Below are 113323 nucleotides of genomic sequence, written 5' to 3' on the forward strand. Positions count from 1 at the left end.
GCTGGTTGGACCTGACGGCTCGTTGTCGGCGCGCGCCGCGATCTCGGCAGACCGCGCCTGCGAGGCGGGTCGGCCGCCGATGCCCCAGTCCTCGGGGTCGATCTGGATGATCTGCCCGCGCACGAGCGAGCGCTCACACCCGAGCTCCTCCACCACGACGTCCGTCAGGGCGGACAGCAGCTCGTGCCGCTGGTGCTCCGGTCGGCCGCGCAGCACCAGGGCGGTGAAGTATGGCGCGGGCGCACCGCCGTCGGGCACCCGGACTCCCGCGGTGGCCACGTCGGAGGGGCGGTAGCGCACCACGAACGTGCGGACCCGCTCGATCGGGGACTCCAGAACGGTCGAGTAGGTCTGGCTGGCGCGCTCCAGGAGGTTGGCGATCTGCTCGTCGCTCCAGACGCCGTCGACGAGGTGGAAGTGGGCGATCGGCATGGGGGCCTCCGTCAGCCGACCGCGTGGCGGACGCCACCGTCGGGATAGAGCACGCTGCCGTGCAGGGCTGCGGCGTGCGGGTCAAGGAGTATCTCGACGAGCCAGGCCACGTCCTCGACAGTGGGCAGCCGCCCGAGGGACGTCTTGGCGACGTAGTCGGCATAGACCTCGTCCGGCTCCCGGCCGGCCTCGGCCGCGCGGCGCTCGGCGAAGGCCCGCAGCCGTGGGGTGTCCAACGGCCCGGGGGCGATCGTGTGCGTCACCAGCCCGCGGGGGCCGTAGAGCTGGCTGGCCTGGCGCATCACGTTGGCCAGGGCGGCGTTGGCCGCCCCGGGGGCCGCGTCCATCGGTCCGGGCTCGAAGCCGAGCGACCCACCCACGGCCACGAGTGTGGCCGGGTCGGCCAGCTGGTCGCGCACCGCGTGCAGGAGCCTGATCGTGCCGCCGACCTTGAGGTCGACCGCGCGGGCGAGGCCGCTGGGGTCGATCGCGTCGATCGAGCCGGCCACCGACAGCCCGGCGGCAAACAGCGCCAGTCGCACCGGCCGGTCCACCGCAGCCCGCACCGTCTCGACGAACGAGTCGGCGCCGGCGTCAGCCGCGCACACGGCGATCCCCGGCACCTGCCCCTGCAGGCGCTCCAGCGCCTCCTGACTCCGCGCGACGGCCAGCACCGGCCGGCCCGGAGCAAGACGTCGCACGACAGCCTCACCGAGGGCACCGGTGGCCCCCACCACGACGCAGAGACCGCTCTCGTCGCGGCGCGGGGTCGGCGTGGCGGCGTTGTCCCCGTGGGTCCCGGCCACGCCCGTCGCTGTCGTGGCACCCTGGTCCGGCGTGGTCACTGTGCTGCCTTGCGGCGCTCCTCGATCGTCACGTCCCCGGCCGCGAAGTGGGTCGGCTCCACCTCGTGGAGGATGACCCGCACGCTCTCGATCGGCGCGTCCACGGCACGGTGAGCCCCGAGCGTCAGCTCGTGGACGAGGGAGCGCAGCTGCTCCGGGGTGCGTCCCCTGGTCAGGGTCACGTTGATGATCGGCATGTCAGCCTCCTGAGACGGTGATGGATCCGAGGTTGGTGAAGTGCGCCGCGATGCGCATCCCCGGTTGCACCGGCACGGCATCGGTCATGCCACCGGTGATCACGACCCAGCCCGGCTCGATGGCCAGCCCCCGTTCGGCCAGGGTGTTGGCCGCGAACGCGAGGGCCTCCGCGGGATGTCCATAGACGGCCGCGCCGGTCGCGGAGTCGACGATCTCGCCGTCGATCTCGAGCAGGCACGCCTCGAGACCGAGGTCGAGACCCTCGGGGGACACCGAGACCGGACCGGTGACGTAGTAGCCGCTCGACGCGTTGTCCGCGACGACATCGGTCATCGTGAACTTGTAGCCCGCGAAGCGGCTGTCGATCACCTCGATGGCACCGAGCACGTGCTTGACCGCCGCGAGCGCGGTGGCTGCCGAGACACCGGGCCCCTCCAGCCGCTCCCCCATCACGAAAGCGATCTCGGGCTCGACGCGGGGGTGGATCATCTTGTCCCGCGGGACCGGCTCGCCCGGCGGCAGGATCATGGCATCGGTCAGCCACGAGGTCGAGGGCGTGTCCACGCCGACCTGGCGCTGCTTGGCCCTGGAGGTCACCCCGAGCTTGACGCCGGTGATCACCTCGCCGCGCTCCTGGCGGATGCGCAGCGCGATGTCCTGCGCCTCATAGGCGGTGTCCAGGTCCAGCCCGTCCCACTCGGCGACGATCGAGGTCTGCGCCGTGACGGAGGCCTCGGCGTCGAGCAGCTGCCGCGCGACCCGCTCGGCACTCCACTCCTGGTTGCTCTGGCCCCCGCCGGTCTGGTTCGGGCCGGTCTGGTTCGGGTTCGTCTGGTTCGTGTCGCTCATGGCGTCCCTTCCTCTGCTGCGTCGGACTCGGGTTCGGCCGCGCCCATCACGGCCGTGACGCTGCCCAACCCGCCGAGGGTCGAGGCGACGCTGTCTCCCGGCGCGAGCGGGAAGGCCTTGGTGAACGACCCGGGCAGGACGACGTGTCCTGCCTCGAGCCGCACCCCGAGCGGGCCGATCGTGTTGGCCAGCCAGACCAGCGAGTTGATCGGCGACCCGAGCACGGCACCGCCGGCGCCGGTGGCGACGAGCTCGCCGTTGATGTGCAGGTTGCAGCCGAACATCCTCAGGTCCACGTCGGTCACGCCGACCGGGTGGCTGCCCAGCACGACACCACCGGAGGACGCGTTGTCCGAGATCGTGTCGAAGATCCCGATCTTCCAGTCCTTGACCCGCGAGTCGATGATCTCCAGCGCGGGCAGCACGAAGTCCACGGCGCGCACCGCGTCGGCGACCGTGACGCCCGGACCCTCCAACGGCTTGCCCAGGACGAACGCGATCTCCGGCTCGACCCGCGGCTGGATGTAGGTCCCGTGCGGGATCGGGGCGTGCTCGAGGTGGAACATGCTCTGCGTCAGGTGACCGAAGTCCGGCTGGTTGACGCCCGCCATACGCTGCATGGCCTTTGACGACAGACCGACCTTGTGGCCCCGCACGACGTCACCCCCAGCCACCCAGGCGTCGACCTGGGCCTGCTGGATGCGGTAGGCCGCCTCGAGCGGCGCGTCGGCGAACTCCGGCGTCAGCGGGTCGATCGGCTGGCCGGTGCGGTAGGCCTCCAGCAGGCGATCGGCAGCACCTTGTATGTCGTGGCTCATGCCGTCCTTTCGGTCCCCGTGGTCGGGGTCACTGTCTCAGATGGGGGTGACAGGGGGTGGGTCAGGAACCCGGGTTGAGCCGGATGGTGACGGCGCGGGGCTCGGTGAAGAAGTCGCGGGAGTACTGCCCGCCCTCACGGCCGAGCCCGCTGCTGCCTTCGCCGCCGAACGGCAGGCGCAGGTCACGCTCGAAGAAGGTGTTGATCCAGACGGTGCCGGCCTTCCAGCGCGAGGCCATCCGGTGCGCCCGGTCCAGGTTGCTGGTGAACAGCATCCCGGCCAGCCCGTAGTCCGAGTCGTTGGTGATGGCCATGGCCTCCTCCTCGGTGTCGAAGCCGAGGACGGTCTCGACCGGGCCGAAGATCTCCTCGCGGGCCACCCGGTCCTGGTTGGTCAGGCCGGTGATCACGGTCGGCGGGTAGTAGAAGCCGTCGTCGAGTCCCTCACCGCTGAGTCGCTGCCCGCCGGTGACGATCTCGCCACCCTCCTCACGGGCCAGCTCAACGTAGCCGTGCACCTTGTCCAGGTGGTCCTGCTCGATGAGCGGGCCGAGGAAGGTGGCCGGGTCCTTCGGGTCACCGATAGTCAGCTTCTGCGTCTCCTCGACGAACCGCGCCAGGAACTCCTCACGGATGCTGTTCTGGACGAGCAGGCGGGTGCCGGACAGGCAGACCTGCCCGTTGCCGCCGAAGATGCCGCGGATCGCCTTGGGCACCGCGATGTCCAGGTCGGCGTCGGCAAAGACGATCTGGGCGCTCTTGCCGCCCATCTCGGCCGACACGGGGATGTGGTTGACCGCCGCCGCCTGCAGGATCTTGACGCCGGTGGCGCTGGAGCCGGTGAAGGTGATGCGGTCGACCTTGCGCGAGCCGGTGAGGGGACCAGCCACCTCGTCGCCGCCGAACCCGTGCACGACGTTGAGCACGCCCTCGGGCATGCCGGCCTCGAGCGCGAGCTGGGCGAAGCGGTGGGCCGTGAGCGGGGTCTGCGGAGCAGGCTTGAGCACCACGGTGTTGCCGAAGGCCAGGGCCGGGGCGATCTTCCAGGTCGCCAGCATCAACGGCGCGTTCCACGGGCTGATCGCCGAGACCACACCGGCCGGCGGATAGAGGGTGTAGGAGAACAGGTCACCGTCGGGGTAGGCCTCGTTGCCGGCCATCGCGACATAGTCGGCGAAGAACCGCAGGTTGTGCGCGACGCGAGGGATCTCGGCGTGCAGCGACTGCGTGATCGTCTTGCCACCGTCGCGGGTCTCGAGCATCGCGAGCTCCTCGCGGTGGTCGTCGACCGCATCGGCGACGGCGTGCAGGATCTTGCCCCGCTCCTTGGGCGACATCCACGCCCACGGACCGTCGTCGAAGGCCGCGCGAGCGGCGTCGACCGCGGCCTGGCCGTCCTGCGCGGACCCCCGCGGCACGACACCCAGCAGGCTGCCGTCGTGCGGGTCACGCGTCTCGAAGGTCTCCCCGTCCGAGGCGTCGAGCCACTGCCCGCCGATGAGGTTCTGGACCTGCACCGGCTCGGTGCTCGCGTGCGTCTGGGGGTTCAGTGTCTGAGTCATCGCTTGGCTCCAGGGGTCTCGTAGGTGCGGCCTGCCAGCTCGGTCGCGACGTCGATGATCATGTCCTCCTGGCCACCGATGACGCCGCGGCGCCCCAGCTCCATGAGGATGTCCCGGGTGGACACGCCATACTTCTGGGCGGCCCGCTTGGTGGGGTGGAAGAAGGTCGAGTAGACGCCGGCGTAGCCGAGGACCAGGGCGGTCTCGTCCACGATCTGCGGCTCCTTCATCAGGGGCGCGACGATGTTCTCGGCGGTGTCGATCAGCGGAAACAGGTCGACCCCGGTGTCCCAGCCGGCCCGCTCGAACGCGGCGGCCAGGACCTCGGTCTGCGCATTGCCGGCGCTCGCACCGAGCCCGCGCAGGGAGCCGTCGATGTAGCGCGCACCCTGCTCGGCAGCCGTCAGGGCGTTGGCGATCCCGACGCCGAGGTTGTTGTGCGCGTGGAAGCCGATGTCGGCCGAGATCGCCGACCGGACCGCAGCAACCCGCTCCCCTGCCATGCGGGGCACCATGGCACCTGCCGAGTCCACGACATACACCACATCGGCTCCGTAGGAGTCGAGCAGTGCGGCCTGCTCGGCCAGCGGCTCCGGGTCCAGCTTGTGGCTCATCATCAGGAAGCACATAACGTTCATGCCCTGGTCCTTGGCCCACTTCACGGGCTGCTCGGCGCAGTCGGCCTCGGTGCAGTGGACCGCGACCCGCACCGTCTTGGCGCCGGCGTCCATGGCCCCCTGCAGGTTGGCGATGGTCGCGATGCCCGGCACATAGAGCACGGCGATGTCGGCCTCGGTCACGGCCTCGACGGCGGCCCGGACATAGTCGGGGTCGGTCTCGGCGGCAAAACCGTACTGCAGCGACGAGGCGCCCAGACCGATGCCGTGCGCGACCTCGATCGTGCGCACCCCACCCTTGTCCAGACCAGCCGCGATGTCCGCGACGTTCTGCGCGGTGAACTGGTGCGAGACGCTGCTCATGCCGTCGCGCAGCGTCGTGTCGACGATCGTGACGCGACGCTCGCTGTCGTTGTTGTCGGTGGCGGTCTTGATGTCAGTCACTTCACCAGCTCCTTCGCGCTGCGCTGCACGGCCAGCACGTCCGCCACCTGGGCGGCCGCAGCCGTGATGATGTCGAGGTTGCCGGCATACGTCGGCAGGTAGTCACCGGCGCCGACGACCTCGACCATGACGGTGACCAGGTCACCGTCGACGTCGATCATCCGCAGCGAGTAGCCCGGCACATAGGCCTGGACCTTGGCCACGATGTCCTGCACCGCGGTCTCGATGGCGCTCGTGTCGGGGTTGCGGACCTTGGCATAGATCGTGTCGCGCATGTTCATCGGCGGCTCGGCCGGGTTGATGATGGAGATCGCCTTGGCCGAGTCCGCGCCGGCCACCTGGGCCAGGGCGCGACTGGTCTTCTCGCTGAACTCAGACAGGTTCTGGCGCGTGCCCGGTCCGGCGGACTTGGAGGAGATCGCGGCGACGATCTCTCCGTATGACGCGTCGGCGGCCTGGTCGATCGCCCACAGGATGGGGATGGTCGCCTGGCCGGCACAGCTGACCATGTTGAGGTTCGGCTTGCCGAGGTGCTCGTCCAGGTTGACGGCTGGCACGACATACGGGCCGATGGACGCCGGGGTGAGGTCGATGGCGGTCATGCCGGCGGCCTCGTAGCGGGGGGCGACGGCGGCGTGCACCTTGGCGGAGGTCGCCTCGAAGACCAGGTCGGGCAGCTCGTCGAGACCCAGGAGCCAGTCGGCGCCGAGGTGGGAGGTCTCCAGTCCCTCGGCCCTGGCGCGGGCCAGGCCTTCGCTCTTCTCGTCGACGCCGATCATGTAGCGCGGCTCGACGTGCTCGGAGCGCAGCAGCTTGTACATGAGGTCGGTGCCGATGTTGCCCGGCCCGACGATTGCTGCGGTCAGGCGTTGGCGTGGCTCATTCATGAAGCGGTCCTCTCGGGGGGTGCGTCCGCGTGGTTCGGGCGGGGTCGAGAAGGCCAACCTCGCCACGTCGCGATGATGCTGACCATACGGAGATGGGCGGGGCACGGGGGCGGCGTTCCCGCCTAGCGGAATATCGATCGCCGTGGAGCCACCTCTGTTCGGCTATGCCGAATACCATCTCCGCCGCCTCGGGGGACGGGGCAGTCTGGACCCACTCCGGACCACCCCGGTTTCCCCGTCACTCGAGGAGTCAATGATGACCACCGATATGAGCCCTCCCCACGAGATCTCCCACCTAGCACGGGTGGAGCTGCTCAGCCCGAAGCCGCAGGAGACCCTCGACTTCTTCACCAAGTTCCTGGGCATGTATGTCTCCCACCGGGAGGGCCAGTCGGTCTTCCTGCGTGGCTACGAGGACCCCTACCAGTGGAGCCTCAAGATCACCGAGTCCGCGAACGCCGGCATGGGCCACGCGGCCCTGCGGACCAGCTCGGCCGACGCGCTGGAGCGTCGCGTGCAGTCCCTGAGCAACGACACCAGCACCGAGGGCGCCTGGCACGAGGACGAGTTCGGCTTCGGCAAGAACTACCGCTACAAGTCCCCTGACGGCCACACCCTGGACATCGTCTGGGAGGCCGAGCACTACAAGGCCCCGCCGGAGCTGCAGAGCAAGATCCTGACCCGCGCCTCCAAGAAGCCGCTGCAGGGGATCCCGGTCAAGCGCATCGACCACCTCAACCTGATGTCCTCCGACGTCACCGCGGTCAAGCAGTCCTTCGAGCGTCACCTGGGCTTCCGCACCACCGAGCGCGTGGTCGACGGCGAGATCGAGATCGGTGCGTGGATGAGCTCCAACATCCTCGGCCACGAGGTCGCCACCATGCGTGACATGACCGGTGGCCACGGCAAGATGCACCACGTCGCCTTCTTCTATGGCAACGCGCAGCACAACATCGACGCCGCCGAGATGTTCCGCGACCACGACATCGTGATCGAGGCCGGACCGGACACCCACGGCATCACCCAGGGCCAGTTCCTCTATGTCTTCGAGCCCGGGGGCAACCGCATCGAGCTCTTCGGCGAGCCGGGCTACCTGCACCTGCAGCCGGACCTGGAGACCAAGACCTGGCTGATGAGCGACATCGACACCGGCCTGGCCGTCGGTGGCGCCAAGCTGCCCTGGGAGACCTACTTCACCTATGGCACGCCCAGCCCGCTGTCGGTGGCGGAGCACCAGAAGGAGTTCTCCAACGCCGGCCCGGCCGCGGAGGCTGCCGAGGAGCGGGTCCCCGACGAGATCGACACCTCCCGCGCCGTCGCGGACTCGCCGATCGACGTGTTCAGCGACGCCCGCTGACCAGTCACCTCACCAGGTAGACGTCATCGCTGGCTGCCTCGAGCAGCACGACGAGACCCCCGGCCCACACAGGGTCGGGGGTCTTGTCGTATCTCGGTTCAGTCGGTGCTCGAGTCCTGGGACACGGCGGCCACGGCACCGGTCCGACTGAGCACACCAAGCTTTGGGTAGGTGTGCTCCAGGTGCTTGCGCACGGTGCCTTCGCTGATGCCTAGAGCGCGCCCGACCTGCCTGTTAGTCAGCCCTCGTGCGACGTGCCGCAGGATGTCTGTCTCACGCCTGGTGAGGCCGCTCAGGGGTTGTGAAGGTGTCACTGTTGCGACCGCGAGGCCTGCAAGGTGGGGCATGAGCATCTCCATCAGCGTGAGCTCCCGAAAGCCGAACACAGAAGGTTCCTCCCTGCGCAGCAGGAACCGCGCGCTCCGACCCGGGACCGTGGGATAGCCCACGAGGATCTCATCGGTCCATGCTTTCCACTCGCGCAGCGGGTTCGCGCGCAGCTCGCGCTGGCTATACACAAAACTCTCCACGACGACGACCGGCCCACCGATCCGCTCGGGAAGGCTGCACATGCCGCCCCACCACTGCCGCCAGAACTCCTCCGCCCAGGGGTCCTCGACCGCGGGGGCTGAATCCTTGGGCGTCTCGATCCAGCGCTCTCCTTCGATGGTGGCCTGGCCGTAGGTCCGAGTCCGGTGGAGGGAATCCATCTCCTGCAGACATGCGACGCAGCCGAGGAGTGCCTCGAGGTGCGCAAGGGTCTGGAAGGTCCGCTCCTGCGGCGTCTCTGGGTGGTCGCTCCGTGCGAGCTCAAGGATGTCGCGTAGGACCGCATGGTCGCGCGACGTCAGTGATTTGTCAGACATGCCACCCCTCGGTCTCGGCGTTGCGACTGAAGGCTGCAGAGACCGCCGCGGTGCGACTCGCCGTCCCGAGCCGCTCGAAGGCGTTCTGCAGGTGTTTACGAACGGTGGCCGGGGACAGACCCAGGGCACGCGCGATCTCCTTGTTCGACATCCCACAGCGGACGAGCCCGAGGATCTCCAACTGCCGCTCCGTGATGGCCGAAGACCACAACGTCCCCGGGGGCGCACCCAGCCGCGTCAGCCAGCTCGTCACGTGCGGTCGCAACAGATCAACCAGCACCCGTTCGCGATCACCAAAGGGGCGCGCCGGCTCCCGCCGGAGTTCCACCTCCCCACGGAACACCCCGTCCACTTCGCTGCGGATGAGCAGCACGGTGGTCGCCCCGGCCACGTCCGCCTGCGGTCGCCCCGAGCGCACGTCCTCGTCCGCAAGCGTCAGGGCCGACTCGCAGACCAGGAGGCGCTCCACCAACAGGAGGAGGGTCAGCTCGGGACCGGCTTGATCGGCCTCCTGGTGGGCCAGCTCCCCGATGGCGCGCAGCAGGTCGACATCGTTCCTGGGTGTGAGCACATCAGGCATGAGACCGCTCCTTGCCCTGCTGCCAGAGGTCGCCGCCGTTCCACGGTACTCCTGGGCGATGCCCGATGGTCCCGGCATACGCCGTAACGCGTATTCCGCTGAACGCCCAGGGAAGAGCATCGTGGAAGAGCCACCCCACGGGCCCGGGCACTCAGTCCGAGCGAGGTGCTCTCGAGGGAGACGATCATGCGACAGGGGACACACCGAGCTGAGGCCGGGATCGGTCCACGGCGTCCGCTGGAAGCGACAAAAAGCGGCCCCCCATCACGACGGTCCGCTCCCTCTGAGGCTCGACTCCGGCGAGGAATCGCGGCAGGCGCCGTCCTCCTCATGGCCCCCGCACTGTTTGCCGTATCCGGGGCTTCCGCGTCGAATGGTCCGAACCTGGTCGCCACGGCTGGGGCCGTGAACGACATCGACGTGCTCCTGGAGTGGAACGCCATCGCCCAGGGCCAGACGATCGCGCTCCGGCCCACGGCGCATGGTCAGGGCCGCGGGATCGCGATGGTGCAGGGTGCCGTGTATGACGCGGTGAACGCAATCGATCGCGGTCACCAGCCGTACCTCCTCGACGTCGACGCCCTCGACATCAACCCAGCGGCTTCCTACGACGCCGCCATCGCCACCGCGGCGCACCATGTGCTCATCGACCAGGTTTCCGCGTCTCAGGTCCCCGTGCTTAACGCCGCCTACGCCCAGACGCTGCTGACGGTCCCCGACGGGGAGCCAAAGGCCGAAGGCGTCGCCGCGGGGGAGGCCGCCGCGGCTGCCATGCTCGCAGCGCGCGCCAACGACGGGTTCCTCGACCCGTTCACCTTCACGTTCGGCACCGAGCCTGGCGACTGGAGGCCGGTGACCCCGACTGCGCTCGACCCTGATGCGTGGGTCGGCGGGCTCGAACCCTTCCTCATCGAGAGCACGTCGCAGTTCCGTTCCAGGGGGCCCAACCGTCTGTCCAGCGGGATCTACGCGAAGGACTTCAACGAGGTGAAGGAGATCGGATCGCTGACGAGCACGACCCGCACCGCGGACCAGACGCAAGCCGCGATCTTCTGGCAGTTCCCTCCGACGGCGCTGTGGAACAGGATGTTCCGAGACCTCTCGCAGGCGGAGCAGCTGGACGTGGTTGACGGGTCGAGACTCTTTGCTGCGGTGAACCTGGCCGCCTCCGACGGTCTGACCGCCTGCTGGGACGACAAGTACTACTGGAACTTCTGGCGCCCGATGGCGGCCATCCGCGAGGCCGACACCGACGGCAACCGAAAGACGACTGCAGACCCCGACTGGAAACCGCTCTTCGACCCGGCGGCACCCACGACCCCACCGCTGACCACACCGCCGTTCCCCGACCACCCATCGGGTCACGGGTGCGTCAGCGGTGCCGTCCTGCACACGGCGAAGCACTTCTTCGGGCGGGACAAGATGGAGTTCGACGTGCACTCGGGCCGGTTCCCTGGCCAACCCCGGCACTTCACGAGATTCTCAGACGCCCTCGAGGAGGTCGTCGACGCCCGGGTCTGGGGTGGCATCCACTTCCGCACCGCAGACGTCCAGGGAGGACTGATCGGCAAGCAGACTGCCAACTGGATCCACGCGCACCACTTCAAGCCCGTCAAGTAGCCAGCAGCGAGCCACCTGAGGCACTCTCCCGCGCGGGAGCCACCTGAAGCACTCTCGCGCGGGAGTCTGGTCTGGGTCTGGCGCGTCTGGCGTCTGGGTCTGGCGTCTGGGTCTGGCGATAGGCTGCCTGGGGTGCAGGCTGCACCATGAGTTTCCTCGGCACCGCCATCCGGAACCGGAATCTCGCCCGCCTCGAGACGGTCTGGGCCGCGGCAACGCTCGTGCGGTGGGCGCTGAGCATCCTGGTCGCGCTCTATGCCTATGACGTGGGCGGAGCCGCCGCCGTGGGCCTGGCCGCCCTGGCTCGGATGGTGCCCGCTGCGCTCCTCGCCCCGCGGCTGGCCATGTCTGCCGACCGCCACTCCCGGCGCGCGGTGTTGTTGGCCAGTCTCGTGGCCCGCCTGGTCCTGGCGGCCGGGCTCTGGGCTCTCGTGGCGGCCGAGAGCGCCCTGGGGCTTGTCCTGGTGGCCGCCGCCGCCTATGGCGTGGCCCATTCGCTCCAGAAGCCGACCCAAGCAGCGCTGTTGACCGTGCATGCCCGCAACCCGGCCGAGCTCGCGGCCGCGAACACCTTGTGGAGCATGCTCGACAATGCGGCCTTCCTGGCGGGGTCGCTGCTGGTGGGTGCCCTGGTGATGCTGTCCGGCGTCGCGGCAGGCTTTGCTGCCTGCCTCGTCCCGCTGTCGCTGGCCATCGTCGTCCTGGTTGGCCTGCCCCCTGACCGTGCTCCGGCACCGTTCGAGCCCACCTCGCCGTGGGACGAGGCAGTCGCCGGGGTGCGGGTGGTCTGGGGCAGCGCCGAGCTCCGTCTGCTCACCGGTGTCCTGATGGCTGACATCTTCGTCCAGGGGATGGTCGATGTGTTGATCGTCATCACCGCGATCGACCTGCTCGACATGGGCGAGCAGGGCGCCGGTTGGCTCAGCGCAGCCTGGGGCGCTGGCGGCATTGTCGGCGGTGTCATTGCGGCCGTCCTGATCGCGCGCAAACGAGTCGCTGCGGTGGTGGCCGGTGGTCTGCTCCTGGGGGGACTTCCGCTCATCACCGTCGCTGTCTGGCCTGAGGACGGGCTTGCGCTGTGGCTGTTGGCGTGCTTCGGCGTCGGTCTCGGACTCCTGGAGGTGACCCTGCTGACCCTGACCCAGCGGCTCATCCCTGCAGATGTCATGGCTCGTGTGTATGGGCTCCAGGAGACCCTCACGATCTCGGCGATGGCCGTGGGGTCGGCTGTGGCCTCCGGCCTCGTGCTCGCTCTCGGACAACGCGGTGCCCTCATCGGTGCTGGTCTGCTGCTGCCTGTGACGGCGGTGCTCATCGTCGCGCACCGCAAGCTCCTCGCCGCGGGTCCGACCGCCTCCAATGCCGACTTCGAGCTGTTGCGGGCGGTGGGTCCGTTTGCCACCTTGCCCGTCGCGACAGTGGAGAACCTCGCGGCGCGAGCCGACCACCAGTCCGTGGACCCGGAGGACGACGTCGTCCGGCAGGGGGAGCAGGGCGACTGCTTCTATGTCATCAAGGTGGGTGCGGTCGACATCCTCAAGAACGGCCGGCTCGATGCCCAGCTGGGAGCGGGCGACTTCTTTGGCGGGATCGCACTGCTGCGCGACACCGTGCGCAACGCCACCGTGCGAGCCACGACCCCCCTGGATCTGCTGGTGCTCCACCGCGAGGAGTTCATGGCCGCAGTCTGCCACCCGCGCACGCGCCACGGCCTCGACACCGTGGCCGCACAGCGGCAGCAGCAGCGTGACTAACCTGGAGGGATGACGACGGCTTTTGACGGACAGGTCCAGCAGATCGGTGACCGGCTCATCGTCCGGGTGCCAGAAGACGTGAGCAGTGCGCTGCCGTCCCGCGGGCAGGTTGCGGTCGAGGCTCAGGTGAACGGCCGGGCCTGGGCGACGGTGGTCGAACCGGACGGGCGCAAGGGGCACTGGCTGGCAGTGGACGAGCAGCTGCAGACAGCGCTGTCCCTGTCCGACGGTGACACGGTGGACGTCGAGCTTGAGCCGACCAGGGCGTGGCCCGAGCCGGACCTCCCGGAGGACTTCGAGGCGGCGCTCACGGACGCGTCCGACCTCGCCGAGCCGTGGGACAGCATCACGCCGATGGCTCGCTGGGAGTGGGTGCGGTGGGTCAGCGCGACCAGGAACCCACAGACCCGCGAGCGCCGGATCGAGGTCAGCGTCGACAAGCTGCGCAACGGCAGCCGTCGCCCGTGCTGCTTCGATCTGTCGTCCTGCACCGACCCCGAGCTCTCCAAGAGCGGCAAGCTCGTCGACACCGTGGACCAACCCTGAGCCCGGACCTGCCCGACCCCGGCGAACCCGCAAAAAGAGTGGCGAACCCGCAAAAAAAAGTCCTGAGCCGCGACACCGTGTCAACGATGTCGCGCCTCAGGACCATGGCGGTGGCGGTGGGATTTGAACCCACGGTGGACTTGCGCCCACACGCGCTTTCGAGGCGCGCTCCTTAGGCCGCTCGGACACGCCACCGCCAGGCAGATTACCCGACGGCGAACCGGCAACCGAAATCGCGGGTCCACCAGGAACCGGTCCTGCTCCACTAGCGTCCATTCCTTATGGGACACCTTCGGCCGCGCCTCGTGGCGGCTCTCAGCGCTCTCGTCGTGGTCGTCGGTTGTGCCGTGGAGGACTCTGGCGCCGGGTCAACCGCCGCAGTCCTGCCGGCGCAGGTCGGCGACACCGCGACGTGGGAGCTGCTCGACCCCGGCGCAGTCAGCCCGGCGAGTCAGTGGTTGGAGGTCGGCGTGACCCGACTGGACTGCTCGGGAGGCGAGACCGGCGCGGTGCTCGAGCCCCACGTGTCCGTCGAGGATGAGCGCATCGTCATCCGCATCGATGTGGAGAAGCTCCCGGACGGCGCCTACGACTGCTCCGGCAACGACGCCGTCCCCGTGGAGGTGCACCTGGGCCAGCCCGTGGGCAGCGGCGACCTCGTGGATGCGGCCTGCCTCGACGGTGACGCGGTCGACACGGCCGCCTGCGTCGAGTCGGTCCGCTGGGCCTCGCCCACTCGCCCCGCATCCTCAGCGATCCCGGACTGGGTCGCGCCGCCCGACTACTCGTTCACCGCGCAGAGCTCGTGCGGAGAGCGTGGCTTCATCGGCAGCTTCGCCGTGACCGTCGAGGGCGGGGAGGTCACGCACGTCGAGCCGCTCGGCGACAGCTGGGAGGGCGTCACCCCCGCCATGACCCCGACCATCACCGCGATGCTCGACGAGGCGCGCGAGGCCCTGGCGCAGGGTGGTGTCGTCGAGGTGGCGGTCGATGACGCTGGCGTGCCCAGCTGGATCTCCCTGGACCCGATGCCCAACGCCATCGACGACGAGGCCTGCTACGCGATCTCGGACTACCGCTCCGCCTGATCCCGCTCCGCCACATCCCGCTGGGGAGCGAAGAAGTCGACCAGTGCCGTGGCGCACTCCGCCTCGAGCACCCCGCCCACGACCTCGGGCCGGTGCAGTGACCGCCGGTCCCGTGGCAGGTCCCACACCGACCCGCACGCCCCCGCCTTCGGGTCCCACGCGCCGAACACGATCCGCGCCACGCGCGCGAGCACGGCCGCGCCAGCGCACATCGCGCACGGCTCCAGCGTCACCACCAGCGTGCAGTCCTCCAGGCGCCAGGCCTGCAGGGTCGCTCCGGCCTCCCGCAGCGCGACGACCTCCGCGTGCCCCGTCGGGTCGTGCAGCACCTCCCGCACGTTGAAGCCGCGCCCGACGACCTGACCCTCAGGTGAGATCACCACCGCGCCGATCGGCACATCGCCGTCCAGCTGCGCGGCCGAGGCGAGGTCGAGGGCCTGACGCATCCAGTCGGCATACTCCCCCTGGCCCCAGCGGGCCATCGGTCCGGTCATCGCGCGCTCCTCAGGTCGGGTCCAGCCTGCCACGTGCGCGTGTGCCAGCTGACGCGGTCGGGGGTCGTGCCGGTCCAGCCGCACCGGGTAGGTTGCCCAGTATGCGCGTCCACGTAGCCGACCATCCGCTGATCGACCACAAGCTCACCTATCTGCGGGACAAGCGGACCGACACCCCGACGTTCCGCCGCCTGGCTGACGAGCTGGTGACGCTGCTGGCGTACGAGGCGACGCGTGAGGTGCGGGTGACACCCTTCGACATCGAGACCCCCGTGGGACCGACGACCGGCATCCACCTCGCGACCCCCAAGCCACTCGTCGTGCCGATCCTGCGTGCGGGGCTGGGCATGCTCGACGGCATGATGCGGATGCTGCCGACGGCCGAGGTCGGCTTCCTCGGCATGGTCCGCAACGAGGAGACCCTCGAGGCGCACACCTACACCAACCGGTTGCCCGACGACCTGTCCAACCGGCAGTGCTACGTCCTGGACCCGATGCTCGCGACCGGCGGCACCCTCGCGGCGGCAGTCCACTTCCTCGCCGAGCGCGGCGCCCACGACATCACGGCGATCACCCTGCTCAGCGCACCCGAGGGCATCGAGCGGCTGGAGCAGGAGCTGGCCCAGGTCGCCGCGCCCGTCACCCTCGTCACCGGCTCGATCGACGAGCGGCTCAACGAGCACGGTTACATCGTCCCGGGTCTCGGCGATGCCGGCGACCGTCTGTATGGCGTGATCTGACCCGTATGCCGACGGGCCGGGTCAGCCGATCGTGTGAAGCTCGGGCATCCGGGCCAGCAAGTGCCCACCCCGACCGGACTGCGTGGGCTTCACAGGTGCAGACGACTCAGGCGGTGTCGAGGTAGTTCGACAGTGCTTCGCGAACGACGGCATCGGGAGACTGCCCATCTTTGGCTGCTCGCTCGTCGATGGCTTCCAGCAGATCTTCCGGCACCAACTGGACACGCTGAAAGTGCGGATTGGCCACAACCGGGCACGCCGACAGGTCATAGCCGACTTCCGCTTCCTTGACCAGGCCGGCGACCTGCGCCTCCGTCAGGCCGGGCACGTGGTCGGTAATCTCGTAACTCATCAGTGCCCTCCTTTCGGGTGGTATCTCTTGCGCAGCTTCATGGCGTGGATGACGACCTCCTTCCCATCATCCCCTGTCACCGTGACGATCTCCAGTGGTCTGGCGGATCCGTCCATACCGACATAGAGCCACCTATCTGGGTCTTCGCCACCCGGGTGCGTTGCCAGGCGCTTGCAACGGCGTGCGCGATGTCCGCTGGACTACATCCATGCTTGAGGCGCCTGGACGTCGCATGGGCGCATTTTTGCTTGCACCGTCCGGGTCGAGGGCTGCCCTACCGTGAACGACGCGATGAGAAACGCGATCTCCTGGCGCGAGTGGGCACAGCACCTCGCCGGGTAGGTTGCCAACCATGCTGACCCCGTCTGCGCGGAGCAACGTCGAGCCGTTCTATGTCATGGAGGTGCTCGCGGCCGCCGCCGAGCGCCAGCGCACCCACGGTGACGCGATCTCGTTGTGCGCGGGCCAGCCGTCGACGCCGGCGCCCCAGGCGGTGCGCGAGGCCGCCGCGCGTGCCCTCGACGGTGAGCTGCTCGGCTACACCCAGGCGACCGGCATACTCCCCCTGCGCGAGGCCATCGCCGCCCACCACCGCGACTGGTATGACATCGACGTCACCCCCGACGACGTGATCGTGATGACCGGCAGCTCCGGGGTCTTCACCACCCTCTTCCTGGCGGCGTTCGAGCCCGGCGACACGGTGGCGATGACGCGCCCCGGCTACCCCGCCTACCGCAACACCCTCCAGGCGCTCGGCTGCCAGGTGCTCGAGCTCGACTGCGGCCCGGAGACGCGCTACCAGCCGACCGTCGCGATGCTTGAGGCCCTGCCGGAGCCGCCGCGCGGGCTGATCGTGGCGAGCCCGGCCAACCCGACCGGCACCGTCATCGACCCAGAGGAGCTGGCCGCGATCGCGCGCTGGTGCGAGGAGGTGGGGTGCCTGCTGATCAGCGACGAGATCTATCACGGTGTGACCTATGGGCGGCCGGTCGCGAGCGCCTGGCAGACCAGCCGTCAGGGCGTCGTGGTGGGGTCGGTCAGCAAGTACTTCTCGATGACCGGGTGGCGCCTCGGGTGGGCGGTGGTGCCGCAGGAGCTGCGCCGCCCACTCGACGTGCTGACCCAGAACCTCACCATCTGCCCGCCGGCGATCACGCAGTATGCCGCGGTGGCGGCGTTCTCCGCGCAGGCCCGGGTGGAGCTCGAGGGCCACGTCCAGCGGTATGCCGTGAACCGGGATCTCCTGCTGCGTCGCCTCCCAGCGCTGGGACTTGGCTCGTTCGCTCCACCGGACGGGGCGTTCTATGCGTGGTGCGACATCGCGCACCTGACCGACAACTCGATCCGCTGGTGCCAGGACGTGCTGGCGGCCACCGGTGTCGCGCTCACCCCCGGCTTGGACTTTGACACGGCCCGCGGCCACCAGTGGGTGCGGCTCAGCTTTGCCGGCGCTACGGAGGAGATCGACGAGGCGCTGGACCGCCTGGACGCCTCCGGCCTGCTGCGCCCCTGACCCTGAGAAGCCCTCTGCCGTGACGGCTGGGGCAGGTGCGCAGCGCCCGCCCGCGGATCGTCCCCGCGAGGGCACCTGAGCCGATCGCGTGGTGACAGTGGTCAATTCGCACTACGGTGAGTCGGAAGACGCATGCGGCGAAGGTCGTGTGTCCCGGCCCGAGCGGCGGCACCAGTCGTCGCAGGCCGAGAACGACGAGGAGGGTGTGACCATGGAATGGAAATGGGTTTGGCTGGTGCTCCTGCTGCTGGTGATCGCTGCGGCCGTGTGGCTGCTGCTACGTCGCCCGGGCGGCACCGAGGTTTCCGGATCAAATGACCCCGCCCTGGGACGGGACACCGACGCAGACGCAGTGCCCCCCTCGCAAGCGGGTCACCAGGGCTACGACGCTGGTGACACGGGAGGGGCCTACGACGCTGGCGCCGGCAACCAGCCCTACGCGGCAGGCGGTCAGGCTCCCGCAGACGCGCCGTTCGACCAGTCCGCGACCGACTCTGCGGGGTTTGCGCAGCCGACCGGCTATGAGCAGGACCCAGCCCACACCGAGCAGGACCCGACCTACACCGAGCCCGAGGTGACCTACCGGGACACCGCCACCGGTGACGAGGCCGCTGCCGACACCTCCTATGACGCCGCGCCCGACGAGGGGGGCTACCCCCAGGACACGACGTTCACCGAGCCGGAGGTGACCTACGAGGACACCCCGAGCGGTGGCACTGGCGCAGTTGACTCCGGCTACGCCGAGGGCACCGCCACCGAGGCGGGCTATCAGGAGGGGGCGAGCGACGGTCAGCCCGAGGTGACCTACGAGGACACCACCTATGAGGACACCACCTATGACGACGCTGGCGTCGCGGACACGACTGCCGCCGACAGCAGCGACTGGACTGCCGGCCCGGCCGCTGAGGCACCCGACGTCGAGCGCGGCAGTGACCAGTGGACCGAGCCTGCTCCTGCGGCAGACGACAGCGCCCGCCAGGACAGCACCGACGACTCAGGTGTGTCCGGCAGCACCGCGGCGACGATCGGTGCCGGAGCGGCCGCAGCCGGAGCAGCTGGCGCCACGGCCCGGGACACCGGGGACAGCCGGTCGGAGGACGCCTGGGACAGCCGGTCCGAGGGCGCCGGGGACAGCCAGTCGGAGGACGCCGCGAGCGACTGGCCAGAGGGTGAGCCGGTCCAGACCGCAGCAGAGTTCGACACCGACGAGCCGGTCCAGACCACGACCTATGAGCGTGAAGAGACCACGACCTACGCACCGGCGCCCGACGCGTCGACCGGCGGAGGCGACGCTGGTGACTACGGCTACGACGAGGCCCGTGCGGGTGCCGCCGCAGCCGGCAGTGCCGCCGAGGCTCCGTTCGGCGCCGGGTCCGCGGCTCCGGCCGAGGACGGGTCCGGTCCGGCCGGCTGGGAGATCAAGGGCAACGCCGGCTCGATGCTCTTCCACACCACCGAGTCCCCGTCCTATGAGGGCACCCGCGCCGAGGTCTGGTTCGAGTCCGAGGAGGCCGCCAGGGCCGCAGGCTTCGCCCACTGGGACCGCAAGCGCCGCTGACCGACCACCACACCCGCCGCACAATATGCTCTGCCCCCTCAGCGGGGGCAGAGCATATTGTCGTCGTGGTGCCTGGTCGTCGTGCCTCGAAGGCCCGCCGCTACTCCAGACCCAGGTCGCCCAGGGAGTAGGCCGCGCGATAGTCCAGGCCCGCCTCGCGCACCCTCTCCTCCGCCCTGCTGCCCCGGTCCGCGATCACGGCCACCGCCACCACCTCGGCGCCGGCCTCCCGACAGGCCTCGACTGCAGCGAGCGGTGACCCGCCGGTGGTCGAGGTGTCCTCCACGACCAGCACGCGACGGCCCACGATCGACGGTCCTTCGATCCGCTGCTGCAACCCGTGTGCCTTCTCGGCCTTGCGCACCACGAAGGCGTCCAGCCGTCCACCAGCGGCCGCCCGCGCGTGCACCATGGCGGTCGCCACCGGGTCCGCCCCCATCGTGAGCCCGCCGACCGCGTCGAACTCCAGGTCCGCGACGAGCGCGTTCATCACCTGGCCCACCAGGGGCGCGGCCTCCCCGTCGAGCGTGATGCGCCGCAGGTCGACGTAGTAGTCCGCCTCCTGCCCCGAGCTCAACGTCACCCGCCCGTGCACGACGGCCTTGGTGCGGATCAGGTCCAGAAGCTTCTCGCGTGCGTCAGTCACGAGATCGCAGCCTACCGACCCGACCTGTCGGGGGGCACGCCTACAGTGGCCACCATGGGAACTGCACTCGTCACCGGCGCCTCAGCAGGGCTCGGCCGCGCCTTCGCCACCGAGCTCGCCAGCCGCGGGCATGACCTCGTCCTGGTGGCCAGGAACCGCTCCCGGCTCGAGGAGCTCTCCACCGAGCTGCAGCGGGAGTATGCCGTGACGACCGAGATCCTGACAGCTGACCTGGCCGACCGGGACCAGACCGAACGGGTCGCCGAGCGGTTGCGGGACCTCGAGCGCCCCGTGGACCTCCTGGTCAACAACGCGGGTTTCGGACTCAGGCGCAGCTTCTCCAAGGGCGACCTCGCCGATGAGGAGCATGCCCTCGCCGTCATGGTGCGGGCCGTCCTCGTGCTCAGCCACGCGGCCTCCGGGACGATGCGCGCCCGCGGGCGCGGCGCCATACTCAATGTTTCCTCGATGGCCTCCTTCGCCGTGATGGGGACCTACTCCGCCATCAAGTCGTGGGTGACCGTCTTCAGCGAGGCGCTGTCGGTCGAGCTGGCCGGGACCGGCGTCACGGTCACGGCGGTGTGTCCGGGCTTCGTGCGCACCGAGTTCCACGACCGGGCAAAGATGAACATGTCTGCCCTGCCCGACCAACTGTGGCTGGAGACCGACCAGGTCGTCCTCGAGGCGCTGCGCGCGGTCGACGCCGGGGCCGCGGTGTCGGTGCCCTCGGCGACCTACAAGGCGGTGGCCGCCGCCCTGCGCGTGGTGCCGCGTGGCCTCACCCGCCGCGTGTCGACCCAGCTGGCCCAGCGACGACGGACCACCGCGCCCTGACCCGCAGGCTCCGACCGTGCGCCCGCCGCGGGTCCACGACCGGCGCCTAGGGTGGCCCCGTGCGCATCGCAACGTGGAACGTCAACAGCATCCGGGCCCGCCTCGACCGGGTGATCGCCTTCCTCGAGCGGCACGATGTCGACGTCCTGGCGATCCAGGAGACCAAGTGCCGTGACGACCAGTTCCCACACCTGCCGTTTGAGGCGGCCGGTTATGACGTCGCGCACGTCGGGCTGAACCAGTGGAACGGCGTCGCCGTCGTCTCCAGGGTGGGCCTGGAAGACGTGCAGGTCGGCTTCGACGGGATGCCCGGTTGGGGCGACCCGCTCGACGCCGAGGCCCGGGTGATCTCCGCGCGGTGTCGTGAGGTGCGGATCGTCTCGCTCTATGTGCCCAACGGGCGCTCGGTGGACGACCCGCACATGCTCTACAAGCTCGACTGGCTGGCCCGGCTCAGCGAGAGCGTGCGGGAGCGCCTGGCCGCAGACCCCCACGAGCAGGCGGTGCTGATGGGCGACTGGAATGTCGCACCGCTGGACGAGGACGTCTGGTCGCCAGAGTTCTTCATCGGCCACACCCACGTCTCACCGCCGGAGCGCGCCGCCTTCCAGGCCGTGCTGGATGCCGGGCTGAGCGACCTGACCCGGGAGCACACGCCTGGGCCCGGCGTCTACACCTACTGGGACTACACCCGGCTGCGCTTCCCCAAGCGGCAGGGCATGCGCATCGACTTCGCGCTGGGCTCCCCCGCCGTCGCGGCCCGGGTCACCGGTGCCTTCATCGACCGCGAGGAGCGCAAGGGCAAGGGCGCCTCCGACCACGCCCCCGTCGTGCTGGACCTCACCGACTGAACCGGTCCAGGGCCACGTCCAGGCGGGCCAGCAGGGTGTCGGCGCGACCGGCATACTCCGCGCCCGCCCCACGCTGGACCTGCCGCCGGAAGTGCAGGGCGACAAAGAAGACCTCGTGGACCAGCCACGCCCTCGCGCGGGTCGCCAACGACGCCGGATCGCCGACCCCGGCCGCTTCCACATAGGCGCCCAGATAGCGCTCGAGACGGTCGCGGCCCAGCTCGAGATACCACGGCTCCAGCCAGACGTCACCGCCGATGAAGGCGAGGTCGCGCGCGGGGTCGCCGATCATCGCCCACTCCCAGTCGACATAGCGCGGCACCCCGCCGGAGACCAGGATGTTGGGCACCGCAGCGTCGCCATGGGTCAGCGCAAACCGGGCGAGCCGCTCAAACTCCGGCTCGGTGTCCTCGAAGAGCCGGCGCACCCGCGGCCAGAGCCGCGCCACATCTGCCGCGGCGGTCAGCTCCGGGTAGTTCTCGCCCCACCACGCCAGCCCCGACTCACCCTGCTCGACCATGCTGATCCTGGGCTCCAGTTGCGCGGCGGTGAGGGCGCCGTGGCCCTCATAAGACCGCTCGTGCAGCCGCGCCAGCTGCCGAGCATGGGCCGCGAGCAGCTCGTCGGTCCACCCGGTCGCCGGGCGCACCTGGCCGGGGACGAACTCCTGCACCTGGTATCCCGTGCCCCGGGTCCCGTCGCCCGGATCGAGGTGGATCGGGCGTGGGCCCAGCCCCTCGGGCGCGGCCGCCAGCGCCGCGAACTCCTCGGCCATCGGGCGGGGCAGCTCGTCGAGCCGGTGCGGCACCCGGACCACGATCCTGCGCGGTCCGGCCGGGTCACGGACGTCGGCGAGCGCGCGGGAGATGACCAGCCACGCGGCATACGACTCGCCTCTGCCGATCAGGGCCGCTTCGGGCGACGGGTCGCTCGGCACGCCCCGGCCGTCGTCGAACCACTGCGGGTGCGCGGCGGCCAACGCCGCGACGTCCTGGCGGGTGGTCAGCGTCATGACGAGGCTTTGGCAGCCTTCGCCGCGGCCTTCTGCTCCTTCTTGTAGGCCCGCACCTGCGCCAGGCTCTGGTCGTCGACCACGTCGGCGATCGACATCCTGGCGTCGGGGTCGCCGTAGTCCCCCGCCGCCTCGCGCCAGTCCTTGGCGGCCAGGCCGCGCTGCTTGCCGAGCAGGGCCAGGAAGATGCGGGCCTTCTGGTCACCGAAGCCGGGTAGCGCCTTGAGCCGTTTCAGCACCGTCGCGCCGTCAGGGTGTCCGATGGCCCAGATCGACCCGGTGTCCCCGCCATAGTCGGTCACGATCGTGGTGGCCAGGTCGTGGATGCGCTGCCCCATCGACTTGGGGAAGCGGTGCACGGCGGGTGGCGTCGCGCAGACGGCGATGAACTGGTCGGGGTCCATCGCGGCGATCTGCGCGGCGTCGCAGTCACCGAGGCGGTCGACGAGCTTCTTGGGCCCGGCAAACGCGACCTCCATCGGGATCTGCTGGTCCAGCAGCATGCCGACCAGGAGCGCGAACGGGTTCTGGGCGAGCACGGCATCCGCCTCGGGATCGCCGGCCAGGTGCAGTTCACGTCTCATGCCCCGATCATCCCTCACCCCCACATTTTTGTAGTGACTTCGCTGGTCCCCCCCGCATTTTTGTAGTGACTTCGCTGGTCCCACCCGCATTTTTGTAGTGACTTCGCTGATCCCACCCGCATTTTTGTAGTGACTTCGCTGATTCCACCCGCATTTTCATAGCGACTTCGCTAGTCGGGTGGGATCCGCGACAGCCCAGGGCCGTCCAGGGGAGGTGCCATGCTGACGTGGTGCCACGCCGCAACCGAGTTGATCCGTGGGGAGACCTGGTCGCACACCCGGCTCGCGGGATGTTCACCGGCAACCGTGGCTGCGTGGTCGATGACCGCGGGCGGGTCGTGCGCCACCACGGGAACAACCTGCTGTGGATCACCTGTCGGCTCGAGTTCCGCGGCCGGCGCGTGGAGCTGGCGAGGCCGAACCGGTGGACCCCACTGTTCTTCCTCGACGACGCGGTGGCGCTGGCGGCGGGTCATCGGCCCTGTGGCGAGTGCCGCCACACGGACTACCTCGCCTATCGCGACGGCGTGACCGCTGCGACCTGAAGCGGTCCCCCGTTGAGGGCCGCGGAGCTGAACCGTCTGCTGGCCGACGAGCGACTCCGTCATGGCCGCGGGCTCAGCAGGGCGGCCGACCGGATCCTGTGGCGTGCACCGATCGACCGGCTCCCGGATGCGACGGTGGTCCTGGACGCGGCTGGCCGGCCGAGTCTGCTGGTCGGCGAGACGCTGCGGCCGTTCTCCCTGGATGGTTGGGGCGCCGCCGTGCCAGTGCCTGACGGTCCCGTCATCGTGCTGACCACACCGACCTCAGTCGGGACTCTGGCCCACGGCTTCGTGCCGGTGCTGCATCCCAGCGCTCACGCGCTCGGGCGCACCCCGGCGGGAGTCGCCTCGCGTCAGGACGGGGTCATGTGACGCACGCGGTGCCAGCCCAACCAGATCGCGATCACCGCGGCGGCGAGCGCCGCCAGGGCCGCGCCGGCAAACACGGTCTGCACCTGGACTACTGCCGCATCGAGCATGGCCTCGGAGTCCGTGGGGTCGGCCAGTTTCGCGACCTCCTCCTGGAACCGGCGCAGCCCCACCGCCGTGAGCAGCGCCAGGCCGACCACCATGCCGACCATGCGGGCGACGACCACGAGTGAGGAGACCGTGCCGTGCGTGCTGTGTGTCGAGTCGGCGAGCGCGGCGTCATTGACCGGCGCGATCGCCAGCCCGATGCCGAAGCCGGCCAGGACAAGGAGCACGCTGCTCAGGCCCGGCTCGTCCAGGGCGCCCCGCGTCCATCCCGACATCCCCCACAGCGCCGCGGCAGTCACCGCGAGGCCCGGCGCAGCGACCACGCCGGGCCCGAGTCGCTTGAGGAGCAAGCCACCGAGGACGGCCCCGACCGGGACGGCCACCAGGAACTGGACCAGGACGATCGCTGCCGCGGTCTCGCTGGTGCCCTCGGTGAGGCGGGCCAGGAGCGGCACGTCCACGACGATCGCCACGATGGCGGCACCGACGAGCAGGCTCACGACGAGGGCAGGCACGACCCTGCCGCGCACCACCCCGCGCTGGATCAGCGGGTTGACGGCCGTGCGCTGCCGGACCAGGAAGGCGATCAGCGCCAGGGCGCCGAGCGGGAGCAGCCACAGCCCCCAGGGGCCGAGCACCTCCTTGGCCGGGTCGGCCGAGGAGAAGGTCAGCACGAGGCTGCCGAGCATGATGGCCACGAAGATGGCGCCGAGCACGTCGGCCAGCAGCAGGGTGGGCAGCCACCGGCGCACGGTCAGCGCGACCAGCAGCACGAGCGCCACGATCGCGACCAACCCAACCGGCGTCCACACCCGCGAGGACGACTCACCAAAGGGGACGAACGGCTCGCCATACGCGACGGAGCTGGTCAGAGACTCTGGGGCGATCAGCGCGAGCGACCCCGCGACCGCCGCGACCAGGGCCGAGAGCCAGGCCATGGCCGTCAACACCTGGCTGCGGGCCGAGGTGACCGGCCGCACGCCAACGTCGCCCGCGCCCGCGGGAGCATCGGGTCGGATCACCCACACGCCGAGGGCAAAGACCATCCCCAGGATCGCGTTGACCCAGAAGATCCCCCGCCAGTCGCTGACCAGCAGGATCCCCGCTCCCAGCATTGGCCCGAGCACCGAGCCGAGCTCCTGCACAGCACCCACGATGCCGAGCGGCATGCCACGGCGTCCCGGCGGCCACAGGTCGGCCACGATGGCCAGCGTCGCCGGGACCAGCCCGCCGCCGCCCAACCCCTGCAGGAAGCGACCGCCGATCATCACCGGGAGCTCGACGGCGATGCCGGTGATGAGAGAGCCGACGACAAAGACCATCAGGCAGGCCAGCAGGATCTTGCGGCGCGAGACCAGGTCCGCCAACCGGCCGATCAGCGGCAGCACGGCGATATAGCCGAGCAGGAAGCCCGAGATGATCGGCGTCCCTTTCTGCAGGGACTCGATGCCCAGCCCCGCGCCGGCCATCATGTCGGTCAGGGCCAGCACCACGACATACGTGTCAGCGGCGGCGAGCGCGACTGCGAGGGAGGCGACGGTCAGCAGTGGCCGGGCCCCGCGCGGTTGGCCTGCGCCGTCGGGCGGCGGGAGCCCCCCCGCACCGCCGCGCCCAGTGGTCACCTCGGACGTCGCCCCCACGTCAGGGGGCGGTGATGGTGACCGGCTCGCCATACTTGTCGAGGGTGACCTTGTAGGTCGCGGTGTCCGGCGGATAGAACGGACCCGTGATCGTCACCGTGCGCACCTGCCAGCTCTCTTCCAGCAGACCGTACTCGACGGTGAAGTCCTGCGTCCGGTCGCCGACGAAGAGCAGGTCGGCGACGTCGTCGCCGGGCAGCGTGCCGGTGATCTGCTGGGTGATCTCCGACCCGACGCGCGTCTGCTCACCAAAGGCGGGCGACTCGGTCTTGGTCAGCAGCGCAGCCAGTCCGTCCTCGATGGCGAAGAGCTTGGCGGGGTCGGGGACGCCGAGGTCCTCGGGCGCGGTGTTGATGAAGCCGGGAGCGAACGGCAGCTTCACATAGAGCGTGTCGTCCACCGCGACCGTCGGGACGTCGGCCTGCACGCCCCCGACCTTGGCCGTGATGGTCCCCTCAAAGGCAGGCGGCTCCATCGTCCCGGAGCCCTCGGCCTTGAGGATGATGGCGCTGTCGGGCAGGTCGACGCCCTCAAGCACGAGATGGACGCTGCCCGCGCCGGCGAGCGCCTCGTGCGCCTGCGCCAACCGGTCCTGCGGGGTCGGCGCCGTCGTCGTCACCTCGTCGTCGACGCTCTCACCGTCGCCGTCGCCGCTGCAGGCAGTCAGGGCCAGAGCACCCACCGCCAGCAGCGCGACCGGGAGGTGCGCCCGCCTGGCTCGTCCGTTGGTCCTCATCGGTCCCCTCCCGTGGCTGACGTCATGCAGGCCAGTATGCCGCCAGCCGGGCCAAGCGCGTCGGCGAACCGCGCGCACCGCGCACGTCTTGGAGCACGTGCGGTGTCTTGGAGCCTGCTGCAACCGGCTCGAAGACACCGAACGGGCTGTAAGACGGACCAAGACTCCTGCTCAGTGCTGCAGGACGATCCCGGTGCGGTCCTCGGCGACGTCGACGACGACCTGCTGGCCGTCGGTGACCTCGCCGGCGAGCAGGTCGCGGGCGAGACGGTCGCCGATCTCGGTCTGGATCAGGCGGCGCAGCGGACGGGCACCGTAGGCCGGGTCATAGCCGCGCTCGGCCAGCCAGGCACTCGCCGCGTCGGTCACCGACAGGGTGATCCGGCGGTCCGCGAGCCGGGCGGCCAACTGCTCGACCTACAGGCCGACGATCGTGGCCAGCTCCTCGCGGGCCAGCGGGTCAAAGATGACGACCTCGTCCAGCCGGTTGAGGAACTCCGGCTTGAACGCCGTGCGCACCGTCGCCATGACCTGCTCGTGCTTGGTGTCCTGGTCGGTCGTCGGGTCGACCAGGAACTGGCTGCCCAGGTTGGAGGTCATCACCAGGATCACGTTGCGGAAGTCGACCGTGCGACCCTGACCGTCGGTCAGCCGGCCGTCGTCGAGCACCTGCAGCAGGATGTCGAACGTCTCCGGGTGGGCCTTCTCCACCTCGTCGAGCAGCACGACCGAGTAGGGCCGACGGCGGACCGCCTCGGTCAGCTGCCCACCCTCCTCGTAGCCGACATAGCCGGGGGGTGCCCCGACCAGGCGGGCGACCGCGTGCCGCTCGGAGTACTCGCTCATGTCGATGCGGACCATCGCCCGCTCGTCGTCGAAGAGGAAGTCGGCCAGCGCCTTGGCCAGCTCGGTCTTGCCCACACCGGTGGGGCCCAGGAAGAGGAACGAGCCGGTCGGCCGGTCCGGGTCGGCGATGCCGGCCCGGGAGCGGCGCACCGCGTCGGAGACCGCGCGGACCGCCGGCCGCTGACCGATCAACCGCTGACCGATCACGTCCTCCATGCGCAGCAGCTTCTCGGTCTCGCCCTCGAGCAGCCGCCCGGCCGGGATGCCGGTCCACATCGAGATCACGTCGGCGATGTCGTCGGCGCCGACCTCGTCCTTGACCATCGGGGCCTCACCGGTGACGCCGGCGGTCGAGGCCGAGGCCTCCGCCTCCTGCGCAGCCGTCAGCTGCTGCTCGGCCTCCGGGATCTCGCCATAGAGCACCCGCGAGGCAGCCTCATAGTCGCCCTCCCGCTGCAGCCGGTCGGCCTGCGTGCGCAGCTCGTCCAGGCGCGCCTTGAGCTCACCGACCTGGTTGAGGCCGGACTTCTCCGACTCCCAGCGGGCGGTGAGGGCGGCCAGCTCCTCCTGCTTGTCGGCCAGGTCGGCGCGCAGCCGCTCAAGCAGCTCGGCCGAGCCCTCGTCAGACTCGGCTGCCCGGGCCAGGTGCAGCTCCTCCATCGTCAGCCGGTCGACGGCACGCTGCAGCTCGTCGATCTCGACCGGGCTGGAGTCGATCTCCATCCGCAGCCGCGAGGCGGCCTCGTCGACCAGGTCGATCGCCTTGTCCGGCAGCTGCCGCCCGGTGATGTAGCGGTCCGACAGGGCCGCCGCGGCGACGAGCGCCGTGTCCGAGATGGCGACCTTGTGGTGCGCCTCATAACGCTCCTTGAGCCCACGCAGGATGGCGATCGTGTCCTCGACACTGGGCTCGCCGACATACACCTGCTGGAAGCGACGCTCCAGTGCCGCGTCCTTCTCGATGTGCTCGCGGAACTCGTCCAGCGTGGTGGCGCCGACCAGGCGCAGCTCACCTCGGGCCAGCAGCGGCTTGAGCATGTTGCTGGCATCCATCGAGCCCTCGGCCGCACCAGCGCCCACCACCGTGTGCAGCTCGTCGATGAAGGTGACGATCTGCCCGTTGCTGGCCCGGATCTCGGCAAGCACGGCCTTGAGCCGCTCCTCGAACTCACCGCGATACTTCGCCCCGGCCACCATCGAGCCCAGGTCCAGGGCGATAAGCCGCTTGTCGCGCAACGACTCGGGCACGTCACCGGCCACGATGCGCTGGGCCAGCCCCTCGACCACGGCCGTCTTGCCGACGCCGGGGTCACCGATCAGGACCGGGTTGTTCTTGGTGCGTCGCGAGAGCACCTGCACGACGCGGCGGATCTCGCTGTCCCGACCGATCACCGGGTCGAGCTTGCCCTCGCGGGCGATGGCCGTCAGGTCGGTGCCATATTTTTCGAGCGCGTCATAGGTCGCCTCGGGGTCCTGGCTGTCGACCTTCGCCCCACCGCGCAGGGCAGGGATGCGCTCCTGGATCGCGCCGGCGTCCAGGCCGAACTGGCCGCTCTCGGCCAGCGCGAGGAGCAGGTGGTCGGTGGAGACGAAGGTGTCCCCCATCGTCTTCATCGACTGCTGCGCAGCGGTGAGTATGCCGAGCGCCTGCCGGGACAGCTGTGGGTTGCCGACGGACGACCCGCTGGCGCTGGGCAGCGCGGACAGGGACGTCTCGGCCGCCTGCACCGCGCTCGCGGCGGAGGACCCGGAGGCCTCCAGCAGCGGACCCGTGGTCGTGTCGGTCTGCTGGGCCAGGGCCCGCAGCAGGTGCGCGGGCTCGACCTGCGGGTGTCCCGCGGCGGCCGCCTCGCGCACGGCGGTCGACAGTGCCTCCTGGGCCTTGGTCGTCAGTTGCAGATCCATCGTGGTGTGCTCCCCAGTTGTCGCATTCGGGCTGGCGTCACCCGCGCGGTCGGGCGGTGTGACTCGTCACAAACGTCAACCTTCTCAAAGTTGAGCCTATTCCGCTCAACTCTAGCTGGATCGGCCACTGCTGGCACCCACGCGGCGGGCGCTGGGCCGTGGGCGTGGACCTCTGCCCGGCAGCGAGCCGCTATGGTGAGCCTGTCGTGCAGACGAAGTCCGGTGAGAACCCGGCACTGTCCCGCAACGGTGGAGCCTTGAGACTGTCAGTCGCCGAGGCCGAGTCCGGTCGAATTGCCCGATGATCCGCACCATCAGCCCTCGAGGACCAGGGGCCGGTTCGGACGGCGGACCCAGCCGTGGACTGTCGCTCGAGCAGCACCAACCTCGACGACAGGAGGACCCGCCATGACCCCACCCCGCCCCACCTTCCGCATCGTGACGGCACTCGCCGCCGCCGTGCTGCTCGCGTCCTGCGGCGCCGACGAGGCACCCGTGGACGAGACACCGGAGCAGGCCGCACCCGACGCGGCGACGACACCGCCCGCAGACGAGTCATCGGCCTCCGCAGATGCGCAGCCCGCCCTCGACGCCTTCCCGGTGACCATCGACACCCCGACCGGTGAGGTCGTCATCGAGGAGCGCCCCGAGCGCATCATCTCCCTGTCGCCCTCCGCGACCGAGATCCTCTTTGCGATCGGCGCCGGGGACCAGGTCATCGCCGCCGACGAGTTCTCGAACTACCCGCCCAACGCCCCCACCACCGAGCTGTCCGGCTATGAACCCAACGTCGAGGCGATCGTGGGCTACGAGCCCGACCTGGTGGTCCTGGCCAACGACATCAACGAGATCGAGGCCTCGCTGACTGCGCTCGACATCCCGGTCATCATCAACACGGCGCCGCTCGATGTCGACAGTGGCTATGACGGGATGGCCGCCCTGGGACTGGCCACCGGGCACGCCGACGAGGCCGCGGCGGCCGTCAGCGGGATGCGAGCGGCGATGGAGGACGCGCTGTCCGCCGCCCCCCAGGATGCGCAGATCCGGGTCTATCACGAGCTCGACGAGACGTTCTTCTCCGCGAGCAGCCACAGCTACATCGGCTCGGTGTATGCCGCCATGGGCGTGGTCAACATCGCCGACGAGGCCGACACCGACCAGACCGGCTATCCCCAGCTCACCGAGGAGGCCATCGTCACGGCCGACCCACAGCTGATCCTCATCCAGAGCCAGGCGGCCTACACCGCTGAGGACGTGGCGGCCCGCCCCGGCTGGTCGCAGGTGTCGGCGGTCAAGAACGGCAACATCATCGTGGTCGACTCCGACATCTCCTCGCGGTGGGGACCGCGCCTGCCGCAGCTGGTCGACCTGGTGGTCGGCGCGCTCAGCGACATCGCCGTCCCGGCCGGTCGCTGACCGGAGATCTCCCGTGACCCGAGCACACGGCATACCGTCATGATGATGAGCACCCAGGCGCCACCGGCCGACGCTCTGGAAGAGTCCGCCGAGCGGGCCTTCCGGATCCGGTGGCCCGCGGTGGTGGGCGCCGTGACACTCGTCGTGCTGGTCGTGCTGCTCTCGGTCATGCAGGGCGCGGGCGGACTGCCGCTGTCGGGGGTCGCCCGCTCCCTGGCCGGCGCACTGCCCGGCGTCGACGTGGCGCAGACCTTGACGCCGCAGCAGCAGGGAGTGCTCTGGCAGATCCGGCTGCCCCGCACGGCGCTGGCTGCCCTCGTGGGCGCCTCGCTGGCGATGGCCGGCGCGGGCTATCAGGGCGTCTTCCGCAACCCTCTGGCGGACCCCTATCTGCTCGGTGTGTCGGCCGGGGCCGGGCTCGGCGCGGTGCTCGCGCTCGGCTTCGGGCTCGACCTCGCGTGGGGGCCGGTGGGCGCTCTGCCGGCGGCTGCCTTCATCGGCGCCCTGGTGGCCGTCACCGGGTCGGTCCTGGTGGCCCGGGGCTCCTTCCGCGATCCGGCCACCCTGCTCCTGGCCGGCGTGGCCATGGCGGCGCTCTTCGCCGCGCTGCAGACCTTTGCCCTGCAGCAGCTCGACCAGTCCCGCACCCGAGAGGTGCTGTCCTGGCTCTTCGGGCGGCTGGCCACGCAGGGTTGGCAGCCGGTCTCCCTGCTGCTGCCCTATGCGGTGCTGGCCGGGGCGGTGCTGCTGGTGCACGCCCGGCACCTGGATGTGCTGCGGCTGGGCGACGACGAGGCCCGTGCTCTCGGGCTTCGTCCGGCCCGTTCCCGGCTGGTGGTGGTCGCCGCGGCGACCCTGATCACGGCCGCCGCGGTCTCGGTCAGCGGGCTCATCGGTTTTGTCGGCCTGGTGACCCCGCACGTGGTCCGGCTGCTTGTCGGCCACTCCTATCGGCTGCTCATCCCGCTGTCCGCTCTGGTCGGCGGCGCTTTCCTCGCGCTGGCCGATGTCGGCGCCCGCACCCTGGTCGCGCCCGCAGAGCTGCCCGTGGGCGTGATCACGGCGCTCGTCGGAGCCCCCTTCTTCTGCTTTGTCCTCTGGCACGGGAGGCGGGACCGATGAGCAGCTCGCCCGCACTGCGCCTGCACGACGTGGGGGTGGCGTATGACGGCAGGCAGGTCCTGCGCGATGTCACCCTCGACCTGCCCGCCGGGGAGTGGCTCGGCCTGATCGGCCCGAACGGTTCGGGCAAGTCCACCCTGCTGCGGTCGATGGCGGGTCTGGTCAGGCACTCCGGCACGGTCGAGCTGCAGGACGGGCGCAGGCCGCAGGCGACCGACCTGTCACTCATGCCGCAGACACCGGAGCTGCCACCGGGCATGACGGTGATCGAGTATGTCCTCCTCGGCCGCACCGCCCACCTCGGCTGGCTCCAGTCAGAGTCACGGTCCGACCGGCAGATCGCGACCAGCGTGCTTCGCCGGCTGGGCATGGCCTCGTTCGCCGAGCGCACCGTGCTGCGGCTGTCGGGCGGTGAGGCGCAACGGGTCGTGATCGCCCGGGCCCTGGCCCAGCAGGCCCCCGTCCTCCTGCTGGACGAACCCACCAGCGCTCTGGACCTCGGCCACCAGGTGGAGGTCCTGGAGCTGGTGGACGAGCTGCGTCGCGAGGACGGGCTGACCGTGGTCGCCGCGATGCATGACCTCAGCGTGGCCGCCCGCTATTCCCACCGGCTCGCGCTGCTCGACCACGGCGCGCTGATGGCGCAGGGCACTCCGCAGGAGGTGCTGGAGCCCGGGCTGCTGTCCAGCATCTATGGACACCCCCTGCGGGTCCACACCCTCGACGGCCACCTCGTCGTCCTGCCCGCACCACGGCGAGGCGGCGCGGGCCGGCCACGCCCCGACGGCGGTGGCGCGCACGCGTGGCGTCAGGAGTCAGACACACACCGCAGCGACCTGTTGTGGACCCGATGACCGGTGTCAGTGCCCCGCAGGCGAAGATGGAGCGTGGCCGGGCCCGCTCGCGCGGGCGCAGTTAGCCGGAAGGAGCACACCGTGCGCGGAGAGTTCAAGGTCCGTGGAGGCAAGCTCGTCTCCGTCGACGTCGAGTCCGATGGCGAGGTCGTCACCTCGGCCCACGTCTTCGGCGACTTCTTCCTGGAGCCCGACGACGCCCTCGAGGACATCAATGCCGCGATCATCGGGCAGTCGGTCGACGCCACCGGCGCCGAGATCTCGGCCGCCATCGACCACCGGCTGGCCTCCCGGCCCGAGCCGGTCGAGCTGATCGGCTTCGACTCCGGTGCCGTCGCCATCGCGGTGCGTCGGGCACTGGGGCACGCGACCAGCTGGGACGAGCTGACCCTGGAGGTCATCGAGCCGGTCGTCCTGCCGCCGGTCATGCACGTGGCGCTGGACGAGGTGATCTCGCAGGAGGTCGCCGCCGGTCGCCGGAACCCGGTCCTGCGCATCTGGGACTGGGACTCCCCGCTCGTGGTCATCGGGTCGTTCCAGTCGCTGCGCAACGAGATCAACCCCGAGGGTGCGCAGCGGCACGGCATCGGCGTGGTCCGGCGCATCACCGGCGGCGGCGCCATGTTCATGGAGCCCGGCAACTGCATCACCTACTCCCTGGTCGTGCCGACCTCACTGGTGGAGGGCCTCAGTTTCGAGCAGGCCTACGCCTATCTCGACGACTGGGTGCTCGGTGCCCTGGGCGATGTCGGGGTCAAGGCGCGTTATGTGCCGCTCAACGACATCGCCTCCGAGCAGGGCAAGATCGGTGGAGCCGCGCAGCGCCGGTTCGCCAACGGCGTGCTGCTGCACCACGTGACCATGGCCTATGACATCGACGCCACCAAGATGGGCGAGGTGCTGCGGATGGGCGGGGAGAAGCTGTCCGACAAGGGAACTCGCAGCGCCAACAAGCGGGTCGACCCGATGCGGTCGCAGACCGGCATGAGCCGCGACGCGATCATCGAGGCCTTCCTCGAGCACTTCCGCGGACGCTATGCAACCCAGCCCTCGGCATACACCGAGGAGGAGCTGGAGACGGCCAGGGGCCTGGTCGAGTCACGGTTCGGGACGCAGGAGTGGACCGCCCGCGTCCCCTGACCTCCCCTGCGCAAACTGGCCAGACCAGCGCTAAGTGGTTACCCTGTCTCCGCCCCCGATGTCAAGGAGACACGCGATGCCCCACCTACACCGGACGACCTCCCCTGCCCCGAACCAGCGCACCGCCCGCCTGAGTGCCCGGCTGGCTGGTGCCACGACGCTCGCCGTCGTGGTTGCGGGCCTGGGCGCGGGCGCAGCCCACGCCGCCTACACCCCCGAGGTGTGGGACGAGGTGGCGCAGTGTGAGTCCAGCGGCAACTGGCAGATCAACACCGGCAACGGCTACTACGGGGGCCTGCAGTTCTACCACCCCACGTGGAAGGCCTTCGGCGGCCAGGAGTTCGCGGGCTACGCGCACCAGGCGAGCAAGGCCGAGCAGATCGCCATCGGCCGGCGGGTGCTGCACACCCAGGGCCCGGGCGCCTGGCCCGTCTGCTCCGTGCGCGCCGGCCTGACCCGCGACAACGGTGGCGCCGACCCCAACGCGCAGCCGGGTGACGCGGGCGAGGCTCCCGCCCCGGTCACGCGCTATGTCAGCGCCAATGAGTTCGCCAACGTCCGCTCTGGCCCCGGCACCGGCTACAACGTCGTCGACACCGTGCCGCGCGGCACCGAGGTCACCGGCACCATGACCTCAAACGGCTGGCTCGACATGGGCAACAGCCGATTCATCAGCGGCACCATCCTGTCGTCCTCACCGGTCGACGGGGGCCAGGCTCCGGCGCCGGGCGAGGTCACCCGCTATGTCAGCGCGAGCACCGCCGCGAACATCCGGTCCGGCCCGAGCACCAGCTATCGCGTCGTCGACAGCGCCGTCCGCGGCACCGAGGTGACCGGCACCCTGACCTCCAACGGCTGGCTCAAGATCGCCACCGACCGCTACATCAGCGGCACCGTGCTCTCCGCCAACCCCGTCGACGGCGGAGGCACCGCCCCCGCCCCGGGCGAGGTCACCCGCTATGTCAGCGCCAGCAACGCCGCGAGCATCCGCACCGGCCCGAGCACCAGCTATCGCCTGGTCGGCAGCGCCGCGCGCGGCACCGAGGTCACCGGCACTCTCACCTCCAACGGCTGGCTCAAGATCGCCACCGACCGCTACATCAGCGGCGTCGTGCTCTCGTCCACCCCCGTCGACGGCGGTGCCCCGGCTCCCGCCCCTGGCGAGGTCACACGCTATGTCAGCGCAAACTACGCCGCCAACGTCCGCTCGGGCCCAGGCAACGGATACAGCATCGTCGGCAGCGAGGCGCGAGGTGCCAAGGTCACCGGCACGCTGACCTCCACCGGCTGGCTCAACATGGGCAGCGGCCGCTACATCGGTCCGACGGTCCTGTCCAGCAGCCCCGTCTGACCCGGGACCCGCTCAGGCGAGGCGTTCGCGGGCGAGCCGCACCGCCTCGACCAGCTCGTCGCTGACGTCGGGAGGCCCGTCCGGCCGTCCGAGTGACGCCACCGGCCACCAGCGCACGTCGATCGACTCGTCACTCACGCCGTGCTCGGCACCGTCGGGGGCCACCGCAACAAACCTGACGTCCAGGTGGTGGACACCGCCGCGGTCGCCGCAGAACGGCACCGCGTGCTCGTCCAGGTGGACCGGCACCTCGTCGATGGTCAGGCCCTCGATGCCCGACTCCTCCGTCGCCTCGCGCAGGGCAGCGTCCACCAGCCGCTCGTCCGTCGGCTCGCAGTGCCCGCCGAACTGGAACCACTTCTGGGCGCGCTTGTGCAGCGTCAGCAGCACCCGCGTGCGATCGCGCGACAGGACGACGGTGCTCGCCGTGATGTGGTCCGGATAGCAGGACCGCTCCATCCCGTCCGGACAGTCGTAGAGGTGGGCGCCGAACCGGTCCCGGAGCGCGGCCTGCGCAGCATCGGGCGGCAGCCAGGCCTTCAGGGTCCGCAGTGCGTCACGGTGCAGTGTCACCGACACATTGTCCCCTGTGCGCTGTGCCGCGTCAGACCTTGGCCTTGCGCCAGCCCGCGTCGCGGGCCTCCTGCTCGGTGCAGAACCAACGCTCACCCTTGTGCTCTGAGATCTTGGTGACGTCGTAGTACTGCTGACCGGGCACATGATAGATCTTCTCGCCGTCGCTGGCGATGTTGCCCTTGATGACGCACTCGGTGGGAGCCGGGGCAGGCGCCACCGGGACGGGAGCCACCGGAGCCGGCGCGGGCGCCACCGGAGCGGGAGCCACTTGAGCCGGCGCGGGTGCCACTGGGGCGGGAGTCACCGGAGCCGCATCAGCTAGGCAGGCCGACCACAGCCCCAGCCCCTCAGCACGAGCGTCCCGCTCGGCCGCGACAAGGTCAGACTGGTACTGGTAGGGCGCCGCGAACTGCTCCTCCTCGGCGTAGCCTCCCTGCACCATCGTCAGGGCGACGTGACCGCCACCCTCGCGGACCACGTGGCGCAGGAGCCGGTCGTAGCGGTCGCGATCAGCCTGAGTCGGGTCGGCGATGAGATGGACCCGCTGGCTCTGGACCAGGCTCTGCATCTCGCTGGCTGACTCCTGGGCGAAACACCCCGCCGGCTGGCCGTTGCGCGCCAGCTCTGGCGCATCGATGCCGATGATCCGGACCCGTTCCCTGGTCCCATCGATCGAGACCGCGATGGTGTCGCCGTCATAAACACTCAGGACGTCGTAGAGCGGCCCCCACTCGGCCGGCGAATCTGCGTCAGCAGGCTGATCGTCCCCGGCGTCACGGTCCGCGGCGGCACCGCCCCCAGCGTCACCATCTCCCGCGTCCAGGTCCTCCTGATCGGCTGGCTCGGTGTCAGCACCCTCGCCGTCGTCGGACTCGCCGTCCGCCTGTCGGACCTCGGCACTCTCGCCGAGACCCTCACCCGCATTGACTGGTGCGGACGCAGGAGATCCTGCGCTGATCTCCGGCTCCGCGTCGGGCGAGCTGCAGGCCGCGAGCACGGCCACCATCACCGCGAACAGGACGAGTCTGACCTGGCGGCGCAGAGTGAGGGACTGCGAGGAAGCGGACATGGTGGCATCACTCTCCCACGCGCTCAGGTCGAGGTCAGCGCTGCCCACTCACCGCTGGACGCCCTCGCCCGAGACCCAGACGCCCGGCACGGGCGACGCCCGGCACGGAACGCGGCGACCCGGGTGCACGTCATACAGCCGACTCCGGCGACCCGCGCCGGACTGGACCCACGGGAGCGACCATGTCTCAGCCCGACGGCAACCGCCAGCTCGCCTGCCCCCTCTGTGGCTGCACCGAGTTTGACCGGCACGAGGCCCGGCAGGACACACGATGGGGCTTCACCAGCCACCGCATCCAGATGATGGTGTGCCAGCGGTGCTCCTACATCCTGCACTTCTATCGGCACCAGTCGATCTTCAACTTCGACTGATCCGCTGGTGCAAAACCACTACAAAAATGCGGGGGGCACCAACGAAACCGCTATGAAAATGCGGGGCGCACCAACAAAACCGCTATGAAAATGGGGGGTCACCAGGCGCCGGTCAGCGCCAGGCTCGACCACACGACGGCAGCCCCGGCGACGAGTCCGCCCAGCGACTGTGCGGGGTGGGTCTGATAGCGACGTGCGGCCGGGATCAGCTCGCGCAGGCTGAGCGCGATCATCATGCCGGCCACCAGCGCCAGGGTCAGCACCAGGAGCTGGGGAGGCAGTATGACGCGCAGCGCGAAGTAGCCGACGAGCGCACCGATCGGCTCGGCGAGCCCGGCCACCGCGGCCCAGCCCAGGGCCGGCCGGCGTCGCCCGGTGGCGACATAGATCGGTGCGGCCACCGCGATCCCCTCGGGCACGTTGTGGATCGCAATGGCCACGGCGAGCGGCACCCCCAGCTCCGGTGACTCAAGCATGGCCAGGAACGTCATCAGGCCCTCGGGGGCGTTGTGGGCACCGATGACCAGGGCGATCAGCAACCCGCTGCGCATCAGCCGGTGGCTGCCGGTGAGCTCGGCGGCGTCGGAGCGAGCTTCGGAGTCCGTGGCGACATCAGCAGAGTGCGCCGCGTCGCGCACGATCCGCTCGGGCAGGAACCTGTCGATCAGCAGCACCAGCACCGCGCCGACGAGGAAAGCACCGCTCGTCCACACCAGTGGCCTGGGGACGGCCGACTCCCTCAGGGTCGTCACGCTGAGCGGCAGGATCTCCAGGACGGACAGCACGATCATCACGCCCGCGGCGAAGGCGAGGCTGACGGCCAGCGCGCCGCGCCGTCGCATGCCGGGGTGCAGCGCCAGGACGCCACCGGCGATGGTTGCCGCACCGGCCAGGGCCGTGGCAACGATCGCCCAGATCATCGTCGCCGGTCAGCTGGACGCTGCTGCGTCGGCTGGTCCGTCGGCAGCACCGTCGCGCGCCGTCACCGGCGGACGGGGGTCGCCGGGCTCGTCATAGGACCCACCGTGCTCGGTTGCGAGTGCGGCGAACCGCTCGCGCAGCCCCTCATAGGCACCGCCGCCGGACGTGTCCGGCAGCCGGTCATCGAGGACGCGCACCGCCCACCGAGGCCCCTCGTCGCCCTCGCTACCCTCGTCGCCCTCGACCTCACCCGACGGAACCGTCTGCACCACGAAGACGTGGGCAAACCCCTCCTCAGTCAGCGTCTCCGCGACCTCCTCGGCCACCGCCCGCTCCGGGAAGACCAACAGGTGCTCAGCGCCCGCCCGCGCGTCACCGGCGGCGGGGGCCGTCTCTTCCGTGGGACTCTGCATGGCGCCACTATCTCACCAGGACGACATGACGGCCCGGCACCTGGGATCATCAGGCATGACCGAAAGGCTCCCCGTCGACTGCTGGCTCACCGACATGGACGGCGTGCTCGTCCACGAGGAGCGGGCGCTGCCGGGTGCGGCGGAGTTCATCGCCGAGCTCCTCGACACCGGCACCCGGTTCCAGCTGCTGACCAACAACTCGATCTTCACCCCGCGTGACCTGCGCGCGCGACTGGCTACGGGCGGCATCGAGGTCCCGGAGGAGGCGATCTGGACCTCGGCCCTGGCGACCGCGCAGTTCCTGGCCGACCAGCGAGCTGGTGGCTCGGCATACGTCATCGGCGAGGCAGGGCTGACCAACGCCCTGCACAACGTCGGCTATGTGATGACCGACCGTGAGCCGGACTATGTCGTGCTCGGCGAGACCCGCACCTACTCCTTCGAGGCGATCACCCGGGCGATCCGCCTGGTCCAGGGCGGCGCCCGCTTCATCGCGACCAACCCGGACCCGACCGGCCCGTCCGCGCACGGGCCGCTGCCCGCGACGGGGTCCGTGGCGGCCCTGATCACCCGCGCGACGGGTGTCGACCCCTATTTTGTCGGCAAGCCGAACCCGCTGATGATGCGCAGCGCGCTGAACCGCATCGACGCCCACTCCGAGCACACGGTGATGATCGGGGACCGGATGGACACCGACATCGTCAGCGGGCTCGAGGCGGGCCTGCGGACGGTGCTCGTCCTAACCGGGTCGACCGCCGCTGACCAGGTGGAACGCTTCCCGTTCCGCCCGACGCGGGTCTGCGACTCGATCGCCGACGTAGTGCCGCTGGTGCGTGAGCTCGGCCGCAGCTGACCGCCCTCTCAGCGCGCACGGCCCGCGGCCACAGCGCCCTCGAGCCGACCCCAGAAGTTCACCGCGAGCTCTCCCGTGTTCACGCTCTGGATTGACTTCGGGCGGTCATCGCGCCTAGGTTGCGGGAGGACGTCCGTGGGGGGCGTCCTGGACACCACAAGGGGAAAAAACAATGGCTCATAGAGCTCATCGAGGGCTGCCTCAGCGCACCCTCGCGGCCGTCGTCGGGTTGGGGATGGCGGGCAGCATGCTGTCCGTCGCCACCGCCTCGGCAACACCGGTGCCGGCGGACAACGCCGCCACATCCGTCACTGCGGCGGACTTCACTGACGGCAGCTACATCGTCCTGCTCAAGGACGCTCCGCTGGCCACCTACTCGGGCACGACGCCCGCACCAGGGGACAAGCTCAACGTCACCACCAGCGCTGCGGAGACGTATGCCGCACAGCTGGCCACCGCGCAGGACTCGGTCCTGTCCGCGGTCGAGGCCGAGCCGACCTACCGCTACGACACGGTGCTCAACGGCTTCGCGATCAGCCTGACTGCCGAGGAGGCAGCTCAGCTGGCCAACCGTGGCGACGTCGAGTCGGTCACCCCGGCGCAGCACCTGGAGCTGCACGAGTCCGACCTGTCCTTCACGGACGGCTCGGCCACCCCCGACACCGACGTGAGCCCGGACTTCCTGGGCGTGCGCGGCGAGGGCGGCCTGTGGGAGCAGCTCGGTGGCGTCGACGTCGCGGGTGAGGGTCTGGTCGTCGGCATCATCGACACCGGCCTGGCCTATGCCAACGCCTCGTTCACCGACGGCACCGTCTCCAGCCCGCCGGCTGACTGGGCCGGCGACTGCGAGCCCGGCGAGGACGGCTCCTGGCCGGCCAACGCCTGCTCCGACAAGGTGATCGGCGCCAACTACTTCATCGACGGCCTGCGCGCCGCCGGCGCCGACGCCGCTGCTCACGAGAAGGTCAGCCCGACCGACATCAACGGCCACGGCAGCCACGTCGCCGGCACGGCCGCGGGCTTCCCGCTGACCTTGACCGCCGGCACGACTGAGATCGACATCGCGGGCATGGCTCCGGCCGCCCACCTGTCCGTCTACAAGGTCTGCTGGGACTACGTCGCCGGCACCGAGTCCGGTGCGACCTGCATGAACACCGACTCCGCCGCGGCCGTCGAGAAGGCCGTCGAGGACGGCGTCGACGTGCTCAACTTCTCCATCGGCAACCCCGACGACCCCGGCTACAACAACAGCCCGGTCGACGAGGCGTTCAAGAACGCTGCCGCCGCTGGTGTGTTCAGCGCCAACTCGGCCGGCAACTCCGGCCCCGAGGGCAACCCGGTCAACATGCCGGTGTCCAACAACGCCCCGTGGGTGACGACCGTGGCCGCCGCGACGCACCGCGATGCGACCGCACCGACCATCGCCGGCTTCTCCTCGCGCGGCCCGGTCAACGTGCCGGCGGCCGAGCAGAACCTGCTCAAGCCCGACCTGGGCGCTCCCGGGGTGCAGGTGCTGGCCGCCGCTATCAACCCCGAGACCGGCGCGACCGGCTGGGGCTACAAGAACGGCACCTCGATGGCCTCCCCGCACATCGCGGGCCTGGCTGCGCTGCTGCAGCAGGGTCACCCGGACTGGTCCCCGATGGCGGTCAAGTCCGCCATGCAGACCACGACGCGTGACTACACGACCGCCCAGAGCAACGACCCGTTCCTGGGTGGCACCGGCTTCGTGGCTCCCAAGGTCTTCCTGAACCCGGGTCTGGTGTTCGACTCCGGTGTCGCCGACTGGGACGCCTTCGAGGCGGACACCACGGCCGGCTACAACTACAACACCGCGTCGCTGCAGATCGGCGCCCTCGGCGCCGAGGGCCCGACCACGACCACCCGGACCGTCACCAACGTGACGGACGCCGAGGTCACCTACACCGCGGCATACGACGGCCCGGCGAGCCTCGAGGTCATCGTCGAGCCCGCGACCACTACGGTCCCGGCCGGCGGCACCGCCGAGGTCACCATCTCGGTGCGCAACATCGACGCCGCCACCGACGTGTGGCAGAAGGCGACCCTCTCCTGGACCGGTGCGGGCCTGCCGGCCGTCACCATCCCGGTGGTCGCCCGTGGCGAGCAAGCGCCCGCCGATGAGACTCCCCCTGCCAAGGTCGAGCGCGTCTGGGGCGAGAACCGCTATGGCACCGCGCAGGAGCTCTCCGAGCACTTCCCCGAGGGTTCCGACACGGTCTACATCGCCTCGGGCGAGGGCTTCCCGGACGCGATGTCCGGCTCCCCGGCCGCGGCCCGTGGCCTGACCCCGGGTGTCATGGAGACCCCCGAGGGTGACGCTGCCCCCGTGCTGCTGACCCGCAAGGGCAGCCTCGCGGCGGAGACCGTGGCCGCGCTCGACGAGCTGACCCCGGCCAAGATCGTCGTGCTCGGTGGCACCAGCACCATCGCGCAGTCCGTCGAGGACGAGCTCAACGCCGGCTGGACCGCCGAGGTCACCCGCGTCGACGGTGCGAACCGTTATGAGACGGCGGCCAACCTGGCTGCCATGTTCCCGGCCGACCTGCCGGTGGTCTACCTGGCCTCCGGCGAGAACCCGGCCTACCCCGACGCCCTCACCGGCTCGGCCCTGGCCGGCGCCAACGACGCGCCCGTCCTGCTGACCCGCAAGGGCTCCGTCCCGGAGGCCACCGCGGCCGCGCTGGCGGATCTCAACCCGCAGAGCGTCGTGGTCCTGGGTGGCCCGGCGTCGGTCAGCGACGCGGTCTATGACGCCGTCGGCGCCAGCGACCGCCTCTTCGGCGCCGACCGCTTCGAGACGGCCGTCGACGTCTCGAGCAACTACGAGACGGATGTGCCGGTGGTCTACATCGCCAACGGCCAGGACTACCCCGACGCGCTCGCCAGCTCCGCGCTGGCCGGCTCGGAGGACGTCCCGGTCCTGATCACCAACCCGGGCACGCTGCCGGGCGTCATCGAGGCAGAGCTCAACCGCCTCTCCCCTGAGCGCGTCGTCATCGTCGGCGGCACCAACTCGGTGTCGCAGTCCGTCGAGGACCGCCTCAACGAGCTCTACCCGGGCTGGATCGGCTGACGCTGATCTGATCGGCTGAGCTCACGGCTCAGACACACCACGGCCGCCGGGTCGGAGCAACTGCTCCGACCCGGCGGTCGTGAGTTGTAGCGGACGGGACCGGTTGCGCGGCGGCTCACACCGCTCAGCCCGAGAAGGTGTCCCTCAACCTGACGAAATACCTCGGGCTAGGGGACACCTTCTCGGGTTGAGCTGCGGCGGCCGATGGCCTGGGCGGGGTTGAGCTCGGGCGGCCGATGGCGTGGCGGGGTTGAGCGCTGCGGCGACCGACTACCGTGCCGGAAGGACGGCTCAGAACGGGAGCGGACGCCATACGGCAAGAGCGGTGCTGGCCGGCTCCTGCTGGGGGCGGGTGCCGGGGCGCAGCACCACGGCCTCGCCGGTCGGGCCGGCCGCAAAGACGCGGGTGCGCACCTGGATCGCCTGGCGCAGCACCCTGTTCTGCTCGAGCAGCTCTGCGGTGCGGCTCTGCAGCGCCTCGACCCGCAGCTCCAGCTCCATGATCCGTTGGATGCCAGCCAGGCTGACGCCCTCCTCCTGGGAGAGCCGCTGCACCTCACGCAGCCGGGAGACGTCGCGGGCGGAGTAGCGCCGGCCACCCCCGCGCGTGCGCTGCGGAGTGACCAGCCCGAGCCGGTCATACTGCCGCAGCGTCTGGGCGTGCATGCCCGCAAGCTCGGCAGCGATGGAGATGACATAGACAGGGGTGTCCTCGCCGGGACCGTTGCCGGTGTGCCGTGCCATCGTCTCCTCCTCGCCGTATGCCGTGGGGACAGTGTGTGGGGTGCTGCTTACTCCCGTGCGCGCTGCATCAGGTCGGCGCGCGGGTCGGCGCCATCCTCCTCGGCCGCCAGCACCTCGACGGCCTCTCGGGCCTTGTCGGTGAGGCGTTGCGGGACGACGACCGTGACCTTGGCCAACAGGTCGCCGGTGCCGCTCGAGGCCTTGATGCCGCGGCCCTTGACGCGCAGCACCCGACCGGACGGGGTGCCCGCCGCGATCTTGACCTTGACCGTGCCGCCGTCGAGCGTCGGCACCGGGACCGTGGCACCGAGCGCCGCCTCGGCGAAGGTCACCGGCAGGTCGAGCGTCAGGTTGTTGCCCTCCCGGCCGAAGACGGGATGCGGCCGCACCGTGACGACCAGCATCAGGTCGCCGTGGGGGGCGCCGGGGTCACCGGCCAGACCCTTGCCGCGCAGGCGGATCTTCTGACCGTCCTTGACGCCGGCGGGGATGCGGGTGGTGACCCGACCACCCTCCGGGGTCTGCAGAGTGACCGTGTCACCACTGGCGGCCGAGGTGAAGTCGATCGTGGTCCGGGCCTCGACGTTGCGGCCCGGTCGCGGGCCGCGGGTGCTCTGGAAAGGGGAGCCGCCGGCATACTGCCCGCCCCCGGCGAAGCCGCCGAGCAGGTCCTCGATGTTGATCCCCTGCCCACCGGCCGTGCTGAAGCGGGTGCCGCCGCCCTGGCCCCCCGCTCCGGGACCTGCGCCACCGAACATCTGGGCAAACACGTCCTCGAAGCCAGCGCCGCCGGCACCGCCAGCTCCACCCGCCGTGAAGCGGGCGCCGCCGCGGGACATCGCCCGGACCGCGTCATACTGCTTGCGCTGCTCGGGGTCGGAGAGGACGGCATAGGCCTCGCCGATCTCCTTGAACTTCTTCTCTGCTGCGGCGTCACCAGGTTTGGAGTCCGGATGCCACTGCCGGGCGAGCTTGCGATAGGTGCTCTTGACCTTCTTGGCGTCCGCGTCAGCGGGCACGCCGAGGATCGCGTAGAAGTCCTTCTCAAACCAGTCCTGGCTGGCCATGTGTCCTCACCTCCCTGGGTCAGTGTGCTGCGCCGCCGTGGCGGGCCGGGACAGCGTGACGCCGTCCCGGCCTGCCTCGATCATGCCGGGTCTGCCACCGCCACGCGGGCGGCGCGGACCACCCGGTCGCCGACCTTGAAGCCGGGCTGCATGACCTGGACGATCGTCGTCTCGGTCGCGCCCTCGGGCAGGTCTGCCTCCGGCAGGTGCATCAGCGCCTCGTGGACGGCCGGGTCGAAGGTCTCGCCGACCGCCCCGAGCCGCTCGACGCCGAACCGGCCGAGCGTGGTCTCGAGCTTGTCGGCGATCGCCAGCAGCGGGCCCTCGGTCAGCTCGCCGTGCTCCTTGGCCATGTGCAGGTCGTCCAGGACCGGCAGCAGGGCCTCGACCACGGTGGTGGTCCCGGCCTCGCGGTCCCGGACCCGGTCGCGGTCGACGCGGCGCTTGTAGTTGACATACTCCGCCTGCAGGCGGCGCAGGTCCTCGAGCCGGTCCGCCGCGACGACGGTGTCCGGGTGCAGGTCGTCAGCCGACCGGCCCCCGTCCACCGGGGTGCCGGACGTGGCCTGGGGGGCACCGGACGGGTCCTGCTCGCCGCCCGGCAGGGCGTCACCGACGCCGCCGCCGAAGGCGTTGTCGCCACCTGCGACCTGCTCCGCTGCGGTCTCCTGGACCTGCTCCGCCGACACGTCCCGGACCTGACCCGTCTCAGGGTCGATCCGCCGCTTGTCCCGGATCACCGGGCCGGTGGGGCCGTCGGACTCGTGGTCCTGCGGGCCACCGGCACCGGTGGTGTCGGTCACTTGGTCTCCTCGTCGTCGACGACCTCTGCGTCGACGACATCGTCAGCCGCAGCGTCCTGGCCGCCGGTGTCCCCACCGGGGAAGCCCTCGCCACCCGGGAAGCCCTCGCCACCGGGGAAGCCGGCGCCGGGAGCGCCCTCGCCACCCTCAGCCTGCGAGGCGGCATAGATCGCCGAGCCCATCTTCTGGCTCTCGGTGGAGAGGGTCTCCATCTTGGCCTTGATGTCCTCGACGCTGGCCTCGGACTCCGGCTTCAGCGCCTCCTTGAGGTCGTTGAGTGCGGTGTCGACGGTGCCGCGCAGGTCCTCGGGGACCTTGTCGCCGGAGTCGGACAGGAACTTCTCGGTGGAGTAGACCAGCTGCTCCGCAGTGTTGCGGGTCTCGGTCTCCTCGCGACGTTTCTTGTCCTCCTCGGCGTGCGTCTCGGCGTCCTTGACCATGCGCTCGATCTCTTCCTTCGGCAGCGCGGAACCACCGGAGATCGTCATCGACTGCTCCTTGCCCGTGCCGCGGTCCTTGGCGGAGACGTGCACGATGCCGTTGGCGTCGATGTCGAAGGTGACCTCGATCTGCGGCACACCACGGGGGGCCGGGGCGATGCCGGTCAGCTCGAAGTTGCCGAGCAGCTTGTTGTGCTGCGCGATCTCGCGCTCACCCTGATAGACCTGGATGCCCACCGACGGCTGGTTGTCGCTGGCCGTGGTGAAGACCTCGCTGCGCTTGGTGGGGATCGCGGTGTTGCGCTCGATCAGGCGGGTCATGATGCCGCCCTGGGTCTCGATGCCCAGGCTCAGCGGCGTGACGTCGATCAGCAGCACGTCCTTGCGCTCGCCCTTGAGGACACCGGCCTGCAGCGCGGCGCCGACGGCGACGACCTCGTCCGGGTTGACGCCCTTGTTGGGCTCCTGACCACCGGTCAGCTGCTTGACCGTCTCGGTGACGGACGGCATACGCGTCGAACCACCGACCAGGACGACGTGGTCGATCTCGCTGACCGCGATCCCCGCATCCTTGATGACCTGCTCGAAGGGAGCCTTGGTGCGCTCCAGCAGGTCGTTGGTCATCTGCTCGAACTGCGCGCGGGTGAGCGACTCGTCCAGGTGGATCGGGCCGTTCTCACTCATGGACAGGAACTGCAGGTTGATGCTGGTATTGGTGGAGGTCGAGAGCTCCTTCTTGGCCTGCTCGGCCGCGTCCCGCAGCCGCTGCATGGCGATCTTGTCCTTGGCCAGGTCGACACCGGTGGTGTTCTTGACCGTGGTCAGCAGGTGGTTGACGATGCGCTCGTCCCAGTCGTCACCGCCGAGCTTGTTGTCGCCGTGGGTGGCGCGGACCTGGATGGTCGCGAAGCCGTCCTCGGCGTCCTTGCCCACCTCGAGCAGGGACACGTCGAAGGTGCCACCACCGAGGTCGAAGACGAGGATGAGCTCGTCCTCCTTGCCCTTGTCGAGGCCGTAGGCCAGCGCCGCCGCGGTCGGCTCGTTGACGATGCGCAGCACGTTGAGGCCCGCGATCTCACCGGCCTCCTTGGTCGCCTGACGCTCCGCGTCGTCGAAGTAGGCCGGCACGGTGATGACCGCGTCCGTCACGTCCTCGCCCAGGTAGGACTCGGCGTCGCGCTTGAGCTTCATCAGCGTGCGAGCGCTGATCTCCTGCGCGGTGTAGGTCTTGTCGTCGATCTGCTGGCTCCAGTCGGTGCCCATGTGGCGCTTGACGGAGCGGATGGTGCGGTCGACGTTGGTGACCGCCTGACGCTTGGCGATCTCACCGACGAGGACCTCCCCGCCCTTGGTGAAGCTGACGACCGACGGGGTGGTGCGCCCACCCTCGGCGTTGGCGATGATGACCGGCTCCCCGCCCTCGAGGACGGCGACTGCCGAGTTGGTGGTGCCCAGGTCGATACCGACTGCACGTCCCATGCGATGACTCTCCTGTATGTCGTGTGGCTGGCCGAGCGTCTCACCCCCGGCCTGGTCTTCAGACCCCAACTTGCGCCCTCGACCCGGTCATTGTCAAACCGAGACTCAGTGAAGTTGAGTATGTCAGGCTCAACCTGCGTGACAGTCGGATTGTTCCCGGGGTTGCTCCCATGAGGATGGGACCGGCGACGACGGCCTGCCTGCCTCACGCCCGCTTGACGATGGTACGATGGATGGCATGTTGGCATCGCTGGACAAGGCGGGGCGCGTGGTCATCCCCAAGGAGGCCCGGGATCAGCTTGGACTGGGACCCGAAGTCCAGTTCGAGGTGACCCTGACCGGTGACGGGCTGCTCCTCACCCCCCTCCGTAGATCGGCACGGCGCATCGTGGAGATCGACGGCTGGCCGGTCATCGAGGCCGTGCGCGGCGTGACGACGACCGACGCCGATGTCCAGCGCTGGCGGGACGATGGCCAGCGCTGACCACTGGGCGGTCGACACCAGCGTCGCGGTCGCCGCGCTGGACGCTGGTCACGCGGCACACGTTCCGTGTCTGGCGGCCGTCCGTGAGCATCGCCCCTCCCTTGCCGGCCACGCGGCATTCGAGCTCTTCGCCGTCCTGACCCGGCTTCCCGGGCAGCTGGCCGTCGATGCCACGGATGCCGCAACGCTGATCGATCGCGTCTTTCCCGAGACGGTGTGGCTGTCGACGCATGCCAGCGGCGCACTGCGCCCTCGACTGGCGACGACGGGCATCGTCGGTGGTGCGGTCTACGACGCACTCGTCGGTGAGGCGGCCCGCACCAACGAGCGACGCCTACTCACGCGGGACCTGCGTGCCCGTCGGACCTACGACCTGCTGGGCGTCGACTATCAGGTCGTCGGCCCCTGAACTGTGACGGAGAGAACGACGGTGGTGAGGGAAACGGTCGGTGTCGCCTCGGGCGAGATCACACGCACCTTCTCCCCCGCTGGTATGATCACGTCATACTGAGGAGGTGGGTATGGCGGTGCGCAAGGTGGCAGTGACGCTCACCGAGGAGTTGTACAAGATGGTGGAACAGGCCCGCGCGATAGAGCACCGGAGCCGTTCGGAAGTCATCCAGGAGGCATTGCGCACTCATTTCGGCGAGCCCACCTACCGGCCGACCGAAGAGGAACGCGCAGCCCTCGTTGCAGCACTGGATGCCGCCCAGGCGGACCCCGAGTCGCTGCACGAGTGGTCCGACATCCGCAAGACGCTCCCTGGTCGACGTTGAGGATCGTCCTCACCCCGCACGCGGTGTGCGATGTGGAAGAGGCCTGTGACTACTACGCCGGCATCGACCCGAAGCTCAGCACGCGCTTCGCCGACGACGTCGACGCAGCCATCGAGCGGATCGTGATGTTCCTCAGAGGAGCACCGCCGGTTGAAGGGTTCGACAAGCTCCGCAGAGCCCGGATGCGGCGGTTCCCCTACGGAATCTTCTACCAGGAGACCCCGGCTGGCGACCTGCTCGTCGTCCGGGTTGTGCACTCCCGGCGTCACCACGCAGGTGCCCTCGAAGGCTAACGTCCCGGAGCCAGACCGGTCCCGAGAAGCGACCCTTCATCGGAACGAAACGAAAGCGGGATGCTGAGGATTCCGACACGTTGGTGAGACAACTCCCGTCTCACCAACTTGTCGCCCCGCAGGTCAGCGAACCACTCCCCCGACAGGCCGGGCGAGAACCTACATCCAAGTTGTGCTGCGGAGCAGGTGCAGGACGGTGACGTAGTGCTCGGTCACCTGGTCCGGTTGCGCTGCAGCAGCGGCCTGGATCGCATCGAGCTCTCCTGGATCCTGCCAGTCGCTGAAGGTTGCGAACAGAGCGCGCAACTGGTGCGCGTCCAGACCGATCTGCCACGTCCACCGCCAGCTCCGGACCAAGCGGAAACTTCCCCCCACCTCCAGCTCCTCCACGGTCGGTCGAGGGTCCAGCGGGTCGTGGGGTGGGGCGCTCAGGCGGCGATGGGCGACGATCTCGTGCACTTCCCGCCGGAACGGCGTCCACACCCGCGGATCGCCGAAGACCGTGCGCCATACCGCCAGCAGCCCACCTGGCTCCAACGCCTGGCCGAGCCTTGGGAGCATCCTCGGCAGGTCGACCCAGTGCATCGACGTGGCTGCCACCACCGAGGTGAATCGGCGCGCCGGCAGGTCGACGTCTTCGATCCGGGAGGCGAAGACACTGGCCTCGGGGCACGACCGCCGCAACCGGGCGGCTAGCTCCCGGCCGGGCTCGACCGCGACCACCGCACTTCCGCGACGGACGAGCTCGCCGGTGGCCTCACCACTGCCGGCCCCGATCTCCAGGATCCGACGACCGGGCCCGAGCACGCCTTGCTCGACAAGGGTGTCGTAGAGAACGCTGGGGTAGGGGGGCCGTGCCGTCCCGTACGACGCGGCCATCGACTCGAAGTGGTTCCCGGGCCTCATTCGCACCATCCTGCCCCAGCGCAGAGGGCGTCCTGTCAGAATGCCGGTCGTGGACTCACGACGCGTCACTGCCGACGACGGGGTATACCTCCATGTCCTGTCGTGCGGCGCGGGGCCTGATGTCGTCGTCCTGTCCGGCGGCCCGGGGATGGTGCACTATCTCGCGGAGGAGCCACTGGCACCCGCCGGCTTCCGATGCTGTTTCCCTGTCCCGAGAGGAGTTTCGCCCTCCGGCGGTGGTGCGCACGATGTGACTCGCGCAATCGAGGATCTGGAGGCAGTGCGTCAGGCCTATGGCATCGAGTCATGGATCGTGCTCGGCCACTCCTGGGGGTCAGATCTCGCCGTGCGCTACGCCCTCGACCACCCTGACCGGGTGAGAGGCGTGGTCGGCATCGCCGGTCACGGGTTGCACCGCGACCGCGAGTGGTCCGCGGCCTACGAGGCCGGCAAGGCGGCAGCGCCGCAGATCGACGTCCCGTGGGTCCGTGAGGTGCATGCCTCGCTCTGGAGCTCCTTCAAGGGCTGGATCCGCGAACCCGCGTTGTGGCGGGATCTCGCCGACAGCGCTGCCCCTATGCGCTTCATCGCAGCCGGCGGCGACATCCGGCCGAACTGGCCGCTGCAGCAGCTCGCCGCGCTGGTCCCCGGAGGGTCTTTCGAGGTGGTGGCCGACGTGCCCCACGACTTCTGGACCACCGATCCCGAACTATGGCAGACGACCTGCACCAGCGCGTGCGACGCGCTGCGCTGAACTGAGCGGGAGCCGGTCCGCAGACTTTGTTACCGCGCCGTGGGACGGTGGGCGGGTGCAGACCGACAGTCACTACCCCGCCGAGCGGTTGGTCGCGTATGACGTGGACTGGCCAAGCAGGTACCGCACCTCCGTCCCCGGCCTCGTAGCCAAGCCGGTCGTCGACCTGGCCTTGCGCATCCCAGCCAGCCAGTCCTTGGGGCAGGCCAAAGAAGCCTTCGGGTGGGCGGGTTGGACGACACCGGTCTCTGTCGGCGATCACTGGGCCACGTTCCTGCTCGGCGACGGCGTGCGGACAGGGATCGGTCACATCTTCACTGCCGATCAGTGGGACAAGGCCCACGTGCGGCTCTTCGCTCGCTGGCTCCGCGAGCATCCCGTCGAGCGGGACCGCTACGCTCGACTCAAGATCGACTTGGTTGGTCGCGGCCTCTGGGGCGCCGACTACACGGCAGCCAAGACCGGATTCGTCCGCGAGATCGTGAATCTCGCACGTGCCGACCGCGGCTTGCCTCTCCTGACCAATCTCTGATTTGGGTCGCCGCCTTGCCCGTCCGCGCACTGCGTTCGCTGCTGTTCTCCGCTGAGCACACCTGTGCCGGTGCGCTTTCCGGCTGACCTGCTCGAAGAGGTCAAGCGCGCAGCAGAAGCTGACGACCGCTCAGCCTCGGCCTGGATCCGCCGGGCCGTCGAGCACGAACTGTCCCGCTCCGCCTGACCCCCATGAGCCCAACACGCGCCCAGGGCCAGGGACTCAGGGCTCCCCCAGTTGCAGCCGCAGCGCCGCGTGGTCGGTCAGCCCGGCCTCGCGCGGCGACTGCACGAGCTCGCACGCCCGCACGCTGGGCACGAGGTCGGCGGTCACGAACGCGTGGTCGTAACGGCAGCCGACCCCACTGTGGTCCATCCAACTGACCTGCGTCGACGTCGGGTGCAGGCGCCGGAAGGCGTCGGTCAGGCCGTGAGCACCGCTCAGCGCCTCGAGCATGGCTGTCTCCTCGGGCAGGACGTACGGGAGCTCGTCGTCGTGCAGCGGGTCGACGAGGTTGAGGTCGCCAAGGAGCACCGCGGGCAGATCGGGGCCAGTGGCGCGCCAGACCTTGAGCCACTCGCCCAGCGACGCTAGCCACTCCCGCTTGCGCCGGCGCTGAGCAGAGGAGGAGTAGCGCACCGGGTCGCTGGCCGCGCCATAGACGCCCAGGAGCCGCAGCCGCCGCTCGCCCGCCACCACCTGCAGGGGCAGCACGCGCCCCGGCAGCACCGTCGGGCCGGCCAGCTCCTCCACCTCGGCGCGTAGGTCGGGACGTCGCACAACGACCATGACGCCGCGCCCACCGGCGCCGGTGAGGTCGGTGACGTGGACGCCGTGCCCTGCGGCACGGCATACCTGCGCTATCAGCCGGGTGCCGTCCCCGCCTGAGGTCTCGGTGAGCACCCACACGTCGTCATCGGCCGGCCAGAGCAGCTCCAGCAAGCCGCGGGCACGGCCCGGGGTGGGCGTCGAGACGTTGAGGGCGAGCAGCGTGCGAGGCGACACCGGCCGATGCTACGCCGTCCCTTTTCCGGGCGCGTCCGACCCAAGGAGGACCACCTACCTGTTGTCCTCGACAAGGCATGGCAGTGGTCTCGTCTATGTGACAGTGGGCCACCCCGAGGTCCGGTCGGTGAGCATCCCCACTCCGTGCTCGACTCGAGCCCAGGGCTCGACCCGTTGGCATACTGTGCCCGTGTCGTCACTTGACCATGTGCGGTGGCTGGGCGGTGGGAGCGGCGCCGGGAAGAGCACCGTGGCTCAGGCGCTGGCGGACCGCTTCGGAGCTCGGCTCTACAGCACCGACGCGATGATGGGTGTCCACGCCGACCGGCTCAGCCCCGATGCCGCCCCTTTGCTGGAGCGGTTTCGGCAGCTGGACATGGACGAGCGCTGGGTGCAGCGCGATCCGACGACGATGTTTCAGACCTTCCCGTGGTTCCAGGGTGAGGGCTTCGACCTGGTGGTCGACGATCTCCGGCGTCTGCCGAGCGACCGCTTGATCATCGTCGAGGGCTTCCGACTGCTCCCGCGATCAGTCTTGCCGCATCTCTCGGATCCACGATGGGCCGTGTGGCTGCTGCCGACTCCGGCGTTCCGCGAGGCCTCGTTTGCCAAGCGCGGCCTCGCGGATGCGTTCTGGCTGAACACCCGCCATCCCGAGCGCGCACTGGCCAACCTGCTGGAGCGGGACCGGATTTTCACCAACTGGCTCTCCCGCGAGGCTGAGCGCACTGGCGTGAGCGTCCTCCACGTCGACGGCACCCGAAGCATCGACAGCATGGCCGAGGACTTGGCGGAACGCTTCGGCCTGTCCTGCTGAGCGGTCAGCATGCGGCGGGCGCCGCGTGCGAGCAACCCTCGCGATCGCTGTCCCGGCGGTCAGTGCGTCCGGGGTGCACCAGCAGCACGCCGATGGGACCGTGGGCCGTATGCCGCGCGAACAGGGCCGCTCCCCCGCCACCGGGGACTCTCAGGAACCGCTGGCGAAGTACCGGCGGATGCGCGACTTCTCCCGCACCCCGGAGCCCAGCGGCGCGCCGCCCGCGGGGCTGGAGGGTGGGGACCGGGTCTTCGTGGTGCAGCGCCACCGCGCGACGGCGCGACATTATGACTTCCGCCTCGAGGTCGACGGGGTGCTTGCCAGTTGGGCGGTGCCCAAGGGCCCCAGTCTGGACCCCGAGGTGCGCCGGCTGGCCATCCACGTGGAGGACCACCCGATGGAGTATCTCCACTTCGAGGGCGTGATCCCCGCCAAGGAGTATGGCGGGGGCGACGTCATCGTGTGGGACACCGGCACCTGGGAGCCCGGCAACAACGAGGATCCGGCGACAGCGATCCGCGCCGGCACGCTGCACGTCATCGTGCACGGCGAGAAGCTGCGCGGGGAGTTCATGCTGGTGCGCACCGCGCGCCAGGAGGGCGACAAGGAGCAGTGGCTGCTCTTCCACAAGCACGACGAGCACACGGTCGAGGGCTGGGACGCGGAGGACTTCCCCCGCTCCGTCCTCAGCGGCCGCACCAACGAGGAGGTCCTGGCCGATCCGGACCAGCTCTGGCACTCCGACCGGCCGGCCGGCCAGGCCGCGGAGTCGCTGCGGGTGGCCGTGCCGGACCCGCTCACCGAGGACGAGCTGTCAGCCCTGCGGGACCTGGGCAGCTCGGGGACCTGGGAGGTCTTTGGCCAGCAGCTGCGGCTGACCAACCTGGACAAGGTGCTCTTCCCGGCACGTCAAGGTGATGAGCCGGTCACCAAGCGCGAGTTCATCGAGTATGCCGGGCGCATCGCCCCCGTGCTCCTTCCCTATCTGGCGGGCCGGGCGGTCAACCTGCACCGACATCCCGACGGGGCGCAGGCCAAGGGTTTCTGGCACAAGGAGGTCCCCGACCACGCGCCGGAGTGGCTGCCGCGGTGGGACAACCCGGACGCCGGCCCCGGTGAGACCCAGACCTACCTGGTCGTAGACGAGGCCGCGGCGCTGGTCTGGGCCGCCAACTACGGCGCCCTGGAGTGGCACCCGTGGACGTCACCGACCACCGCCCCTGACTGCCCGTCATACGTGATGTTCGACATCGACCCTGGCGAGGGCACGACCTGGGAGGAGGCCCTGGACCTGGCGCGGCTGCACCGGACCGCGTTCGAGGCCCTGCACCTGCGGGCCTACCCCAAGGTGACCGGGCGGCGCGGGCTCCAGGTGTGGGTGCCGATCCGGCGCGGACCGAGCTTCGCCGACACCCGCGCCTGGGCCGAGAAGGTCTCCCGCAGCATTGGCGCGATGGTGCCCGACCTGGTCAGCTGGCGCTGGGAGGTCAAGTCGCGCAAGGGGTTGGCGCGGTTGGACTACACGCAGAACGCCGTGAACAAGACGCTCGTCGCGCCCTACAGCCCGCGGCCGTCGGCGGGTGCGCCCGTGTCGGTGCCAATCACCTGGGACGAGCTCGACGACCCCGAGCTGCGGCCGGACCGCTGGACGGTCCGCACCGTCCTGGACCGGCTGGATGAGGTGGGGGACCCGTTCCAGGGCGTGCTGCACCACGACCAGACGCTCCCCCGCGTGCGCTGACGATCACGCAGGGGAGCCACCCGGGTCGCCGCCGGTCACGTGGCGCGGGCCGCGCACGCCCCCGCCATAGCCAAACGGCCGGGACGGGGGGCGCCGGACGAGGTCGCGGCGGAAGCCGGCGCGGGCCACCATGGTCAACGTCGCAGCGATCACGAACGACCCGGCGGCAGCCCACCAGGCACCCTGGAACCCCACGCCGGAGACGACCAGACCCAGCAGAACCGGCCCCACCGCCCCGCCCGTGAAGGCCCCGGCCTGCACGACCGAGGTGGCGCGCGTCGGGGCGTCCCGACCGACCCGCGCCACGGCATACAGGAAGAGGCCGGGCCAGGACCAGCCCAGCCCAAAGGCCAGGAACCCGAAGACGACGACCACCCACGGCACCGCGAGCCCGATGAGCGCCAGACACGCTGCGCCAGCGGCCATCTGGGCCGCGACCACGGCCAGGTTCCCGCCATAGCGACGGTCGGCACGGTGCCCGGCAAAGACGCGGATGGCGATGGAGCTACCCGACCCGGCCGCCATCAGCAGACCCGCCTGTCCGACAGTCAGTCCCACGTCATAGGCCCAGCTCGCCAGATAGGCGCCGAGGAAGTTCGCGGCAGCGCTGGCAAACATGATCGCGATGCCGCACATCAGCAGCGGGGCCCACGGTGCCCGATCCACCGCGCCACCGACGAAACCGCCGCGAGGCACGGTGCGTCCCACCCGCGGTTGCAGCAGCGCCAGCACGATCACCACAAGCCCCGTGGTGCCCGTGACGACAAAGGTGCTCCGCCAGCCGAAGACCGCGGTCATCGTCGGCACCGCCAACCCACCAAACATGATGGCAGCTGGCACCGCACTCTGCTTGATGCCGAAGCCGAGGCCGCGTCGGTGGGCCGGCAGGACGGTGGCGACCGTCTGGTTTGCGGTGCCCTGACAGGCGGCGTTGGCCAGGCCGAGCACCGCCATCACGACGATCAGCGCCTCCCAGCGGTGCACCAGGAACGCGAGCCCAAAACCGCCCAGTGCGACGAGGATGCCGGAGGCGAGCTGCCCCTGGCGCCGGGTCCACTTCTCCAGCAGCTTCCCACCCAGGATGGTGGCCAGCGCGGCGACGGCAAAGAAGGTGCTGACGACCAAGCCGAGCACGGACGGCCCGAAGTCCAGGTCGCGCTGCATCAGCACGGCCTGCGCCCCGACCAGGAACGGAGGGATCGCGCCCAGCGTGGTCAGCGCGCTGGCCCCGAGCATCACCATCGCGGTCTGCGACCGCCGAGGACTGTGCACCACCCGGCCCCCCACCTCCTTACCAAATCGTTATCTACAGGCCATTGACGAAATGTACTGCCCTTTGCCATGGTAGTCGTCGACACCCGCGCCGGAGACCCGTCGCGCCACTCATCAGTCAACGGAGACCAGCGTATGTCGAGCAGCGCGCGTCGCGTGGAGGAGCCGGGCTATCGTCGCCTGGCCGGCCACCTTCGCGACGCGATCAAGGAGCAGCGCTGGGCCGAGGGCGAGGCACTGCCCACCGACGGGGAGCTCGGCACTGAGTTCAGCGTGAGCCGCCAGACAGTGCGCCGCGCCTACCTCGAGCTGGTCAACGAGGGCCTGGTCTATCGCGTCCCCGGCAGCGGCACCTTCATCACCCCGTCCCACCTGCGCTACCGGCGCCCGTTCGAGACTGTGGACGACCTGCTCGGACTGGCCGACGACACCGAGCTCGAGGTGGTCCAACCCCTCGAGGGCACCTTCGACCCCCAGGCCGCCAGCGAGCTCATGCTCGAGTCCCGGCTGATGTATGGCATGAAGTTCCTGCGCCGTCACCAGGGGACCGTCTTCTGCCACACCTCGGTCTTCCTGCCGCCAGAGATCGGCCGGCTGCTCGACGGCGAGGAGGCCTTCAGCCAGACCGGAGCCACGAGCACCATCACTGTGATCGGCGCCCTCACCGCCCGCAACGTCCAGCTCAGCGGCGCCGAGCAGTCGATGACCGCGCGGGCCGCGACTGAGCTGGACCAGCAGCGACTCGGCTGCGCCGTCGGCCACCCCCTGCTGCATGTCGAACGGCTCTATGTCGACCCCAGCGGACAGCCCGTCGAGTGGGCCGTCTCAGACTTTCTGCCCGAGCACTACACGCACCGGATCCATCTTGGACGCCGGCGCAGCAACCCTTCGTCGATCACGGCGGAGCGGACCACCAGGAAAGGAACACCCTCATGACCTCTCGCTCTCTGCGCACTCTCGCCATCGTTGCCGTCGGGGCACTGACGCTGGCTGGCTGCGGCGGCGCCCGCGGTGGTGGCGACGGCGGCGACGCGTCCGGCGGTGACGGTGAGACCTTCACGCTGAAGTTCTCGCACGTGACCACCGACAGCACCCCCAAGGGCACGGCCGCGATCTGGTTCGAGGAGGAGCTGGAGAAGCGCACCGACGGTCGCATCGACGTGGAGGTCTACTCCAACTCCTCGTTGTATGGCGACAAGGACGAGATGCAGGCCGTCCAGCAGAACTCGGTCCAGATGCTGGCCCCCGCCTCCGCGAAGTTCACCACGGTCGCACCGGCGCTGCAGGTCCTCGACCTGCCGTTCCTGTTCGACACCCCCGACGACATCCCCAGCGTCGCGGCGCCGGACACCGAGGTCGGCAAGGCGATCTACGCCAACGACGACCTCGCGGCCAAGAACATGAAGGTCCTGGGCCTGTGGGACTCGGGCATGAAGCAGATCCACTCCAACAACCTGACCCAGAAGCCGGCGGACATGGAGGGCAAGAAATATCGCATCCAGCCCTCCGACGTGCTCAAGAGCCAGATCGAGGCCTGGGGCGGCTCGGCCGAGGCGATCGCCTTCGCCGAGGTCTACTCGGCGCTGCAGCAGGGCGTCATCGACGGCGGCGAGAACACCTACTCCAACATCGAGTCGCAGAAGATGCACACGGTGCAGAGCAACATCGCCGAGTCCAACCACGGCTACATCGGCTACATCCTCGTGGTCAACACCGACTTCTTCGACAGCCTGCCCGAGGACCTGCAGGAGATCCTGATCGAGACCGCCGAGGACGCCTCGACCTACAACCGCGACAACGTGGTGGGGCTCAACCAGGAGTCCAAGGAGATCATCGAGGCTGACGGCAACACGGAGATCAACGTGTGGACCGACGAGGAGCGTCAGGCGTTCAAGGACGTGGTCGTCCCCTCGATCTACGAGCAGTACCGCGACGTGATCGGTGACGACATCGTCGACGAGCTCCTGGCCAACCAGTGACCCATCCCCACCTTGCCGGGGCGGCCTCCAGCCGCCCCGGCACCCCCACCCCAGCAGAAGGGTGTGAGATGTGAGACAGCTAGACAGAGTGCTCACGACCATCGAGAACGTCTTCGCGGCCGGCACCCTCGGCCTGGCAGCAGCGATCTCGATCGTGAACGTCTTCCTGAGGCAGTTCGGCGAGTCCTGGTTCTGGACCGAGGAAGCCGTCATCTATCTGATCATCTACTCCACGTTCGTCGGCGCCGTCATCACGCTGCGCCACAACGAGCACGTCAGCGTGGACATCCTCGGGGTGTTCTTCAAAGACAGGGGCAAGAAGTGGCTGGCCCTGGTGGCCGGCGTCGTGACGATCATCTATCTGCTGATCATGGGCTACCTCGGCTGGCAGCTGCTGGCCGAGCCGTTCTCACGCACCACCGTCACCCCCGTCCTCAAGCTGCCGCTGTGGGTGGTGGAGCTCGCTGTCCCGATCGGCATGACCCTCATGCTGCTCCGGGCCATCGAGTTGCTCTGGCGCACCTGGAAGCACGGCGTGCCGACCGGCGAGGACATGTTGGCCGCCGAGGCCGAGGCCACCGGGCTGACTCTTGAGGAGATCCGCGCCTCCAGCGCGGCCATCTCCGGCACAGGTGCTGCCGCGCCCGCTGACCCGGACGGCGAGAGTCGACCTGGTCCCGACGAGACGAAGGAGGACGGCCGATGAGCACCGAAGTCATCACTCTGCTGGTGATCCTGTTCGCCCTGCTGTTCACCTCGACGCCGATCGCGATGGCGCTGGGGCTGACGTCCTTCATCTATCTCTACTACTTCACGACCATCCCGCTCACCCAGGTCGTGGAGCGCCTGTTCAACGCGCTCAACAGCTTCCCGCTGATGGCGATCCCGTTCTTCATCCTGGCCGCCAACGTGATGACCCGCGGAGGCATCAGCCGCAGACTCACCGAGTTCGGCAACGCCCTCGTGGGACAGTTCCGCGGCGGCATGGCGATGACGGCCGTGCTGGCCTGCATGTTCTTCGCAGCGGTGTCGGGCTCCAGCCCGGCGACCGTGATCGCGGTCGGCACCCTGATGATCCCGGCGATGATCCGGCACGGCTATCCCAAGAAGTTCTCCACCGGCCTCATCGCGACCTCCGGATCACTGGGCATCCTGATCCCGCCCTCGATCCCGCTGATCGTCTATGGCATCGCCACCGAGCAGAGCATCGGTGACCTGTTCATGGCCGGCATCATCCCCGGCGTCCTGGCCGGTCTGATGCTGCTGGGCATGGCCGTGTGGGTCTCCCGGCGAGGCAACTATGGCGAGCACACCGGCGAGCCGATGCCCAAGGGCACCCGACGCCGAGCGCTCCGCGACGCGATCCTGGCGCTGCTGCTGCCGGTGATCGTGCTGGGCGGCATCTATGGCGGGTTCTTCACCCCGACCGAGGCCGCAGCGATGGCTGTGGCCTACAGCCTCGTGGTCGCGCTGCTGATCTATCGCGAGCTGACCATCAAGGATCTCGGCAAGGTGCTGCTCTCCTCGGCGAAGACGTCGGCGATGATCATGTTCATCATTGCCAACGGCATCCTGTTCACCTTCGTGCTGGCGGCTGAGCGGATCCCCGACCAGATCACGACAGGCATCGCCAACATGGACCTGGAGCCCTGGCAGTTCCTGGCGCTGGTCAACATCCTGCTGCTGATCGTCGGCATGTTCATGGAGACCAGCAGCGCGATCCTGATCCTGGCGCCCATCCTGTTGCCGATCGCGCTGCAGATGGGCGTGGACCCGATCCACCTGGGCATCATCATCGTGATGAACCTGGAGATCGGGATGATCACCCCGCCGCTGGGGCTGAACCTGTTCGTCGCCTCCGGGTTGTCCGGGATGAGCGTGCTGCAGGTGGCCAGGGCGGCCATCCCCAGCGCTGCTGTGCTCCTGGTCGCGCTCATCCTGGTGACCTACCTGCCGATCCTCTCGCTGGCGCTCATCAGATGACCCAGGAGTATGCCGGGGGCTGGCCTCCCAGCCCGGCCCCCGGCATACTCCGCCCCGGTCCCGCCCCGATCAACCACCGCGGCCCATCTCTCATTGACAAAATGTGCGGCCCTTCGAAACAATGGCCTCACATCTTCGGAGGAATCGACCCATGAACCCCCTCGACGGGATCACCGTCGTCTCACTCGAGCAGGCCGTGGCCGCGCCGTTCGCCACTCGCCAGCTCGCCGACCTCGGCGCCCGCGTGATCAAGGTGGAGCGGCCCGGCCCCGGTGACTTCGCCCGCGGCTATGACGAGACGGTCAAGGGCATGTCGAGCCACTTTGTGTGGCTCAACCGTTCCAAGGAGTCCGTCGCGCTGGACCTGAAGAGTCCCCTGGGCAAGGAGGCGGTCACCGCCCTGGTCCGCGAGGCGGACGTCTTCGTGCAGAACCTCGCCCCCGGTGCCGCCGAGCGACTCGGCCTGGGCGCCGAGGCTCTGCGCGCGGTCAACCCGCGCCTGGTGCACGTGTCGATCTCGGGCTACGGTCCCGGCGGCCCCTACACCACCAAGAAGGCCTATGACCTGCTCGTGCAGTGCGAGGCCGGACTGGTCTCGATCACCGGGACCGAGGAGGAGCCCTCCAAGGTCGGCATCTCGGCGGCCGACATCGCTGCGGGGATGTATGCCTACACCGGCATCCTCACCGCCCTCTTCCAGCGCGAGCGCACGGGTGAGGGAGCGACGCTCGAGGTGTCGATGCTGGAGGCGCTGGCCGAGTGGATGGGCTTCCCCCTGAACTACGCGATGTATGGCGGCATGCCCCCTCGGCGCAGCGGTGCCCGTCATGCGGCGATCGCCCCCTATGGCCCGTTCCACTGCGGCGACGGTGAGCAGGTCTTCCTCGGCATCCAGAACGAGCGTGAGTGGGCGACCTTCTGCGAGCAGGTGCTCGGCAACGCCGCCCTGGCCACCGACCCACGCTTCGAGCGCAACAGCCTGCGGGTGGAGAACAGCGCGGAGCTGAACACGGAGATCGAGCGGGCCTTCGCCGGCAAGACCGCCGAGCAGGCGGCCGAGCAGCTGGAGGAGGTCGGCATCGCCAACGCGCTGCTGCGCGACATGGCCGGGCTGGCCGCCCATCCGCAGCTGGCAGCCCGCGACCGGTGGGTGGACTACGACTCCCCCGTCGGCCCGCTCCGCGCCCTCATCCCGCCGGCCACGCTGCAGGGCAGTTCACCCGTGATGGGCCCGATCCCCACCGTCGGTGAGCACACCGACCAGATCCTGACCGAGCTCGGTCTGGCCCCAGCCGCAGGAGGCACCCCGTGACCGTCGACGCCATCAGCACCGAGGAAGGCTCCTCCACCGCAGCGGCCACGGGCGCGCCTTCCATCGCCGTGGCCCTCGCCCGCTGGGCGAGCACGACGCAGCCGTCGCAGGCCGACCTCGACCTGGCCGACCGGAGCCTGCTCGACACCGTCGCGGTCGCCCTGGCGGCTCGCACCCACGAGATCCGGCCGGTTGTCGACGCCCTCGACACCCAAGCCGCGCGCTGGGCGGCGCTGGCTCACGTCATCGACTTCGACGACCTACACCTGCCCTCGACCACCCACATCTCGACCGTCTGCGTCCCGGTCGCCCTCGCCACTGCCGGGCACGACGGCGAGCGCGCGGCCCGGGCCTACCTCGCAGGCGCGGGGGTCATGGCCCGACTCGGCACGGCCCTGGGTTGGTCGCACTACACCGCAGGCTGGCACGCGACGACCACCTCTGGGGCGATCGCCGCGGCTGTGGTCGCCGGCGTCGCGCACGGGTTGAACCAGGAGCAGCTGACCAACGCCATCGCGCTGGCCGTCCCCGCCTCGGGCGGCGTCCAGCGGGCCTTCGGCACGGACGCCAAGAGCCTGCAGGTCGGGCTGGCCGCGCAGGCGGGGATCCAGGCGGCGCAGCTCGCCGGGGCCGGGGCCAGCGCGGATCCCCGTGCGGTCGAGGCCTGGATGGAGCTGCTCGGCGGCGACCCCGGTCACCCGTTGGTCACCGACCCCTGGTCCGATCCCGCGATGATTCCCGACGGGCTGGCGATCAAGGTCTATCCCGCCTGCTATGCACTCCAGCGACCGATCGGTGCCCTGCGCGAGACCGTGGGCGAGCCGATCGCGGCCGACCAGGTCGCCGCGATCCGGCTGAGCACCCCGCGTGGGACGGTCACCCCGCTGGTCCACCACCAGCCGCAGACCGGCCTGGAAGGCAAGTTCAGCCTGGAGTATGCCGCCGCGACCGCCCTCCTCGACGCGCACTCCGGCTTCCGTGCCTTTGGCGACGAGGCAGTGCAGCGCGCCGACGCGCAGCGACTCATCGGGCTGACCGAGGTCACCCTGACCGACGAGACGGGTGACGGTCTGCTGGTGGGGGCGGTGGAGGTCGAGGTGGACCTGACCGACGGGCGCACCGTCGCCGGGTCGCTGGACCTGCCGCCGGGCTCCCCCGGCAAGCCGCCGACCGACGCCGAGATGGAGGCCAAGGTGCTGGACTGCCTGGAGCTGGGCGGCATCAAGGGTATCGCCCCCAGTGACATCACCTGGGCCCGCGCAGCGCGGCTGCTCTCCACCCATCTCGCACCCGGCGTCTGAGCCGGCCACTCGGCATACGCCCCAGGAGGACCGACGAAACCATCCCAAGAAGTGCAGGAAGACCAGCGAAACCACTACGAAAATTGCGGGCCGACCAGCGAAACCACTACGAAAACTGCTGGCAGACCAGCGAAACCCCTACAGAAATGGGTGGGAACCGATGAGCACCGAGATGCTGTCCGAAGATGAGGTCGAGATCGTCCGCCTGGTGCGGGAGTTCGTCACCGAGCAGGTCAAGCCCGTCGCCAGCGAGCTCGAGCACGCCAACACCTACCCCGAGGAGCTCATCGAGGCGATGAAGCAGATGGGGATCTTCGGCCTGGCGATCCCGGAGCCGTGGGGCGAGGCGCAGGTCAGCCTGCCGGCCTACTGCCTGGTCACCGAGGAGCTGGCCCGCGGCTGGATGTCCCTGGCCGGCGCGATGGGCGGGCACACCGTCGTCGCCAAGCTGATCCTGGCCTATGGCACGCAGGAGCAGAAGGACACCTACCTGCCGCGGATGGCGACCGGTGAACTGCGCGCCACCATGGCGCTGACCGAGCCCGGCGGCGGCTCGGACCTGCAGGCGATGCGCACCACGGCCAAGGTCGACGGCGACGACTATGTCGTCAACGGCTCCAAGACCTGGATCACCAACGCCCGCAAGGCCGAGCTGATCGCGCTGATGGTCAAGACCGACCCGGAGGCCGAGCCGCGACACAAGGGCGTCTCGATCCTGCTGGTGGAGAAGGAGGGTGAGGACGGCCTCGACGGCTTCCACCTCTCCCGCGACCTGCCCAAGCTGGGCTACAAGGGCGTGGAGTCCTGCGAGATCGCCTTCGACGGCATGCGGGTTCCGCGCACGGCCCTGCTCGGCGAGACCGAGGGCGTCGGCTTCGCCCAGATGATGAAGGGCCTGGAGGTCGGCCGCCTGCAGGTCGCCTCCCGCGCGCTCGGCGTCGGACGGGCCGCCCTGGAGGACTCGTTGCAGTACTCCCAGGAGCGTGAGTCCTTCGGCGTGCCGATCTGGAAGCACCAGTCGATCGGCAACTACCTGGCCGAGATGGCCACCAAGCTCGTCGCCGCCCGGCAGCTGACGCTGCACGCGGCACGCGCGTTCGACGCCGGGCAGCGCGCCGACATGGAGGCCGGCATGGCCAAGCTGTTCGCCTCCGAGGTCGGCATGGAGATCGCCCTGGACGCGATCCGGATCCACGGCGGCTACGGCTACTCCACCGAGTTCGACGTGGAGCGCTACTTCCGCGACGCGCCCCTCATGATCGTCGGCGAGGGCACCAACGAGATCCAGAAGAACGTCATCGCACGCCAGCTGGTCAAGCGCGGGAACGTGGACCCGGTATGACGGGAGTCCAGTCCGCGCGCTCGTTCCTGTTCGTCCCGGGCGACCGGCCCGAGCGGTTCGACAAGGCGATCGCCAGCGGCGCCGACGTGGTCATCATCGACCTGGAGGACGCGGTCGCACCCGAGGCCAAGGCGTCCGCCCGGGACGCCACGGTGGCCTGGCTGGCCGGCGGAGGCCGTGCGGCCGTGCGGGTCAACGCCGCCGACAGCCCCGAACACGAGGATGATGTGGCGGCCCTGGCCGGGATCGCCACTGCGGCAACAGACTCCGGGCTGGTCGCGATCGTGCTGCCGAAGGCCGACGACCCGGATCTCGCCAGCAGTGTGGCCAACCAGACCGGCGTGCCCGTCATCGCCCTGGTGGAGTCGGCGCTAGGCCTCGTCCGCGCCCACGAGATCGCTTCTGCGACCGGCGTTTCCCGTCTCGCCTTCGGGCACCTCGACTATGCCGTGGACCTTGGCAGCGGCAACGGCCGTGAGCCGATGCTGCACGCCCGCTCCACCCTCGTGCTGACTTCTCGCGCTGCGGGACTGCCCGGACCGATCGACGGCGTGACGACAGCGCTGGACGAGACCGAGGTGCTGACCGACGACCTGGCCTATGCCCGCGACCTCGGGCTGACCGGCAAGCTGCTGATCCACCCCAAGCAGGTGGAGCCCACCCACGCGGCCCACCGGCCCTCCGAGGAGGACGTCGCCTGGGCACAGCGGGTGATCGAGGCAGCAGCGTCCGGCGGTGCCGTCCGCGTCGACGGTGACATGGTCGACGCGCCGGTCGTGGCGCGCGCCGAAGACGTGTTGCGACGGAGGGAATCCTGATGACTGAGAGCGCCACCCGCACCGAGGTGATCTCCGCCGAACCGGTCGAGTCCCTCGCCGCTGTCCTTGAGACACCCGTGCCGTTCGAGGCGGGCTCACCCGTCCCGCCGCTGTGGCACTGGCTCTATCTGCTCGACCGCCGCCGCCAGTCCGACCTGGGCACCGACGGCCACCCGACCAGCGGCATCCCTGCCCCACCCGGCCCGGGGAGACGCAGGATGTTTGCGGGAGGGCGCGTGACGACATACGCACCGCTGGTCATCGGCGAGCCCGCGACCAAGGTGACCTCGATTGCCAAGACCGTCGAGAAGGAGGGTCGCACCGGTCCGCTGACCTTCGTCACGGTCCTGCAGGAGATCAGCCAGCGCGACCAGCTCGTCATCCGCGAGGAGCAGGACATCGTCTATCGCGCTCCCGGCACCGGTGCCCTGCCACCCGCCCCCGAGCCGCCCACGCCACCGGCCGGCCCGACGCTGCGCCTGGCGGTCGACGAACGGCTGCTGTTCCGCTTCAGCGCGCTGACCTACAACACGCACCGCATCCACTACGACCTCGGCTATGTGCCGACCGAGGGCTATGACGGCCTGGTCATCCACGGACCGCTGCAGGCCCTGCTGATGGGTGACCTGATGCGCCGCGAAGGCGTCGACCTGGTGGGGCAGACCTTCGGCTATCGCCTGGTCTCTCCCATGGTCGGCACGCAGACGCTGAGCATCGTGCCCGGTCAGGACGGCCTGGAGCGAGGCGCCGAGTCCCGCAGCGAGGCCGGGGCGATCTGCGCGACGAGCACCCTGACGACGGCGGGCGCGACCGTTGGCTGACGCGGTCCTGCTCGAGGTCGACGACCGTGGCGTCGCGACGGTCACGCTGAACCGGCCCGAGGTCAACAACGCCTATGACGAGGCGATGCTGCTCGGCGTCCACGCGGCTGTCGACGCGGCCGAGGCGTCGCTGGCGACAGACTCCCCCGTGCGCTGCGTCGTGCTCCGTGGCAACGGACGGCACTTCCAGGCAGGTGCCGACCTGCACTGGCTCAACGCGGTGCGCACCGGCAGCCGAGGACAATTTCGCAGCCTCCGAGCTGACGGGCAGCGCCGTGCGCCGGCTCAGCCAACTGGACGTGCCGGTGCTCGCTCTCGTGCAGGGTGCCTGCTTCGGCGGGGGCACCGGTGTCCTGGCCGCTGCGGACGTCGTCCTGTGCGGCGAGGACTCCGTCTTCTCCATCGCGGAGGTCCGGTGGGGTCTGCACGCCTCGATCATCCTGCCCCAGCTGGCTGACGCGATCGGAGCGCGGCAGGTGCGGCGCTATGCCCTCACCGGCGAGCGCTTCGACGCCGCCGAGGCGCAGCGGATCGGGCTCGTGCACGACGTCGTGCCCCGCGACGCACTCGAGGAGCGGGGCGCCGCCGTGGTCGAGGCGATCCTGGCCAGCGGGCCGGGTGCGGTCCGCACGACCAAGCGGATCGCGCGTGCCCTGTCCTGGACGGCTGTGGATGACACCGAGTTCACCGACCTGGTGGCCGAGCACAGCGCCGCCCGTCAGTCGCCCGAGGCGGCCGAAGGCCTGGCGGCCTTTGCCGAGAAGCGGTCGCCGTCCTGGAGGAGCTGAGCTGAGCGGGTTGAGCATGCTGGCCGGGATCAGGGTCGTCTCGATGGAGCAGTTCATCGCCGGCCCCTACTGCTCCTCCCTGCTGTCGGACGCCGGCGCCGAGGTCATCAAGGTCGAGCGTCCCGGCACCGGCGAGCCGCGGCGGACCTATCAACCGCGCCTGGGGCACGAGGACGACTACGTTAGTGGCGGCTTCGCGTCATACAACCGGGGCAAGCGGTCCGTCGAGATCGACCTGAGCGCCGAGGAGGGCCGCGAGTCGCTGCTCGGTCTGCTCGCCGAGGCAGACGTCTTCCTCTGCAACAACCGGCCTGGGTCGCTGGAGCGGCTGGGCCTGGGCGTCCCGCAGCTGCGCGAGCGCTTCCCCCAGTTGGTGATCTGCGAGATCACCGGGTTCGGGGTCTCCGGCGGGCCGTATGCCGAGTGGCCGGCCTTCGACTCGGTCATCCAGGCGATGAGTGGGCTGAGCAGCCTGCTCGGCACCGCCCCGGAGGAGCCACCGCTGCTCGCGCCGATGGGGACCATGGACCTGCTCACCGGGGTCTATGCCTGCCTCGGCATCCTCACCGCTCTCGTGCACCGCAGCCGGACCGGTGAGGGCACGCACGTGGACGCGGCGATGTATGACATCGGTGCCGCGTTCCTCGAGCGCCCCCTGACCCTGCACGAGTTCACCGGTGAGGTGCCGACCCGCGGGATCGACCGGTTCAGTCCCGTCGGCGCTTTCCGGGCCGGCGACGGCGGCTGGATCTCGATCGTCATCCCCACCGACGAGATGTGGCAGCGCTGCTGCGCCGCGATGGGCCGGCCTGACCTGGTCGAGGACCCGGCGCTCGACACCGTGCTGAAGCGGGCCGAGCGGATGCCGGACCTGGTGCTGCCCGCGCTCGAGGAGTGGGCTGCAGGCATGAGCCAGCATGAGGCGGTGGAGTCGCTGCGCAGCGCCGGGCAGCCCGCCGGGGCGGTGCAGACGATCGCGGACGTCCGCGAATGCCCGCAGCTGGCGCACCGCGGGCTCTTCGTGCCGATGCAGGACGAGCGCCTGGTGCGTGAAGTCGGCACCCATCCGGCCCTGCCTCGGCTGCCGCTGCTCTTCAACGGTGAGGCGGCCGACCCCGGCATCGTGCCGCGCCTCGGCGAGGGCAACGGGCTGCTGAACCCGCCGCCCGTTGCGGGTCGATGGGAAGACGCCGACTGATCCCTCGAGCGAGCCTGAGTCCCGGTCAGTCCTTAAGGAGGCATGGTGACCGGATGTCCACAGCCTCGTCCGCGAGTGGCGAGGAGGTCTGCGTCGACGGTATGCATCGTTGCTTGAGGTCGCGCTGAAGGCACTGCTCCGTGAGCACCGAGAGGCAGAGGTCGACCGGGCCGACGTGCGCGCCTACGGAGAGCAGCCGGTCGAGCTCCCTGATGAGTGGGGCGACGTGGCGTCCTTCCTCGATGCTGCTGGCAAGCTCTGACGTGCAGTTGCCCGCTCGAGGTGACCCCGCGAGCCACTCACCACGGGTGCGCCGGGCGTAGGCTTCAGGCATGAGTCAGCCGCAGGAGGTCCCGATCCGGGACGAGTCGATCCGCCTCGGCCAGCTGCTCAAGCTGGCCGGTGTCGTGCAGGACGGCGCCATGGCTCGCATGGTCATCGAGAACGGTGAGGTCACCGTCGACGGGGAGACCGTGATGCGCCGCGGGGTCCAGGTCCGTCCTGGGTCCGTCGTGAAGTATGCCGACGCTGACCTTCTGGTGACCACCGCGCAGTAGTGATCTTCCTGCCGGCGTAGGCAGTGCTTGTGTCGGCTGTCGGCTGTCGGCTGTCGGCGCTAGCGTTCGACCATGACACTCACTCTTGGCATGATCACCACCGATACCACCGACGCGGAGGCGCTGGCCGGCTGGTGGGCCGAGCAGACCGGAGCACAGATCGCCGAGACCAACGACGGCTGGTTCGTCATCGTCCGCGGCGGGACTCTGCCGGTCTGGATGGCCTTCCAGAAGGTCGATGGGGTGACGCCTGGCAAGAACCGGCTGCACCTGGATCTCACCGCCAGCGGCGACCTCGACGACGAGGTCGAGCGGCTGCTCGGCGCCGGCGCGACCCTCGTGGCCCGGCGCGGCGACGAAAACTTCCGATGGGTCACGCTGGCCGACCCGCAGGGCAACGAGTTCTGCGTCTCCGGCCCCCACGGGGGAGGGACCAGCTAGGGAGCAAATCCGCCACCGAAAAGTCTTGTGGCGTTGCGACGCACGGGCGTACATTTCGAGCGAAGGGACCCGCCCGCACCATCGGGTGAGGACCCACCCTCCACAGAGAGGCCTTGCGATGCCGTGTGATGCCAGCGGGATGGCCGAGATCCACCGCGCGTTCAAGGCCGCTTTCCGGGACGGGGTCGCGTTCGTCGAGGGGGTTGCCGACGGTGATGCTGCGCACGCCGAGGTGGTCGCCAAGCACCTCAACCTCTTCTCCGTCGCCCTCCACACCCACCACGAGTTCGAGGACCAGGATCTCTGGGGCAAGCTCCGGGACCGGGCCCCAGCCTGCGCGCTCCACGTGGACCGGATGCAGTCCCAGCATGCCGCGATGCTCGTGCAGCTCAACGCGCTGGACGCAGCTCTGCCGACCTGGCGGGCGTCCGGCTCGAGTGCTGCTGCCCAACCCGTCCTCTCGGCGCTGGCCGGCATCAACAGCGCGCTGGACGAGCACCTGCCAGACGAGGAGACAAAGATCGTCCCGCTGATGGAGGAGGTGCTCACTCAGCCGGAGGTCGACGCGGCCGCCGATCACGGACGCCGTGCGACGCCGAAGGGCCAGGCGTTCCCCATGCTAGGAGGCATTCTGGCGGCCCAGCCGGACGGCGGCACGGCGTTCATGCATAAAAACATCCCGCCACCCGTGCGCCTGGTCTGGCGCGCGATCGGCCGGCGCAAATACGAAGCCAACCGCCAGGCACTGTTGCACGGGCCGCGCTGAGCAATGACCTGGTCGGCGCGCTGCAGATCGGCCACCTGCCCCCACCGAGCACGCTCATCGCGATGCTAGCCCACCCACCTCGCGAGTCACGGTGTCCAGCAACTGCTCGGCGCCGGCCTCCCCATAGACGACCGCGGCGATCGCCTACGTGTCGAGGGCCAGCCTCATCCGGGAGCCTCGTGGCGTCATACCCGAGGAGTTCATCGAGGGGGCGGTCATCAAGGATCGGCCGGATGCGACCGCGGCGAATGATGTCCTGAAGTTCGTGGCTCACATCGCCCGCACCCGCGCGGGCCCGCTCGCGTTGCAACCGTTCCTCCACCGCGCGCCGAGTGGTTTGGGTGATGGTCTCACCGGTCAGCCTGGCGAGCTCCCGAACCAACCGGTCGGTGTCTGGATCTTTGATGTCGAGCGCATATATCCACCATATGAGGAAGAAAGGCAGATATCTCGGCAGATGTCTGTCCATGCCGCTCACCACATGGGCTTCACCGCACACCTCAGTGACCCTCAGGTCTGCCACGGTGGGAGTGTCGACTGGTTGGCCAGATAGAGTCATGGACTGCGGGGCACGGAGACGAGAGAGTGGGGTGCAGTCCATGGACACAGGCATGACAGCCGATCGACCGATCGTGACCTTCGTCTATGGCACGCGCCCCGAGGCGATCAAGTGCGCTCCCTTGGTGCTGGCGCTGCAGCAGGATCCAGACTTCCAGGTCCGCGTTGTCGTCACGGGCCAGCACCGGGAGATGCTGGACCAGGTCAACACCCTGTTCGGGATCGAGCCGGACGTCGACCTGGACATCCACCAGACGGGACAGACGTTGTCGGATGTGGCCGTCAGGACACTGCGTGGAGTCTCCGACGACCTGGCGGCCCATCGGCCAGCGGCCGTGGTGGTCCAGGGTGACACGTCCTCCGCCTTTGTGGCGGGGCTTGCCGCGTTCTATGCACAGGTGCCCGTCGTCCACCTGGAGGCAGGCCTGCGCACCGGCGATCTGGCGGCCCCGTTCCCCGAGGAGGGCAACCGGTCGCTGCTCACCAGGATCGCTGCGCTGCACCTCGCTCCCACTGCGGGCAACCGTGACAACCTGCTGCGTGAGGGCATCGACCCGGCCAAGATCGTCGTGACGGGAAACTCGGTGATCGATGCTCTGCACCACGCCGTCGCCGCTGATCACCCGTGGGAGAACGAGCAGCTGCGCGAGCTGTCCAGCACCGACCGGCCGCTCGTGCTCGTCACCGCGCACCGCCGCGAGTCCTGGGGTGAGCCGATGGAGGCGATCGGCCGCGCAGTCGCCACGGTCGCCGTCCGGCACCCCGGCCACGACGTCGCCCTGCCCGCCCACGCGAACCCTCGAGTGCGCGAAGTTCTCGTCCGGCACCTGGGCCACCTGCCTAACGTCCACATCGTCGACTCCGCTGCCTATGGCGATTTCTGTCGCCTGCTGCAGCGGGCCAGCGTGATCCTCACTGACAGTGGCGGCGTCCAGGAGGAGGGACCGGCGCTCGGCAAACCCGTGCTCGTGATGCGTTCGACGACAGAACGTCCCGAAGCCATGGAGTTCGGGACCGTGCGCCTCGTCGGTGTCGACGAGGCTCGGATCGTGGCGGAGGTGACGTCCTTGCTCACCGACCCCAGTGCTCGTGAGGCGATGTCGCAAGCGGTCAACCCCTATGGAGACGGAAGGGCCGCACCACGCGCGGTGGCTGCCCTGCGCCACTGGCTCGGCCTCGGCCCCCGCCCCCAGGACTTCATCCCACGGCGACCACAAACCAGGGTCGGCGACCTCGTTGACACTGCGCACGACACCAGGTGATCGTGCGACTCGCGCTGCGTGCCGTCGGCGACCTCACCCTGACGCTGGGAGCGGTGCTGTTGCTCTTCGTGGTGTGGCAGGGGTGGTGGACCGACGTCCAGGCCAATGCTAAATCCGACGAGCTGCTCATCGAGGCTCGCGCCGAGTTCATCGCACCTCCCGCCGATGACGCAGCCACAGAAGTCCGGGACACAGAGCCGACCGAGGTGGTCGAGCCGCCCGCCACGAGCTACGCCATCAACGACCCCATCGCCGTGATCTATCTGCCGACGATCGGGCAGGAGCGGGTCGTCAAGGAAGGGACGGACCGCGACGTTCTCAACCAGGGTGTCCTCGGGCACTACCCCGGCACCGGCGCCCCCGGGCAGGTGGGCAACTTCGCGCTGGCCGGGCACCGCACGACCTATGGACGCCCGCTGTGGGACCTGGCCGAGATGAAGGCGGGCGACCCGATCGTCGTCGAGACGGCGGCCGGCTACCACGTCTACTCCTTCGAGAAGCTGGAGGTGGTCGAGCCCAGCCGTTGGGAGGTGCTCGCCCCCGTCCCGGGTGCACCTGAGGCTGAGGCCTCACGTGCCTCGATGGTCCTGACCGCCTGCCACCCGAAGTTCAGTGCCGCAGAACGACTCGTGGGGTATGCCGTGCTCGACCGGTCGGTCCCTCGCTCGCAGGGGGCGCCCCCTGAGCTGTTGGCAGACGACCGCACGGAGGACAGCTGATGTATGCCTGGATCTGGCGCACTCTGCCGGGGCCCACGTGGCTGAAGCTCCTCCTCACGCTAGTGCTCGTGGCCATCGTGGTGGGGGTCCTGTTCGAGTGGGTCTTCCCCGTCGTGGCTCCGCACATGCCGTTCAACGACGGGACGATCGAGACGCAGAGCCCCTGACCCAACATTGCCCGGTGACCGAGGGGTCTCGGTCACCGGGCAATGTTTGTTCTGTGTCAGTGGCTGGTGGCTCGCCGGCGCTTGGTCGTCACGACCGCGACTCCGGTGCCGACCACGGCCAGCGTGCCCAGGGCGATCGGCAGACCGGCCAGCGGCACGGCCGGGACCAGCGCCAGGTCGGCGCTGGGTCCACAGGTCACGTTGGCCAGCTCGACGTTGGCCAGAGCGTCGCCGACGGCGTCGACGTCGATGGCAGTGACCGACAGACCTCCGTAGTAGCCAGGGTCAGTGCCTTCCGGATGATCCAGCGGGACCTGCTGGTTGAGGGTGACGCTGACTAGCGGGGAGAGCAGGGCCGAGACAGTTGGCGACACGAGGCTGAGGAGATCGGTGTTGGGCGCGACGGTGGTGTCCAGATCCACGATCACGTCAGGAATCAGCAGCGGCTGGTCGACGACTAGTCGGGCACCGACCAAGTTGGCTTGGCCAGAGCTCGTGCCGTCGGCCTGCGTCTCGCAGGTCGCCGTGATGGCGTCGGCCTCGATCCGTGCGCTGACCAGGCCGAGGACGTCCACAAGGTTGAGCACGACCGGGGCCGTTCCGGGAGTCGTGCAGTTGGCCGCGTCGCCGACATCAACGAGTCCGCCCTCACCGGTGACACCGGAGCAGGCGGCGCTCGTGCCGTCGTTGTTAGCCACGGCCACCTCACCCAGTGCCCCGGCGGTCAGGACGTCCTGACCGTTCAGCAGCGAGATCAGCGGCTGCTCAGACGCAGTGACGGTCTCAGTGCTGCCGTCGTTCTCGGCCGTCTCCGTCGTGGTGTCCACGACGACCGCGGGGTTGAGGACGCTCAGGTGCAGTGCTGTCGCACTGGCCTGGGTGGCAAACGGCGCTCCCATCGCAGCCGTCGCCGCGAGGATGGTCGCGGCGCCCCCTGCGGTCCCGGCGAGGGCGAGACGTCTAGTGGTCGAACGAACTCTTGCACTGCTCATGATTCTCCTTATCTGGTGAATGTTGCCGGTTCTGCTGCTGACGTCGCCAGCGACCCTGACGTGGACGGTGGGTGTGCTCGTCCCGCAGCGCGGGGAGCAGACCCCTTTGCGAGCCCCTGGTAGACCCTGTCGGTCTTGACCCAGTCGCTCTTGCTCCGCGCGATGCGGAACGCTGCCCGCCACACGGAGACGATCATCAAATAGCTGTAGATCCAGTACGCGAGGCCGAGGAGTAGCGCACGACCACGACCCGTCCCCGGTTCGGCCTTGATCCGATAGACGAGACCCCACACCGCCAGCGGACCGATCCCGAAGACGATGATCAACGGGATCAGGCCCCACGCCCCGCCGGCGAACCAGCCCGTCACACCGGCCGGCGTCATCACGGCATACCTGATGACGAATCCCCACGCGGCGACGTAGACCACGGAGCCCACGAGCTGAGTCCACGGAATGAGCAGGAAGTAGCAGATCTCAAGTGCTGCTGGCGTGCTCAGGTTGCGCGAGCGCAGCACCGCGCCCAGGTAGCGCAGGCACTCCATGCCACCCTGCGCCCATCTGGTCCGTTGCCGCACCAGCGCTCGCGCTGAGGGCAGGCCCTCCTGGGCCACCCAGACGTCATTGCAGTATTCGTTGCGTCGACCCACCAGCAGGACATGCAGCCCGAGCTCGAAGTCTTCAAGCAGGGAACCGTGCCAGGGCGTGCCGTGCTGCTCAGCGATGAGGTCAAGGACTGACAAGCGGCTGAACTGGCCGTTGCCGCCCATGCCAACCGAACCCAGGCTGCGGCGCAGATGCTGCATGGCGGCGATGACTGAGCGGAACTCCAGGTCCTGCAATGTCACCAGAAGGCGACCGAACCTGGTCACGGGCTCAGGATCGCCGGCGTCGATGCGGCCAGACTCTCCGCGGTTGACCATGCGGACCTGGAGCTGGGCCGCGCCCACCTGAGTGTCACCAAAAATGGTCGGCCCGCTCAGTGTTGCGAGCGCATCAGGGTCGAGAACACCATCCGCGTCAATGACGCCGACGACGACGCGTTCGGCCGCCTTCTCGTAGTCCTCGCCGTGCACCATCTCGAGGTGGCGGCGGATCGCACGCCATCCGGCGTTCAGGGCGGCACCCTTGCCCTGTCTGGCCTGCGGCGGCGTCCGGCGGACGACGTGGACGCGAAGGTCGGTCCGTGCGAGATCCTCAAGAATGGTGAGAGTGCCGTCCGAGGAGTCGTCGTCGATGGCCCAGACGTGCGCTGAAGGGTGCATCTCCCGCATGCGCGTGACCGTCCGGTGCACCACCCTCTCCTCGTCGAGGCAGGGGATCAGCACGTGCCACTCAAATGACTGGGGATCGCCTGCAGCGGTCTTCTGGTGCCGGAGGAACGGGAGCAGGATAGCCATGACGTAGCCGAGGAAAGTGATGCACAGAGCGAGGGCCATGAGGTCAACCCAGGGCCCTAGTCCTAGCGGGCTCATGCTCCCACCGCCGACATACGGGCCGGATCGCGCAGGATGAGGCGGACAAAGAGGAGCACAGCAGCAACGAAACCGATGGTGCTGATCGCTGACCCGAGAAAGACGTGGCTGAACTCATAGCCACGCTCAAATCCCATCGTCTTCATCATCGCGACAATGGTGGCAATCCGGAGCTGGTTGGCGATCATGAAGACGAGCACCAACGCACCAACACCCAGTGCGACTGACCGTAGGCGCAGCGGCCGCATCCACGCAGCTGCCGCAGACCCACCGAGGAAGAGCGCGGTCAAAGGAGCCACGCTGCAACCCACACTGAAGCCCACGCCCACCCAGCGACCATCAAGGGGGAAGATGACAGCCTGTCCCATGGCGTCCGCTCCGAGGCCGCCAAGGTTGAGAAGGGTGGCTTGGGCCAGCGCTTCGACGGAGCGCACACTTTGTCCCAGCAGGAGCAGTGCCAGGGCCGCGACCAGCAGGAAGACCGCGATAATCAGGGAGGGGCGCCGCTGCACCTGGCCATCGCTCGATGCCATCGGCGAGAAGGCGACCTTTCGGTGCCTACCCCGGTACCTGCCCAAAAGTTAGCTCTGGCCTGTGCGAGCTGCGGAGAATCTATAGGCCAGCAGCCCGACAACCATCAGCGCCAAGCCCACCAATGCGTAGGCGAAGAGCGGTGCGCCGGTATACGCCAAACTTCCCCCCGCAACGACGGTTCCGCCGCCACCAACCTTGTACATAACAATTCCCCAACCTGTGGTGATTTTCGTCGTCCAAAGTGTCTTCGTCGTCCAGAGTGACCGTAGCCACACGCCACCAGCGCCACAAGAGACTTGGACAAGACTTTACGTTCGGCCATTGCTGCAGATCATAGATTTGCCTGATCTATACCTACACTAGACCTTCATTCATCGCGTGAGAGGCGATGCCGTGGTATCACGCATGCGAACCCGCGCGTAGTAAAGGCATAACCGCCGCGCTCCCTGGACTCAGCGCAGGAACACCAAGCACCTACGCGTCAGGCAGGTGGCGTCCACTCAGGGTCGCGGCCGAGCAGCGCCACCAGCTGGTCGACGCGGCTCTCGGACTCGGTCGTCACCGGCGCAGCGAAGATGCCGGGCACCTCGCCGGCGCCCACCCGCGGCTTCTCATAGGCCAGCGCGGCCTCCACCGCATCGGGCACGAGGTGCGGGCGCACCCCGATCGCCCGGGCGAGGTCCCAGGCGTGGACCGTGAGGTCGACCAGCATTTGCTGGGCATACTCCGTCGTGCTGGAGGTGCCGAACGACATCTGGATCTCCCGCTCCGGCGCCTGCCCCCACGCCAGCACGGACGCGGTGATCGCGCGCCGCCAGGCCCCCATCGGGTCATCGCCCAGGACGTCACCGTCATAGCGGCTGCCCACCTGCTCCAACGACTCCCCCCGCAGCAGGTGCGGCGCCCAGAGGTGCTCGACGGTGAGGTGGTTGAGCAGGTCACGCACGCTCCACTCACGGCACGGGGTCGGCCGATCCCACTGCCCCTCGAGTGGCAGCTCGGTGACAACGCGGGAGGCCTCCGGGATCAACTCGATCGCTTCGCTCACCTGCGCCACACTAGGTGTCATGGCTGGTGACAGCGAGCGCGGCCGGGAATCTGTGGACGAAGCGATGGCCGGCACGCCCCGCGCCGACTTCCTGCCGCGGTCGGTGCGCCGCTCCGCCGGGCAGGACCGCGCGCTGCAGATCGGCCACGGCTCGACCTGCTCCCAGCCGAGCACGCTCCTGGCGATGCTGCGTCTCCTAGACGTCCGCCCGGGCCATCGAGTGCTCGACGTGGGCAGCGGGTCCGGGTGGAGCACCGCGATCCTCGCCCGGCTGGTCGGCCCAGAAGGGTGGGTGCTCGGGGTCGAGCTGGAGCAGGAGCTGGTCGAGCGAAGCGGCAAGGCCCTGGAGGGTATGCCGACCGCCCAGGTCCGCGTCGCCGCACCCGGCTCCCTGGGCTCGCCCGAGGACGGCCCGTTCGACCGGATCCTGGTCTCGGCCGGGACCAACCAGGTGCCGCAGGAGCTGGTCGACCAGCTGACCCCGGATGGCGCTCTGGTGCTGCCCCTGGCCGGTCGGCTCGTCCGCGTCACCCGCGACGGCCACGAGACCGCGCCGGGCCACTACCAGTTCGTGCCCCTGCGCTGACCAGTTCTTGCAGCACACTCGCTCACGGGTTGCAAGCACCCGGCTAGGAATCCTGCAAACATCGGCCTAGACACCCTGCAAACATCGGCCTAGTCACCTGCCGAGCTGCCCGTCAGCCGACCGGCGTCTCCCGCTTGCGCCGGACATACAACTGCTTGCGCACGCGGGCGACGACGGTGCCGTCCTGCGCGACCACGTCGGTCTCGAACCAGCGCAGCACCTTGCTGCCGTCCGCCGCCGCGGCGCGCAGCTCGTCCAGGTGCTCGTCGGTCACCTGGAACTCGGCCCGCACCGACGAGGTCCCAGGCGCGACGAACTCGATCTCGCCAGCCTTGTCCCACACGACAAACTCCGGCCCGAGGTTGCGCAGCACCAGCACCATCCAGAACGGGTCGGTCATCGCAAACAGCGAGCCACCGAACAGCGTGCCGACATAGTTGCGGGTCAACGGCCGCTTGTGCAGCGCGACACGGGCATAGCGGAAGTCGGCCGAGATCTCCTCCACGCGGATGCCGCTGGCCAGGAAGGGCGGCCACACGTTGAGGAAGTGGCGCATCGCCCGGTGGTTGCCGCCGAGCGACTGCCAGGTCGGCAGAGCCCTCACGGCGACTCCTCTCGCGAGTCCTCCAGAGCACCCTCTCGCGACTCGCCCGCCACCCGACGGCCCTTGCGGTGCTGCGCCCCCTCCGGCGCAACCCCCATGAACTTGTGCAGCAGCCGGTCGATCAGCAGACCGAGCAGCACCCCACCCGCCACCGCGACCGCGGTCGCCAGCAACGGGTTGTCATGCAGCCAGCGACCGGCGAGTGTCCCGATCGCGATGGAGTATGCCGCCCAGCTCAGGGCGGCGACGAAGTCCAGTGCGAAGAACTTGCGCCAGCGGAACTTCGTCGCCCCCGCGGTGATGTTGACGACGACCCGGCCCACCGGGATGTAGCGCGCGGCGATGATGATCATGGCGCCCCGCTGATCCAGCTCGCGGTGGGCCCAGCCCATCGCATCGCGCACGCGGTGGCTCTTGCTGTGGTTGAGCCGGGTCAGCCCCCCGTGGCGACCGATCGCATACGCAATGTTGTCCCCGAGCATCGCCCCCGTGGCCGCGACCACAAAGACCCACCACATGTTCGGCTCCCCGACCGAGGCGGACACTGCGGCAAGCGCGACGATGATCGACTCGCTGGGCAGTGGCGGGAAGAAGCCGTCGATCGTGCACAGCGCAAACACCAGAGGCAGCACCCACACCGAGCCAGCTTGCGCGCGGACGAACTCGTTGATCATGTCAACCACGACGCCACCTCCTCCCCCGACCGCGTCGGACGACAGTCAAACTAACTGAGGGCACCGACGGTTCCCAACACGACCGCCCCTCACAGCCACGATCACAGCCACGACACGTGCGGCGCGACCAGCGCATAGCCCACGAACGCCACCACGTCGAGCACCGTGTGCGCGATCACGAGCGGCATCACGCGCTTGGTCCGGACATAGACGAGCCCCAGGATCAGCCCCATCGCGACGTTGCCGACGAACCCGCCGAACCCCTGATAGAGGTGATAGCTGCCGCGCACCAGCGCACTCGTCACCACGATCGTCACGGTCGACCACCCCGCCTGGGCCCACCGGGTGAACAGGTAGCCAACCATCACCACCTCCTCCAGCAGCGCGTTGCCGACGGCGGCCAGCACCAGCACCGGGATGCCCCACCAGATCGCGGGCAGGCCGGCAGCACTGATCGTCGTGTTGACCCCCAGCTCCCGCGCGCCCAGATAGAGCGCCAGCCCCGGCAGCCCGATCAGGGCGGCGAGCCCGAGCCCGGCCACCGTGTCGCGCCCGGGGCGGGCCAGGTCCAGACCGATGGCCCGGTGGGGACGGGGCAGGTCCTGGCTCAGCAGGAACAGTGCCAGCAGCACCGGCACCAACGGCAGGAGTATGTCGGCAAGCTGGTAGGCCAGGTCCAGCCAGGGCCGGTCGGGGACCCTTGAGGTGTTCATCGCGGTGGTCTGCTGGGCCAGCGGGGTGGGCGCGGTGAGCTTGCGGATCAGCGACAGCAGCGCCCACACCGCGGAGGCGCCGAGGCTGACGCCGAGGACGAGGACGGTCTCGGTGACCAGCCGTTGCCGACGGGTCACCGACCGCCCGGACGCGGCAGGGACGACGGGAGTCATGTGCCTAAGGTAACGATTCGGTCATCTCTGGGTCTTGACTATGGACATTTGGGGGTGTCCAACGCAGACTGCCTGAGCACCCTTGAGACCATCCGCCACTTTGGCGTGGGCGAAAGCGTGCGGCAGATTCCACTCCGAGTAAGGATTCCAACAGTGCGAAAGCCCCATCCCGGAACGCGAGCGCGGATCGCCGCTCTCGCTGCGTCCGCGGTCGTGGTCTCGCCACTGGCGGTAGGCACCATGTCGGCTCAGGCCGACGAGGTAGCCAACCTCCAGCTAGGTGAGACCAAGACTTATATCGTCCAACTGGCCGACGACCCCCTGGTCGCCTTCGACGGCGGCCACGGTCTGACCGCGACGGCTCCCAAGGCAGGCGAGAAGGTCGACGCCGACAGCGCTGCCGCGCAGGCCTACACGGACTACCTGGGTGCACAGCGCGCCGACGTCCTGCAGACCCTCGGCCTGAGCTCCTCCGACGTCGTGACGACCTACGAGGCCGCGCTGAACGGCTTCGCCGTGGAGATGACTGCCGCCGAGGCGATCCACATGCGCAAGGCTCCGGGCGTCCTCCAGGTGTGGGAGGACGAGATCCGCCACGCAGACACGGTGCAGACCCCTGACTACCTGGGTCTTTCTGGTGACAACGGCGTCTGGGCGACCGAGTTCGGTGGCGTCGACAACGCCGGCGAGGGCATCGTCGTCGGAGTCATCGACACCGGCATCGACCCCAACAACCCGAGCTTCGCGGGCGAGGGCATCTCCGCTCCTCCCGCCGACTGGGCCGGCGACTGTAACGAGGCCGGAGTCGACCGCTACGCCGCGTTCGAGTGCAACAACAAGGTCATCGGTGCGCGCTGGTATGGCGAGGCTTTCGGCAACACCGTCATCCCGGAGGAGTTCACCTCCGCACGTGACTACAACGGTCACGGTTCGCACACGGCCGGCACCTCCGCCGGCAACCACGACGTGCCGCTGAGCATCCAGGGCGCCGAGCTCGGGCTGGCCTCGGGCATGGCCCCCGCAGCGCACATCGCGGCCTACAAGGCTCTGTGGATGACCGCTGACGGCAACGGCTCCGGCACCACTGCCGGCCTCGTGGCCGCGATCGACGACGCCGTCCTGGACGGCGTCGACGTCATCAACTACTCGATCTCCGGCTCGAGCACCAACATCATGGGCCCGGACGAGGTGGCCTTCCTGTTCGCCGCTAACACGGGCATCTTCGTCTCCACGTCGGCCGGCAACTCCGGCGACACGGTCGGCGTCTCCTCGGTCGCGCACAACGCACCCTGGACGATGACCGTCGCTGCCAGCACGCACAACCGCGGCGCGGAGAACAGCGTCACGCTGGGCAACGACGCCACCTATGACGGTGTCGGCTACGGCGGCCCGGTCGAGGCACCGCTGGTCTATGCCGGCGACATCCCCGCCACGGGGGTCGCCGCGAGCGAGGCCGAGCTGTGCGCCACCGGCGCGGTCGACGATGCTGCTGCAGACGGCAACATCGTGGTCTGCATGCGCGGCGCCTACGCACTGGTCGACAAGGGCAGTGAGGTCGCCAACAGCGGCGGCGTCGGCATGGTCATGATCAACGACCCGGCCGGTGCGGCCGGTCAGAACGCGATCATCTATGAGGTGCCGGCCACGCACCTCGCGGCCGCTGAGGGCCAGCTGGTCAAGGACTACGCGCAGACCGCTGCGGCTCCCACTGCCACGATCAGCGCCACCACCAACACCATCGTGAACGCCCCGGAGATGGCGAGCTTCTCGTCATACGGTCCGGCGCTGGCCGGTGGCGGGGACCTGCTCAAGCCGGACATCACGGCTCCGGGCGTCGACATCGCCGCTGCCTACCACGTGGACCACTCCGACCCCGGCACCCCGACCTTCTCCCAGATCTCGGGCACCTCGATGTCGGCCCCGCACATCGCGGGCCTGGCAGCGCTGATGAAGCAGGAGTTCCCGGAGTGGAGCCCGGCCGCCATCAAGTCGGCCATGATGACCACCGCACGTGACGTCGATGACGCGGGTGACCCGATCGAGCGCCTCGGCACCGTCGCCACCCCGTTGAACTATGGTGCCGGTGAGGTCCAGCCTGCTCCGTCCTACAACCCGGGTCTGGTCTACGACGCCGGCGTGAACGAATGGCTTGACTACGCCTGCGCCATCGGCCAGCTCAGCGGTTGCACCGGCGAGGAGCCGGCTGCGAGCGACCTGAACTACCCGAGCATCTCGGTGGGTTCGCTGCCGGGTCAGCAGACGGTGACCCGCACGGTGACCGACGTGACCGGCGTGGGTGGCACCTACACCTTCGACATCGACGCCCCGGAGGGCACCACGGTGACGGTCGTTCCCACGGTCCTGACCGTGCCCGCCGACGGCACGGCCAGCTACGAGGTGACCATCACGGCCACCACCGCTGAGCCGGAGGCCTGGACCTTCGGTCAGCTGCGGCTGGTCAGCGGTGAGATCACCGTCGAGAGCCCGATCGCGGTTCGTCCCCTCGAGATCTCCGCTCCCGCGGAGCTGAACGGCGAAGGCTTCTCGGGCAGCAGCAGCTACCAGGTCACCCCGGGCTTCACCGGGACGCTGTCCACGGACATCGACGGTCTGATCCCCTCCGACGAGCGGCCGCTGGCGGTCACCTCGGACGGTCCGGCGGGTGGTGCTGGCTTCCAGGACCACGTCGAGCCGATCGTGGTCCCGGCGGGCACCAAGACGCTGCGGATCTCGACCTTCCAGTCGGAGATCACCCCGGCTGGCGTTGACATGGACCTGTTCCTCATCAACCCGGCCTACACCGCAGTTGTCGCACAGAGCGCGGCTGGTGGCTCGGATGAGTCCATCACCCTCGACAACCCGGCAGCCGGCACCTACTACCTGGCGCTGGACTACTGGGATGGTGCCGCGGGTGCCGTTGCCAACGTGCCGACCCACGTGTGGGCCGTCACCGACGCCGACGAGGGCAACATGACCGTCTCCCCGGAGACCGCCCCGGCGGCCATCGGCGTGCCGATCGACCTCACGGTCGCCTGGGACGGTCTCGCGGGCGGTGCTCGCTACCTGGGCAACGTCAACTACCTCAACGGTGGCGAGACCATCGGCAAGACGATCGTCTCGGTCGTCACCGACGGTGTCGAGCGCGTGGCGGGCGATGACCGCTACGCCACGGCGGCAGCGATCTCGGAGCTCTACCCCGAGGGTGCTGACACGGTCTACGTCGCCTATGGCGAGGCGTTTGCGGACGCGCTCACCGGGTCGGCAGCAGCCGGCGCCGGCATGTCGACCATGACGACACCTGAGGGCGACGCCGCTCCGGTGCTGCTGGTCGGCAAGAGCATCCCGACGGTGACGTCGGACGCTCTGGACGCCCTGGCTCCGAGCAACATCGTCGTGCTGGGTGGCCCGGCCTCTGTGTCCAACGACATCGAGACCGAGCTGACCGCGTGGGCCCCCGTGAACCGCATCGGTGGTGCAGACCGTTATGAGACGTCTGCCCTGCTAGCGGCGGAGTTCCCGGCCGGTCTGTCCAAGGTCTATGTGGCCAGCGGCTATGACGCTGCCTTCCCTGACGCGCTGGCCGCTTCGGCGCTGGCGGGTCATGAGGGTGTGCCGGTGCTGCTGACCAAGACGAACTCGGTGCCTGCCACGGTTAATGCGGCCATCACGGGTCTCAACCCGGACAGCGTCGTCGTCGTCGGTGGACCGAGCTCGGTCTCCAACGGCGTCTACGCCACCCTGGGTGCGGACTCGCGTCTGGCCGGTGACGACCGTTGGGAGACCAACGTGGCGATCACCGCGTCCTACGCTGCGGATGCCCCCCGGGCCTACGTCGCGTCGGGTCTGACGTGGCCGGACGCGCTGACGGGTGCGGCTCTGGCCGGCTCCGAGGGTGCGCCCATGCTGCTGACCCACCCGGACGCGCTCCCGGGCGTGATCAAGACCGAGCTCAACCGGCTCTCGCCGGCTGACGCGACCATCTTTGGTGGTCCCGCCTCGGTCAGCCACGCAGTGGAGGACGAGCTCAACGCTCTGCTCCCCAGCTGGCAGTGAGGCCGCGGCCGGTGACCCGGCCGTGAGCTAAGCACCAGGACGGGCCCATCCCCTTGCGGGGGTGGGCCCGTCTCGCTGTCCTGTCCCTCATGCCGCGGGAGTGGCCTGGTGGCGGCGCTCCCGAGGCGTCGGGTCAGACCTGCCAGCGCTCGGCGAGCAGCAGGAAGCTGACCAGCCAGTGGGTCGCCATGAAGTCGCCCTCGGTCACGTGCGGCAGCACGGCATCGACCTGACGGTCCGCCGACTGCAGGAGTATGCCGGCGCGCACCCCCGGCAGCGACCTCGCCAGGGCGCGCAGCTGCCAGGCGCGGGAGAGGGCCAGGCCCAGCAGGTGGGCTCCCTGACCGTCGGTCGGGTCGAGCACGGTGGGCGGCTCCAGCAGGTGCGCGTGAGCACCCTCGCCCAGACCCGGCAGGAAGTGCTCGAGCCACGCGGCGAAGTCGAGGCCGAGGACGGCCTGCATCAGCACGGCCTCGGTCAGCGCGGGCGAGAGGAAGTCGCTGCCGGACGGCTCGTCCGCCGTGGCCGCAGGTCCGTCGTCACCGAACCAGTCGACGGCCCGGGCCGCGACGGCCTGCGTGACATCGACCCGACCGAGCTCACCGAACGCGCGGTGCAGGAGCAGCAGCCCGAAGGCGTCGTTCTGGTGCTTGCCGTGCCGGATCGGATAGGCCTGCCGCGGCAGCCAGGCCAGGACGTGGTCGGCGATCACCTCGAGCAGCGGCGCCATCGCGCGCGACCACTGCGGGTGCTCGCGCACGGCAGCCCCCAGCAGCGCCGCCCAGGCCCAGCCATAGGGCCGCTCAAAGCCGGGCCGCTCCCGCAGATAGGCCGCCTCGACGGCGAGGTTGGCCGGGGTGAGCCGCTCGTCCAGCAGCTGTCGCGCGACCTGTGCCTCCACCCACTGGTCGGGCACCGGCAGACCTGCTCCCACGGCATACGCATCGCTGTCCGGATCTCGGGTGGCCCCGGCGTCCTCTCCCAGCAGTTGGACCAGGGACCACTGCATGTGCACCGACGAGTGCCAGTCCAGCGCGCCGTGGAAGGCGGGGTGCAGCCGCTGCGGGGTGATGTCGGTGTCGTGCGGTCCGGTGGCCACGTGCCCGGAGGAGTAGGGGTAGGGCCGCTGGAGGACCTCGGTGGCGATCCGCAGGAGGCGCTGGTTCATGGGGCCATCTTGCTCCCTACGATGGTTGCGTGACCTACTACCAGCCCCTCGGTGACGGGGTTTATCGGCCGACGATCCACACGCAGGGCGCCTGGCAGGAGACCGAGCAGCACATGGGGCCAGCCTCGGGCCTGCTCGCCCACGCGCTAGAGCTCCACGAGCCGCGCGAGGACCTGCAGCTGGCGCGCATCTCCTTTGACATCCTCGGCATGATCCACCTCGAGGACTCCACGATCCGCACCCGCACCGTGCGGCCCGGGCGGACCATCGAGCTGGTCGAGGCGACGATGAGCTCGGGCGGGCGCGACGTGATCCGGGCCAGTGGGTGGCGGCTGTCCACCCAGGACACCTCGGCCGTGGCCGGGACCGCGGTCGAGCCTTTGCCTGGTCCGGAACGGCTGGAGCCGTGGCAGGGCATGCAGGTGTGGGGTGGCGGCTACATCAGCTCCGTGGAGTTCCGCGCGGTCGAGCCCCCGGTGCCGGGGCGCGCGCGGGTCTGGCTGCACACCGAGCACGACCTGGTGGAGGGCGTGCCGTCCACCCCGCTGGCCCGGTTCGTCGGTCTGGTCGACACGGCCAACGGCATCGCCGTGCGGCAGTCGCCGCGTGAGTGGCTCTTCCCCAACACGGATCTGACCATCCACTTCCACCGCCCGCCCACCGGGCGCTGGGTCGGTCTGGACACGACGGTCTCCTGGGGTGGCACCGGCCTCGGGGTCACCTCAACCGTGCTGCACGACGAGCACGGACCCGTCGGCCACGCGCTCCAGGTCCTGACGGTCCGCGCTCAGTGAGGGCGGGACGTCGCAGACTATGTGACCCTCGTCACAGTCTGCGAGATAGCGCAACTCAGCCCCCTCTCGCGACGTCTCTTGAAGTGTGTGGGTCCGGGGCAAGACCCGACACATGAGCGGGACTCTTCGGAGTGCACCGCGACAGGGAAGGGCGTCGGCGCAGGGGTCGGCGCCTTTTCCTTTGCTCACAGCCTCCGGTCTGCTCACCGCTTCCCGACTTCCTCACCGCCTCTCGCCTGCCGCACCGCGTCCCGTCTGCCACGGGACGGAACGGAGCGATCGGTCTGACCGTCATACACTCGGAAACCGACGAGAGGTGAGGACAGATGAAGATCTCCCGACCGATTCGCGCTGGCGCACCCGCGCTCGCCGTGATGCTCGTCTTGGGGCTGGGGGCCTGCGGGACGACCGAGGACACACCAGGGGGCACAACCGAACCCACGAGCAGCGACACGGCGCCGACGACTGAGCCCGCTGACGATGTTGCCCCGACGACCGACGACGAGGAAGCCACCGAGATGCCCCCTGTGAACCCGACCGAGGGCGCTGCCCTGCCGACCGGCCCCGTGCCCACCAACGTGCTCGCCCAGGACAACGTCAAGGCCGCCGTCACTGATCTCGCCGAGCGCGAGGGTGTCGGCGAGGATGCGGTGGCGGCCGCTGGCTACTCCGCCGTGACCTGGCGCGACGGCAGCATCGGCTGCCCGAAGCCGGGAATGATGTATACCCAGGCCCTGGTCCCCGGCCACCTCCTCGTGCTCGAGGTCGACGGCGAGCTGTTCAGCTATCACGCCGGCCGGGACGGCACGTTCAACTACTGCGCCAACCCGAGCCTGCCGCCGCTCGACGCGACCATGTGACGCTCAGCCTCGGGCGTGCGGGCCTGTCTGAGGCACTGCGGGAAATCCCGAGTGAAAGCATGGACGCCGATCGTCGCTAGCCGTGGATCGGATCAGAACGGCGGCGGGTCGTCGTGGGGCTTGGACCAGGGTCCGTGTCCGGTGCCGCCGGTGTCCTTCCCGCGGTCGTGTTGCTGACCGGCCTGCTGGTCATCGGCCTGGTGCTCGTCACTGTTCGGCTGATCACCATCGCTCGCGTTGTCGTGGTCGGTGCGGGTGGCTCTGTGGCGGTCGTGTTCGGCTCGGGTGGCGTCGGGGGCGGGGCGGTAGGCCCGTTGGCCGTCGGGGCCGGTGTGGGTCAGGGTGATCTGGTCCCAGCCGGTGAAGTCGTCCTCGAACCCGGGGTTGTCTTCGCGGGCTTCGAAGGGTGAGCCGGGGGGCCGGTAGGACAAGGCTTGGTAGATCGCGGCGTCAATCGCGTCGCCCTTCGTCGCCCCGGCGGCGATCTCCTGGTCGATCTGGGTCTTCGCCGCGGTCAGCAGCTTGGTGTACTGGTTGTAGTCGTGAGCCTTGGTGGTGTAGATCCGCCCGAGCAGGGTGGTCCAGGTGACGTCACGGTTGGTGTTGATGATCGCGTCGACGTCCTTCTTGGTCTTCTTGTCGTGGTGGGTGGTGCTCAGGGCCATGGCATTGGCCTCACAGGTGTGGCCGCCGGTGGTGCCGTACTCCTGGACGTGATCTAGCTGGGAGGTCTTGGCGGGCTTGACGCAGCCGGGGGCGCGGCAGAACCGGTCGGCGGCGATGATCTGGGCGCGCATCGCGGCATCGAAGCGGTAGGCGGTGATCGAGCGCTCCACGCACCGGCCGGTGGCCGGGTCGGTCAGCAGGCGGTACAGGGTCGAGCCGGGGACCAGGGCCAGGTCACGCACCTGGGTCGGGGACAGGAAGAGTGAGTCGCGACCGACGATCTCACCGACACCGACATCAGGGAGGCGGATCTGCTCATCGACCAGGCCGTGAGGATCCTGATCAGCATCAGCATCAGGGTCGGCGTCAGCGTCGTGAGGGTCGTCAGGGTGGTTCGGGGTGTGCTGGTCGGGTGGAGCCCCGTCAGCGCTGGGGCCCGGACGGTCACGGTGGTGGTGAGCGGCGGGGTCGGGGCAGGGTTGTCCCCTCAGGCCGGGACCTGGTGGGTTGCCGGAGCCTGTCGCGGCGGCACCCGATGTCGTGCTGGCGCCGCAGGTGCAGGTGCAGGTGCAACCCGGCCCACCGGGTCGGTCGGCGAACGCTGCCGGGATCGGGGTCCCTTCAGGATCAGTGCCGAGGAGGGTGGTGAGGGGGACGATGACGTCCAGGGTGGCGGCCGGTAGCCCGGACAGGACCCGGGCTAGCTGTTCGGACTGTTCGATGGTGACCTGGTCGGGGTCGTCGGGGATGGCTGAGAGGTCGACGGTCCCTTTGAGCAGGAGCGCGGTCGCGATCGCGCACCGCAGCTGACGCTGGCTGCGTGGGTCGCCCAGGGCGCGGGCCCGGCGGGCGGCGGCGTCGATCCGTTCGTTGATCGCGGTCCCTTCCAGGGCGGTGGTCCCGATCATGAAGGTGCCGGTGCCGTTCTCATCGAGCATCAGGTGGGTGTCGGCGTTGGCTTTCGCGGCAGCGTCAGCCTCTTTCTGCTTCTCGGGGTCTTGGGCGTTGACCCGGGCGATCTCGCGTTTCAGGGCCCGGTGGAACTCCTTGTGCCGCCACGGGCCACCCAGGAACGCCCCGCTGGAGTCGACCCGTTCGGTGACCGCAGCGCCCGGGTCGGTGCCGAAGAAGCCGTTAGCGATCGCGGCACCGTCCTCGTGAGCCATGCCGGTGCAGGCCCGGTAGTAACGGCGCACCAACCGCCAGGACGACTCACCACACCTCAGGGAGTGGTGGACCGGGCCGGCGACCTCGGGTGCGGCGTTCGCGACAGCGACCAGGTCGCGGACCTCGCCCTCACCCCACCCGGTCCCTGCCTCGATCTCTGCGCAGGTCTTGGACTTCGCCCGCGCACGCCACTTCTCTTTCTGAGAGGCCGAGAGCTCGTCCGGGCTGGCCGCGCCCTTCTCGCCCAGCAGCAGTTTGCCGTGCACCCACGTCAACTCCCTTGCCGCGGACAGGACGACCGACTCCAGGTGCCCCGCGGCCGCGGTGAGGGACTCGATCGCCCCCAGCAGGTCACTGCCATGCTCCAGCAACCGCGGCGCCTCCAGGTGCTTCCGCCCCGCGTCGGAGCCGGCGACGGTGGCACACGCCAGCGACGCGCTCGTCAACGCCTCCGCCGCACCAGACCCAACGCCCAGGCGCGCCAGCACCGCGCGCAGCTGCTCCGCAGCCTCATCCTGCGAGATCTCGTCATCGGGCTCCGGGGTCGGCTCATCAACTGGCTGCGGCGCGATCGGCGACAACGGCCAGGACCCACGCCACAGCCCGCCACGACCCAACTCCAGCCCAGGAGCAGCGCTCAACAACCGCTCCAACCGGTCGGCCAACACTTCGGTCGACATCACTGCCCCCTCTCCCAGACGAACCAGGTTCTCCAACTACAACCACATTAGAACAAAGGTCTGACAGTGCGACCGCAGCGCGCTGACCAGCGGCGATGCGGCATACAGACAGCAGATGACGGGACCGAAAAGCCTCTAGACAGAGACCCCGACCAGGAGGACTCTTCAAAGATGGAAGAGACTCCGCGATCAGCGCCAGGGCCGGCGAGCGGGTTCGTCGCACTCCCTGCAGCTGACTTCGCCAACCTGCGCCTGACCTACGACCATCTGCGGTGGACCCTGATCGGTCTGCCCATCCTGCTGTTCTGCGTGACCCTCACCATCGGACTGTGGAAGGCGCTGACCACCGGCCCCTGGAAGGACTCGTTCCCCAGCTCGATCAGCGCCTACTACAGCGGCTCCTCCCGTGACGTCTTCGTCGGCGTCATGATCGCCATTGCCGCCTGCCTCATCGCCTACCGAGGCACGACCGCGCTCGAGGAGTTCAGCCTCAACATGGCCGGTTTCTTCGCCGTGTTCGTCGCCCTCATCCCCACCACCCTGGAAAGCGTCATGAAGCAGCTCCGCGACCTGGGCGAACGTCCGGTGGGCGGCTTCAGTGCCGCCGACTACGGGTGGTCACTGCGGATCACCGTGTTCTGGGTGGTCATCATCTGTGCCGTCCTGGCCTTCCTGACACTGCGCAGGTCCCACCGGACCGCAGAGATGTTTGCCAGGGGAGGTTGGGGCCGCAGGTTCATGGTCGCGGCCGTCCTGCTGACCGCCGTGTTCCTTGCCCTGCTCGTCTGGCAACTGTATTTCGCGGGGTCAGCCGCCTACGTCGAGCTCGACGGTCTCGGCGGCCCGGCCAAGCTCCACAACTACGCGGCGATTGTGATGATCCTCCTGCTGGCCGTAGCCGTCTGGAGCCATGCCTATCCTGACCGCGCCGCCAAGGGCGACCCGACGGCCGAACCACACGATCCTGACCTCCTCTACCTCTACAAGTGGATCTTCCTGGCGATGACCGTCGGCGTGGTCCTGGTCGGCGTGCTCGTCAGACTCTTGACGCCGGACCACTGGGTGCTGGCCATCGAGTGGTGGGAGATCGGCTGTTTCGCCTTCTTCTGGTTCGTGGAGACCCGCCGCGCGGCCCGACGCCGCCGCAAGCTGGGACAGGCGAGCGCTGCGCCAGCCATCGAGGGCTCACCGACGGTCCAGGCCGCGCCGATGGTGACTCTCTAGGACAAGCATCGGGGGTATGCCGTGAGCTGGGAGCACGGCATACCTCCCTTGCCTGGGAGCACCAAGGCACCAGCCCGCTATCTGCGCGTGCCCCAGAACTCGACCTCGAGGCCGATGGGATCCACATACCAGCAGTGGACCGCATGCTTGTTGCTCGCCTTGAACCCCGGGACGTCGAGGGTCACGTAGGGGCCCTCACCCGTCGGAAGAACGACCTCGACATACTTCGGGATGATCACGTCGTTCGTGCCCACGACGTGGAACGGTGTGCCGAAGCCGGCCGGGGTCAGGTAGGTGTGCACAGTTCCTTCGTCACACTCCAGGACCCGCTCCTGAGTCCAGGATGGTGGTGGGGCGCCCGCGACGGCGGCGGTGGCTGCCCACAGGCTGATGCTGCCCATCAGGACGAGGGGTGAGATGAGCCGGATGATCATGATTTCTTCTCCTTTGTCTCGTGCCGCGCTAGGCGAGCGCTAGGCGACCTGTTGCAGGAAGGTCGAGACCAGCAGGTAGACAGAGGCTTCCTGCACGTAGCCGTCGGCGATCCGGTAGCTCACGACCAGTGGGATGCGCACCTCGCGTCCCGTGGCCGGGACACCCGCGAACTCCCCGATGTGGGTGCCTACGATGACCGCCTCGAGGACCGCGGCACCGTCTCCGATGGTGGACCGCACCTCCTCGGCTCCCGCCTGGAACGCGACGTGGTAGACGTAGTGCAGCATTCCCGCGATGGCCTCGCGCCCGATGTAGTCCTGTCCGGACGCGATGTCGTGAAAGATCGCGTCCGGCGCGATCAGCGACGTGTCGTGTTCCGCCGCGTAGGCCTCCATCACCTGCCTGGTCTCCTCGACGGACTGTGTCTCCTGGATGCTCATCAGACTCCTCCTTCGGTTGTCCGGCGACCCGCCGGATACCTCGGACGTTAGGAGCCAGGTGTTCCCGCCGTGTTCCCGCGGTCGAGGAGGGCGGCTACGGCCTCGGCCACGTCGGCGTCGGCCGACTGCTCCACTGCGCCGCGGGCTGCGTGCGTCGCCCGGTCGGACTCCTGGGTGCGGCCTTGTCTGCGATAGAGGCTGGCCAGGTGTGCGTGCGCCATGGCGACGTGCCGGTGGTTGTGGGTCCCACGCAGGAGTGTGAGCTCTTCCGTGCGGGCGCTCACCGCACCAGACAGGTCGCCCTCCGCCTCGTGGATGTCGGCGGCGATGCGGCACCCGACACTGAGCACATACCTGTCACGGGTGCGCCGCACGATCCGGATGCCTTCGTTGACGGCACCCAGCGCCTCCTCGAGCCGACCCAGCCGGCGGAGCACCCCACCCCTGTGGATCAGGAGGACCCCGCGCCGGTAGTGGTCGGCGCTCACGCCGTCCCGGGCGAGCGCCCGGTCCAGGAGCGCCAACCCGTGGTCAACATCACCGAGCGCCACGTGAGTCATCGCGAGGTAGTCCAGCGACCATGCCGCCAGGTCCCAGCTGCCCCCGTCCTCGAACACCTGGGTGGCGCGTTGCAGGATCGGCAGCGCCTCGGATGCTCGGCCGCGTCGGTGGAGTGTCCAGCCCAGCTCGGTCTCGAGCAGCGCACGGGCCAACTCGTCGGCGGTGTCCATGAGGGCGACCTCGAGGACGCCCGCCGTCTCAGCCATCCGTCCAGTGCGGTAGTGCAGGGCGGCCAGCCGGCGGTAGCACCGGGCGCGGTCCAGCGGCTGCTCCGCGAGCTCCAGCCCCGCACGGAAAGCCCGCTCCGCACCCTCTGCGTCACCGAGCAGCAGGCGGCACCTGCCCAGGTCCAGCCAGCCGCCCACGGCAGCGGGCACCAGGCCCGCCTTGTCGTCGGCAGCGCTGTCGGCGAAGGCCGCAAGAGCCTCCTCGAGGATGTTCGCAGCTGCCTCTGGTGTGAAAGAGCGCAGCATCCGCCCGCCACTGGCCAGCCCGGCAGCAGCAGCGCCGGGCGCCCGCTCCGAGGTGGGGTATGCCGTGTAGGCCGAGAGCGCGTGGCCGGCGGCAGCATCCGCCAGGTCCCGCCGATCGGACTCCTGCGCCAGCCCGGTGAGAGCACGCGCGAGCTGGTCGTGCACCTCGCAGGTCTGGACCGCCGTCAGGTCGGCGACCACCACCTCGCGCAGCAACGGGTGGACAGGGCGCGGGGCTGAGGTGGTGCTCAGCAGGGAGTGCGACCGCAGCTCCCGCACCGATCGGTCCGCCTCCTGCTCCCCCAGGACCCGCGCGAGCAGCGGGACGGTGGCACGCTCACCGGCGAGTGCGGTCAGCGCCAGTGCGTGATGTGAGGCGGTGGTGATCAGGGACAGTCGCCGTCGCAGGAGTGCGTGGACCCGTTCGGGGAGATCCCCTCCGGTCAACGGAGCGCCTCCTGCGCCTCGCGCCAGCTCGGTGAGGAAGAACGGGTTGCCGCCGCTGCGTGTGACGAGGGCCTGCACGACGGACTCCGAGGCCACTGGATCGGTGGCGCGGTCGTGGCCGAGCAGTCGACGGGCCAGGACCGCGGTTTCCTGCGGCGTCAGAGCGGTGACCCGCAAGCTCGCGGTCGACGAGGGGACGCTCGGGAGCGGGTGGTCGGCCTCGTCACTGCGGCCGGCCATCAGCAGGCTCCACCGTCGACCGCTCGCGAGTGCACAGAGCCGTGACAGCAGGGACTTCAACGCCGGGTCCGCCCAGTGCACGTCGTCGACGACCAGGACCAGCCGCTCGGCATACGCGTCGAGCACAGCCGCCACGTCGTCGGCGAGGCGGACGGCCGACCAGCCCTGCGAGCCGCCGGAGCCGCCACGTTCGAGGACGTCGACCACGGGATGTGAGCCGGTGTGAGCGAGCCGGAGCGCCGAGGACAGCGGGGCGAAGGGCCCTCCCGCGTCGGCGGCCACGCACGTGGCCCACTGGACGAGGCACGCCTGGTCGCGCAGGCTCGCGGTCGCCCGGCACAGCAGGTGCGTCTTGCCGATCCCGGCGGGGCCGTAGACCACCCAGCTGTCACCGCCCCGAGCCGTGACGCCCACCCGGTTCCCGATCCATCGCAGCTCGGCCTCGTGGCCAACCGTGACGTCGGACTCGGCCGGGCTGCTCGGGACCTGGCGCAGACCCTCCGTCAGCCGGCGCAGAGCGGCTGGCGGTGGACCCTGCAGCCCCTGTGCGTGGACGAGCCGGCACTCGGCGTAGGCAGCGTCCAGCTCCGCCGGGCCGCGCCCCGCAGCAGCAGTCAGCACCGCCGACCACGCCTCGACGTCGCAGGGGTCGTGAGTCAGCACCCGGCCCCAGTCGGTCCCGAGCCCGCTGCTGTGTGCCAGCGCGAGCGCTGCCTCCCTGGTCAACGCCTCGTGGTCGCGCCGCACGTCCTGCGCCCAGTCCTCATACAGGTCCTCGGACAGGAGCTGGTCGGCACGTGCGAGAAGGGCCCGCAGGTCTGCCCAACCCTCGGGTGGCGGTGGGCTGACCAGGGCGCGGTGCGCCTGCTCGGTGTCCTGCGCCAGATCGGTGCGCACCTCCACCGACTCGGCGATCCACAGGGTCGCCGAGTCGCCCAGGAAAATGCCCGGGCCGACAACACTCCGAGCCAGGCTCAGTGCCTTGGACACGTTGCGCAGGGCCCGGTCCGCAGGCAGGTGGCCGAACAGGCGGTCAGCCACCACCTCCCGCGGCGCCGAGCGCGTGGGGGAGAGGACCAGCAGGGCCACGAGACGCCGGGAAGCCGGGCGTGGCCACTCGTCGCGCCACCCTGCCATGGTGCGCACGGCCACTCTGCCGATCAGTCGGACGTCGAGGGTCCCGTCAGCCTTCGCAGAGGCCATAGAGCGAGCGTAGTAGTGCCGGCCGCACCGCGACAGTGGTTCAGTCCGAGGTGACCAGCAGGTTGATCTCGATCGTTGATCGCTCCTCCCTGGCCCTGATCACCGGCACCATGCCGATAGGAGCAAAGCTAGGTAGACCCCGTGGAGACCCCTCGCGCGGCCCGACGTCGCCGCAAGCTGGGACAGGCGAGCGCTGCCACGCCGGCCATCGAGGGCTCACCCACGGTCCAGGCCGCACCGACGGTGACTCTCTAGAACAAGCATCGGGGGTATGTCGTGCGGCGGGGGAGACGTGCGTCGCGCCCGGCGTGTCGACGCCGCGGGAGATGAGCCAGCCCACAGCTTGGTTCAGGTACTTGCGTTAGGCGCGGAATGCCGGAGCACCTCCTTCTAAACGCGCCAGGGCCGCTTCGTATGACCGCCCCGTCTGTCCTCTCATCAGACCCAAAGTTCAGGGTAATAAGGGCATCACGGGGTGTCCCAGAGCCGGACGTTCTGGGACGGGTCGAACCCTCGGCGCCTGAGGCACGGGAGCGGCTAGAGTGGCGCTCATGAAGGGCGCCATCGTCGACCGGCTGGGTTAAGGGCTGTTCGTCATCCGGGGGTTCGGCCTGGTCGCGCTCACCTGGCAGGCGCTCAGCAAAGGGCAGCATCTGGGACCCCACGCCCATCAACCCGTGGTGGGTCAGGATCGTGTGGGTGCCGTTCTTCTCCGGGCCGGTGATTTACGGGCTGGCCGAGGGCGTGGGTCCGGACCGCTCGCCCGGGCGCGGCGTGCCCAGCCGGTAACAGGGGCGAGTGCGCACACCAGCACTGCGAAGCCAAAGCCGTGTGACAGGGCAGTGGTGAACACGCTGGAGCTGATAAGAGCGATGCCCTGGGAGAAGAAGACGATGCACGCGGCCGGCAACGGCAGGCCACGCGTCGCGGCGTTCGCCAGCCACAGCATGACGATGAGCACCAGCGACTCGACGACCATGCCGGGGTAGCCGTACTGCAGGAACCCGTGGCCGAACAGGTTGACGTTGGCTGCGGTGTCAGCGTTTCCTACGAACAGCAACCCGACGATGTGCACCGGGTGCATCGGCTCGCTCGCATAGGGGTCAGGGATGAGCGGGATGACCTCGGCGAAGTTCGCCTTCGGCAGCTGGGAGAACACGTCGACGTAGGCGGCGGTCAGAGCGCCGGGGACCACCATGACGCGGCGCACGATCAGGGACGACCACACGATGGAGTCGGTGACTTGGTCGAGGGCGAGCGCGAGCGTGCAGGCAGCAGTGACGGCAAGCAGGATCGTACGACCCAGGATGACCGTGCGGTAGCGGAACAGAAGCGCCAGGGCGACGACGACGGGGATCACGAACAGGTCACCCTTGGAGCCGACGCTGGAGTAGATCAGCAGCTGGCCGCCGACCCCGAGCGTTAGGGTGCCCCACTTGCGGGCGAGGATGCCGCGTGCCATGAAAAGGGGGTTGATGACGTTGGACTGCCATGGGAGCAGGTAGGCCATGACGAAACTGCCGGACGCGGCCAGGCTGAACTCGTCGCGCACCGAGTAGACGTCATCGAAACTGAGGAAGCGGACGTGCAGGCCGTTGGTGGCAACCAGCACCGCGTAGGTCAAGGCTGAGACGAGCGCGAGAAGCCCCCAGAAGTTGATGCCGGTGTCGATTCGGCGCACAGGGAGGGTCTTGACTGGGTCGAGCGCCGCGCCCCACCGGATCAGCAACATGCACGCGCCCATGACGACGCCCATGACCGTGGCCTGCGTTGGTTGCAAGGTCGGCATGTACTGGGCGAGCAGGACACTGGGGGCGACGGCCAGCGCGAACACCATCCACACGAGGAAGTCGGAAACGACCCGGATCCGCCGGGGCAGAAGCAGGGCAACGGTCAAGAGGACGAACAGTGCGGTGCCGTATTCCAGCGGTTCGGGCGCGCGGTAGCCGAGCCCTTGATAGTCGAAGAACGGGGCTACGCGGTGACGGTAGACCGCCCGGAGTGCCTCAGCGAGGATCAGGACGATGCCTACGGTGAGGATCGCCTGACGAAGGCTGCGCGCACGTGCGTCCCCCGTCTCGGCCATGCGGCCAAGGCTACCTGGAGTCAGTGCGGTCCAGGGCCCTACTTCGCTAACTAGTGGCCTTTCCAATGTCCCCGCGTTGTCGCGCAGGTAGATCCACACGACCTTGAGGAACGACGCGGCGCTCACCATCTTCGGGCGTGCGGCGGTCGATGACGGGGGCGAGCGCAGTCGCCGGGTCGATCGCGTCAGCCACGTTGCCGTCGGTGACTTCGGCATCGGAGCCGGCCGGGCCCTCGACGCTGCCGAGGTCCACCCAATCCGCGTCGGACCACACCCACAGGTGCAGGGTGTCCTCGGCGAGGTAGGCGTGACCGTTCTCGTCGGCGTACTCGGGCAGGTCGGCTGCGGTGGGCATCACCCAGGCGATGCGTGTCACAGAAGTGCCATTTTGAGACACTCAGATCCTGCCCTCCCTGGTCAGCACATCTTTCCCTGAGCTCGCGCCCGGTCCACGTCCGCGAGCGCCTCGAGGTCGAAAGTGCCGCCGACCTCGCCCGCTGGCCTCTAGAACGCAGCCATGCCCGTCACATAGGGCAGCACCCGCACGCGGTCGCCAGGCGCCAAGACGGCGTTCTGCGCGGCGAGCGCCTCGACCGGTCCCACGCCGTCAAGCTCGAGATCGACCCGCACTGCGTCGCTGATGGCGGAGGCGGACACCACGGTGGCCGACAGCGGCCCAAACCCGGAGACCCACAGGGCTGAGCGCCGCAGCGCCAACGTCGCCCCGTCGAGGCTCGCCCCCTCAGAGGACACCGCACCTCGCAGCACGTCCGCCGCGGCGCCCTCGAGGAACGTGCCGAAGCCGATGAACTCCGCCACCTGCCGGTTCTTCGGGTGCGCCCACACCTGCTGGGTCGGGCCGTGCTGCACGATCCGCCCGTCAAACATCACGGCCATCTGGTCCGCCAGCGTGAAGGCCTCGTCGTGGTCGTGCGTCACCAGCAGGGCAGTGGTCCCGGTGCTGGTGAGTATGCCGCGCAGGTCACCCGCGAGCCGCTCCCGCAGGGCGCGGTCCAGGGCCGACAACGGCTCGTCGAGCAGCAGCAGGCGAGGTTGCGCCGCGAGGGCGCGGGCGAGGGCGACGCGCTGCTGCTCGCCACCAGAAAGGGTGGTGACCGAGCGCGAGCCATAGCCCGGTAGCCCGACCGTCTCCAGCAACTCCTCGACCCGCTGAGCAATCGCGTCCCGGGACGCGCCGCGCAGACGCAGCGGATAGCCCAGGTTGCCGGCGACGTCCAGGTGCCGGAAGAGCTGACCGTCCTGGAACATGAGGGCAAAGCCGCGCCGGTGGGTCGGCACGCCCACCAGGTCGCGGCCGTCGACGCTCACCGCCCCCGTGTCCAGCACCTCGAGCCCGGCGATGGCGCGCAGCAGCGTCGACTTGCCGCAACCGGACGGGCCGAGAACGGCAAGCACCTCACCCTCGGGCAGCTCGAGGGACACGTCCGCGACAGCAACCTTCGCGCCAAACCGGACGCCAACATCACGCAAAGTGAGCACTAGAACGACCCCACACTTCCGACCCGGAGGCGTTCCACCAGGCCCATCACGGTCACGGTCAGCAGGCTGAGGAGCACCGAGGCGGCAAGCGCCATCCCCAGATTGTCAGCACCTGGCCGACTGATCAGCTGATAGATGACGACCGGCACCGTCGGCCGGTCGGGTCGCGCCAGGAAGCTGGTCGCGCCGAACTCCCCCAGCGAGATCGCAAACGCAAAGCCGGTGGCGGCCAGCAGCGGCTTGCCGAGCACTGGCCCCTCGGCGGTCCACGCGGCCCGCAGCGGCCCCGCCCCCAGCGCCGCAGCAGCCTGTCGCAGTCGTGGGTCCACCGAGCGCAGCACGGGCGTGATCGTGCGCACCACCAACGGCAGGGCGACGAGAGCCTGGGCGATCGGCACCAGCACCGCGGGGGTCCGCAGGTCCAGCGGCGGCCGGTCCAGCGTGATCAGGAAGCCGAACCCCACCGTCACCGCAGAGATCCCCAGCGGCAGCATGAACGCACCGTCCAGCGCAGAGACCAGACGCCGCGCCCCGACCCCCCGCGGCCGGCGCGACACCACGATCGAGACACACAACCCGAGCACCATCGCCAGCACCGTCGCATCCACTGCCGTGCGCAGCGAGTTCGACACCGCGTCCAGGATGCTCACCCGCAGCGCGGGGGAAGCGTCGGGATCGGCCAACAGCCGATAGTGGTCGAGCGTGAACCCGCCCCCGTCCCGCACCGACCGCCAGACCAGCGTCAGCACCGGCAGCAGCACAAAGGCCACGACTCCCCCGGCCGCCGCCAGCAGCGGCCAGTCCGAGCCTCGCGGTGCCCGAGCCACCCCGCGTGAGCGCGTCAGACTCTGCTCGGTCCGCGCCCGCCCTCGCGCCGCCACCGCCAACATCGCGACGACCGCGAGCAGCTGTATGACGGAGAGCACCGCGGCGCCGCGCAGGTCCAGGAACTCGGTGGTCAGCAGATAGATCTCGCTCTCGATCGTGCCGTAGCGCAACCCACCCAAGGTGAGCACGACCCCGAACGCGGTGGAGCAGAACAGGAAGACCAGGGTGCCGGCCGAGATGATCGCTGGCGTCAGCGCCGGCAGCGTCACGGTCCGGAAGACCTGCGCCGGTCGCGCGCCCAGGGCCGCGGCCGCGTCCTCGGCCCGCCGGTCCAGCCCCTCCCACATCCCGCCGACGGTGCGCACCACCACGGCCAGGTTGAAGAAGACATAGGCCGCCAGGATGGGGATCCAGGACCGGTCCCACCCCAGGAAGCCCAGCGGGCCACCCGCCGAGAGCAGCGCCCGGAACATCACGCCGACCACGACGGTGGGCAGCACGAACGGCATGACCACCACCGCCCGCAACAGCCCCCGACGGGGGAACTTGAGCCGATAGAGGACGAAGGCCAGCGGCAGGCCGAGCAGGAGGGTCAGCACGGTGCCGGCTGCCGCCATACTCACCGTGAAGAACAGGACCCGTCCGGTGCGGGGTCGGGTGAGCACCTCGGCCACGCCCGAGAAGTCCCAGGTCCCGTCGGGGGCGAACCCGCGCACCAGCATGCCGCCGACCGGCAGCACGAAGAAGACCGCCAGGAACGCCAGCGGGATCAGGGCCAGGAGCGTGAGCCCCACCCCGGGGATCAGCCGGTCGCGATGTCGGCCCACTGACGGACCCAGCCCTCACGGTGCTCCTCGATGAGCGCGGGGTCGACGTCGATCGGGTCGTCCGCGACCTGCGCCCACTGCGCCCACAGCTCGGGGAGCTCGACGTCTGTGACCGGATAGACATACATCGAGTCCGGGATGGCCGCCTGCACCTGGTCGGACAGCAGGTAGTCGACCAGCGCCTGCGCGCCTGCTGGGTTCTCTGCGCCCTCGAGCACGCCGGCATACTCCACCTGGCGGAAGCAGGTGTCCAGCAGCGCACTGGTGGTCGGTTCGTCGCCGCCCTCGGGGATGGTGAACGGGGGGCTGGAGGCATAGGACAGCACGATGGGCCGGTCGCCGCCGCTGAAGGTGAAGTCGACGCCGTAGGCGTCCGACCAGCCGGAGGTCACCGTCGCGCCGTTGGCCATCAGGTCCTCCCAGTAGCCCTGCCAGCCGTCCTCACCGAACTCACCGATGGTGGCCAGCAGGAAGCCCAGCCCGGGGCTGGACGAGCTGGCGCCTGGGGTGACGAACAGGTCCTGGTAGGTCGGGTCGGTCAGGTCCTGCAGCGTCTGCGGGGGATCGATGCCCTCGGCTTCGAACCAGGCGTCGTCGATGTTGACGCAGACGTCGCCGAAGTCGACGGGCGTCAGGTGTTCGGGCCCCTCGCCGGGCAAGGCATGCGCGCTCACCTCTGCGGGCAGGTCTGCCGGGGAGTATGCCGCGAGCACCCCCTCGTCGACCGCGCGGGAGGCAAACGTGTTGTCGATGCCGAAGACGGCGTCCCCGATCGGGCTGCCCTTGGTCAGCACCAGTTGGTTGGTCAGCGACCCGGCATCACCAGACGCGCGGACGACCAGGTCGTAGCCGGTCTCGTCGGTGAAGCCGTCGATGACCTCGTCCGGCAGTGTGAACGAGTCGTGCGTGACGAGCACCACCTCGCCCAAGGCTGTGCTGGTTGCCGTGCTTCTGTCAGTTTCAGCCTCGTGGGGCGGCTCGTCGTCGCTGTCACCCATCAGCGAGCAGCCGGTGAGTCCGAGCGTGAGGGCGGCCGTGCAGGCCAGGATATGTGTGGTGCGCAAGATGTCGTCTCCTTCGACTTCCTCCGCCGGTGCTAACCGGAATCAGGTTCGAGGGTCTGCGGCCCGGTGCCGCACTCTCAGCGCTCATGCGCTCCCCTGTCGTGTCCCTCCACCATAGACGACGTCACGGAGCGGTTCTCGACGTCGTGGACCCCAGGACTCACACGAGACGAGGGGGATTTCTCGCCGATTGGCCATCCAAGTTGTGATCAGCGCATACTTGGGTCAACATCAAGAGATCAAGCAGTCAACCGGCGGGAGGGGTCCCATGCGGGGAGAAAGCGTGCCTGCGCCCAGGAGGCACCGCGACCACTCGGCTCTAGGTGGGGCTAGAGCGTGACCGACCGCATCCACCTGTCTAAAGCAGACATAACAGAGGTCGAGGAAGAGTATGTCCTCCGAGCGTTACGGTCAGGCTGGGTGGCACCCCTCGGCCCGGACGTGGATGCCTTCGAGGCAGAGATCGCCGCTCGTGTCGGAGTCAAGCATGCGTTGGCGCTATCTTCGGGCACGGCTGCGCTCCATCTAGCCCTAATCCACCTTGGCGCACGCTCGGGCACCGTCGTCGTTCTCCCCACAATGACTTTCGCTGCGACGGCCAACGCCGTGGTCTACACGGGTGCAGAACCTGTGTTCGTCGACAGCCGACCTGACGACGGCAACGTGGATCCCAATCTGTTCATTGATGCTGTCGACCAGCTCCAACACGAGGGACGGCGAGTCGCCGCTGTGATGACAGTCGACCTGTTCGGCCGCGCTTGCGACTATGACGCCATCGAGCCGGCGCTCGCCGAGCGAGGCATCCCACTGATCGAGGACGCCGCCGAGGCACTCGGCGCCACCTACCAGGGTCGCGCTGCGGGTTCCTTCGGCCAAGCGGCCGCGCTGTCGTTCAACGGCAACAAAATCATGACCACATCGGGCGGGGGGATGCTCCTCAGCGACGACCAAGCACTCATCGCACACGCGCGGAAACTCTCGACGCAGGCAAGAGAGCCCTTTCCCTGGTATGAACACACTACGGTCGGCTACAACTACCGACTGTCCAATATCCTCGCCGCACTGGGACGTGGCCAACTGTCACGCCTCGACGAGATGATCGGGCGTCGGCAGGCAATCCGGAACCGCTATGTGGACGGGCTCGCAGATCTGCCCGTTCGCTTCCTCGGCGGTGAATCCGTTCGGGGCCAGAGTCAAGACAACTGCTGGTTGACGACCGTGCTGGTCGAGGAGGCCGAAGATAATCTGACTCAGATTATGAGGGCCGCGGCAAAAGACGGGATCGAGCTGCGTCATCTCTGGAAGCCAATGCATCTGCAGCCAGTTTTCGGAAGCGCGCGCTCCTTTATCAAGGGCACCGCCGAGCACCTTTTCGCCAACGGATTGACACTCCCGAGTGGCGCCGGGCTTCTGGACGAAGAAATCGACCGGGTGATCAAGCATGTCCGCCAGTCACTGACAGGGGCGGGACGATGAGTTATCGTGCTAAGCGTGCAGTTGACCTCGCCCTCGCGATTCCCGCCCTGCTAGCGACCGCGCCGATCCAACTCGTAGCCGCTGCCGCCATCAGAGTGACGATGGGGCCGCCTGTCCTGTTCCGCCAGCGACGACCAGGGCTCGGTGGCACTCCCTTCACGATGCTCAAGTTGCGCACTATGCGATCGATAGACGTGCGCTCGGGGCGCGTTGATGACGCGTCACGACTCACAGGTCTCGGGCGTTTGCTCCGCGCAACCAGTATCGATGAGCTCCCTGCCTTCTTGAACGTCATTCGAGGCGACATGAGCCTTGTTGGTCCCCGTCCGCTACTTATGCACTATCTCGATCTTTACACGCCCGAACAGGCCCGCCGCCACGAGGTCCGACCGGGAGTCACTGGCTTAGCACAGGTGAGCGGCCGGAACGCGCTGACCTGGGAGGACAAGTTCGCAAAGGACGTTGAGTACGTTGATAAACACTCTTTGCGCCTCGACCTAAGTATCCTGTTAATCACCCTGGGAAAAGTCCTCCAGCGTGACGGCATTTCCGCTGATGGCGACGTAACCATGCCCGAATTCCTGGGGAGTCAGCGTGCCTGAGCCCCTAGTAATCATTGGCGCTGGTGGCTTCGGCCGCGAGGTGGCCGACGCCGTGGAAGCGATCAACCGGATAGAGGTGAAGCCGCGGTGGACCCTTGTTGGCGTGGCGGACGACTCTCCCTCCAAGCAAAACTTGGAACGGCTCGCTGCGCGAGGGATCGCCTACCTGGGTGTCACTCAAGAGTTGATCGCACGCCACGACCGTCCGCTCTACGCCATTGGCATTGGCTCTCCGTTGGTGCGGCGCATGCTTGCGGTCGGACTGGACGAGGCCGGTTTCACGGCCGCCACCCTTATCCACCCCTATGCGAGCATCGGATCTCAGTGCAATATCGGGGGGGGAACTATCGTGTTGGCCGGGGCCAGACTCACCACCAACATCCGACTCGGTCGACACGTGCATATAAACCCCAACGTCACCGTGGGACACGATACGGTCCTTGAGGACTATGTCAGCTTGAACCCGGCCTCGGCCGTGTCCGGTGATTGCGTCGTGCAGAGTGGGGCCGTCATCGGCGTCGCCGCGGTCGTGTTGAACCAGTTGACCGTAGGCCCTGGTGCACTGGTCGGTGGTGGCGCCTGTGTGGTGAAGGATGTTCCCGCAGGAGCAACAGTAAAGGGCGTTCCGGCACGATGAAGTCACGGCGGCAAAATGGGCACAACATCGACCCGACGGCCTGGGTACCGCAGGTCCAGCACACCATCGTCTCTGGGCACACGTTGCACAAGAGCGGCCGCGAGCATGAGAACCTGATCTCAGTCACGGCCAAGACGGCCCCAGGCACTGTCATCAACCGCCTGGTCAATTGGCTCTCTCCAATCAAGGAACGCCTTAGCCTTGTGCCCGGCGAGGAGGGCACGTTCCTCGCCGAAACCCTGAACGCTGACCTCACCTTTCACGAAACTGGTCCCGCCGCGTCCGAGTTCGGCCAAGTGGCCCCGTTCCGCGGTGCGGCCGAGGGCTACAACACGCGCGCCGCGTTGATGTCGGTCGACTTCGCCGGCATCAAGGCAGTTTTGAACGGACGGGCGACGCTCCTGCTCGATTCAACATTCCAACAACACCAGGTAACCCCCGACCGCCCGTGAGCACGACCTCACCGCAGCGTCACGCACCCGCGCCGCGCGCAGGATTCTTGCGCGCCGTACTTACTGTCGCATCTGGCAGCATGATTGGAAGTGCGATCAGTTTTGCCGTCACACCGGCACTGACCAGCCTCTTTACCCGCGGCGAATTCGGTGCGTTCTCGGTCACCACTGCGATCGTCTTGTCTCTGGCTAGTGGAGCCTTGGGGCGATTCGCGTCGGCCGCTCTGATCGCCAAGGCCCAGACTGAGTCCCAAGGCCTTCTGGCTCTGGGCGTTGCAATGACCATGGTCTGCCTCATCCTCATCACCGTGGTTGCCTTCGCGGGCCAAGTTTTCCTCCATGAGCACAGCCCATGCCACCTTCATGGTCTGTATCCAGGTGTGACGCTCTTAATCACTCCAGTGGTGGCCTACCAACTTCTCAACGCGTGGGCGATCCGCCATTTTCCCTATCGCGCCATCGCGAATCGTCACGTCCCTCAATCTGATAGCACGGCAACAGCCCAATTGATCGCAAAGAGTCTCACCTCCCGCGCTTGGAGGCTCGTCGCCGGCTACTTCGTGGGCCAACTCATCGGCGCCGTCTCCCTGCGCTTCCGAGCTGACTTGTTTGAGAAACTTGAGGGTGCTCCAGTACGCAAGCAGTCTCTGGTTCGACGGTATCGTCAGTTCCCACTGGTGGTGGCTCGAACCGGCTTCGTCAACGCTCTGGGCGGCCAAGCCCCCCTCCTGATGGTGCTTGGCACTTATGGGGCAACGAGTAGTAGATTGTTAGCTTTGGTCACGCGAGTCCTAGCAGTCCCACCGATGTTGCTCGGACTGTCGACAGCGCCAGCCTACGTCAGCCAGTTGCCACAGTGTAAACGGGACAGCGAAGTCGAACGCCTCCTGTCGCCTATTTCACTCTACAACGCGAATGCTGGCTCACCGCACTCTTCTGCGTTTCGCAACCCATCACCAACGGAAAGAGCGACATTATGCTGAGGTTCCTGCTTTCACTACTACCGGGCCGACTCCATTCTGCGATCCTTCGAGCTCGAGGACACCAGATAGGCGCCGGCGCGCAGATCGGCTTTGGTTCGATTCTTCAGGTCGATCAAATCGAACTGGGCGCCGGCGCCAAGGTAGGACCCTTCGTTCATGTTCGCGCCGAAAGACTCGTGCTCGACTCAAAGGCGACTATCAAGCCTCTGACGACCCTGTCCGCGGGTCACATTCACTTAGGACACAGCGCTCGGATCGGGATGCTCAACATCGCCTCGAGCGACGTTACTTTAAAAAGCAACCGACTGGTCCTCGGTGCGCATGCCCAAACATTTCCCTTTTGCTGGCTTGACCCTGGTCATGGCATCACCCTGGGTGAGCGCACGGGTCTCGGAGGCCATGGGCTCGTGTTCACGCACGGCAGTTGGTCAAACTATTTCCGTGGCGCTCCCGTTGCCTTCGGCCCCGTCAACATCGGCGCTCGTGTCTGGATTCCTTGGCGGGTGTTCATCCTTCCTGGAGTCACGATCGGCGACGACGCCATAATTGCGGGGGGCAGTGTGATCACCAAGGATGTTCCTGCTGGCTCTCTCGCGGGCGGCAGCCCCGCCAAGGTCATACGCGAAAAGGCTAATGCGTTCATAGATGAAGATGAATTGCGCAAACGTCTTGACTTTGTCCTTTCCGCCATCATGACTCAGCCGTGGGCAACACGACGCCTAGTTCAAACCAGCCATACGGGCCCCTCATTGACGCAGGTGCCAGCGGACGTCTACTTCGGCGCCAACCTGTCCGCACACGAGAGAGCGACGTTGTCAGGTCGCGGAGCGACGGTGGTCGACGTCGTTAGTGAGAAGGCGTGGCTCGGAACAGACAGCGCCGCTGGCCTACGAGTCATTTCTTGGCTGACTCGCTACGGAGTGCGCTGTGATGTCCAGGAAGGCAGTGCAGAATGACCACCAGCACATGTGCCAGCAGCGTGGACATCTCACCCGCCTCGCCTTTCCCTCTATTTGGATATGCCGCAAGGCCTGCCCTCGCGAAAGGACTCGGGCGCCCAATCGAGGCCAACGTTCTGACTTTTCGGTCCAACGTTGGCCTGATTTACCTGCTCAGCACCGACACGTTGTACGGTGGTGAGATAGCAGACCGGTTAGCTTCACGGCTCGCTGTCCCTCGCTCCCGCGTATTGGTGATGGGGTCGCACACCCACTTCGCCCCCGGTATAGATCACGGACTCTCTCGCCTTGGTCCAACCCATGAGGGGTACTTGGAATGGGTCGCTGACCGATGCGCAAAGGCAATATACGCCGCAGAAACAGCGGATAACATCACCGTTCGTTGGAGTACAGCCCGTGCGCCCAGACTGTTCTCCAACCGTCGTCGGCCCGTCCTGGGCGTGGGCCTTCGCCTGCCAAAGCTGGGCCAGGTCGTCACGGCACCCAATCCGAAGGGCCCAGTGGACGACCTCATTCGAGTCATCACTATGTGGTCTGGGTCCAGGCCGGTAGCAGTTCTCTGGAGTGCGGCCTGCCACCCAGTCGCCGCTAGCGAACCCGGAGTGGTGTCGCCGAGTTTCCCGGGGTCTGTTCGCGAACACATCAGGAATTTCCTAGGCCAGCCCGACTTGCCAGTTCTCTTTCTCCAGGGTTTCTCAGGTGACGTACGGCCAAACTTTCTAAGCCGCCTGCCACCCAAGTCAGCGAAGGCCTTCCTGCGATACGTCGCCGCCGGATTCACCACTTACGTCGAGCCATCCCGAGAACAACTACGTGACTGGGACCGTAGACTCTCGGAAATCGTGCTTGCCACTCTCAGGCGTGGGGCGGTCGGTCCAGCCCGCCCGTTGGCTCCGGGCTTCCAGCAAGCAACCCGATCCCCCAAGGATTGGGAACGCACGATACGTATGGTTAAACTGAACCTCACGGAAGATATTGCGGTGCTCGCGACGAACGCGGAGGTCGTCTCGTCCCGAGTGAAGGAAGTGGCCGCCCGGGCGCCCAATGCGATTCCCGCTGGGTGCCTCGACGAAGTGATCGGCTATTGGCCGACAGACACCATGATCGAGGAGGGCGGTTACGAGGGATGTCTTTCACAGATTTATTTCCCCAGACTAGATTGGGGTGCGGCTGGCGGAGCTGATAACCTTTGGCGTTCACTTCTTGACGAGTTGTACACCCCACGAATCGGCCCTCACACGACGCACTGAAAGACGATAATGTCCCGAGTTACACATGTCAGCTCCGCCCACCGAATCTCAGACCCGAGGATACATTTGCGTGAGGCAGCCTCAATGGCGCGCGTGGGGCACACCGTGGCGTTCGTAGGCAATGCTCACGACATTGATTTACCTTTCACCGGCGTAACCCTTCACACCATACAAAGGCGTGGCCGTTTGGGTCGTCTGACTTTGGGGTCCCTGGAGGCGGTTCGTCTCGCCCTGACCACCAATCCGGAGATAGTACACTTGCACGATCCTGAATTGACGTGGAGCATAATCCCACTGCGCCTGAAAGGAATTAAGGTGGTATACGATGCGCATGAGGATCTTCCTCAACAGGTACTTAGTAAAGAGTACCTCAATCGATGGATGCGGCCATTAGGTTCTTGGGCGGCCCATGTCATCGTAAAGCTTGCCTCGGCCAGCGATATCATCGTGGCTGCTACGGAGACCATTGCCACTCGGTTTCCGAGCGATAAAACGGTAGTAGTGCGAAATTTCCCCATACTCCGAGCGTCCGACGCAGAGACCTCTATGAAGTATCGGACGAACGCAGTAGGGTACGTAGGCGTGATGGGTGCCACGCGAGGGACGAAGGAAATGGTAGAAGCTTTCGCCCACCCGGATTTTCCGTCGACTTGGAAAGCAATTATTGCCGGCATCGGTTCCCCTGAGAATTTCCTTGGCACGCTTCGATTGAGCGATGGATGGAATAAGGTGGACTATCGTGGGTTCGTCTCCGCTGATGATGCCCGCGATTTGCTCAAAGAATGCAAGGTGGGTATCGTCACGCTACGACGGACTCCTGCCTACTTGGACTCACTCCCAACCAAGATGTTCGAGTACTTCGCCGCAGGCATCCCCGCTGTAGCGTCGGATTTTCCGTTGTGGCGTTCCATCATTGAAGAGTACGATTGCGGTATTCTTGTGAACGAGGAATCCCCAGAAGAAATCGCTCGAGCGGTAGGCCGATATGCGGAGGACCCCGAACTGCTCACTCGCCACAGTCACAACGCACGCAAGGCGGCACTGGGTGATCTCAACTGGAATCGCGAGGAAAAGGTCATGTTGGCGGCGTACGAGCGTCTTGCTCAGATACCCGAACCACGGTAGAGCCAAGTGGCTCTTCACAAACGAGGGTGTAGTTGGGGTCTGAGGCCGCCGGCCTCGAGGAGAGTGCGGGCGACGTAGTGGGTGAGGTTGCGGGAGGCCGAAGGCCAGTCCGCGGAGGTGCTCATCCTGAGACCTCCCGGGGTTTCAAGCTGAACGTCACGCCAAGCGGACCCGCCCCTACCGGCCCAAACCAACGGCAAGATCGAACGCTTCCACCGCACTCTGGCCGACGGCTGGGCCCACGCCCGGCAGTACAGCACCGAGGCCGAGCGTCGCACAGCGCTAGCCGCGTGGCTACACGCCTACAATCATCACCGGCCCCACACAGCCTGCGGGAACCAGCCACCCATCACACGATTGACCAACGTCCCCGGGCACTACATCTAGACCCGAAAGCCAAGCCAATGCCTCCATCAGCCCAGAACCATACCGCGGAACCGATCCCGACACAGCCACGGATACTAGTCATCAACCAGTACGCACTCCCTCGAGATCAAGGAGGCGGGACACGACATGTGGAACTCTTCGATCGCCTCCCTGGGTACTCCTCTGTCATATACGCATCCGATCGCAACCACACCACCCAAGAAAAACTCACGACAGACGACCCCGCATTTCGCCTCATCAAAGGGCTCAAATACGACGGGCCGAGCGGGAAGCGCGTTCTCGGCATGTTCCAATTCGCTTGGGACGCGGCGTACAGAGCACTGAGTAATTCTCAAGACTGGTCTGTTGTGTACGCCTCGACGCCGCAACCTCTCGCCCTCCTCAGCGGCATCGTCGTTTCCCGGATCAAAAATGTCCCTCTAATCATCGAAATACGTGACTTATGGCCACAGTCTCTAGCAGCAGCCAAGATCATCAAGGCGGAGGGGCTCGTCTACAAGATTCTGGATTCAATCATGCGAATATTTTACCGGAAGGCAGATGCCATAGTCGTCGTTACGCCCAATTGGATACCGGGACTTTCGGATATCGGCATACCTAGGCGTAAGATCTGGTCAATTCCCAACGGTAGTGATCTGATGCGCATGAGTCCTTACGCTGGAGCTCTTCACGATCCGCCTCGCGCAGTCTTCGCTGGTTCACACGGCGCGAAAGATGGTCTCCACTACATCTTAGATGCGGCCGAGTCACTGCCAGACGTATCCTTTACCTTGATCGGCGATGGACCTCAGAAAACATGGGCGATCGGCGAAGCAGCTCATAGGCAACTCGCGAACGTTCGGTTTCATCCGCCCGTGCCGAAGAACGACTTGGCCGCTGTTCTGGAACAGTATGATATTGGCATTCATGCTGTATCTAAACTACCGATATTCGCCCAAGGCATGAGCCCAAATAAGCTATTCGATTACCTAGCTGTCGGCCTGCCAGTGGTGAGTAACGCCAAACCAGGTTTGCTCGGGGTCATTGATGATGGTCAGTGCGGGCGTCTTGGTGGTTGGGATGACTTGGCCGCACTGCTCCACGACGTAGTTACCGCGCTTCCAGCCACCAGGAAGCAGTGGAGTTTGAACGCGGTCCGCGTCATAGAATCGAGGTACGCGCGGAGCAAGAGCCGGGAGGCCCTTCTAACTCTTCTCGATCACGTTACTCACAGCAAGGAGTCAACTGATGCCTGAGAGCACACTTTGGCTGCTCTCGTTTCGCCCTTCGCTCCATCTACGACTTGACGGGCTACGCAGTTGCCGTAGATATCGAGCCTCGGAATTCACCAGTTGCGTCTTTGAGGTTGACCCCGTTGGGTGGACATTCTGACCGTCAGGTTTCGGCCTGGCAGGAGAGGATGCCCTCATGGGTGCCAAGAGGAAGAGCTACACCCCGAAGTACCGGCAGGATGCTGCTCATCTGGTGATCGATACTGGACGGACGATCGTGGAGGTCGCCAGCGAGATCGGTGTCGGGGCGCAGCTGCTGGGCCGGTGGGTGGCTGTCGAGCGGTCCCGGATGGACGATCCGCCCGAGGCGGTCGACGCGAACGAGCGGGCCGAACTTGAGCGGCTGCGCCGCGAGGTCGCCGAGTTGCGGATGGATCGGGAGTTTCCTGGGACGGACAACTGGTGGACACCATCACCCCACGGGGCCGGCACGCCAGCGAGAACGACCGCAAGCACCGGGCCGAACCGACCTGGGACCAAGCCAAGCATCCGAAGTCGTGGCGGGCGGTGTGGGCCTACTCAGCCAAACGCGCTGCCCGCGACGCCAAGACCTTGACGTTGCAGGAGAACAAGGCCAAGGCTGTCATCGCTGGTGAGAAGGCCGCCCGCACCCCACGGTTCGTCAAGACCATCAACGGCACCAAGTCCCTAGACGAAGCCTCCCTGGCCAGAGCACGACGCCTGGCCGGGCTGAAAGGCTACGTCAGCAACATCCCCGCCACCGTGATGCCCCCAGCGGAGGTCCTCAGTTCCTACCACGCACTGTGGCAGGTCGAGGCCTCCTTCCGCATGTCCAAGACCGACCTGCGCGCCCGGCCTCTCTCATGCCGACGTCGGCATGAGAGAGGTTATGCCGACGTCTTAGTTATGCCGACCCCGGTGATGAGGGTGCTGGTCAGCGAACTGGGGGCGGTTGAAAGGTCGGCATAATCAGAGGCTGTCGAGGAAGGCCAGCACGTCGGCGGGTGGGGTGTACGTGCCGGGCGTGACTGATGGGTCGCGGGTGCGGTCGATCGCGGTCTGCTTGATGGTCATGTCGGCGTGGAGGTAGACGTCGGTGCTGGTGGTGTTTTGGTGGCCGAGCCAGAGCGCGATGATGGCGACGTCGACGCCGGACTGGAGCAGTCGCATCGCCGCGGTGTGGCGCAGCGTGTGCATGGTGACGTGCTTTCTGCCCAGGGAGGGGCACTGCTTGGTGGCCGTGATCAGGTGTTTGGCCAGGCGCCGCTCGAGCGCGTCGCGGGACAGGTGCTGCCCGCGGGGCCCGGGGAAGAGCGCGACGCCGGGTCGGGTGGACCGCTCGTCCAGGTATGGGACGAGGATCGCGAGGGTGCCGGCGGTCAGCGGGGTCGCGCGGTACCGACGTCCCTTGCCGGTGCAGGTCACGTGCGGCCCGGTACCGGTGTGGACGTCACTGGTGGTCAGTGCGATGAGTTCGCTGATTCGCAGCCCTGTCTGAACAGCCAGGGTCAGCAGCGCCCTGTCCCGGTGCCCGGTCCATGTGCCGGCATCGGGAGCGGCGAGTAGCGCTTCGGTCTCGGCCTCCTCAAGGAACTGCACCACCCGCGGCGCGCGGCGTCGTGCCGGTAAGGCCAGGACCCGCGCGAGTGTGTCGGCGTGCTCGGGGTGGTCGGGCAGGGCCACGGCCAGCACGGCACGGATCGCGGTGAGCCTGGCGTTGCGGGTGGTCGGACTGTTGCCGCGGTCGGTTTCGAGGTGGTCCAGAAACGCGGTGATCGCCTCGACGTCGAGCATGCCCAGGACGAGCTTGTCCGCCGGGAGACCGGTGGTCGCGCTCAGGTGCTTGATGAGCAGCCGCCAGGTGTCGCGGTAGGAGGCGACCGTGTTCGGCGACAGCCCTTTCTGGGCGTGCGCGTGGTCGGTGAAGTAGGACTGCAGGGACGGGCCCAGGAGCGTCATGACGGCTCCTTCGGCTGGTTGAGACGGGTCGCGGCCAGGAACATTAGCTCCGGCGTCGCTGACAGGTACCAGTAGGTGTGCGTGGTGCTGGTGTGCCCTAACCAGGTCGCCAGCAGCGTCAGGGTCCGTTGCGGGTCACCGCCGTCGGCGTAGGCCGCGGCCATATGGCCGGTCGCGAACGTGTGCCGTAGATCGTGCAGTCGGGGGCGGGCCGCCCCGCGCGGGAGGAGACCGGCGGTGGTGACGACGCGGGCGAAGTAGGCCTCGATCGTGGACCGGTGGTAGCCGGTGCCGCGCGAGCTGACCAGGAGTGGGGCGTCGGTGGCGGGGCGGGTGGCGCTGCGGGCGGGCAGCCGCCCGTATGTCTTCAGCGCCTCCAGGGTCGTGGGGTGCACAGGGACCAGCCGGTCTTTGCGTTTGCTCGCCCGGATGGTCAGCACGCCCGTGGCGGTGTCGATGTCGGCTGGGGTCAGTCGCAGTGCTTCCCCGATCCGCATCCCGGTCGCGGCCAGCAGGGCGATGACGGTGCGCATCGTCGCGGCTTGCAGCTGACGGGTGAACACCTGCGGGCAGGTGTCCAGGAGGGCGTCGAGGTCGGCCTGGGTGTAGATGAACGGTGCCGCACGGCGCGGGCCGGCGGGCAGGACGCCGCGGGGTGGGACCTGCACGTCGACGCCGATCGCGTCCAGGTACTTGGCGAAGGTGCGGACCGCGCCCAAGCGCATGCCCCACCAGCGCGGGTCCGCATCGGCGGGCAGCCGCGCCCAGGTGACGGCGTCGGCGGTGGTGAACGTCTCCTTGCCCTGAGCGGTGAGCCAGGACAGGAACTGACCGACGCGGTGTTCCAGCACGGACAGGTCGTAGCCCAGGGCGCGGCGCATCGCCAGGTATTCGGTCAGGTGCTCTTGCAGGGTGCTCATGGTCCGGGCACCTTCCCCCATGTTGGGGCCAGGACGCGCAGCGCGGCCAGGTCCGTACGGGCGTAGATCATCGTGGTGTCGGTGCGGGCGTGGCCGAGCAGCTCACGTGCCTCGACCAACGAGCCGCCGCAGGCCAGGACGGCGGTCGCGGCGGTGTGCCGTAACGCGTGGGCGTGCACCGTGCCCAGCCCGGCCACTGTGGCCAGGTGCGCGACGACGCCGGAGATGCCCTGTCGTCCCAGCCCGACCAGCGGCGGGCGGGACCGGGTGAAGACGGCTCGGTCGCTGGCGCCGACCGGGCGCCCGTCGCGAAGGTAGTCGACCAGCGCTTGCCCCACATCGACCGGGACAGGCAGCCTCAGAACCCGTCCGCTCTTGCCATGGACCATTAGCGTCCCTGCGTGCCAGTCCACATCGTCCAACGTCAGCGTGGCGACCTCCCCGGCGCGCAGCCCTAGTCGGCTGATCAGGACTACGATCGCCCGGTCCCGCAGTCCGGTCGGTGTGCTCGTATCGGCAGCCGCGACCAAGGCGAGTACCTGCCCCGGCGTCAACGCCCGGGGCAGGGCGGGGGCAGCCGGTGTGGCTGGGCGCAGGATGCCCGCCGAGATCGAGCGGCTCACCTGGCCGGTCAGGAAGGCCCAGTCGAGAAGGCCGCGCATCGCCGAGACCAGGTGGCGCCGTGAGGACAGCGAGTACCCCTGACCTCGTCGGGCCACGTACCGGTTGACCGCGGTCACGTCGACTCCGTCCCAGACCAACTGTCCGTCCTCGATAGGAAGCTCGGTCACGAAGTCCTGCACCCAGCCGCGGCACTCGGCCGCCCATCCCTGGCTAAGACCGCGCGGGGCGCGCAGGTGAGCGATCCAGTCCTCGAGAAGTTGCTCGGCCGGGGCGGTCGGCACTGGTGGCGGCTGTGACGGTGGCGTCAGGAGGCTGGTGGCCAGGAAGAAGTTGCGCACCGTCACGATCCGTCGCGCCGAGGACGGATGCCAGTCGCGTCCTCGGGACTGCGAAGCCACGAACCTGGTCAGAACGGTGTCGTCCAGATCCTGGACGTCCAGCCGCTGTCGGGACATCCAGCAGCTCAGCCGTGCCGCCGTGCATGCCACCGAGCTGGCCGTGCCAACCGCGTACCCCTGCTCCTTCAGCCAGGACACCAGGTCGAGCACGACCTCATCCAGCGGGCCTCCCTGCAGTCGTGGCCGACCATCCAGGCCACGGCTCGCCGGCGGCCGCAAAATCAGGACGCCGTGGTCCGACAGGAACCGCTTGACCAGCGGCAGGTACTGGGCAGCGGCAGTGACCTTACTACCGGATCGCTGCTCCTCCGCAGCGACGTAGGCATCGACGAGGTCCTCGTCCACGTCCGCGGCGAACAGCCCACGGCTCCTCACCCAGACCGAGAACCGGCCGAACGCCAGCACCGCCCTCCGCGACCGTTCCGACGAGATCTTCGAGACCGTCAGCCACGCCGCCAACGGCTCGGCCCACGCCTCCACAGGATCCACACGATTGACATCCATACCGGCCATAGCCGCCTCCTCGGGTTCGATACCCGAGCATCCCGCCGTCGAAGACTATGCCGACCTTTCAACCGCCCCCAGTTCGCTGACCAGCACCCTCATCACCGGGGTCGGCATAACTAAGACGTCGGCATAACCTCTCTTCGCCAGACGCAGACACGCGATCGAGGCCCACCTGACCATCGTGTTCACCGCCCTAGCCGTCTCCCGCGAGGTCCAGAACCGCACCGGGCTAGCGATCCGCAACGTCATCCGCCAGCTGCGCCCGCTGCGCTCAGCGACCATCGCGATCAACGACGCCACCCAGACCTTCGGCCCCGCCGTCCCAGACACCGAGCAGGCCGTCCTCGACGCGATCCGCCGCCGCTGAACTCACACACTAAGCGAATGAACAAACTCAGGTCAGGACCGAGGCCGTGAACGGTCGCCTTGAGCACCTCCGCGGCCTGGCCCTCGGCTTCCGCAACATCGGCCACTACATCGCCAGAGCACTCCTGGAAGCTGGCGGAATCAGACCCCAACTACACCCTGGATTATGAAGAGCCCCTTATCGCCCCATCGACCCGACCTGATGAAAGACCGGGCCTGGTGCCGCAATTTCGCGGGCTCCTCTCACTGGGGCGCCCAACGAGGGGACTGAGATACGGTGACGCCCACGCTCAAAACTAGGATATTTTCAGGCCTTGTTCCAGTCTTGGATTATGAAACGACCACATATCTGGAGCGCCCTTACCATACCAACCGGCTCAAATCCGGCGCCCACAATGCCGCGACGAGAAGCCATATTTGAGACTTCAGTGTC

111 protein-coding genes, 1 tRNA gene, 6 pseudogenes and 1 riboswitch (2 of these 119 running past the window's edge) are annotated in these 113323 nt (G+C 68.6%); of the genes and pseudogenes, 66 read left to right on the forward strand and 52 right to left on the reverse strand.

Annotated elements, in window-relative coordinates:
* The 8 genes from NF557_RS15585 to NF557_RS15620 all read right to left on the reverse strand — a co-directional run.
* On the reverse strand, window positions 1-432 hold the 5' portion of the coding sequence (locus NF557_RS15585) for a tautomerase family protein (protein ID WP_252620603.1). The gene continues 3 nt to the left of window position 1, outside the view; the window shows 432 of its 435 coding nt (coding positions 1-432); its start codon is at window positions 430-432; the stop codon falls past the left edge of the window.
* An 11-nt stretch (window positions 433-443) separates the two neighbouring features.
* The gene (locus tag NF557_RS15590) at window positions 444-1277 is read right to left on the reverse strand and encodes an SDR family oxidoreductase (RefSeq protein ID WP_252620604.1); all 834 of its coding nucleotides are present in this window, start codon (window positions 1275-1277) and stop codon (window positions 444-446) included.
* Window positions 1274-1474 (reverse strand): tautomerase family protein, encoded by a 201-nt coding sequence (locus NF557_RS15595; RefSeq protein WP_252620606.1) that lies wholly within the window; start codon window positions 1472-1474, stop codon window positions 1274-1276. Before NF557_RS15595 ends, NF557_RS15590 begins: the two co-directional genes overlap by 4 nt.
* A gap of 1 nt (window position 1475) precedes the next feature.
* Window positions 1476-2324, reverse strand: a complete 849-nt coding sequence (locus NF557_RS15600; protein ID WP_252620611.1) for a 2-keto-4-pentenoate hydratase — start codon at window positions 2322-2324, stop codon at window positions 1476-1478.
* Window positions 2321-3142 carry a 2-keto-4-pentenoate hydratase gene (locus NF557_RS15605; protein ID WP_252620613.1) on the reverse strand — a complete coding sequence of 274 codons (822 nt, stop codon included), beginning with the start codon at window positions 3140-3142 and terminating at the stop codon, window positions 2321-2323. Before NF557_RS15605 ends, NF557_RS15600 begins: the two co-directional genes overlap by 4 nt.
* A 61-nt stretch (window positions 3143-3203) precedes the next feature.
* Window positions 3204-4703 (reverse strand): aldehyde dehydrogenase, encoded by a 1500-nt coding sequence (locus NF557_RS15610; protein ID WP_252620615.1) that lies wholly within the window; start codon window positions 4701-4703, stop codon window positions 3204-3206.
* Window positions 4700-5764: a 4-hydroxy-2-oxovalerate aldolase gene (gene dmpG / locus NF557_RS15615; RefSeq protein ID WP_252620617.1), complete on the reverse strand. Its 1065-nt coding sequence runs from the start codon at window positions 5762-5764 to the stop codon at window positions 4700-4702. Before dmpG ends, NF557_RS15610 begins: the two co-directional genes overlap by 4 nt.
* Window positions 5761-6651 (reverse strand): acetaldehyde dehydrogenase (acetylating), encoded by an 891-nt coding sequence (locus NF557_RS15620; RefSeq protein ID WP_252620619.1) that lies wholly within the window; start codon window positions 6649-6651, stop codon window positions 5761-5763. The genes dmpG and NF557_RS15620 overlap by 4 nt, the downstream gene beginning before the upstream one ends.
* Window positions 6652-6919: 268 nt before the next feature.
* Between NF557_RS15620 and NF557_RS15625 the strand changes: the two genes are divergently transcribed.
* A complete protein-coding gene (locus NF557_RS15625; protein ID WP_252620621.1) occupies window positions 6920-8008 on the forward strand; it encodes a VOC family protein in 1089 nt (362 codons plus the stop codon).
* A gap of 98 nt (window positions 8009-8106) precedes the next feature.
* Here the strand turns inward: NF557_RS15625 and NF557_RS15630 are convergent, their stop codons facing one another.
* Both NF557_RS15630 and NF557_RS15635 read right to left on the reverse strand, forming a co-directional pair.
* Complete coding sequence (locus NF557_RS15630) at window positions 8107-8874, reverse strand: response regulator transcription factor (RefSeq protein WP_252620623.1); 768 nt, start codon at window positions 8872-8874, stop codon at window positions 8107-8109.
* On the reverse strand, window positions 8867-9454 hold the full coding sequence (locus tag NF557_RS15635) for a helix-turn-helix transcriptional regulator (protein WP_252620629.1): 588 nt from the start codon (window positions 9452-9454) through the stop codon (window positions 8867-8869). Before NF557_RS15635 ends, NF557_RS15630 begins: the two co-directional genes overlap by 8 nt.
* A gap of 405 nt (window positions 9455-9859) precedes the next feature.
* Here NF557_RS15635 and NF557_RS15640 point away from each other — a divergent pair, with 405 nt between their 5' ends.
* The 3 genes from NF557_RS15640 (at window position 9860) to NF557_RS15650 (ending at window position 13374) form a co-directional block, all read left to right on the forward strand.
* Window positions 9860-11074, forward strand: a complete 1215-nt coding sequence (locus tag NF557_RS15640) for a vanadium-dependent haloperoxidase (protein WP_252620631.1) — start codon at window positions 9860-9862, stop codon at window positions 11072-11074.
* Between the two features lie 146 nt (window positions 11075-11220).
* Window positions 11221-12828: a cyclic nucleotide-binding domain-containing protein gene (locus NF557_RS15645; protein ID WP_252620633.1), complete on the forward strand. Its 1608-nt coding sequence runs from the start codon at window positions 11221-11223 to the stop codon at window positions 12826-12828.
* 9 nt (window positions 12829-12837) lie between these two features.
* Window positions 12838-13374 (forward strand): YdeI/OmpD-associated family protein, encoded by a 537-nt coding sequence (locus NF557_RS15650; RefSeq protein WP_252620634.1) that lies wholly within the window; start codon window positions 12838-12840, stop codon window positions 13372-13374.
* A 105-nt stretch (window positions 13375-13479) separates the two neighbouring features.
* On the opposite strand, the gene NF557_RS15655 is transcribed toward NF557_RS15650, so the two are convergent.
* Window positions 13480-13569: transfer RNA gene (locus NF557_RS15655), tRNA-Ser, on the reverse strand.
* Window positions 13570-13655: 86 nt separating this feature from the next.
* On the opposite strand from NF557_RS15655, the gene NF557_RS15660 reads away from it, so the two are divergent.
* A complete protein-coding gene (locus NF557_RS15660) occupies window positions 13656-14462 on the forward strand; it encodes a DUF6174 domain-containing protein (protein WP_252620636.1) in 807 nt (268 codons plus the stop codon).
* Here the strand turns inward: NF557_RS15660 and tadA are convergent.
* On the reverse strand, window positions 14447-14956 hold the full coding sequence (gene tadA / locus NF557_RS15665; protein ID WP_252620638.1) for a tRNA adenosine(34) deaminase TadA: 510 nt from the start codon (window positions 14954-14956) through the stop codon (window positions 14447-14449). The genes NF557_RS15660 and tadA overlap by 16 nt on opposite strands.
* Before the next feature lie 101 nt (window positions 14957-15057).
* On the opposite strand from tadA, the gene upp reads away from it, so the two are divergent.
* A complete protein-coding gene (gene upp / locus NF557_RS15670; RefSeq protein WP_252620639.1) occupies window positions 15058-15696 on the forward strand; it encodes a uracil phosphoribosyltransferase in 639 nt (212 codons plus the stop codon).
* 106 nt (window positions 15697-15802) lie between these two features.
* On the opposite strand, the gene NF557_RS15675 is transcribed toward upp, so the two are convergent.
* On the reverse strand, window positions 15803-16048 hold the full coding sequence (locus NF557_RS15675) for a ribbon-helix-helix domain-containing protein (protein ID WP_252620641.1): 246 nt from the start codon (window positions 16046-16048) through the stop codon (window positions 15803-15805).
* A 352-nt stretch (window positions 16049-16400) separates the two neighbouring features.
* Between NF557_RS15675 and NF557_RS15680 the strand changes: the two genes are divergently transcribed.
* Together NF557_RS15680 and NF557_RS15685 are read left to right on the forward strand one after the other, a co-directional pair.
* The gene (locus NF557_RS15680) at window positions 16401-17561 is read left to right on the forward strand and encodes a pyridoxal phosphate-dependent aminotransferase (RefSeq protein WP_252620643.1); all 1161 of its coding nucleotides are present in this window, start codon (window positions 16401-16403) and stop codon (window positions 17559-17561) included.
* A gap of 211 nt (window positions 17562-17772) precedes the next feature.
* A complete protein-coding gene (locus tag NF557_RS15685; protein ID WP_252620644.1) occupies window positions 17773-19119 on the forward strand; it encodes a sunset domain-containing protein in 1347 nt (448 codons plus the stop codon).
* A gap of 100 nt (window positions 19120-19219) precedes the next feature.
* On the opposite strand, the gene pyrE is transcribed toward NF557_RS15685, so the two are convergent.
* The gene (gene pyrE / locus NF557_RS15690; RefSeq protein WP_252620646.1) at window positions 19220-19765 is read right to left on the reverse strand and encodes an orotate phosphoribosyltransferase; all 546 of its coding nucleotides are present in this window, start codon (window positions 19763-19765) and stop codon (window positions 19220-19222) included.
* Between the two features lie 54 nt (window positions 19766-19819).
* On the opposite strand from pyrE, the gene NF557_RS15695 reads away from it, so the two are divergent.
* Window positions 19820-20599, forward strand: a complete 780-nt coding sequence (locus NF557_RS15695) for an SDR family NAD(P)-dependent oxidoreductase (RefSeq protein WP_252620648.1) — start codon at window positions 19820-19822, stop codon at window positions 20597-20599.
* A gap of 59 nt (window positions 20600-20658) precedes the next feature.
* On the forward strand, window positions 20659-21450 hold the full coding sequence (locus NF557_RS15700; RefSeq protein WP_252620650.1) for an exodeoxyribonuclease III: 792 nt from the start codon (window positions 20659-20661) through the stop codon (window positions 21448-21450).
* Here NF557_RS15700 and NF557_RS15705 read toward each other — a convergent pair.
* Together NF557_RS15705 and NF557_RS15710 are read right to left on the reverse strand one after the other, a co-directional pair.
* Window positions 21440-22462, reverse strand: a complete 1023-nt coding sequence (locus NF557_RS15705; RefSeq protein WP_252620652.1) for a phosphotransferase family protein — start codon at window positions 22460-22462, stop codon at window positions 21440-21442. The two genes, NF557_RS15700 and NF557_RS15705, sit on opposite strands and share 11 nt — an antisense overlap.
* Window positions 22459-23046, reverse strand: coding sequence for an HhH-GPD-type base excision DNA repair protein (locus NF557_RS15710; protein WP_252620654.1), 588 nt, complete (start codon window positions 23044-23046; stop codon window positions 22459-22461). The genes NF557_RS15705 and NF557_RS15710 overlap by 4 nt, the downstream gene beginning before the upstream one ends.
* Before the next feature lie 230 nt (window positions 23047-23276).
* Here NF557_RS15710 and NF557_RS15715 point away from each other — a divergent pair, with 230 nt between their 5' ends.
* Window positions 23277-23591: a hypothetical protein gene (locus NF557_RS15715; RefSeq protein ID WP_252620656.1), complete on the forward strand. Its 315-nt coding sequence runs from the start codon at window positions 23277-23279 to the stop codon at window positions 23589-23591.
* Window positions 23592-23603: 12 nt separating this feature from the next.
* Window positions 23604-23963, forward strand: a complete 360-nt coding sequence (locus tag NF557_RS15720; RefSeq protein WP_252620658.1) for a hypothetical protein — start codon at window positions 23604-23606, stop codon at window positions 23961-23963.
* Here the strand turns inward: NF557_RS15720 and NF557_RS15725 are convergent.
* The 3 genes and pseudogenes from NF557_RS15725 to clpB all read right to left on the reverse strand — a co-directional run bounded on the left by NF557_RS15725 (window position 23945) and on the right by clpB (window position 29195).
* Window positions 23945-25741, reverse strand: coding sequence for an MFS transporter (locus NF557_RS15725; protein WP_252620660.1), 1797 nt, complete (start codon window positions 25739-25741; stop codon window positions 23945-23947). The genes NF557_RS15720 and NF557_RS15725 overlap by 19 nt on opposite strands.
* Window positions 25710-26444: an LppX_LprAFG lipoprotein gene (locus tag NF557_RS15730; RefSeq protein WP_252620666.1), complete on the reverse strand. Its 735-nt coding sequence runs from the start codon at window positions 26442-26444 to the stop codon at window positions 25710-25712. Before NF557_RS15730 ends, NF557_RS15725 begins: the two co-directional genes overlap by 32 nt.
* Before the next feature lie 171 nt (window positions 26445-26615).
* Window positions 26616-29195, reverse strand: a pseudogene (gene clpB, locus NF557_RS15735) (ATP-dependent chaperone ClpB).
* Between the two features lie 408 nt (window positions 29196-29603).
* Between clpB and NF557_RS15740 the strand changes: the two are divergent.
* The 5 genes from NF557_RS15740 to NF557_RS17645 all read left to right on the forward strand — a co-directional run bounded on the left by NF557_RS15740 (window position 29604) and on the right by NF557_RS17645 (window position 35078).
* Entirely contained in the window at window positions 29604-30611 is a 1008-nt protein-coding gene (locus tag NF557_RS15740; protein WP_252620667.1) for an ABC transporter substrate-binding protein, read from the forward strand.
* 39 nt (window positions 30612-30650) lie between these two features.
* Window positions 30651-31733, forward strand: a complete 1083-nt coding sequence (locus NF557_RS15745) for a FecCD family ABC transporter permease (RefSeq protein WP_252620668.1) — start codon at window positions 30651-30653, stop codon at window positions 31731-31733.
* On the forward strand, window positions 31730-32587 hold the full coding sequence (locus NF557_RS15750; protein ID WP_252620669.1) for an ABC transporter ATP-binding protein: 858 nt from the start codon (window positions 31730-31732) through the stop codon (window positions 32585-32587). Before NF557_RS15745 ends, NF557_RS15750 begins: the two co-directional genes overlap by 4 nt.
* An 81-nt stretch (window positions 32588-32668) precedes the next feature.
* Window positions 32669-33727, forward strand: coding sequence for a lipoate-protein ligase LplAB (gene lplAB / locus NF557_RS15755; RefSeq protein ID WP_252620670.1), 1059 nt, complete (start codon window positions 32669-32671; stop codon window positions 33725-33727).
* Window positions 33728-33803: 76 nt separating this feature from the next.
* Entirely contained in the window at window positions 33804-35078 is a 1275-nt protein-coding gene (locus NF557_RS17645; RefSeq protein ID WP_280923969.1) for a transglycosylase family protein, read from the forward strand.
* Window positions 35079-35090: 12 nt separating this feature from the next.
* On the opposite strand, the gene NF557_RS15770 is transcribed toward NF557_RS17645, so the two are convergent.
* A complete protein-coding gene (locus NF557_RS15770; RefSeq protein WP_252620672.1) occupies window positions 35091-35651 on the reverse strand; it encodes an NUDIX hydrolase in 561 nt (186 codons plus the stop codon).
* 31 nt (window positions 35652-35682) lie between these two features.
* Window positions 35683-36723 (reverse strand): thermonuclease family protein, encoded by a 1041-nt coding sequence (locus tag NF557_RS15775; protein ID WP_252620674.1) that lies wholly within the window; start codon window positions 36721-36723, stop codon window positions 35683-35685.
* 182 nt (window positions 36724-36905) lie between these two features.
* On the opposite strand from NF557_RS15775, the gene NF557_RS15780 reads away from it, so the two are divergent.
* Window positions 36906-37094, forward strand: a complete 189-nt coding sequence (locus tag NF557_RS15780) for a hypothetical protein (protein ID WP_252620676.1) — start codon at window positions 36906-36908, stop codon at window positions 37092-37094.
* A gap of 98 nt (window positions 37095-37192) precedes the next feature.
* Here the strand turns inward: NF557_RS15780 and NF557_RS15785 are convergent, their stop codons facing one another.
* Both NF557_RS15785 and NF557_RS15790 read right to left on the reverse strand, forming a co-directional pair.
* The gene (locus NF557_RS15785) at window positions 37193-38014 is read right to left on the reverse strand and encodes a ZIP family metal transporter (RefSeq protein ID WP_252620677.1); all 822 of its coding nucleotides are present in this window, start codon (window positions 38012-38014) and stop codon (window positions 37193-37195) included.
* Between the two features lie 9 nt (window positions 38015-38023).
* Window positions 38024-38428 (reverse strand): ribonuclease E inhibitor RraB, encoded by a 405-nt coding sequence (locus NF557_RS15790; protein ID WP_252620679.1) that lies wholly within the window; start codon window positions 38426-38428, stop codon window positions 38024-38026.
* Window positions 38429-38483: 55 nt separating this feature from the next.
* On the opposite strand from NF557_RS15790, the gene NF557_RS15795 reads away from it, so the two are divergent.
* Window positions 38484-39281 (forward strand): HAD-IIA family hydrolase, encoded by a 798-nt coding sequence (locus NF557_RS15795; RefSeq protein ID WP_252620680.1) that lies wholly within the window; start codon window positions 38484-38486, stop codon window positions 39279-39281.
* 247 nt (window positions 39282-39528) lie between these two features.
* Window positions 39529-42375 carry a cell wall-binding repeat-containing protein gene (locus NF557_RS15800; RefSeq protein ID WP_252620682.1) on the forward strand — a complete coding sequence of 949 codons (2847 nt, stop codon included), beginning with the start codon at window positions 39529-39531 and terminating at the stop codon, window positions 42373-42375.
* Window positions 42376-42666: 291 nt separating this feature from the next.
* Here NF557_RS15800 and NF557_RS15805 read toward each other — a convergent pair whose 3' ends face one another.
* The 4 genes from NF557_RS15805 to dnaK form a co-directional block, all read right to left on the reverse strand.
* Window positions 42667-43119 carry a heat shock protein transcriptional repressor HspR gene (locus tag NF557_RS15805; protein WP_252620684.1) on the reverse strand — a complete coding sequence of 151 codons (453 nt, stop codon included), beginning with the start codon at window positions 43117-43119 and terminating at the stop codon, window positions 42667-42669.
* A gap of 47 nt (window positions 43120-43166) precedes the next feature.
* Window positions 43167-44186: a DnaJ C-terminal domain-containing protein gene (locus tag NF557_RS15810; protein ID WP_252620686.1), complete on the reverse strand. Its 1020-nt coding sequence runs from the start codon at window positions 44184-44186 to the stop codon at window positions 43167-43169.
* Between the two features lie 80 nt (window positions 44187-44266).
* Window positions 44267-44989 carry a nucleotide exchange factor GrpE gene (locus NF557_RS15815; protein WP_252620688.1) on the reverse strand — a complete coding sequence of 241 codons (723 nt, stop codon included), beginning with the start codon at window positions 44987-44989 and terminating at the stop codon, window positions 44267-44269.
* Window positions 44986-46908 (reverse strand): molecular chaperone DnaK, encoded by a 1923-nt coding sequence (dnaK, locus tag NF557_RS15820; RefSeq protein WP_252620689.1) that lies wholly within the window; start codon window positions 46906-46908, stop codon window positions 44986-44988. The genes NF557_RS15815 and dnaK overlap by 4 nt, the downstream gene beginning before the upstream one ends.
* 238 nt (window positions 46909-47146) lie before the next feature.
* Between dnaK and NF557_RS15825 the strand changes: the two genes are divergently transcribed.
* The 4 genes from NF557_RS15825 (at window position 47147) to NF557_RS15840 (ending at window position 48461) form a co-directional block, all read left to right on the forward strand.
* Window positions 47147-47392, forward strand: a complete 246-nt coding sequence (locus NF557_RS15825; RefSeq protein WP_252620690.1) for an AbrB/MazE/SpoVT family DNA-binding domain-containing protein — start codon at window positions 47147-47149, stop codon at window positions 47390-47392.
* Window positions 47379-47801 (forward strand): type II toxin-antitoxin system VapC family toxin, encoded by a 423-nt coding sequence (locus NF557_RS15830; protein WP_252620692.1) that lies wholly within the window; start codon window positions 47379-47381, stop codon window positions 47799-47801. Before NF557_RS15825 ends, NF557_RS15830 begins: the two co-directional genes overlap by 14 nt.
* Window positions 47802-47913: 112 nt before the next feature.
* A complete protein-coding gene (locus NF557_RS15835; RefSeq protein ID WP_252620693.1) occupies window positions 47914-48168 on the forward strand; it encodes a ribbon-helix-helix protein, CopG family in 255 nt (84 codons plus the stop codon).
* Entirely contained in the window at window positions 48165-48461 is a 297-nt protein-coding gene (locus NF557_RS15840) for a type II toxin-antitoxin system RelE/ParE family toxin (protein WP_252620695.1), read from the forward strand. Before NF557_RS15835 ends, NF557_RS15840 begins: the two co-directional genes overlap by 4 nt.
* A gap of 159 nt (window positions 48462-48620) precedes the next feature.
* On the opposite strand, the gene NF557_RS15845 is transcribed toward NF557_RS15840, so the two are convergent.
* Complete coding sequence (locus tag NF557_RS15845; RefSeq protein WP_252620696.1) at window positions 48621-49367, reverse strand: class I SAM-dependent methyltransferase; 747 nt, start codon at window positions 49365-49367, stop codon at window positions 48621-48623.
* Between the two features lie 40 nt (window positions 49368-49407).
* On the opposite strand from NF557_RS15845, the gene NF557_RS15850 reads away from it, so the two are divergent.
* The 3 genes from NF557_RS15850 to NF557_RS17650 all read left to right on the forward strand — a co-directional run bounded on the left by NF557_RS15850 (window position 49408) and on the right by NF557_RS17650 (window position 50839).
* Entirely contained in the window at window positions 49408-50121 is a 714-nt protein-coding gene (locus NF557_RS15850; protein WP_256855704.1) for an alpha/beta fold hydrolase, read from the forward strand.
* A 55-nt stretch (window positions 50122-50176) separates the two neighbouring features.
* Window positions 50177-50653, forward strand: coding sequence for a GrpB family protein (locus NF557_RS15855; RefSeq protein ID WP_252620698.1), 477 nt, complete (start codon window positions 50177-50179; stop codon window positions 50651-50653).
* A gap of 63 nt (window positions 50654-50716) precedes the next feature.
* Entirely contained in the window at window positions 50717-50839 is a 123-nt protein-coding gene (locus NF557_RS17650) for a YlcI/YnfO family protein (protein ID WP_280923970.1), read from the forward strand.
* A gap of 36 nt (window positions 50840-50875) precedes the next feature.
* Here the strand turns inward: NF557_RS17650 and NF557_RS15860 are convergent, their stop codons facing one another.
* Entirely contained in the window at window positions 50876-51658 is a 783-nt protein-coding gene (locus NF557_RS15860) for an endonuclease/exonuclease/phosphatase family protein (protein WP_252620700.1), read from the reverse strand.
* Between the two features lie 190 nt (window positions 51659-51848).
* Between NF557_RS15860 and NF557_RS15865 the strand changes: the two genes are divergently transcribed.
* Both NF557_RS15865 and ligD read left to right on the forward strand, forming a co-directional pair.
* Complete coding sequence (locus NF557_RS15865) at window positions 51849-52475, forward strand: hypothetical protein (RefSeq protein ID WP_252620706.1); 627 nt, start codon at window positions 51849-51851, stop codon at window positions 52473-52475.
* A gap of 25 nt (window positions 52476-52500) precedes the next feature.
* Window positions 52501-54216 carry a non-homologous end-joining DNA ligase gene (gene ligD / locus NF557_RS15870; protein ID WP_252620708.1) on the forward strand — a complete coding sequence of 572 codons (1716 nt, stop codon included), beginning with the start codon at window positions 52501-52503 and terminating at the stop codon, window positions 54214-54216.
* Window positions 54217-54219: 3 nt separating this feature from the next.
* On the opposite strand, the gene NF557_RS15875 is transcribed toward ligD, so the two are convergent.
* On the reverse strand, window positions 54220-55491 hold the full coding sequence (locus NF557_RS15875) for an MFS transporter (RefSeq protein WP_252620710.1): 1272 nt from the start codon (window positions 55489-55491) through the stop codon (window positions 54220-54222).
* Between the two features lie 132 nt (window positions 55492-55623).
* Between NF557_RS15875 and NF557_RS15880 the strand changes: the two genes are divergently transcribed.
* The 16 genes and pseudogenes from NF557_RS15880 (at window position 55624) to NF557_RS15950 (ending at window position 68794) form a co-directional block, all read left to right on the forward strand.
* A complete protein-coding gene (locus tag NF557_RS15880; RefSeq protein ID WP_252620712.1) occupies window positions 55624-56424 on the forward strand; it encodes a GntR family transcriptional regulator in 801 nt (266 codons plus the stop codon).
* Entirely contained in the window at window positions 56421-57467 is a 1047-nt protein-coding gene (locus tag NF557_RS15885; protein WP_252620714.1) for a DctP family TRAP transporter solute-binding subunit, read from the forward strand. Before NF557_RS15880 ends, NF557_RS15885 begins: the two co-directional genes overlap by 4 nt.
* A gap of 70 nt (window positions 57468-57537) precedes the next feature.
* Window positions 57538-58173, forward strand: coding sequence for a TRAP transporter small permease (locus tag NF557_RS15890; protein ID WP_252620716.1), 636 nt, complete (start codon window positions 57538-57540; stop codon window positions 58171-58173).
* A complete protein-coding gene (locus NF557_RS15895; RefSeq protein ID WP_252620718.1) occupies window positions 58170-59450 on the forward strand; it encodes a TRAP transporter large permease in 1281 nt (426 codons plus the stop codon). The genes NF557_RS15890 and NF557_RS15895 overlap by 4 nt, the downstream gene beginning before the upstream one ends.
* A 151-nt stretch (window positions 59451-59601) precedes the next feature.
* Window positions 59602-60762: a CaiB/BaiF CoA transferase family protein gene (locus NF557_RS15900; RefSeq protein ID WP_252620719.1), complete on the forward strand. Its 1161-nt coding sequence runs from the start codon at window positions 59602-59604 to the stop codon at window positions 60760-60762.
* Window positions 60759-62063 carry an MmgE/PrpD family protein gene (locus tag NF557_RS15905; RefSeq protein WP_252620720.1) on the forward strand — a complete coding sequence of 435 codons (1305 nt, stop codon included), beginning with the start codon at window positions 60759-60761 and terminating at the stop codon, window positions 62061-62063. The genes NF557_RS15900 and NF557_RS15905 overlap by 4 nt, the downstream gene beginning before the upstream one ends.
* A gap of 160 nt (window positions 62064-62223) precedes the next feature.
* The gene (locus NF557_RS15910) at window positions 62224-63405 is read left to right on the forward strand and encodes an acyl-CoA dehydrogenase family protein (protein ID WP_252620722.1); all 1182 of its coding nucleotides are present in this window, start codon (window positions 62224-62226) and stop codon (window positions 63403-63405) included.
* The gene (locus tag NF557_RS15915; RefSeq protein WP_252620724.1) at window positions 63402-64223 is read left to right on the forward strand and encodes an HpcH/HpaI aldolase/citrate lyase family protein; all 822 of its coding nucleotides are present in this window, start codon (window positions 63402-63404) and stop codon (window positions 64221-64223) included. The genes NF557_RS15910 and NF557_RS15915 overlap by 4 nt, the downstream gene beginning before the upstream one ends.
* Window positions 64223-65044 carry an HTD2 family dehydratase gene (locus NF557_RS15920; RefSeq protein WP_252620726.1) on the forward strand — a complete coding sequence of 274 codons (822 nt, stop codon included), beginning with the start codon at window positions 64223-64225 and terminating at the stop codon, window positions 65042-65044. The genes NF557_RS15915 and NF557_RS15920 overlap by 1 nt, the downstream gene beginning before the upstream one ends.
* Window positions 65037-65258, forward strand: a pseudogene (locus tag NF557_RS17900) (enoyl-CoA hydratase/isomerase family protein); the annotation flags it as partial. The gene NF557_RS15920 and the pseudogene NF557_RS17900, both read left to right, overlap by 8 nt.
* Before the next feature lie 61 nt (window positions 65259-65319).
* Window positions 65320-65832: an enoyl-CoA hydratase-related protein gene (locus NF557_RS15925; RefSeq protein ID WP_252620727.1), complete on the forward strand. Its 513-nt coding sequence runs from the start codon at window positions 65320-65322 to the stop codon at window positions 65830-65832.
* 16 nt (window positions 65833-65848) lie between these two features.
* The gene (locus NF557_RS15930; RefSeq protein ID WP_252620729.1) at window positions 65849-67030 is read left to right on the forward strand and encodes a CaiB/BaiF CoA transferase family protein; all 1182 of its coding nucleotides are present in this window, start codon (window positions 65849-65851) and stop codon (window positions 67028-67030) included.
* Between the two features lie 109 nt (window positions 67031-67139).
* Entirely contained in the window at window positions 67140-67292 is a 153-nt protein-coding gene (locus NF557_RS15935; RefSeq protein WP_252620730.1) for a hypothetical protein, read from the forward strand.
* Window positions 67293-67362: 70 nt separating this feature from the next.
* Entirely contained in the window at window positions 67363-67587 is a 225-nt protein-coding gene (locus NF557_RS15940; RefSeq protein WP_252620732.1) for an RNA-binding S4 domain-containing protein, read from the forward strand.
* 72 nt (window positions 67588-67659) lie between these two features.
* A complete protein-coding gene (locus tag NF557_RS15945) occupies window positions 67660-68028 on the forward strand; it encodes a VOC family protein (RefSeq protein WP_252620734.1) in 369 nt (122 codons plus the stop codon).
* A gap of 118 nt (window positions 68029-68146) precedes the next feature.
* Window positions 68147-68794 carry a hemerythrin domain-containing protein gene (locus NF557_RS15950; protein WP_252620735.1) on the forward strand — a complete coding sequence of 216 codons (648 nt, stop codon included), beginning with the start codon at window positions 68147-68149 and terminating at the stop codon, window positions 68792-68794.
* On the opposite strand, the gene NF557_RS15955 is transcribed toward NF557_RS15950, so the two are convergent.
* On the reverse strand, window positions 68691-69407 hold the full coding sequence (locus NF557_RS15955) for a type II toxin-antitoxin system VapB family antitoxin (protein ID WP_306254467.1): 717 nt from the start codon (window positions 69405-69407) through the stop codon (window positions 68691-68693). The two genes, NF557_RS15950 and NF557_RS15955, sit on opposite strands and share 104 nt — an antisense overlap.
* Between NF557_RS15955 and wecB the strand changes: the two genes are divergently transcribed.
* Genes wecB through NF557_RS15970 form a run of 3 tightly spaced genes read left to right on the forward strand, consistent with a single transcriptional unit; the run spans window position 69406 to window position 71500 of the window.
* The gene (gene wecB, locus NF557_RS15960; RefSeq protein ID WP_252620737.1) at window positions 69406-70614 is read left to right on the forward strand and encodes a non-hydrolyzing UDP-N-acetylglucosamine 2-epimerase; all 1209 of its coding nucleotides are present in this window, start codon (window positions 69406-69408) and stop codon (window positions 70612-70614) included. The genes NF557_RS15955 and wecB overlap by 2 nt on opposite strands.
* A complete protein-coding gene (locus NF557_RS15965; RefSeq protein ID WP_252620738.1) occupies window positions 70611-71333 on the forward strand; it encodes a class E sortase in 723 nt (240 codons plus the stop codon). The genes wecB and NF557_RS15965 overlap by 4 nt, the downstream gene beginning before the upstream one ends.
* Entirely contained in the window at window positions 71333-71500 is a 168-nt protein-coding gene (locus NF557_RS15970) for a hypothetical protein (RefSeq protein ID WP_252620740.1), read from the forward strand. The genes NF557_RS15965 and NF557_RS15970 overlap by 1 nt, the downstream gene beginning before the upstream one ends.
* 56 nt (window positions 71501-71556) lie before the next feature.
* Here NF557_RS15970 and NF557_RS15975 read toward each other — a convergent pair whose 3' ends face one another.
* The 4 genes from NF557_RS15975 to NF557_RS15990 all read right to left on the reverse strand — a co-directional run bounded on the left by NF557_RS15975 (window position 71557) and on the right by NF557_RS15990 (window position 75546).
* A complete protein-coding gene (locus tag NF557_RS15975; RefSeq protein WP_252620742.1) occupies window positions 71557-72492 on the reverse strand; it encodes a hypothetical protein in 936 nt (311 codons plus the stop codon).
* An 8-nt stretch (window positions 72493-72500) separates the two neighbouring features.
* On the reverse strand, window positions 72501-73928 hold the full coding sequence (locus NF557_RS15980) for an XrtP-associated glycosyltransferase (RefSeq protein ID WP_252620744.1): 1428 nt from the start codon (window positions 73926-73928) through the stop codon (window positions 72501-72503).
* A gap of 32 nt (window positions 73929-73960) precedes the next feature.
* Window positions 73961-74497, reverse strand: coding sequence for an exosortase/archaeosortase family protein (locus NF557_RS15985; protein ID WP_252620745.1), 537 nt, complete (start codon window positions 74495-74497; stop codon window positions 73961-73963).
* Window positions 74498-74979: 482 nt separating this feature from the next.
* The gene (locus tag NF557_RS15990) at window positions 74980-75546 is read right to left on the reverse strand and encodes a TIGR03086 family metal-binding protein (RefSeq protein ID WP_252620749.1); all 567 of its coding nucleotides are present in this window, start codon (window positions 75544-75546) and stop codon (window positions 74980-74982) included.
* A gap of 19 nt (window positions 75547-75565) precedes the next feature.
* Here NF557_RS15990 and NF557_RS15995 point away from each other — a divergent pair, with 19 nt between their 5' ends.
* On the forward strand, window positions 75566-76132 hold the full coding sequence (locus tag NF557_RS15995; protein WP_252620751.1) for a protein-L-isoaspartate O-methyltransferase family protein: 567 nt from the start codon (window positions 75566-75568) through the stop codon (window positions 76130-76132).
* 112 nt (window positions 76133-76244) lie between these two features.
* Here the strand turns inward: NF557_RS15995 and NF557_RS16000 are convergent, their stop codons facing one another.
* The 3 genes from NF557_RS16000 to NF557_RS16010 all read right to left on the reverse strand — a co-directional run bounded on the left by NF557_RS16000 (window position 76245) and on the right by NF557_RS16010 (window position 78297).
* Window positions 76245-76736, reverse strand: coding sequence for a DUF4442 domain-containing protein (locus NF557_RS16000; protein WP_252620757.1), 492 nt, complete (start codon window positions 76734-76736; stop codon window positions 76245-76247).
* On the reverse strand, window positions 76733-77410 hold the full coding sequence (locus NF557_RS16005; RefSeq protein ID WP_252624253.1) for a DedA family protein: 678 nt from the start codon (window positions 77408-77410) through the stop codon (window positions 76733-76735). Before NF557_RS16005 ends, NF557_RS16000 begins: the two co-directional genes overlap by 4 nt.
* Before the next feature lie 101 nt (window positions 77411-77511).
* Window positions 77512-78297: a CPBP family intramembrane glutamic endopeptidase gene (locus NF557_RS16010; protein WP_252620759.1), complete on the reverse strand. Its 786-nt coding sequence runs from the start codon at window positions 78295-78297 to the stop codon at window positions 77512-77514.
* 153 nt (window positions 78298-78450) lie between these two features.
* On the opposite strand from NF557_RS16010, the gene NF557_RS16015 reads away from it, so the two are divergent.
* Window positions 78451-82350: a cell wall-binding repeat-containing protein gene (locus NF557_RS16015; RefSeq protein ID WP_252620760.1), complete on the forward strand. Its 3900-nt coding sequence runs from the start codon at window positions 78451-78453 to the stop codon at window positions 82348-82350.
* Between the two features lie 133 nt (window positions 82351-82483).
* Here the strand turns inward: NF557_RS16015 and NF557_RS16020 are convergent, their stop codons facing one another.
* Window positions 82484-83518: a DUF2891 family protein gene (locus tag NF557_RS16020; RefSeq protein ID WP_252620762.1), complete on the reverse strand. Its 1035-nt coding sequence runs from the start codon at window positions 83516-83518 to the stop codon at window positions 82484-82486.
* A gap of 29 nt (window positions 83519-83547) precedes the next feature.
* Between NF557_RS16020 and NF557_RS16025 the strand changes: the two genes are divergently transcribed.
* Entirely contained in the window at window positions 83548-84312 is a 765-nt protein-coding gene (locus NF557_RS16025) for a thioesterase family protein (RefSeq protein WP_252620763.1), read from the forward strand.
* Window positions 84313-84638: 326 nt separating this feature from the next.
* Window positions 84639-85172 (forward strand): hypothetical protein, encoded by a 534-nt coding sequence (locus NF557_RS16030; RefSeq protein WP_252620765.1) that lies wholly within the window; start codon window positions 84639-84641, stop codon window positions 85170-85172.
* Between the two features lie 92 nt (window positions 85173-85264).
* Here the strand turns inward: NF557_RS16030 and NF557_RS16035 are convergent, their stop codons facing one another.
* Window positions 85265-87685, reverse strand: a complete 2421-nt coding sequence (locus tag NF557_RS16035; RefSeq protein ID WP_252620767.1) for an HNH endonuclease signature motif containing protein — start codon at window positions 87683-87685, stop codon at window positions 85265-85267.
* 171 nt (window positions 87686-87856) lie between these two features.
* Between NF557_RS16035 and NF557_RS16040 the strand changes: the two genes are divergently transcribed.
* The gene (locus tag NF557_RS16040) at window positions 87857-88909 is read left to right on the forward strand and encodes a hypothetical protein (RefSeq protein ID WP_252620769.1); all 1053 of its coding nucleotides are present in this window, start codon (window positions 87857-87859) and stop codon (window positions 88907-88909) included.
* Between the two features lie 77 nt (window positions 88910-88986).
* Here the strand turns inward: NF557_RS16040 and NF557_RS16045 are convergent, their stop codons facing one another.
* The 8 genes from NF557_RS16045 to NF557_RS16080 form a co-directional block, all read right to left on the reverse strand.
* Complete coding sequence (locus NF557_RS16045; RefSeq protein WP_252620771.1) at window positions 88987-89343, reverse strand: hypothetical protein; 357 nt, start codon at window positions 89341-89343, stop codon at window positions 88987-88989.
* 39 nt (window positions 89344-89382) lie between these two features.
* Entirely contained in the window at window positions 89383-89784 is a 402-nt protein-coding gene (locus NF557_RS16050) for an ester cyclase (RefSeq protein ID WP_252620772.1), read from the reverse strand.
* Between the two features lie 47 nt (window positions 89785-89831).
* A complete protein-coding gene (locus NF557_RS16055; protein ID WP_252620774.1) occupies window positions 89832-92708 on the reverse strand; it encodes an AAA family ATPase in 2877 nt (958 codons plus the stop codon).
* A gap of 685 nt (window positions 92709-93393) precedes the next feature.
* Window positions 93394-94923 carry a hypothetical protein gene (locus NF557_RS16060; protein ID WP_252620776.1) on the reverse strand — a complete coding sequence of 510 codons (1530 nt, stop codon included), beginning with the start codon at window positions 94921-94923 and terminating at the stop codon, window positions 93394-93396.
* Window positions 94841-95170 carry a hypothetical protein gene (locus tag NF557_RS16065; RefSeq protein WP_252620778.1) on the reverse strand — a complete coding sequence of 110 codons (330 nt, stop codon included), beginning with the start codon at window positions 95168-95170 and terminating at the stop codon, window positions 94841-94843. Before NF557_RS16065 ends, NF557_RS16060 begins: the two co-directional genes overlap by 83 nt.
* A 128-nt stretch (window positions 95171-95298) precedes the next feature.
* Window positions 95299-96237, reverse strand: a complete 939-nt coding sequence (locus tag NF557_RS16070) for an ABC transporter ATP-binding protein (RefSeq protein ID WP_252620779.1) — start codon at window positions 96235-96237, stop codon at window positions 95299-95301.
* Window positions 96238-96293: 56 nt separating this feature from the next.
* Complete coding sequence (locus tag NF557_RS16075; RefSeq protein WP_252620780.1) at window positions 96294-97949, reverse strand: ABC transporter permease; 1656 nt, start codon at window positions 97947-97949, stop codon at window positions 96294-96296.
* Window positions 97925-99013, reverse strand: coding sequence for a thiamine ABC transporter substrate-binding protein (locus NF557_RS16080; protein WP_252620782.1), 1089 nt, complete (start codon window positions 99011-99013; stop codon window positions 97925-97927). Before NF557_RS16080 ends, NF557_RS16075 begins: the two co-directional genes overlap by 25 nt.
* 1 nt (window position 99014) lies before the next feature.
* Window positions 99015-99121, reverse strand: a riboswitch (TPP riboswitch).
* 228 nt (window positions 99122-99349) lie between these two features.
* On the opposite strand from NF557_RS16080, the gene NF557_RS16085 reads away from it, so the two are divergent.
* The 12 genes and pseudogenes from NF557_RS16085 to NF557_RS16135 all read left to right on the forward strand — a co-directional run.
* On the forward strand, window positions 99350-100489 hold the full coding sequence (locus NF557_RS16085; RefSeq protein WP_252620784.1) for a DegT/DnrJ/EryC1/StrS family aminotransferase: 1140 nt from the start codon (window positions 99350-99352) through the stop codon (window positions 100487-100489).
* On the forward strand, window positions 100486-101091 hold the full coding sequence (locus NF557_RS16090) for a sugar transferase (protein ID WP_252620785.1): 606 nt from the start codon (window positions 100486-100488) through the stop codon (window positions 101089-101091). Before NF557_RS16085 ends, NF557_RS16090 begins: the two co-directional genes overlap by 4 nt.
* Window positions 101084-101728 carry a NeuD/PglB/VioB family sugar acetyltransferase gene (locus NF557_RS16095; protein WP_252620787.1) on the forward strand — a complete coding sequence of 215 codons (645 nt, stop codon included), beginning with the start codon at window positions 101084-101086 and terminating at the stop codon, window positions 101726-101728. Before NF557_RS16090 ends, NF557_RS16095 begins: the two co-directional genes overlap by 8 nt.
* Complete coding sequence (locus NF557_RS16100; RefSeq protein ID WP_252620788.1) at window positions 101725-102180, forward strand: hypothetical protein; 456 nt, start codon at window positions 101725-101727, stop codon at window positions 102178-102180. The genes NF557_RS16095 and NF557_RS16100 overlap by 4 nt, the downstream gene beginning before the upstream one ends.
* 80 nt (window positions 102181-102260) lie before the next feature.
* Window positions 102261-103163 (forward strand): polysaccharide biosynthesis protein, encoded by a 903-nt coding sequence (locus tag NF557_RS16105; RefSeq protein WP_252620789.1) that lies wholly within the window; start codon window positions 102261-102263, stop codon window positions 103161-103163.
* The gene (locus tag NF557_RS17655; protein ID WP_280923971.1) at window positions 103157-104119 is read left to right on the forward strand and encodes an acyltransferase; all 963 of its coding nucleotides are present in this window, start codon (window positions 103157-103159) and stop codon (window positions 104117-104119) included. The genes NF557_RS16105 and NF557_RS17655 overlap by 7 nt, the downstream gene beginning before the upstream one ends.
* Before the next feature lie 845 nt (window positions 104120-104964).
* Window positions 104965-105372 carry a hypothetical protein gene (locus tag NF557_RS16115; RefSeq protein ID WP_252620790.1) on the forward strand — a complete coding sequence of 136 codons (408 nt, stop codon included), beginning with the start codon at window positions 104965-104967 and terminating at the stop codon, window positions 105370-105372.
* 84 nt (window positions 105373-105456) lie between these two features.
* The gene (locus tag NF557_RS16120; RefSeq protein ID WP_252620791.1) at window positions 105457-106497 is read left to right on the forward strand and encodes a glycosyltransferase family 4 protein; all 1041 of its coding nucleotides are present in this window, start codon (window positions 105457-105459) and stop codon (window positions 106495-106497) included.
* A gap of 163 nt (window positions 106498-106660) precedes the next feature.
* Window positions 106661-106884, forward strand: a pseudogene (locus tag NF557_RS16125) (integrase core domain-containing protein); the annotation flags it as partial.
* 128 nt (window positions 106885-107012) lie between these two features.
* Complete coding sequence (locus NF557_RS16130) at window positions 107013-108119, forward strand: glycosyltransferase family 4 protein (RefSeq protein ID WP_252620792.1); 1107 nt, start codon at window positions 107013-107015, stop codon at window positions 108117-108119.
* A gap of 172 nt (window positions 108120-108291) precedes the next feature.
* Window positions 108292-108504, forward strand: a pseudogene (locus NF557_RS17905) (transposase); the annotation flags it as partial.
* A gap of 41 nt (window positions 108505-108545) precedes the next feature.
* Window positions 108546-108992 (forward strand): annotated as a pseudogene (locus tag NF557_RS16135) (IS1634 family transposase); the annotation flags it as partial.
* Window positions 108993-109085: 93 nt separating this feature from the next.
* Here the strand turns inward: NF557_RS16135 and NF557_RS16140 are convergent.
* The 3 genes from NF557_RS16140 to NF557_RS16150 are packed head-to-tail and all read right to left on the reverse strand — an operon-like array spanning window position 109086 to window position 112530.
* Complete coding sequence (locus NF557_RS16140; protein ID WP_252620793.1) at window positions 109086-110075, reverse strand: tyrosine-type recombinase/integrase; 990 nt, start codon at window positions 110073-110075, stop codon at window positions 109086-109088.
* On the reverse strand, window positions 110072-110995 hold the full coding sequence (locus NF557_RS16145; protein WP_252620794.1) for a tyrosine-type recombinase/integrase: 924 nt from the start codon (window positions 110993-110995) through the stop codon (window positions 110072-110074). The genes NF557_RS16140 and NF557_RS16145 overlap by 4 nt, the downstream gene beginning before the upstream one ends.
* Window positions 110992-112530 carry a tyrosine-type recombinase/integrase gene (locus NF557_RS16150; protein WP_252620795.1) on the reverse strand — a complete coding sequence of 513 codons (1539 nt, stop codon included), beginning with the start codon at window positions 112528-112530 and terminating at the stop codon, window positions 110992-110994. The genes NF557_RS16145 and NF557_RS16150 overlap by 4 nt, the downstream gene beginning before the upstream one ends.
* Window positions 112531-112657: 127 nt before the next feature.
* Here NF557_RS16150 and NF557_RS16155 point away from each other — a divergent pair.
* Window positions 112658-112891, forward strand: a pseudogene (locus NF557_RS16155) (IS1634 family transposase); the annotation flags it as partial.
* Window positions 112892-113197: 306 nt separating this feature from the next.
* Here the strand turns inward: NF557_RS16155 and NF557_RS17910 are convergent.
* On the reverse strand, window positions 113198-113323 hold the final stretch of the coding sequence (locus tag NF557_RS17910; RefSeq protein WP_370584414.1) for a GNAT family N-acetyltransferase. The gene runs 462 nt beyond the window's last position; the window shows 126 of its 588 coding nt (coding positions 463-588); its start codon lies off the right edge, out of view; it ends in the stop codon at window positions 113198-113200.

Source organism: Ornithinimicrobium cryptoxanthini (genome assembly GCF_023923205.1).
Taxonomy (GTDB): domain Bacteria; phylum Actinomycetota; class Actinomycetes; order Actinomycetales; family Dermatophilaceae; genus Ornithinicoccus; species Ornithinicoccus cryptoxanthini.

Coding starts and splice junctions, on each gene's coding strand:
- NF557_RS15595 (WP_252620606.1), bottom strand. CDS start 1,474: ATGCCGATCATCAACGTGACCCTGACCAGGGGACGCACCCCGGAGCAG.
- NF557_RS15600 (WP_252620611.1), bottom strand. CDS start 2,324: ATGAGCGACACGAACCAGACGAACCCGAACCAGACCGGCCCGAACCAG.
- NF557_RS15605 (WP_252620613.1), bottom strand. CDS start 3,142: ATGAGCCACGACATACAAGGTGCTGCCGATCGCCTGCTGGAGGCCTAC.
- NF557_RS15610 (WP_252620615.1), bottom strand. CDS start 4,703: ATGACTCAGACACTGAACCCCCAGACGCACGCGAGCACCGAGCCGGTG.
- NF557_RS15620 (WP_252620619.1), bottom strand. CDS start 6,651: ATGAATGAGCCACGCCAACGCCTGACCGCAGCAATCGTCGGGCCGGGC.
- NF557_RS15625 (WP_252620621.1), top strand. CDS start 6,920: ATGAGCCCTCCCCACGAGATCTCCCACCTAGCACGGGTGGAGCTGCTC.
- NF557_RS15630 (WP_252620623.1), bottom strand. CDS start 8,874: ATGTCTGACAAATCACTGACGTCGCGCGACCATGCGGTCCTACGCGAC.
- NF557_RS15635 (WP_252620629.1), bottom strand. CDS start 9,454: ATGCCTGATGTGCTCACACCCAGGAACGATGTCGACCTGCTGCGCGCC.
- NF557_RS15645 (WP_252620633.1), top strand. CDS start 11,221: ATGAGTTTCCTCGGCACCGCCATCCGGAACCGGAATCTCGCCCGCCTC.
- NF557_RS15650 (WP_252620634.1), top strand. CDS start 12,838: ATGACGACGGCTTTTGACGGACAGGTCCAGCAGATCGGTGACCGGCTC.
- NF557_RS15660 (WP_252620636.1), top strand. CDS start 13,656: ATGGGACACCTTCGGCCGCGCCTCGTGGCGGCTCTCAGCGCTCTCGTC.
- tadA (WP_252620638.1), bottom strand. CDS start 14,956: ATGACCGGACCGATGGCCCGCTGGGGCCAGGGGGAGTATGCCGACTGG.
- upp (WP_252620639.1), top strand. CDS start 15,058: ATGCGCGTCCACGTAGCCGACCATCCGCTGATCGACCACAAGCTCACC.
- NF557_RS15675 (WP_252620641.1), bottom strand. CDS start 16,048: ATGAGTTACGAGATTACCGACCACGTGCCCGGCCTGACGGAGGCGCAG.
- NF557_RS15680 (WP_252620643.1), top strand. CDS start 16,401: ATGCTGACCCCGTCTGCGCGGAGCAACGTCGAGCCGTTCTATGTCATG.
- NF557_RS15685 (WP_252620644.1), top strand. CDS start 17,773: ATGGAATGGAAATGGGTTTGGCTGGTGCTCCTGCTGCTGGTGATCGCT.
- NF557_RS15695 (WP_252620648.1), top strand. CDS start 19,820: ATGGGAACTGCACTCGTCACCGGCGCCTCAGCAGGGCTCGGCCGCGCC.
- NF557_RS15705 (WP_252620652.1), bottom strand. CDS start 22,462: ATGACGCTGACCACCCGCCAGGACGTCGCGGCGTTGGCCGCCGCGCAC.
- NF557_RS15710 (WP_252620654.1), bottom strand. CDS start 23,046: ATGAGACGTGAACTGCACCTGGCCGGCGATCCCGAGGCGGATGCCGTG.
- NF557_RS15725 (WP_252620660.1), bottom strand. CDS start 25,741: ATGGCGAGCCGGTCACCATCACCGCCCCCTGACGTGGGGGCGACGTCC.
- NF557_RS15730 (WP_252620666.1), bottom strand. CDS start 26,444: ATGAGGACCAACGGACGAGCCAGGCGGGCGCACCTCCCGGTCGCGCTG.
- NF557_RS15740 (WP_252620667.1), top strand. CDS start 29,604: ATGACCCCACCCCGCCCCACCTTCCGCATCGTGACGGCACTCGCCGCC.
- NF557_RS15745 (WP_252620668.1), top strand. CDS start 30,651: ATGATGATGAGCACCCAGGCGCCACCGGCCGACGCTCTGGAAGAGTCC.
- NF557_RS15750 (WP_252620669.1), top strand. CDS start 31,730: ATGAGCAGCTCGCCCGCACTGCGCCTGCACGACGTGGGGGTGGCGTAT.
- NF557_RS17645 (WP_280923969.1), top strand. CDS start 33,804: ATGCCCCACCTACACCGGACGACCTCCCCTGCCCCGAACCAGCGCACC.
- NF557_RS15775 (WP_252620674.1), bottom strand. CDS start 36,723: ATGTCCGCTTCCTCGCAGTCCCTCACTCTGCGCCGCCAGGTCAGACTC.
- NF557_RS15780 (WP_252620676.1), top strand. CDS start 36,906: ATGTCTCAGCCCGACGGCAACCGCCAGCTCGCCTGCCCCCTCTGTGGC.
- NF557_RS15785 (WP_252620677.1), bottom strand. CDS start 38,014: ATGATCTGGGCGATCGTTGCCACGGCCCTGGCCGGTGCGGCAACCATC.
- NF557_RS15790 (WP_252620679.1), bottom strand. CDS start 38,428: ATGCAGAGTCCCACGGAAGAGACGGCCCCCGCCGCCGGTGACGCGCGG.
- NF557_RS15795 (WP_252620680.1), top strand. CDS start 38,484: ATGACCGAAAGGCTCCCCGTCGACTGCTGGCTCACCGACATGGACGGC.
- NF557_RS15800 (WP_252620682.1), top strand. CDS start 39,529: ATGCTGTCCGTCGCCACCGCCTCGGCAACACCGGTGCCGGCGGACAAC.
- NF557_RS15805 (WP_252620684.1), bottom strand. CDS start 43,119: ATGGCACGGCACACCGGCAACGGTCCCGGCGAGGACACCCCTGTCTAT.
- NF557_RS15810 (WP_252620686.1), bottom strand. CDS start 44,186: ATGGCCAGCCAGGACTGGTTTGAGAAGGACTTCTACGCGATCCTCGGC.
- dnaK (WP_252620689.1), bottom strand. CDS start 46,908: ATGGGACGTGCAGTCGGTATCGACCTGGGCACCACCAACTCGGCAGTC.
- NF557_RS15825 (WP_252620690.1), top strand. CDS start 47,147: ATGTTGGCATCGCTGGACAAGGCGGGGCGCGTGGTCATCCCCAAGGAG.
- NF557_RS15830 (WP_252620692.1), top strand. CDS start 47,379: ATGGCCAGCGCTGACCACTGGGCGGTCGACACCAGCGTCGCGGTCGCC.
- NF557_RS15835 (WP_252620693.1), top strand. CDS start 47,914: ATGGCGGTGCGCAAGGTGGCAGTGACGCTCACCGAGGAGTTGTACAAG.
- NF557_RS15845 (WP_252620696.1), bottom strand. CDS start 49,367: ATGAGGCCCGGGAACCACTTCGAGTCGATGGCCGCGTCGTACGGGACG.
- NF557_RS15850 (WP_256855704.1), top strand. CDS start 49,408: ATGCCGGTCGTGGACTCACGACGCGTCACTGCCGACGACGGGGTATAC.
- NF557_RS15880 (WP_252620712.1), top strand. CDS start 55,624: ATGTCGAGCAGCGCGCGTCGCGTGGAGGAGCCGGGCTATCGTCGCCTG.
- NF557_RS15885 (WP_252620714.1), top strand. CDS start 56,421: ATGACCTCTCGCTCTCTGCGCACTCTCGCCATCGTTGCCGTCGGGGCA.
- NF557_RS15895 (WP_252620718.1), top strand. CDS start 58,170: ATGAGCACCGAAGTCATCACTCTGCTGGTGATCCTGTTCGCCCTGCTG.
- NF557_RS15900 (WP_252620719.1), top strand. CDS start 59,602: ATGAACCCCCTCGACGGGATCACCGTCGTCTCACTCGAGCAGGCCGTG.
- NF557_RS15910 (WP_252620722.1), top strand. CDS start 62,224: ATGAGCACCGAGATGCTGTCCGAAGATGAGGTCGAGATCGTCCGCCTG.
- NF557_RS15915 (WP_252620724.1), top strand. CDS start 63,402: ATGACGGGAGTCCAGTCCGCGCGCTCGTTCCTGTTCGTCCCGGGCGAC.
- NF557_RS15920 (WP_252620726.1), top strand. CDS start 64,223: ATGACTGAGAGCGCCACCCGCACCGAGGTGATCTCCGCCGAACCGGTC.
- NF557_RS15930 (WP_252620729.1), top strand. CDS start 65,849: ATGCTGGCCGGGATCAGGGTCGTCTCGATGGAGCAGTTCATCGCCGGC.
- NF557_RS15940 (WP_252620732.1), top strand. CDS start 67,363: ATGAGTCAGCCGCAGGAGGTCCCGATCCGGGACGAGTCGATCCGCCTC.
- NF557_RS15945 (WP_252620734.1), top strand. CDS start 67,660: ATGACACTCACTCTTGGCATGATCACCACCGATACCACCGACGCGGAG.
- NF557_RS15950 (WP_252620735.1), top strand. CDS start 68,147: ATGCCGTGTGATGCCAGCGGGATGGCCGAGATCCACCGCGCGTTCAAG.
- wecB (WP_252620737.1), top strand. CDS start 69,406: ATGACAGCCGATCGACCGATCGTGACCTTCGTCTATGGCACGCGCCCC.
- NF557_RS15955 (WP_306254467.1), bottom strand. CDS start 69,407: ATGCCTGTGTCCATGGACTGCACCCCACTCTCTCGTCTCCGTGCCCCG.
- NF557_RS15970 (WP_252620740.1), top strand. CDS start 71,333: ATGTATGCCTGGATCTGGCGCACTCTGCCGGGGCCCACGTGGCTGAAG.
- NF557_RS15975 (WP_252620742.1), bottom strand. CDS start 72,492: ATGAGCAGTGCAAGAGTTCGTTCGACCACTAGACGTCTCGCCCTCGCC.
- NF557_RS15980 (WP_252620744.1), bottom strand. CDS start 73,928: ATGGCCCTCGCTCTGTGCATCACTTTCCTCGGCTACGTCATGGCTATC.
- NF557_RS15985 (WP_252620745.1), bottom strand. CDS start 74,497: ATGGCATCGAGCGATGGCCAGGTGCAGCGGCGCCCCTCCCTGATTATC.
- NF557_RS15995 (WP_252620751.1), top strand. CDS start 75,566: ATGGCTGGTGACAGCGAGCGCGGCCGGGAATCTGTGGACGAAGCGATG.
- NF557_RS16005 (WP_252624253.1), bottom strand. CDS start 77,410: ATGATCAACGAGTTCGTCCGCGCGCAAGCTGGCTCGGTGTGGGTGCTG.
- NF557_RS16010 (WP_252620759.1), bottom strand. CDS start 78,297: ATGACTCCCGTCGTCCCTGCCGCGTCCGGGCGGTCGGTGACCCGTCGG.
- NF557_RS16020 (WP_252620762.1), bottom strand. CDS start 83,518: ATGAACCAGCGCCTCCTGCGGATCGCCACCGAGGTCCTCCAGCGGCCC.
- NF557_RS16030 (WP_252620765.1), top strand. CDS start 84,639: ATGAAGATCTCCCGACCGATTCGCGCTGGCGCACCCGCGCTCGCCGTG.
- NF557_RS16035 (WP_252620767.1), bottom strand. CDS start 87,685: ATGTCGACCGAAGTGTTGGCCGACCGGTTGGAGCGGTTGTTGAGCGCT.
- NF557_RS16040 (WP_252620769.1), top strand. CDS start 87,857: ATGGAAGAGACTCCGCGATCAGCGCCAGGGCCGGCGAGCGGGTTCGTC.
- NF557_RS16045 (WP_252620771.1), bottom strand. CDS start 89,343: ATGATCATCCGGCTCATCTCACCCCTCGTCCTGATGGGCAGCATCAGC.
- NF557_RS16050 (WP_252620772.1), bottom strand. CDS start 89,784: ATGAGCATCCAGGAGACACAGTCCGTCGAGGAGACCAGGCAGGTGATG.
- NF557_RS16055 (WP_252620774.1), bottom strand. CDS start 92,708: ATGGCCTCTGCGAAGGCTGACGGGACCCTCGACGTCCGACTGATCGGC.
- NF557_RS16060 (WP_252620776.1), bottom strand. CDS start 94,923: ATGGTGAGCGCCGCGTCGTTCCTCAAGGTCGTGTGGATCTACCTGCGC.
- NF557_RS16090 (WP_252620785.1), top strand. CDS start 100,486: ATGAGTTATCGTGCTAAGCGTGCAGTTGACCTCGCCCTCGCGATTCCC.
- NF557_RS16100 (WP_252620788.1), top strand. CDS start 101,725: ATGAAGTCACGGCGGCAAAATGGGCACAACATCGACCCGACGGCCTGG.
- NF557_RS16105 (WP_252620789.1), top strand. CDS start 102,261: ATGATTGGAAGTGCGATCAGTTTTGCCGTCACACCGGCACTGACCAGC.
- NF557_RS17655 (WP_280923971.1), top strand. CDS start 103,157: ATGCTGAGGTTCCTGCTTTCACTACTACCGGGCCGACTCCATTCTGCG.
- NF557_RS16120 (WP_252620791.1), top strand. CDS start 105,457: ATGGCGCGCGTGGGGCACACCGTGGCGTTCGTAGGCAATGCTCACGAC.
- NF557_RS16140 (WP_252620793.1), bottom strand. CDS start 110,075: ATGACGCTCCTGGGCCCGTCCCTGCAGTCCTACTTCACCGACCACGCG.
- NF557_RS16145 (WP_252620794.1), bottom strand. CDS start 110,995: ATGAGCACCCTGCAAGAGCACCTGACCGAATACCTGGCGATGCGCCGC.
- NF557_RS16150 (WP_252620795.1), bottom strand. CDS start 112,530: ATGGCCGGTATGGATGTCAATCGTGTGGATCCTGTGGAGGCGTGGGCC.